The organism is Streptococcus sp. 27098_8_186, from assembly GCF_041432055.1.
In the GTDB taxonomy this organism is placed as follows: Bacteria; Bacillota; Bacilli; order Lactobacillales; family Streptococcaceae; genus Streptococcus; species Streptococcus dentalis.
Genome location: NZ_JAPVYV010000001.1, coordinates 461148 through 555586 on the forward strand (window position 1 = coordinate 461148; position 94439 = coordinate 555586).

92 protein-coding genes and 1 riboswitch (1 of these 93 only partly in view) are annotated in these 94439 nt (G+C 42.9%); of the genes, 10 read left to right on the forward strand and 82 right to left on the reverse strand.

Annotated elements, in window-relative coordinates:
• The 4 genes from O3602_RS02240 to O3602_RS02255 all read right to left on the reverse strand — a co-directional run.
• Positions 1–611, reverse strand: partial view of a TIGR01212 family radical SAM protein gene (locus tag O3602_RS02240; protein ID WP_141561991.1) — the 5' portion only. The gene continues 349 nt to the left of window position 1, outside the view; only the first 611 of its 960 coding nucleotides appear in the window; the start codon lies at positions 609–611; its stop codon lies beyond the left edge, outside the window.
• A 57-nt stretch (positions 612–668) separates the two neighbouring features.
• On the reverse strand, positions 669–1319 hold the full coding sequence (locus O3602_RS02245) for a phosphatase PAP2 family protein (RefSeq protein WP_003013200.1): 651 nt from the start codon (positions 1317–1319) through the stop codon (positions 669–671).
• On the reverse strand, positions 1309–1881 hold the full coding sequence (locus O3602_RS02250; RefSeq protein WP_371605441.1) for an ECF transporter S component: 573 nt from the start codon (positions 1879–1881) through the stop codon (positions 1309–1311). Before O3602_RS02250 ends, O3602_RS02245 begins: the two co-directional genes overlap by 11 nt.
• 202 nt (positions 1882–2083) lie before the next feature.
• A riboswitch (FMN riboswitch) is annotated at positions 2084–2318 on the reverse strand.
• 80 nt (positions 2319–2398) lie between these two features.
• Positions 2399–2941: a tRNA (cytidine(34)-2'-O)-methyltransferase gene (locus O3602_RS02255; RefSeq protein ID WP_151378674.1), complete on the reverse strand. Its 543-nt coding sequence runs from the start codon at positions 2939–2941 to the stop codon at positions 2399–2401.
• Between the two features lie 333 nt (positions 2942–3274).
• On the opposite strand from O3602_RS02255, the gene trkA reads away from it, so the two are divergent.
• Complete coding sequence (gene trkA / locus O3602_RS02260) at positions 3275–4630, forward strand: Trk system potassium transporter TrkA (protein ID WP_371611066.1); 1356 nt, start codon at positions 3275–3277, stop codon at positions 4628–4630.
• Between the two features lie 5 nt (positions 4631–4635).
• Positions 4636–6075, forward strand: coding sequence for a TrkH family potassium uptake protein (locus O3602_RS02265; RefSeq protein WP_003013408.1), 1440 nt, complete (start codon positions 4636–4638; stop codon positions 6073–6075).
• 60 nt (positions 6076–6135) lie between these two features.
• Here O3602_RS02265 and yidD read toward each other — a convergent pair whose 3' ends face one another.
• The 14 genes from yidD to O3602_RS02335 all read right to left on the reverse strand — a co-directional run bounded on the left by yidD (position 6136) and on the right by O3602_RS02335 (position 15594).
• A complete protein-coding gene (gene yidD, locus O3602_RS02270; RefSeq protein ID WP_003013303.1) occupies positions 6136–6393 on the reverse strand; it encodes a membrane protein insertion efficiency factor YidD in 258 nt (85 codons plus the stop codon).
• On the reverse strand, positions 6390–7121 hold the full coding sequence (locus tag O3602_RS02275; protein WP_003005375.1) for a pseudouridine synthase: 732 nt from the start codon (positions 7119–7121) through the stop codon (positions 6390–6392). Before O3602_RS02275 ends, yidD begins: the two co-directional genes overlap by 4 nt.
• Positions 7111–7680: an SMC-Scp complex subunit ScpB gene (gene scpB, locus O3602_RS02280; protein ID WP_371476107.1), complete on the reverse strand. Its 570-nt coding sequence runs from the start codon at positions 7678–7680 to the stop codon at positions 7111–7113. Before scpB ends, O3602_RS02275 begins: the two co-directional genes overlap by 11 nt.
• Entirely contained in the window at positions 7664–8383 is a 720-nt protein-coding gene (locus O3602_RS02285; protein ID WP_369087776.1) for a segregation/condensation protein A, read from the reverse strand. The genes scpB and O3602_RS02285 overlap by 17 nt, the downstream gene beginning before the upstream one ends.
• Positions 8383–9114, reverse strand: coding sequence for a site-specific tyrosine recombinase XerD (gene xerD / locus O3602_RS02290; protein WP_003005319.1), 732 nt, complete (start codon positions 9112–9114; stop codon positions 8383–8385). The genes O3602_RS02285 and xerD overlap by 1 nt, the downstream gene beginning before the upstream one ends.
• The gene (cbpB, locus tag O3602_RS02295) at positions 9111–9572 is read right to left on the reverse strand and encodes a cyclic-di-AMP-binding protein CbpB (RefSeq protein WP_003008353.1); all 462 of its coding nucleotides are present in this window, start codon (positions 9570–9572) and stop codon (positions 9111–9113) included. Before cbpB ends, xerD begins: the two co-directional genes overlap by 4 nt.
• On the reverse strand, positions 9569–10090 hold the full coding sequence (locus O3602_RS02300) for a metallophosphoesterase (protein WP_371611067.1): 522 nt from the start codon (positions 10088–10090) through the stop codon (positions 9569–9571). Before O3602_RS02300 ends, cbpB begins: the two co-directional genes overlap by 4 nt.
• A complete protein-coding gene (locus O3602_RS02305; RefSeq protein ID WP_151378680.1) occupies positions 10063–11043 on the reverse strand; it encodes a nucleoside-triphosphate diphosphatase in 981 nt (326 codons plus the stop codon). Before O3602_RS02305 ends, O3602_RS02300 begins: the two co-directional genes overlap by 28 nt.
• Entirely contained in the window at positions 11040–11834 is a 795-nt protein-coding gene (racE, locus tag O3602_RS02310; protein WP_151378681.1) for a glutamate racemase, read from the reverse strand. The genes O3602_RS02305 and racE overlap by 4 nt, the downstream gene beginning before the upstream one ends.
• 77 nt (positions 11835–11911) lie before the next feature.
• Positions 11912–12157, reverse strand: coding sequence for a YneF family protein (locus tag O3602_RS02315; protein WP_151378682.1), 246 nt, complete (start codon positions 12155–12157; stop codon positions 11912–11914).
• A gap of 55 nt (positions 12158–12212) precedes the next feature.
• The gene (locus O3602_RS02320) at positions 12213–13463 is read right to left on the reverse strand and encodes a diaminopimelate decarboxylase (RefSeq protein ID WP_151378683.1); all 1251 of its coding nucleotides are present in this window, start codon (positions 13461–13463) and stop codon (positions 12213–12215) included.
• Positions 13464–13558: 95 nt separating this feature from the next.
• On the reverse strand, positions 13559–14245 hold the full coding sequence (locus O3602_RS02325) for a Bax inhibitor-1/YccA family protein (protein ID WP_003008369.1): 687 nt from the start codon (positions 14243–14245) through the stop codon (positions 13559–13561).
• A 28-nt stretch (positions 14246–14273) separates the two neighbouring features.
• Positions 14274–14765 (reverse strand): HD domain-containing protein, encoded by a 492-nt coding sequence (locus O3602_RS02330; RefSeq protein WP_270299263.1) that lies wholly within the window; start codon positions 14763–14765, stop codon positions 14274–14276.
• A gap of 82 nt (positions 14766–14847) precedes the next feature.
• On the reverse strand, positions 14848–15594 hold the full coding sequence (locus O3602_RS02335) for an RNA methyltransferase (protein WP_151378685.1): 747 nt from the start codon (positions 15592–15594) through the stop codon (positions 14848–14850).
• A 73-nt stretch (positions 15595–15667) separates the two neighbouring features.
• Between O3602_RS02335 and O3602_RS02340 the strand changes: the two genes are divergently transcribed.
• Positions 15668–15946: an acylphosphatase gene (locus tag O3602_RS02340; protein ID WP_023918900.1), complete on the forward strand. Its 279-nt coding sequence runs from the start codon at positions 15668–15670 to the stop codon at positions 15944–15946.
• Between the two features lie 77 nt (positions 15947–16023).
• Complete coding sequence (yidC, locus tag O3602_RS02345) at positions 16024–16941, forward strand: membrane protein insertase YidC (protein WP_151378686.1); 918 nt, start codon at positions 16024–16026, stop codon at positions 16939–16941.
• A 160-nt stretch (positions 16942–17101) separates the two neighbouring features.
• Here yidC and greA read toward each other — a convergent pair whose 3' ends face one another.
• From greA to O3602_RS02435, 18 genes are all read right to left on the reverse strand, one after another.
• Positions 17102–17584: a transcription elongation factor GreA gene (gene greA, locus O3602_RS02350; RefSeq protein ID WP_003005389.1), complete on the reverse strand. Its 483-nt coding sequence runs from the start codon at positions 17582–17584 to the stop codon at positions 17102–17104.
• 57 nt (positions 17585–17641) lie between these two features.
• Entirely contained in the window at positions 17642–19159 is a 1518-nt protein-coding gene (gene mltG / locus O3602_RS02355; protein WP_371611068.1) for an endolytic transglycosylase MltG, read from the reverse strand.
• A 71-nt stretch (positions 19160–19230) separates the two neighbouring features.
• Positions 19231–19740, reverse strand: a complete 510-nt coding sequence (locus tag O3602_RS02360) for a GNAT family N-acetyltransferase (protein ID WP_151378687.1) — start codon at positions 19738–19740, stop codon at positions 19231–19233.
• 12 nt (positions 19741–19752) lie between these two features.
• Positions 19753–20169: a GNAT family N-acetyltransferase gene (locus O3602_RS02365; RefSeq protein ID WP_270299254.1), complete on the reverse strand. Its 417-nt coding sequence runs from the start codon at positions 20167–20169 to the stop codon at positions 19753–19755.
• A gap of 81 nt (positions 20170–20250) precedes the next feature.
• Positions 20251–21585, reverse strand: coding sequence for a UDP-N-acetylmuramate--L-alanine ligase (gene murC, locus O3602_RS02370; RefSeq protein ID WP_151378688.1), 1335 nt, complete (start codon positions 21583–21585; stop codon positions 20251–20253).
• Between the two features lie 9 nt (positions 21586–21594).
• Positions 21595–22245, reverse strand: coding sequence for a cystathionine gamma-synthase (locus tag O3602_RS02375; RefSeq protein WP_320911235.1), 651 nt, complete (start codon positions 22243–22245; stop codon positions 21595–21597).
• Between the two features lie 55 nt (positions 22246–22300).
• A complete protein-coding gene (locus O3602_RS02380) occupies positions 22301–25399 on the reverse strand; it encodes a DEAD/DEAH box helicase (RefSeq protein ID WP_003013111.1) in 3099 nt (1032 codons plus the stop codon).
• A 605-nt stretch (positions 25400–26004) separates the two neighbouring features.
• On the reverse strand, positions 26005–27315 hold the full coding sequence (der, locus tag O3602_RS02385) for a ribosome biogenesis GTPase Der (RefSeq protein WP_003013034.1): 1311 nt from the start codon (positions 27313–27315) through the stop codon (positions 26005–26007).
• 57 nt (positions 27316–27372) lie between these two features.
• A complete protein-coding gene (locus O3602_RS02390) occupies positions 27373–28086 on the reverse strand; it encodes a nitroreductase family protein (RefSeq protein WP_003013196.1) in 714 nt (237 codons plus the stop codon).
• A complete protein-coding gene (dnaI, locus tag O3602_RS02395; protein ID WP_201088014.1) occupies positions 28083–28982 on the reverse strand; it encodes a primosomal protein DnaI in 900 nt (299 codons plus the stop codon). The genes O3602_RS02390 and dnaI overlap by 4 nt, the downstream gene beginning before the upstream one ends.
• Entirely contained in the window at positions 28983–30161 is a 1179-nt protein-coding gene (locus O3602_RS02400; RefSeq protein WP_371611069.1) for a DNA helicase, read from the reverse strand.
• Entirely contained in the window at positions 30162–30635 is a 474-nt protein-coding gene (nrdR, locus tag O3602_RS02405) for a transcriptional regulator NrdR (RefSeq protein ID WP_151378694.1), read from the reverse strand.
• Positions 30636–30800: 165 nt separating this feature from the next.
• The gene (locus O3602_RS02410) at positions 30801–31613 is read right to left on the reverse strand and encodes an endonuclease/exonuclease/phosphatase family protein (RefSeq protein ID WP_371611070.1); all 813 of its coding nucleotides are present in this window, start codon (positions 31611–31613) and stop codon (positions 30801–30803) included.
• An 81-nt stretch (positions 31614–31694) separates the two neighbouring features.
• Positions 31695–33890, reverse strand: coding sequence for a PTS transporter subunit IIBC (locus O3602_RS02415; RefSeq protein WP_371611071.1), 2196 nt, complete (start codon positions 33888–33890; stop codon positions 31695–31697).
• 242 nt (positions 33891–34132) lie between these two features.
• The gene (locus tag O3602_RS02420; RefSeq protein WP_003005592.1) at positions 34133–34831 is read right to left on the reverse strand and encodes a response regulator transcription factor; all 699 of its coding nucleotides are present in this window, start codon (positions 34829–34831) and stop codon (positions 34133–34135) included.
• 9 nt (positions 34832–34840) lie between these two features.
• Positions 34841–36265 carry an NADP-dependent phosphogluconate dehydrogenase gene (gene gndA, locus O3602_RS02425; RefSeq protein WP_151378697.1) on the reverse strand — a complete coding sequence of 475 codons (1425 nt, stop codon included), beginning with the start codon at positions 36263–36265 and terminating at the stop codon, positions 34841–34843.
• 169 nt (positions 36266–36434) lie between these two features.
• Entirely contained in the window at positions 36435–37913 is a 1479-nt protein-coding gene (locus O3602_RS02430) for a flotillin family protein (RefSeq protein WP_003013389.1), read from the reverse strand.
• 125 nt (positions 37914–38038) lie between these two features.
• Positions 38039–38578 carry a DUF177 domain-containing protein gene (locus O3602_RS02435; protein ID WP_037606951.1) on the reverse strand — a complete coding sequence of 180 codons (540 nt, stop codon included), beginning with the start codon at positions 38576–38578 and terminating at the stop codon, positions 38039–38041.
• A gap of 204 nt (positions 38579–38782) precedes the next feature.
• Here O3602_RS02435 and O3602_RS02440 point away from each other — a divergent pair, with 204 nt between their 5' ends.
• Positions 38783–39643 carry a transcriptional regulator gene (locus O3602_RS02440; RefSeq protein ID WP_371611072.1) on the forward strand — a complete coding sequence of 287 codons (861 nt, stop codon included), beginning with the start codon at positions 38783–38785 and terminating at the stop codon, positions 39641–39643.
• A gap of 286 nt (positions 39644–39929) precedes the next feature.
• Entirely contained in the window at positions 39930–41147 is a 1218-nt protein-coding gene (locus O3602_RS02445; protein WP_371611073.1) for an MFS transporter, read from the forward strand.
• A 298-nt stretch (positions 41148–41445) separates the two neighbouring features.
• On the opposite strand, the gene htpX is transcribed toward O3602_RS02445, so the two are convergent.
• The gene (htpX, locus tag O3602_RS02450) at positions 41446–42342 is read right to left on the reverse strand and encodes a zinc metalloprotease HtpX (RefSeq protein WP_371611074.1); all 897 of its coding nucleotides are present in this window, start codon (positions 42340–42342) and stop codon (positions 41446–41448) included.
• A gap of 1 nt (position 42343) precedes the next feature.
• Positions 42344–42904 (reverse strand): LemA family protein, encoded by a 561-nt coding sequence (locus O3602_RS02455; protein WP_233331231.1) that lies wholly within the window; start codon positions 42902–42904, stop codon positions 42344–42346.
• 70 nt (positions 42905–42974) lie between these two features.
• Between O3602_RS02455 and rsmG the strand changes: the two genes are divergently transcribed.
• On the forward strand, positions 42975–43688 hold the full coding sequence (gene rsmG, locus O3602_RS02460) for a 16S rRNA (guanine(527)-N(7))-methyltransferase RsmG (protein ID WP_371611075.1): 714 nt from the start codon (positions 42975–42977) through the stop codon (positions 43686–43688).
• A gap of 215 nt (positions 43689–43903) precedes the next feature.
• Here rsmG and O3602_RS02465 read toward each other — a convergent pair whose 3' ends face one another.
• From O3602_RS02465 to O3602_RS02605, 29 genes are all read right to left on the reverse strand, one after another.
• Complete coding sequence (locus O3602_RS02465; protein WP_371611076.1) at positions 43904–44806, reverse strand: carbohydrate kinase family protein; 903 nt, start codon at positions 44804–44806, stop codon at positions 43904–43906.
• Between the two features lie 83 nt (positions 44807–44889).
• Entirely contained in the window at positions 44890–45642 is a 753-nt protein-coding gene (locus O3602_RS02470) for an SDR family oxidoreductase (RefSeq protein WP_070662613.1), read from the reverse strand.
• A gap of 155 nt (positions 45643–45797) precedes the next feature.
• Positions 45798–46571: a nucleoside phosphorylase gene (locus O3602_RS02475; RefSeq protein WP_003005471.1), complete on the reverse strand. Its 774-nt coding sequence runs from the start codon at positions 46569–46571 to the stop codon at positions 45798–45800.
• Positions 46572–46728: 157 nt separating this feature from the next.
• A complete protein-coding gene (locus O3602_RS02480; protein WP_371611077.1) occupies positions 46729–47634 on the reverse strand; it encodes a DUF4299 family protein in 906 nt (301 codons plus the stop codon).
• Between the two features lie 99 nt (positions 47635–47733).
• A complete protein-coding gene (locus tag O3602_RS02485) occupies positions 47734–48717 on the reverse strand; it encodes a rhodanese-related sulfurtransferase (RefSeq protein ID WP_003013231.1) in 984 nt (327 codons plus the stop codon).
• A gap of 150 nt (positions 48718–48867) precedes the next feature.
• The gene (locus O3602_RS02490) at positions 48868–49359 is read right to left on the reverse strand and encodes a DUF6773 family protein (protein WP_003013314.1); all 492 of its coding nucleotides are present in this window, start codon (positions 49357–49359) and stop codon (positions 48868–48870) included.
• A gap of 10 nt (positions 49360–49369) precedes the next feature.
• On the reverse strand, positions 49370–49852 hold the full coding sequence (locus O3602_RS02495; RefSeq protein WP_003013379.1) for a DUF6773 family protein: 483 nt from the start codon (positions 49850–49852) through the stop codon (positions 49370–49372).
• A 27-nt stretch (positions 49853–49879) separates the two neighbouring features.
• Positions 49880–50074: a helix-turn-helix transcriptional regulator gene (locus tag O3602_RS02500; RefSeq protein ID WP_371611078.1), complete on the reverse strand. Its 195-nt coding sequence runs from the start codon at positions 50072–50074 to the stop codon at positions 49880–49882.
• A 125-nt stretch (positions 50075–50199) separates the two neighbouring features.
• On the reverse strand, positions 50200–50787 hold the full coding sequence (locus tag O3602_RS02505) for an MptD family putative ECF transporter S component (protein ID WP_003013102.1): 588 nt from the start codon (positions 50785–50787) through the stop codon (positions 50200–50202).
• A 12-nt stretch (positions 50788–50799) separates the two neighbouring features.
• Positions 50800–51492, reverse strand: coding sequence for a methionine ABC transporter permease (locus O3602_RS02510; protein WP_003005708.1), 693 nt, complete (start codon positions 51490–51492; stop codon positions 50800–50802).
• Entirely contained in the window at positions 51489–52556 is a 1068-nt protein-coding gene (locus O3602_RS02515) for a methionine ABC transporter ATP-binding protein (protein WP_371611079.1), read from the reverse strand. The genes O3602_RS02510 and O3602_RS02515 overlap by 4 nt, the downstream gene beginning before the upstream one ends.
• Positions 52549–53922 (reverse strand): M20/M25/M40 family metallo-hydrolase, encoded by a 1374-nt coding sequence (locus O3602_RS02520; RefSeq protein WP_371611080.1) that lies wholly within the window; start codon positions 53920–53922, stop codon positions 52549–52551. The genes O3602_RS02515 and O3602_RS02520 overlap by 8 nt, the downstream gene beginning before the upstream one ends.
• Positions 53923–53994: 72 nt before the next feature.
• Positions 53995–54858: a MetQ/NlpA family ABC transporter substrate-binding protein gene (locus tag O3602_RS02525; protein ID WP_151378699.1), complete on the reverse strand. Its 864-nt coding sequence runs from the start codon at positions 54856–54858 to the stop codon at positions 53995–53997.
• 24 nt (positions 54859–54882) lie between these two features.
• Entirely contained in the window at positions 54883–55710 is an 828-nt protein-coding gene (locus tag O3602_RS02530) for an amino acid ABC transporter substrate-binding protein (protein WP_003005427.1), read from the reverse strand.
• A 120-nt stretch (positions 55711–55830) separates the two neighbouring features.
• Positions 55831–56976: an amidohydrolase gene (locus tag O3602_RS02535; protein ID WP_003013443.1), complete on the reverse strand. Its 1146-nt coding sequence runs from the start codon at positions 56974–56976 to the stop codon at positions 55831–55833.
• A 146-nt stretch (positions 56977–57122) separates the two neighbouring features.
• Positions 57123–58211, reverse strand: a complete 1089-nt coding sequence (locus O3602_RS02540; RefSeq protein ID WP_371611081.1) for a DUF4352 domain-containing protein — start codon at positions 58209–58211, stop codon at positions 57123–57125.
• A gap of 143 nt (positions 58212–58354) precedes the next feature.
• Positions 58355–59266 (reverse strand): DMT family transporter, encoded by a 912-nt coding sequence (locus O3602_RS02545; protein ID WP_003013343.1) that lies wholly within the window; start codon positions 59264–59266, stop codon positions 58355–58357.
• Between the two features lie 94 nt (positions 59267–59360).
• The gene (locus tag O3602_RS02550; protein WP_003013477.1) at positions 59361–60404 is read right to left on the reverse strand and encodes a 2,3-butanediol dehydrogenase; all 1044 of its coding nucleotides are present in this window, start codon (positions 60402–60404) and stop codon (positions 59361–59363) included.
• Positions 60405–60541: 137 nt separating this feature from the next.
• On the reverse strand, positions 60542–60925 hold the full coding sequence (locus tag O3602_RS02555; protein WP_155124678.1) for a hypothetical protein: 384 nt from the start codon (positions 60923–60925) through the stop codon (positions 60542–60544).
• 99 nt (positions 60926–61024) lie between these two features.
• Positions 61025–62467 carry an Asp-tRNA(Asn)/Glu-tRNA(Gln) amidotransferase subunit GatB gene (gene gatB, locus O3602_RS02560; protein WP_003013267.1) on the reverse strand — a complete coding sequence of 481 codons (1443 nt, stop codon included), beginning with the start codon at positions 62465–62467 and terminating at the stop codon, positions 61025–61027.
• Positions 62467–63933, reverse strand: a complete 1467-nt coding sequence (gatA, locus tag O3602_RS02565) for an Asp-tRNA(Asn)/Glu-tRNA(Gln) amidotransferase subunit GatA (protein WP_371611082.1) — start codon at positions 63931–63933, stop codon at positions 62467–62469. The genes gatB and gatA overlap by 1 nt, the downstream gene beginning before the upstream one ends.
• Entirely contained in the window at positions 63933–64235 is a 303-nt protein-coding gene (gatC, locus tag O3602_RS02570) for an Asp-tRNA(Asn)/Glu-tRNA(Gln) amidotransferase subunit GatC (protein ID WP_002884769.1), read from the reverse strand. The genes gatA and gatC overlap by 1 nt, the downstream gene beginning before the upstream one ends.
• 119 nt (positions 64236–64354) lie before the next feature.
• Positions 64355–65848: a glycosyltransferase gene (locus O3602_RS02575; protein ID WP_371611083.1), complete on the reverse strand. Its 1494-nt coding sequence runs from the start codon at positions 65846–65848 to the stop codon at positions 64355–64357.
• Entirely contained in the window at positions 65845–67128 is a 1284-nt protein-coding gene (locus tag O3602_RS02580) for an accessory Sec system glycosyltransferase GtfB (RefSeq protein WP_371605462.1), read from the reverse strand. The genes O3602_RS02575 and O3602_RS02580 overlap by 4 nt, the downstream gene beginning before the upstream one ends.
• A 26-nt stretch (positions 67129–67154) precedes the next feature.
• Positions 67155–68042 (reverse strand): glycosyltransferase family 2 protein, encoded by an 888-nt coding sequence (locus tag O3602_RS02585; protein ID WP_371611084.1) that lies wholly within the window; start codon positions 68040–68042, stop codon positions 67155–67157.
• Complete coding sequence (locus O3602_RS02590) at positions 68029–69252, reverse strand: glycosyltransferase (protein WP_371605464.1); 1224 nt, start codon at positions 69250–69252, stop codon at positions 68029–68031. The genes O3602_RS02585 and O3602_RS02590 overlap by 14 nt, the downstream gene beginning before the upstream one ends.
• 112 nt (positions 69253–69364) lie before the next feature.
• Entirely contained in the window at positions 69365–69943 is a 579-nt protein-coding gene (locus O3602_RS02595) for a cysteine hydrolase family protein (RefSeq protein WP_371611085.1), read from the reverse strand.
• The gene (codY, locus tag O3602_RS02600) at positions 69943–70731 is read right to left on the reverse strand and encodes a GTP-sensing pleiotropic transcriptional regulator CodY (protein ID WP_003013084.1); all 789 of its coding nucleotides are present in this window, start codon (positions 70729–70731) and stop codon (positions 69943–69945) included. Before codY ends, O3602_RS02595 begins: the two co-directional genes overlap by 1 nt.
• Positions 70732–70918: 187 nt before the next feature.
• Positions 70919–72133 carry a pyridoxal phosphate-dependent aminotransferase gene (locus tag O3602_RS02605; protein ID WP_049506033.1) on the reverse strand — a complete coding sequence of 405 codons (1215 nt, stop codon included), beginning with the start codon at positions 72131–72133 and terminating at the stop codon, positions 70919–70921.
• Between the two features lie 208 nt (positions 72134–72341).
• Between O3602_RS02605 and O3602_RS02610 the strand changes: the two genes are divergently transcribed.
• The gene (locus O3602_RS02610; RefSeq protein WP_003013310.1) at positions 72342–72794 is read left to right on the forward strand and encodes a universal stress protein; all 453 of its coding nucleotides are present in this window, start codon (positions 72342–72344) and stop codon (positions 72792–72794) included.
• Positions 72795–72830: 36 nt separating this feature from the next.
• On the opposite strand, the gene O3602_RS02615 is transcribed toward O3602_RS02610, so the two are convergent.
• Positions 72831–74231, reverse strand: a complete 1401-nt coding sequence (locus O3602_RS02615; RefSeq protein WP_371611086.1) for a Cof-type HAD-IIB family hydrolase — start codon at positions 74229–74231, stop codon at positions 72831–72833.
• 62 nt (positions 74232–74293) lie between these two features.
• On the opposite strand from O3602_RS02615, the gene O3602_RS02620 reads away from it, so the two are divergent.
• Positions 74294–75256, forward strand: coding sequence for an asparaginase (locus tag O3602_RS02620; RefSeq protein ID WP_003013345.1), 963 nt, complete (start codon positions 74294–74296; stop codon positions 75254–75256).
• Positions 75257–75341: 85 nt separating this feature from the next.
• Here the strand turns inward: O3602_RS02620 and recG are convergent, their stop codons facing one another.
• The 8 genes from recG to manA all read right to left on the reverse strand — a co-directional run bounded on the left by recG (position 75342) and on the right by manA (position 86771).
• The gene (gene recG, locus O3602_RS02625; RefSeq protein WP_371611087.1) at positions 75342–77357 is read right to left on the reverse strand and encodes an ATP-dependent DNA helicase RecG; all 2016 of its coding nucleotides are present in this window, start codon (positions 77355–77357) and stop codon (positions 75342–75344) included.
• A 60-nt stretch (positions 77358–77417) separates the two neighbouring features.
• On the reverse strand, positions 77418–78530 hold the full coding sequence (gene alr, locus O3602_RS02630) for an alanine racemase (RefSeq protein WP_371611088.1): 1113 nt from the start codon (positions 78528–78530) through the stop codon (positions 77418–77420).
• Entirely contained in the window at positions 78517–78882 is a 366-nt protein-coding gene (acpS, locus tag O3602_RS02635; protein ID WP_003005615.1) for a holo-ACP synthase, read from the reverse strand. The genes alr and acpS overlap by 14 nt, the downstream gene beginning before the upstream one ends.
• Before the next feature lie 86 nt (positions 78883–78968).
• Positions 78969–79997, reverse strand: coding sequence for a 3-deoxy-7-phosphoheptulonate synthase (locus O3602_RS02640; protein ID WP_003013268.1), 1029 nt, complete (start codon positions 79995–79997; stop codon positions 78969–78971).
• 52 nt (positions 79998–80049) lie between these two features.
• On the reverse strand, positions 80050–82569 hold the full coding sequence (gene secA, locus O3602_RS02645) for a preprotein translocase subunit SecA (RefSeq protein ID WP_003013159.1): 2520 nt from the start codon (positions 82567–82569) through the stop codon (positions 80050–80052).
• Between the two features lie 174 nt (positions 82570–82743).
• Positions 82744–84588, reverse strand: a complete 1845-nt coding sequence (locus O3602_RS02650; RefSeq protein WP_003013326.1) for an APC family permease — start codon at positions 84586–84588, stop codon at positions 82744–82746.
• A 370-nt stretch (positions 84589–84958) separates the two neighbouring features.
• A complete protein-coding gene (locus O3602_RS02655; protein ID WP_371611089.1) occupies positions 84959–85699 on the reverse strand; it encodes a MerR family transcriptional regulator in 741 nt (246 codons plus the stop codon).
• A 127-nt stretch (positions 85700–85826) separates the two neighbouring features.
• A complete protein-coding gene (manA, locus tag O3602_RS02660; protein WP_003013123.1) occupies positions 85827–86771 on the reverse strand; it encodes a mannose-6-phosphate isomerase, class I in 945 nt (314 codons plus the stop codon).
• A 115-nt stretch (positions 86772–86886) separates the two neighbouring features.
• On the opposite strand from manA, the gene queG reads away from it, so the two are divergent.
• Positions 86887–88026 carry a tRNA epoxyqueuosine(34) reductase QueG gene (gene queG / locus O3602_RS02665; protein WP_371611090.1) on the forward strand — a complete coding sequence of 380 codons (1140 nt, stop codon included), beginning with the start codon at positions 86887–86889 and terminating at the stop codon, positions 88024–88026.
• A gap of 488 nt (positions 88027–88514) precedes the next feature.
• Here the strand turns inward: queG and O3602_RS02670 are convergent, their stop codons facing one another.
• From O3602_RS02670 to O3602_RS02695, 6 genes are all read right to left on the reverse strand, one after another.
• On the reverse strand, positions 88515–89000 hold the full coding sequence (locus O3602_RS02670; protein WP_371611091.1) for a GNAT family N-acetyltransferase: 486 nt from the start codon (positions 88998–89000) through the stop codon (positions 88515–88517).
• 83 nt (positions 89001–89083) lie between these two features.
• The gene (locus tag O3602_RS02675; protein WP_024054809.1) at positions 89084–89599 is read right to left on the reverse strand and encodes a phosphatase PAP2 family protein; all 516 of its coding nucleotides are present in this window, start codon (positions 89597–89599) and stop codon (positions 89084–89086) included.
• Between the two features lie 265 nt (positions 89600–89864).
• Complete coding sequence (locus O3602_RS02680) at positions 89865–91625, reverse strand: ABC transporter ATP-binding protein (protein ID WP_371611092.1); 1761 nt, start codon at positions 91623–91625, stop codon at positions 89865–89867.
• Positions 91618–93420, reverse strand: a complete 1803-nt coding sequence (locus O3602_RS02685) for an ABC transporter ATP-binding protein (protein WP_371611093.1) — start codon at positions 93418–93420, stop codon at positions 91618–91620. Before O3602_RS02685 ends, O3602_RS02680 begins: the two co-directional genes overlap by 8 nt.
• Positions 93417–93863: a MarR family winged helix-turn-helix transcriptional regulator gene (locus O3602_RS02690; RefSeq protein WP_371611094.1), complete on the reverse strand. Its 447-nt coding sequence runs from the start codon at positions 93861–93863 to the stop codon at positions 93417–93419. Before O3602_RS02690 ends, O3602_RS02685 begins: the two co-directional genes overlap by 4 nt.
• A gap of 134 nt (positions 93864–93997) precedes the next feature.
• Positions 93998–94408 (reverse strand): peptide deformylase, encoded by a 411-nt coding sequence (locus tag O3602_RS02695; protein ID WP_045759814.1) that lies wholly within the window; start codon positions 94406–94408, stop codon positions 93998–94000.
• Positions 94409–94439 lie beyond the last annotated feature (31 nt).

The following is a 94439-nucleotide window of genomic DNA, read 5'->3' on the forward strand; positions in this document are numbered from 1 at the left end:
TCCACCATCATCTCATGCGTCTCCCCAGGAAGGCCATTGATCAAATGGGAGACGATCTCTGCCTTGGGCACCTGTTTGCGAATACGCTTGACTGTTTCAACATAGAGATCATAACTATGGGCCCGATTGATCAATTCAGAAGTCGTTTCATAAGTCGTCTGAAGACCCAACTCAATCGTCACATGCATGCGCTCTGTCAGCTCTGCTAGGTAGGACAAGGTCTCATCTGGTAAACAATCCGGACGCGTACCAATGTTGATTCCTACCACTCCTGGTTCATTGATAGCCTGTTCATACCGCTCTCGAATGACTTCTACTTTATCGTGGGTATTGGTGAAATTTTGAAAATAGACCAGGTATTTCTTCACATCTGGCCATTTCCGATGCATAAAGTCAATCTCTTTGTAAAACTGTTCTCGAATCGGAGCTTCTGGGGCCACAATGGCATCTCCTGAACCCGAGACCGTACAAAAAGTACAGCCACCGTGGGCGACTGTTCCGTCTCGATTGGGACAATCAAAGCCTGCATCAATAGGGACTTTAAAGGTCTTTTCTCCAAATAAGGTTCGATAATAATCATTCAAGGTATTGTAGGATTTCATACCCTTCATTATAGCAAAAAAAGAGTCGAACTCAAAACGCGAGTTCAACTCCTAGTTGTTAGATGCTTATTTTTGCTTGCCTGTAAAGCGCCATTGAAATCGCAAGCGATCATACAAGGGATACTCAAACTGTAAGACAGCAAGGCCCAAAATCATACTGCCGAGAACGTCTGATGGATAGTGGACCCCAACATAAATACGGGAAACCACAATGGTTACAATTCCCAGAACCAGCATGCCTTGAAGGCAATAGCGGGCTGTTTTATTTTTTACATGTTGGCCGATGATGATGATCAAACTTCCCAAAACAAGGGTAGACGCCAGTGAATGACCACTCGGGAAAGAAAAGCCTTTTTCCTCTACTAGATGAAGAATACTTGGTCTCGGTCTCTGGTAGATATTCTTTAGAAGAAGAACCAAAAGACCAGTCAATACCAGATTGCTCCCTAGAAAAAGAGCTTCACTGTACCATTTCTTATAGGCAAAGACCACTAGCAGAAGGCCCACCCAGATGACAATGATCTTGGTATCCATGACATGGGTCACCTTGGTAAAGAAGGCCGTCAGTGTTGCAGGCAGATCGCCTCGAATAGCAGATTGAATCGTACCATCAAAGCCTGTTAATTGTTGCGGGTAAAAGCGAATCACATACCCGAGAATGACAAAAATGAGAAGGGCGAAGCTTGCCTTCGCCCAATGTTGTTGTTTATTTTTCATATTTTTTCAAAATCGGTTGCAATAAGGTATAGATCAACCCAAATGCGATGGCCCAAATCACCCCTTCGATCAGGTTAAACGGTGCAACCATTGCGGCTAAATAGTGGACAAGCCCTAGTGTTTTCGAAATATCATAGTTCATAAAGCGAGCATATAAAGGGATTGCATAGACATAGTTCACTAATACCATCGTGATACTCAAGCTGATCGTTCCAACAATCGTTGCCAGGATAAATCGACCATGGGTCCGTTCCTTGTTCCAAATCCATGCAAAAGCAAGAACAAAAACAAGAACTCCAATGATATTGATTGGTAATCCGATCAAGGTTTCAAGTCCCTTATTATTAAGGGCTAACTTAAGGACAGATCGGATCAAGGTCACCCAAACGGCACTTTTAAAATCCAATAGGACCAAGGCCAACAAAATGGCGATGATACTCAAATCAATTTTGAAGAAATCTATCAAGAAAGAAAATTGATAGAACATCAAAATAAAAGATAAAGCGGATAAAACAGCCACTAGGGTCAGTTTACGTGTATTTGTCATAACAGGTTCCTCCAATTTTTTAAAAATTAGAGAAGCTGGAAAGACGTCTACTCCATCATTCTACTCTAAACTATTTAAACAAAGCTTAAACCAGAAAATATTCTAGTTACTTTAGCTGGTCTCCATCGAAACATGCCGTTAGTCAGTCTTAGACTCCAAGGTACTATTCCCATGCATCAGCTCTAAACAGATCAGAATAGCTGACAATCTATTCGTCTCTCGTCTTCTCCCATCCAGACTATACTGTCGGTTGTGGAATCACACCACATCAGCTTGCGCTCGCGGACTTCTTTTAGAGCATGGAAATGGAGATTTTTCTTTTAGACGAGGCGACAAGCTGTAGGCATAACTTCTAGTTAGGCAAAGCTTGGCAACAAAGTATAAAAGAAAAAGAACATTTCCTCGTAAAAGTCACCGCCGGTCGGGAATTACACCCTGCCCTGAAGACCCTTTTATGATAACAAAAAAAACTTGCCTAGGCAAGTTTTTGTAACGTCATGGATTACATGGTTCGGGTTTTAATTTTTCGTTCTTATTTGAGCTTATCGTGCTCATAACGATGGCTCAACTCCAGCCCTTTGAATCCCTGCTGGCGGAGTGCCTCATAGACAATCATGCAGACGGTATTGGAGACATTTAAACTACGGACATGCTCGTCATTCATCGGAATGCGAATGACCTTCTCTTCGTGCTGGCGCATAAAATCTTCCGGCAAACCTTTATCCTCGCGTCCAAACAAGAAATAATGGGACTTCCCATCCTGATAAGAAACGTCCGAATAGGTCTGATTTGCAAACTTGGACACTAGGTGTACCTGACCGTCACCTGCTGCTTCCATAAACTCTTCCAGGCTATCATAAAAACGGACATCCAGCTTGTCCCAATAATCGAGTCCTGCTCGCTTCATTTTGCGATCATCGATCGGAAAAGCCATAGGGCGAATGATATGCAGGGGGGAATTGGTTGCCGCACAAGTCCGTGCAATATTTCCCGTATTTTGTGGAATCTGAGGTTGGAACAAGACGATGTGGTTTTGAGCTGCTGACTCTTGGTAGTCCAGTTCTTCAATATTCATACTCGATCTCTTTCTGATAAAAAAATAGCCACACTGCCCGGAGTCAAGCTCAGCAAACAGCGTGGTTACAGCTTCATTAACTTAACTCACAACAGGTTTGAGGTAAATCAACGAAGGTACTTTCTAAGTATAACACTTTTGAAGCTCCTGTCAATAGTTTTTTTAGATTTTTTTAAGAAACTTTATCAAAGTTTTCGATCCCTCCTCGTTCTACTCTTTTGACGATTTCTCCTACTTGTTCTTAGCTTCTCAAAATTCCACCAGAAAATCCTTAAAAAAGATGAATTTTTCTTGAAAATAGAGTATGATAGAAGCATACTCTGGAGGTATTCTATGAAAATTATTGTTGTTGGTGGAGGAAAGGTTGGAACGGCCCTTTGTCGTTCTCTCGTTGCTGAAAACCACGATGTTATTTTGATCGAAAAAGACGAATCCGTTCTTAACCATATTACCAAACGGTTTGATATCATTGGAATTTTAGGGAATGGGGCGAACTTCAAGATCTTGGAGCAAGCGGATGTTGAAAACTGTGATATCTTCATTACTATGACCGAGTACGATGAAGTGAACATGGTCTCCGCTGTTTTGGCTAAAAAAATGGGAGCCAAAGAGACCATCGTTCGAGTGCGGAATCCGGAATATTCCAATTCCTACTTCAAGGAAAAAAATATCTTGGGCTTCTCCCTGGTTGTCAATCCGGAATTGCTGACAGCTCGTTATATTGCCAATATCATTGACTTCCCAAATGCCCTCTCTGTGGAGCATTTTGCCAATGGTCGGGTAGCCTTGATGGAATTTAAGATCAAGCCAGATAGCAATCTCTGCAATATGAGCCTCTCCCAATTCCGAAAGAAATACGGAAATGTCATTGTTTGTGCAATCGAGCGTGGCAACGAACTCACCATTCCAAACGGAGATTTTGTCTTGCAACCTCAAGACAAGATTTTTGTAACGGGTAATCGGATCGAGGTCGTTCTCTTCCACAACAATGTTCGCCCTCAGGTCATTAAGAGCATGATGATCATTGGTGCTGGGAAAATTGCCTACTACCTACTCAATATTCTTCAAGATGTGCGTCGCAAGATCGATCTCAAGGTCTTAGAGGTCAATCGCGAACGGGCGGAATTCTTTAGCCAAGAATTTCCTGACCTCTATGTCGTCCATGGAGACGGAACCGCTAAAGACATTCTTTTAGAAGAGAGTGCCAACAACTTCGATGCTGTGGCCACTTTGACAGGAGTCGATGAAGAAAATATCATCACCTCCATGTTCTTGAATTCCGTCGGAGTCAAAAAGAACATTACCAAGGTCAACCGAACCAGTCTGTTGGAGATCATTGGCGATCAGGATATGACCAGTATCGTCACACCAAAGCGCATCGCCGTGGATACCATTATGCACTTTATTCGCGGGCGCTATAATGCACAGTTCTCAAACCTAGAAGCTTTGCACCATGTCGCAAACGGTCGAATTGAAACCTTGCAGTTCCAAATTAAGGAAGACAATAAACTAACCCAATATCCCCTCTCTGAATTGAAATTAAAAAAAGGCGTCTTAATCGCTGCCATTATTCGAGATGGTAAGGCTATTTTCCCTAATGGAGATGACCGTTTGATGGTAGGAGATCGGATTATCGTAACCACCTTGATTCAAAATGTCACTAAAATCTACGATCTACTTGAGAGGTAAGCCTGATGAATAGAAGCATGATTCGTTACCTCTTGTCCAAACTCCTCTTAATCGAAGCTGGTCTTCTGATCGTTCCTTTAGTGGTCGCTGCAATCTATCGGGAACCTGCCAAGGTCTTTGTCTCTATTGGAGCAACCATGGCCATCCTACTTGCGTTTGGCCTCCTTGGTAGTTTTCACAAACCTAAGGATTTTCACATCTATGCTAAAGAAGGAGTCCTGATTGTAGCACTTTGTTGGATCCTATGGTCCTTCTTTGGTGCCCTTCCCTTTGTCTTTTCGGGGCAAATCCCCAACATTATCGACGCCTTCTTTGAAGTCAGCTCTGGCTTTACAACGACAGGGGCAACGATTTTAGATGATGTAGGTGTCCTCAGCCATTCTCTCCTCTTTTGGCGCAGTTTCACCCACTTAATTGGAGGGATGGGAGTATTGGTCTTCGCCCTTGCCATTATGGACAATAATAAGAACAGCCACCTTGAAGTCATGAAGGCGGAAGTTCCTGGTCCAGTTTTTGGGAAGGTCGTTTCCAAATTAAAAAATACAGCTCAAATCCTCTACTTCTTGTACTTGGGCTTGTTCTTCCTCTTTGTGGTTCTTTATTTCCTTGCCGGCATGCCCCTTTATGATAGTTTTGTCATCGCCATGGGGACGGCTGGGACCGGGGGATTTACCGTTTTTAACGACGGAATTGCCCACTACAATAGTAGTTTAATCACCTATTTGGTCAGTATCGGGGTTTTAGTCTTCGGGGTTAACTTTAACCTCTACTACTTCCTCATGATCCGAAAATTCAAGGCCTTCTTTAAAGATGAGGAATTGCGGACCTATATCACCATCGTCCTCGTGTCCAGTGTCTTGATCGCTTACAATGTCCTTCATCTCTATGCCAATGTCGCTAAGAGTTTTGAGATTTCCTTCTTCCAAGTTTCCAATATCATCACCACTACCGGTTTTGGTTATGGAACGACGGAAAAATGGCCTCTCTTTTCTCAGTTCATCCTCTTGATGCTGATGGTCATCGGTGGTTCTGCTGGATCGACCGCTGGGGGGCTTAAAGTCATTCGGTGCTTGACCTTATGGCGAATCGCAAAAAATCAGGTTCTTTCGACCTTGTCTCCGAATCGCGTTCTGACCTTGCATGTCAATGATACGGTATTGGATAAGGATACACAGCATCAGATCCTCAAGTACTTTACAATATACAGTTTTATCACGATCGGCCTACTCTTTGTAGTGAGTCTAGACAATAATAACTTCATGACGGTTGTCAGCGCTGTCTTTAGTTGTTTCAACAACATTGGACCTATGATTGGAACAGGTCAAACCTTCTCCATCTTTAGTCCGATTTCAAAACTGTTACTTTCCTTAGCCATGATTGCAGGACGGCTTGAAATCTATCCAATGATTCTTCTCTTCCTCCCTAAAACATGGTCTAAACGCTGATAGACAACTCTAGTACAAAATCAACACCCTTAGAAAAATAATTTCTAAGGGTGTTTCTGTTTATTTGCGATCGTCCAATTTTGATTCTTCATTTCGCTTCAGACTAAAATGGTCTGGCAAGGGGTCTGGTCCTGCTTTGGTTCCCGGATGGCAACGTAGAATCCTTGCAATCCCCATCAAGACACCTTTCACACCAAATCGTTCAATCGCTTGGATCATATAATTGGAACAGGTCGGTTGAAAACGACAAGAAGGCGGAAATAGGGGAGAGATCCATTTTTGATAGCCTCTGACCAGCGCAATCAGGATTGTTTTCATGCTTTTTTAGATTTAGTTACTGCTAGATTGTGCAGCTGGCTGATTTCTTTTTTGTTCAAACGACGGTATTCACCCGGACGTAGTCCTGAGACGTCCAAATTCCCAAACTGGGTCCGGGAGAGTTTGTCCACTAAAAGTCCCACAGCTTCAAACATCTTTTTAACCTGGTGGTTACGCCCTTCATGAATGGTCAACTGAACCACTGAACGATTCTTTTCGACATCCACTTTTAAAATCTCGTAAGTCGCTGGCTTGGTTTTCTTTCCATCAATGGTCACCCCTCGCGTCAAGGGACGTAAGTTTTCCTTATTGGCAATCCCTTTGACACGCGCCACATAGACCTTATCAATTTCATTTCGCGGGTGGATCATCTCATCTGTAAAATCACCATCATTGGTCAAAATCAAGACACCAGATGTATCCCAGTCCAAACGTCCCACTGGGTAGATGCGCTCTGGTACTTGAGATAAAAGGTCAACGACTGTTGTCCGACCTTTATCATCCGATACACTAGAAATGACGCCACGTGGCTTATTTAAAAGATAGTAGACCTTTTCTTCATTATAGATTGGAGTCCCTTCTACTTCTACCTGATCACCGGTTTTAATGATGGTCGCTAATTCACGCACAACTTGGCCATTGACTGTCACCAAGCCTTGCTTGATCAGTTCTTCGGCCTTGCGACGACTAGCTACGCCTGCATGGGCAATATATTTGTTAATTCTCATCTAGTTCCTCTGTTCTCTCTGAAAATAATTGACCTTCTTCTGGATCAATGTCCACTTCCTCAACCTTTGGCAATTCCTCCAAATGATTGATCCCCATATAATCCAAAAAATACTCCGTCGTGACATACAAATTAGGACGCCCGAGGACTTCTTTTTTCCCATCTTCACGGATCAGATCAAATGACAGTAGTTTGGTAATGGCCCCACTGGAATTGACACCCCGAATATCATCGACCTCCACACGGGTGATCGGTTGCTTATAAGCAATAATTGACAAGGTTTCAAGGGCAGCCCGAGACAAACTTTGGTTCATAGGCGTTCTAGAATAGTCTCGTAAAACCGAAGCGTAGTCTGCCTTTGTCACCAATTTATAACGGGAAGCTGTCTCCATCAAACACAGACTGGTATCTGTATCCTCCTGGTATTTTTGGGCCAATTTTTCTAAACTTTGCACCACACCTGTAGAGGGTAAAGAGAGAAGATCTGCGATTTGTCTGGCAGTAATTCCTTCTTCACCCGCTACAAATAGGAGTGCTTCTATTTCAGCTAATTTGCTCATGTTCAATCCTATTTAAGTAAATTTCTCCAAAAGCCATATCCTGTATCACTGTTACCTCTTGAATCTTGATTAATTCAAGGGTTGCAAGAAATAGGGTAATGACCTCTTGGAGATCCGCTGCTTCTAGAAACAAGTCCTGCAAGAGAACTTGTGAACGATCGTGGAATCGGTGACGCAGCTGGTCCATCAGATCCTCAATCTTGTATTCATCCTTGACAATGGTTGTATGGTTCTGGCGGAATTCTTCTTTTTTCTTGGTCAATAGTTTTGAGAAAGCCAAGAAAAGATCCACCGTGGTGCGATCATGAAGTAATTCGGTATCGTCATAGACCAATTCCATCTTCGGTTTCGAATAATAGAGGGCGCGCTCCTCGTGCTGCGAGGCCATCAACTCTCCCAATTGCTTGTAAGTACGGTACTCTTCCAATTGAGAAAGGAGGTCCTGCTCTAGATCCTCTGCTTCATCCATCTCCTCTGCGACCTTAGGAAGAAGTCTTCGACTCTTGATCAGGGTAAGTTGACTAGCCATCAGCATGTATTCCCCTGCCACCTCTAGTTTCATTGCCTGGAGAGTCGCCAGATAAGCCAGATACTGTTCAATCACCTCAATCAAGGGGACCTCATAGATATCCATCTGGTATTTAGAGACCAAGTGGAGCAAGAGATCCAGAGGCCCTTCAAAATCTTTAAATTTAATATCCATTATTTATATTTTTCTAATGTCACCATAGTTTTTAGGCCCAATTCACGCGCAATACTAAAGAGATCCACACCGAGTTCACGTTGTTTCAAAATATACTGCTCACGAATCGATTGCGCCGAAAGGTCTTGGTTGCCTTTTTCAATCAAGAAGGCTTCTAATTGCCGGAATCCCCACTGACGGGAGTATGATTTTCCCTTATTATCAAAGAGATAGACACCATCGAGGAAGAGCTGCAACTCATCCAGTAAAGGCTCTGGAACTTTTAAAACTCGTTTTTGGCCATCTTTGCCCACTCGAATCACATGAAAGTCCAGCTGAATATCTTCGACCTTGACTTGGAGGATCTCACTTGGCAATAAGCCCATCTCCAGAATCAATAAGGCCATCAAGCGTCCCTGAGGATTGGTTGATTCTTCCCAAAAATGGGTCAGATCCAACAATTCACGATCATGGGTTTTGGCCGGTTGAATTTTAGGCAAGACCAAACGATGATATTCAGAAATAAAGCGTTCTTGATACAAATAATATAAAAATTGGTTAACGGCGGATAATTTTCGTTTTTGAACCGCCGGTTTAAAATCTTTAATCGAAGCTTGGTAAATTCTCAAATTCGTCGGTGTTACTTTTCCATGAATTGATTCAATAAATTGGTCCAAATCATAGAAATAGGCTGACTGAGAATTTTCACTTAGTTCTTTTTGATCAATAAAACTTGCAATAAATTCTTTCATTTTGGAATCATCTCGTATTCATTTGAAAAATTATGCATTAGCGAATTGATGGCTTTGAGGATCGATTTCCGCGTAATAATCCCTTGGAAATAACCTTCTTCATCCACCACTGATAAGAAGGAGTCATCCACCAACTTGTGAAGGACTTCTGTCAAATTGAAGTCTAAGCCGATGACCCCGACCTCCTTCTTTGCAACGTCTACGATATCCATCGAAGCAAAAGTCTCCTCAGGAATCTCGTGTTTCAATTGATAAGATAGAATATCCGTTAGGGAGATCGTCCCCACAAACTTGCGTTCATCCGTCACTACCGGGATGCGACTATAGCTAATCTGGCTCAACAGCAAGACCGCATGATCTACATTGTGGGTATCAATCAAGACCGCTAAATTTTTGGCAGGAGTTAAGAACGTCTCTTCCTGCGCCAGCAAGAAACGTTCAAATTCCTTTGCTATCATCTGCTAAACTCCTTTGTCAATTCAGGATACAATTCATGCTCTCGCGTATAATACTCTACCCTAAAGTTCGAATCCATAATCTCTATCTTGGCATACAAACACTCCCGAATCAGACCACGAGGTTGGCTAACGGATCCAGGATTCACAAAGAGGGTTCTTCCTTCCTTCCAAGCATCTGGGATATGAAGGTGACCGTATAAACAGATATCTGCTTCCTCCTCTTGGGCCCACAAATCCAATTTTTGAAAACTAAAATTGATCTGGAAGAGATGCCCATGGGTCTGGATGATCCGTGTCGGCCCTAGTTGGGTCACCAAGCGTTCCGGATAGCCATCATAAAAATCCATATTTCCTTGGACAACGTGGATCCCTTCCCAGACAGGATCATCACTTTTCAGTTCAGAATCCCCATTGTGAAAGATCCCATCGACCTGGCCTAGGTATTTTTCTTTAATAGCTTCAACAATGGAGCGGTCTCCATGCGAATCACTCATAACGATGATTGTTTGCTTTGCCATGATGGAAATACCTCCAATAACTTTTTAACAGCTAAAGCACGATGTGATTGTGTATTTTTTTCTTCTAGCGTTAATTCAGCAGCAGCACGGCCCGTTTCCCCAACTAAGAAGAGAGGGTCATAGCCAAAGCCGTGTTCCCCTTTGGGCTCAAAATTAATATACCCTGGCCAATCTGCTTCCACCACTAGACTTTCCTTGGCTGGTCTTGCAACCACCAAGGTCGTATGGAACTGGGCCGAACGATCTTTCAAGTCAAAAACCATGGCCAATTCGTGCAACAATTTTGCATTGTTTTCCGCATCTGTCGCACCAACTCCCGCAAAGCGAGCTGACCAAACTCCTGGTAAGCCTCCCAAGATATCTACCTTCAAACCTGAATCATCTGCTAAGACTGTTTTCCCAGTTAGCTCTGCAATCGTTTCAGCTTTTAGGCGGGCATTCTCTTCAAAGGTTATCCCTGTTTCTTCGACTTCTGGAAGCTCTGGGTATTGATTGAGATTTTCCACTTCAAAGCCCAGTTTTTCAAACATATTACGGAATTCTTTGGTTTTTCCCTCATTTCGAGTCGCAATAAGAATCGTATCTTTGACCTTGTCTTGACCCAAGAAGGCTTCCAAATCCACCCCATCACTTGGCAAATGCAAATAGAGCAATTTCCCTTTTTCAACCAAGAGCAAGGCTCCTTGACGCTGTACGATTTCAAAAGCTCTTCCCTTGACTTCATTCAAGATTTCGGTCAAAAAGGTCAGAAAACGAAAGGCTGAACCATAGCGCATCACCGATAGATTGAGAGGGAAGCCTTCAGGATCCTTGGCAAAGAGAAGTTCCAGCTGATCTAAAAGTGTGGAAGCTTCCGCAGGCACTTGACTAAATTGGTTGTAGTCTGCATCTTCTCCCCATTGGGCAATATACCAATCTTGGGGATCTTTGTATTCAAATAGTTTGTCACTCATAAATTTACATGCTCCACATTCACTGAACGTTCTAGCCATTTTTCGGCAATCGCTGCAAAGCTATTGGCATTTGCAGTTGTATAAAAGCGGTGGGTCTGCTCTAAGATTTCGCGACTCTTATTAAGCTCAAAATAGTTTAATAAGACGGAAATATCCCGAACACACTCTGCCCCACTATCAATCAATTTAACATCCGATCCCATAACATTTTGAATGATCGGTTTTAAAAGGGGATAGTGGGTGCATCCCAAGACTAAGGTATCAACCTTTCCAACTAGTGGTTTTAGGGTTTCGTAAACCACCTTTTTGGTCACACTGGATGCCAACTCGTTTGATTCCACTAGAGGAACAAACTTGGGACAAGCTAAACTACTGACTTCCATGTCTGGTGCCAGACTTTGAATCTTCTCTTTATAAATTCCAGAAGAAACCGTCATCGGTGTCCCAATGACCCCAATTTTTTGATGGGTCGTCGATTTAATGGCTGCAGAAGCTCCGGGCAAGATCACTCCCAAAACGGGAATATCAAGTTTCTCCTTGACTTCTTCCCAAACCACTGCCGTCGCTGTATTACAGGCTAAGACAATCATCTTGACATTTTTGGTCAGAAGGAAGTCCACCATCTGCCAAGTATACTCGCGAATTTGGTCTGCTGGTCTAGGACCATAAGGTGCACGCGCTGAATCTCCAATATAGACGACATCTTCGTGAGGAAGCTGACGGAGCAATTCGCGGACAACAGTCAGGCCCCCTACTCCAGAATCTAAAAAACCAATCGGTCGGTTATCCATATCTCTTCCTTCCAAAAGGAGGGACTAAGAAATTCCTCCAAGCCCCTCTCATTTATTATCGTGAGATTGCCCCACTCTTATTTTTTCTTGTTTTTCGCCATTGTAGATTTTTGTTGGTTCACAATTTGGCGATAGACTTGTTGAACTTTTGCTTCGCTTGGACGTTGGCCACTCGCACCTAAAAGCGTACGGACTGCTTCAACATTCAAACGTGGGTTTGATGCAAATTCTTTTTCAAATTGACGACGAAGCAAGAACATCCCTGCAATCATTCCACCAAAGAAAGCTAAAATAATCAACAAAATTCCTAAAAAGAGATTCATACAATTTTCTCCGATCCATTATTTTTACATAACTATCATTATATCAGACAATCGCTTATTTTTCAATGTCAAAGCCGTAGAGTGTCGCAAGATAATCTTCTGGTTTTTCTGCTCGACGAATCAAACGGGCCTGCCCATCTTCTTGAAGCAAAACTTCTGCAGAACGCAACTTGGCATTGTACTGATACCCCATTGAAAATCCATGGGCTCCGGTGTCATGGATCACGAGCAAATCTCCAATCTCCGTCACGGGTAGTTCTCGTTGTTTCGCAAATTTATCGTTATTTTCACAGAGACTTCCCACGACATCGACCACTTCAGTCGGTCCATCTGGACGATCCATATTGGTAATATAGTGATAAGCACCGTACATAGCCGGTCTAAGAAGATTCACAGCTGAAGCATCGACACCCACATAGGTCCGGTAGGTTTTCTTTTTATGAGTGACTCTGGTTACTAAGAGGCCATGTGAAGCCAGCATAAAGCGACCAAGCTCGGTATAGATTTTCACATGGCCAAGTCCCGCCGGTTTGAGAATCGCATCAAAAACGCGATGCACGCCTTCCCCAATAATGGCAATATCATTTGGTTCTTGCTCCGGCTTGTAATTGACCCCAACCCCACCAGAGAGATTGATGAAGCCCAAGTGGACACCTGTTTTCTCAACGACTTCTACTGCTAATTCAAAAAGTTGACGCGCTAGCTCTGGATAGTAGTCGTTGGATACAGTATTAGAAGCTAATAAAGCGTGAATGCCAAACTCTTCCACACCTAGTTCTTTCAACTCGATAAAGGCTTGGATCAATTGCTCTTTGGTCATTCCAAACTTAGCTTCTTCAGGATTGTCCATAATATCGGTTCCCAGTTCAAAAACTCCACCAGGATTATAGCGGCAAGAAATAACCTTGGGGATGCTAGTCACAGACTTCAAGAAAGCAATATCTTCATAGGCATCCAGATTGATAGTTGCCCCTAATTCTCTAGCATAGACAAATTCATCAGCTGGCGTGTTGTTAGAAGAAAACATAATCTCTTTCCCGCTAAAGCCCAGCTTATCCGCCATTAATAATTCCACGTAGCTGGCAGTGTCGACACCACAGCCCTCTTCTTGCAAAATTTTTAGGATCGAAGGATTGGGAGTCGCCTTGATGGCAAAGTATTCCTTAAATCCTTCATTCCAAGCAAAAGCTTGATGGAGGGCACGAGCCGTTTCACGAATTCCTGCTTCATCATAGAGATGGAAAGGGGTAGGGAATTCTTGGGTCAGACTTTCTAATTGTTCACGGGTTACAAAAGGTGTTTTCATAAGCGCTCATTTCTATTCTTTAGTCACTATTAGTATAGCACAAGTCGAAAGACAAAAAAAGCCGAGGCAAATGCCCCAGCTCAATTGCTCTTTGATTAGTCGTTTCTTCCGAAGATACGAAGAAGGCTGATAAAGAGGTTGATAAAGTCAAGATAAAGTTCCAAAGCCATCGCTACTGCCCAACCTGTAGCAGGTTGACCATTTGTTTGATCATAGACATAGCGAATCTTTTGGTTATCCCAAGCTGTCAATCCTGCAAAGAGGAAGACAGAGATAATACTCAAGATATAGTCCATTCCAGAACTTCTCAAAAACATGTTCACAACAGAAGCGATGATCACACCGATCAAGACTCCCATCAAGGCACGTCCCATACCAGAAAGGTCTTTTTTCACGACGCGTCCGATAGCTCCCATGACAATAAACATCAAGGCACTGACCAAGAAAGCCTTATAGACAGTCGCTTGCATGTAGCGAGCAATGATAAAGCTCAACGTAAACCCATTCAAAGCTGAGTAGATCAAGAAGATTGGAAGAGCAGACGGGCTATTTTTAACAGCCTTCCCACTTGCAACAAAGACCAAGATCAATTCTACAACCACTGCTGCGTAGTAAACCATTGGTGCTGTTGTCAAGATTTGAACGAAGAAATCTTGAAAGACTGTCATCATAAGACCAGAGACAAGGGCTGAAATCCCAACACCGATCCCAACTAATGAGTAGATTTTGTTATAAAAAGCATTCAATCCACTTTGTTCTTGGATTACTGAATCATTATACATATAAACAAGTTCCTTTCAAATTTGTTTACTACGATTTTAACATTTTTCGATGAAAAAATCTCCTTTTGGCCATCTTTTTACGCCATGGTTCTGAAGCTTCCTTAACAGCCCAGTATTTATCCACCATGGTCACCACAAAAGATTCTTTGTAGCGAGGCGGAGCAATGGTAGCCCCCCACATGTGTTTAATAATGATGTCTTCTTCCTTGGCATTGAGATCTGTGATCTTTCGCGCATTTCTCACGGCAATGCGGGGATGTATCCAGGCGTGACTCTTGGTAAACTTGGTCTCGCGCCAATCATAGTAAAAGAGGTCGTGCAAGAGGCCACCCCGAGCCGTACTTTTGGCATCCCAACCAAATTTTTTAGCAAGTTTATAACTGGTATAGCTAACATGAATGGAATGCTCCAAACGATTGGAATGAATATGGTGGGGAATGTCGGCTAATTTTTGAACCTTAGGATGCTGGATCAGATGGCCTACATAGGTCATGTATTCTTTGTCACGATGATATTGCATAAGATAACCACCTTTCGTTGATAAGCTCTCCCAACAAGATCTCCATCAACTTCTTCTTACAGGTTAAGTATACTTCTTTTTCTCAAAATTTCCTTAAAGAAAACATCAAAATTCCTGCTGCCACTGCAACATTCAAACTCTCTGCTCGACCTGGCATGGGAATATGAACCAGCTGGTCTGCTTGTGCCGCTATTTCCTGGCTGATGCCATTTCCTTCATTGCCCATAACCAGAATAAACTGATCGGTCTGAGGAAGCTGACGGTAGTCAATGGAAGCTTCTGAAAGCGTCGTTGCGAGAACTGCTAGATGAGATTGCGCAGCTCGCTCCATAAGTTCTTCTCGATCCAGTTTCCAGATAGGAATATGGAAATGACTGCCCTGCATGGATCGAAGGGTCTTGAGACTGTATAGATCTGCGGAGGCTTTCGATAGCATGACGCCATCAAAGCCAGCTGCATCTGCTGTTCGAATCATCGTCCCTACATTACCAGGATCCTGTACATCCTCCAAATAGAGGAAGCGCCCTTGTAGCTGATCCGGAAGTTCTGGCTGCTCTAGAGCGATCTCTGCGACAATCCCTTGAGGAGTCTTAGAATCTGCCAAGTGACTTAAGATCTCCGGAGTCACGACGGTGACTTTTTGGATATCCTCTACCTGGTCTAAATAGGCTTCTAAAACAAAGACCTGCCGAATCTTCGCTTGATTTTCTACTGCCTCTTCAAACAGATGCCAGCCTTCAATGAGATAAGAATCTGTCCGGTATTTTTTTTGATGTAATTTTTTAGCATTTTTGATTACATTATTGGATTTAGACGTTATAATATTCATAGAACTATTATAGCACAAAGAAAAAGAAGAAATCATGCCTCAGATAGATTTCTTCGAGTCAAGGAGGTCGCACATGCAAAAGGTAAAAATGATTGCCCAAGGACGGGTTCAAGGGGTTGGCTTTCGCTGGGGAGTCTACAGTCTTGCTTTAGAGATCGGTGGGATCACTGGCCGTGTCTGGAATAATGACGACGGAACTGTTGGCATTCTGGCCCAGGCAGAATCTAGCAGCCAAATGGCCAAATTCATCCAAGAAATTCGCAAAGGTCCTACGCCTTTTGCACATGTGACTTATTTGGATGTTACGCTCGCAAACTTTGAAAACTATACAGACTTCAAAATTGCAAATTAAGACTAGAGAACTATTGTGTATTTTCAAAAAAAACAGTAGAATAGAAAGGTATCATTAAAAAAAAGAAGGAACTATTTGTGAAAAAAAATAAACTTGCATTACTTGCATCGATGGGACTAGCTTCGCTTGTCTTCTTATCAGGATGCGTGAGTGTCGATCGGAAAACTGGAAATCCGACTGGATTGATCTGGGATCTTCTTGGCCGTCCAATGGGCGAAGCCATCAAATTCTTTGCCAACAACCTTGGCTTGGGCTTTGGGATCGGGATTATTATCGTCACCTTGATCGTGCGGTTAATCATCTTGCCACTTGGTTTGTACCAATCATGGAAGGCCACCTACCAATCTGAAAAGATGAATTACTTAAAACCCATCCTTGGGCCAATCCAAGAGCGCATGAAGAACGCTAGCTCGCAAGAAGAAAAGCTATTGGCGCAACAGGAATTAATGGCTGCTCAACGTGAAAATGGAGTCAGCATGTTTGGTGGAGTTGGGTGTTTGCCACTCTTGATCCAAATGCCATTCTTCTCAGCTCTCTTCTTTGCAGCTCAACACACCAAAGGGGTAGCAGACAGTAACTTCCTTGGCATTGCTCTTGGCAAACCAAGCTTGCTCTTGACGGCTATCGTTGCGGTTCTTTACTATATCCAAAGTATGCTCTCTCTTCATGGAATTGAAGATGAAACCCAGAAGGAAAGCATGCGCAAAGCATCACTGATGAGTCCGATTATGATCGGTGTCTTCTCATTGATCTCTTCAGCCGGAGTGACTCTTTACTGGGTAGTCGGCGGGGTGATCCAAATTATCCAACAATTTGTCATCAACTACTTGATTCGTCCAAATCTTCGCAAACGGGTCGCTGAGGAATACAAAAACAATCCTCCAAAAGCAACCAGTCACCGCGTGAAAAAAGATGTCACACCAACTGCAACGACACAAATCCAACACAAACCAAAAAACAACCGCAATGCAGGAAAACAACGCAATAGAAAGTAGTACAAACTATTAAATTCTAGCGAAAATAGAGCAGCACTTGAACCCAAGGTTCAAGTGCTTTTTTTGATATCGTTCAGTCAGTCAACGTAGAATTTTCACCCTCACAAGGAGATTAAGAGCACAAAAAAATAGGCCCTCTTGGAGAGCCTGCATTTTATAGTTACGCTGTTTTTTCTACGTTCAAAATTTTCACTTGGTAGCTTCCAGCTGGTGTCTCAACAGTGACTACGTCACCTGTCTTCTTACCAATCAAAGCGTGACCGATTGGGCTTTCGTTAGAGATCTTTCCTGCGAAGGCATCTGCCCCTGCTGAACCGACGATACTGTATACTTCTTCATCTGTTTCGCCAACTTCTTGAACTGTAACGGTTTTTCCAATCGCTACTTCGTCTACTGCAACAGCGTCACTATCGACGATTTCCGCATAACGGATTTTTGTTTCCAAGCTAGAGATTTGACCCTCAACAAAAGCTTGTTCATCTTTTGCTGCTTCGTACTCAGAGTTTTCTGAGAGGTCACCATATGAACGAGCGATCTTGATCCGTTCTACCACTTCAGGTCGACGGACCAATTTCAATTCTTCTAATTCTTGTTCCAATTTTTCTTTTTCTGCTAGGGTCATTGGGTATGTTTTTTCTGCCATTATTCTTCTCTTTCTATTATTTGAATGAAAAAGCTGTGGACGCGCCACATGCTTTTTCTAGTTTGAACTTGCTTGTGTCAATTTACTATTGACGTGTTCTTCAACATTTTTATTGTGTTCTTCATATGTCTTAGCGAAGAAAACTTCACCATTTTCGACATTTGCGACAAAATACAAGTAATCGGTCTTACTTGGGTTCACCGCCGCTTCGATCGCTGATACTCCAGGGTTATCCACTGGGCCAGGCATCAAGCCGGTATTCTTATAAATATTATAAGGTGAATCCAGCTCTGTATTGATCGTTGCATCTTCTTTTAAGGTCGTCTTTTGACCAAGTTTCCCTTGCGCATAAAGAATTGCAATATTACTTTGCAAAGGCATGTCTTGGTTCAAGCGGTTATAGAAGACACTTGCGATATCTTTGCGGTCCTGATCCGTCGCCCCTTCTTTTTCAACCAAGGAAGCAAGAGTCAATACTTCGTTTACATTGATGTTCTTGCTCTCAAGTGTTTCATAATAGCGTCTTAAGTTTTGATCCATTGCCGCGATCATCTGATCGATCATCTCTTTCACTGTGGTATCTTTCCCATAGTTATAAGTTGCTGGGAAAAGATAACCTTCTAAACGGTAGCGAACACCTGAATCCTTACTTGGCAGATTCGCCAAGAGCTTAGGATATTTGGCCACCATCTTCTCAATAAAGGCATCGTCTTGGACAGCCTTCAAGAAATCTTCTTTCTTAAACGGAGTCTTTCCTGCCTTCTTAGTGGAGACATCGGTGGTGATAGCCGTTGCAATCTGATCGATCGTATAACCTTCTGGAATCGTCACCTTTCCAAGAACTGGGGCCTGAGGTGTTTTGGTTCCCTCTTCTTGCAGTTTTTGGATGATGGTTTCTAGATCCATGCTCTTTTGCAAATTGAAGTAACCGGATTTGAAATTGCTATAGTTCTTGAACTTGGTATAGTAGTTAAAGAACTGGCCATTTTTCACGAGTCCTTTTTTCTCAAGGATCGCGCCAATCTCACGATTACTTGAACCTGCTGGAATCTCAACCGTTACGAATTCCGTTGCATTTTTATCCATCGGTTTGACAGCTGAATGGATATAGGTCACAGCAAAGATCCCTGTAGCCACGATCACAATCAGCAAAAGGCTGACCACTGTCCGCACAATTCGTTTAGCGATTTTATTTTGTTTCTTTTGTTTTTGTTGGCGTTGGTTACGAGAAGAGCGCGATAAGCTTTCCTCTACCGATTCCTGACTTGGTTCTTTTTTAGCAGGCTTTGTAAGCTCACTCTGTTCTTCCACAGCAGGAGTCGCCTTTACTGGCTCCACTGGTTCTTCTTTGGGAGCCAACGCAGATTCTTCTACTTTTGGAGGCGGTGTTCCTTCTTCCTCCTCTTTCAGTGAAGAAGGGGTTTCAATGCTTCGATTAGGTAGATCATACTCTTTTTCGATCTTTAGAAGTTGCTCATTGGCCTCTTCTAAGTCTCTGAGGATCTGCTCTTTGAAACTTAATAACTTCTCACTGTCTTGTGATTTATCAGTCAAATAATTGACCTCCCTCATCATAATCCTTAATATTATATCTTAAAAGATTTAGAAAAGCAATACAAATCGCCCTTCTTCTTCAAAATACCTATTTAATTAAGGTTTCTATTTTCCCAGACCAGATTGTACCAAACTTCACCCGCATATTGGGATTCTGAGAGACCTTCATTGGTAAATCCTTGCTTTTCGTAATAAGGAATCAAATAATCATGACAGGTCAAATTGATCCCTTGACAGCCATCCTTAATCGCAATCTCTTTCATCGCTTCAAGCAAAAGGGTTCCCACTCCAAGTCCTTGGGCTTCTTTAGCAATAGAAAGACTCGTAATGGAAATAAAGCCCTTTTCTAAATGACTTAGATCTTCAACCTCTAAAAAGGAGGAATCGATCAAATAGCGCTCCGGTCTAACAGGTCCTTCTATATATCCTAAAATCTGACCTTCGCACTCTGCTACAAGAAATGTCGTTTGAATCTTTTCGATGTGATCTTTTAAAATCTGACGCGGAATCGCTTCTTCTTCTGAGAAATTTTCAAGCTCAATGCGCTCGATGGCATCCAAATCCTGCAGCTTTGCTTGTCTAATGTGAATCTTTTCTTTCATCATTAATTCCTTCTATCGTTCCCAAACCATATGGACACCTCGATCAGACTCAGCTTCATCCCGAAATCCTTGCTGGGCAAAGTAAGATAGTAAGTCTTCTGGGCAATCGATCCAAATGGCTTTCTTTCCCTTTTGAACAGCTAGATCCTTTAAAGCAGCGACCAAAATAGAACCATATCCTTGACCTTGAAAGGCTGGCCTCACTGCTAATCGCAATACGATTAGGTCTCCTTTTAAATGCTGGTCTTCTGTCGCCAACAAGTAGGCCACCATATCTCCCGCCTGTTCTGCAAGCAGAGTAATGGCTTCCTTCGAACCTAGCGCTTCCTCAAGAGTGGCCTTGTGCTCCTTCCCTTCATCGTCATGATGTTCTTCTTCTAGCAACAACAGCTGTTCTTGATCAGCTGGGGTGATTGGTCGAATCATCATCCTGCTTTCCTCATCTCATACTCCTTCAGTGGACAGATAAATTTAAGTCTGGAACCAATCGATTCCAGACTCAATCATCTCTTATTGTACACTATGTGTCAAACTAGATAATAAACGCTCAAATGAGTATTCATAGGTTTGAATATCTCCTGCTCCCATAAAGACATAGACTGCATTATCATGGTCAAGAAGAGGAGAAACATTCTCAGCTGTAATAATCGCTGAACGTTTGACAATTTTTGCTTCCAAATCTTCAACCTTCACATCGCCGTGGTCGACTTCCCGTGCAGAACCATAGATCTGTGCCAAGTAAACAGCATCTGCTTGATTCAACGCTTCAGCAAATTCATCTAACAAGGCAATCGTCCGTGTAAAAGTATGTGGTTGGAAAATGGCCACAATCTCTTTACTTGGGTATTTTTGACGGGCTGCATCCAAGGTTGCAATAATTTCCGTTGGATGATGCGCAAAGTCATCGATGATGACTGTTCCATTAACTACTTTTTCAGTGAAGCGACGTTTCACTCCAGCAAAGGTCTTTAAATGCTCACGGACTAAATCTAAGTCAAATCCTGCAATGTAAAGCAAGCCAATGACAGCTGTGGCATTCATGATGTTGTGACGACCAAATGTTGGGATATGGAATTGCCCCAAATCTTCTCCACGGAAATGAACGTCGAAGGTTGAACCTGCCGTTGAACGAAGCAAGTTGCTAGCCACAAAATCGTTCGTCTCCTTATCAAAACCATAGTAATAAATTGGTGCTGACGAGGTAATCCGACGCAATTCTTTGTCTTCTCCATAGATGAAGAGGCCTTTGCTGATTTGTTTGGCATAATCGTTAAAGGCATTAAAGACATCTTCTAAGCTCGTGAAATAGTCTGGATGGTCGAAGTCAATATTGGTGATGATACTGTATTCAGGATGGTAAGGCATAAAGTGGCGTTCATACTCATCTGATTCAAATACAAAGTATTTGGCTGCTGCAGATCCACGACCTGTCCCGTCACCAATCAAATAACTGGTATCAGTGATATTTGATAAGACATGGGAAAGCATCCCTGTTGTTGAGGTTTTTCCGTGTGCTCCGGCAACTCCCATGCTGACGAAGTCACGCATAAATTCACCAAGGAATTCATGGTAGCGTTTATAGGTTAAACCATGCTCATCTGCATAAGCAATTTCTACATTGTTATCTGGACGGAAAGCATTCCCGGCAATGAGGATCTTGTCGCCTTCCAAATTTTTCACATCAAATGGATAAATTTGAATCCCTGCTTGTTCCAAGCCACGTTGCGTAAAATAATATTTCTCAACATCTGACCCTTGAACCGTATGTCCCATTTGGTGAAGCATGAGAGCTAAAGCGCTCATCCCTGCTCCTTTAATTCCAATAAAATGGTATGTGTTAGACATGTTTTCTCCTTATTCTTGATCTAGATGGGTTAAATCCAATTCTTGTTTGATCGGCTGTAGTTTCAGCTTGTGCTGATCTTTATTGTATATTTGGCTAGTCTTTAAGAAATCATAATTGTTTTTCTTTTCAGTCGGTTCCGCCACTTCTGGTTCTCCTACAGATTCAAACTCTGCAAGGATCAACTGATCTTGTCGCAATCGTTTGCTATATTTCAATAATTCACCTGGCTTTTCCTTTTGGAAGGGAGCCGTTGTCTGGCCAGGTTTTCGTTCTGAAATAAACGGTTTTTTCCGCTTACTTGTAGTAGCTGCTGGATCCGTTGTCAGATAGGGGGCTGTGCGTTTCTTTTTCAGATCTTCACGCGCTCGCTCTCTGGCTTCCTCTGCATAACGATTGGCAGGACTTTTTTTATCAATCGGCTCTTTAAAATCAGGTTTTCTTACTGGCCGTCTTTTCGGTAGGGGCTCTTCTAGTGGTTGATGGTAAGGATGCTTGGGTTTGGTATTTTCAGCAATCGGTTGCCATTCCAAATAATTTTTATCCACATAGTCGCCTGTAATGTTACTAATCAAATCTGTTTCATCGTACAGGTTCATGTGGGGCATCTCTGTTAACATCAACTCATTATCCCCTACTTGAGGAAAATATTTTTCTGTCATGGTTTCTTCCTTTCGACACTCCATTAATTATAAACTATTCACAGAATTTTTCAAGCTATTCTGACTGAATTCCAAGAATCTCACGAATTTCCTCAACAGATAAACTGGATCGTGTTTCCGTTCCATCTAAAATCGTTGAGACCAAGTGTCTTTTGGAAGCTTGCAGTTCTTGGATTTTCTCTTCAATCGTACCACGAGTAATCATACGGTAAACTTCAACATTTTGTTCCTGTCCCATTCGATGGGCACGTCCAATAGCCTGGTCTTCCACTGCAGGATTCCACCACAAATCGACTAAGATGACGGTATCGGCACCAGTGAGGTTCAATCCGACCCCTCCAGCCTTTAGAGAAATGAGAAAAGCATGGCGCTCACCTGCATTAAAGGCATTGGTCATTTCTTGACGATCTTTGGCCGGAGTGGACCCCGTGATTTTAAAGGAAGTCATGCCGAGCTGATCAATTTCCTTCTCCAAAATATCCAACATGCCTCTGAATTGAGAGAAGATCAAAACCCGGTGTTCACCATCCTTTATTTGACCCAAAAGATCTCGAAGGCTCTCCAATTTCCCACTATCTCCCTGATAGTCTTCCATAAAGAGGGCGGGGGTATCACAGATTTGGCGAAGGCGCATGAGACCAGAGAGAATTTCCACCTTGCTCCGATTTAGTTCTTCCTCACTAGAGGTTCGAACTCGATCTTGAATTTGTTTTAATTGAGCTAAATAGATCGTTTTTTGACTGTCATCCAACTCATTGTGGTAGGTTGTTTCAATCAAGTCCGGTAATTCTTGGAGCACTTCATCTTTTTTCCGTCTCATGACGAAGGGTTTGACAAATCGCGCAATGGTCTCAGGAGTCAATTTTTGAAATTCTTTTTTAGCTGGGAAGAGCCCTGGAAGAACAATTTGGAAAATGGACCAGAGTTCACCCACATGGTTTTCAATCGGTGTCCCTGATAGGGCAAACACATGCGGAACCTCAAAGCCACGTAAGTGTTGGGCAATCTTGGTTTGGGCATTTTTCATGACCTGGGCTTCATCTAGAATCAAGTACTCATACTGATTCTTCTGGTATTCCTCCACATCTTGACGGAAAGAAGCGTAACTAGTGATAACTACCTGTGGATTGGTTGCGATGAGTTCATCTCGGTGCTGCTTGAGACCGTAGACGACTGCCACTTCCATCTGAGGAGCGAATTTTGAAAATTCTTGTTTCCAGTTGTAAATGAGACTAGACGGAGCTAGAATCAAGATTTTAGTTTCTTTTTTTGCAACACTGGTCAAAAAGGAAATGGTCTGCAGGGTTTTCCCAAGCCCCATATCATCCGCTAAAATACCACCAAAACCATAATGATTTAGCATGGAGAACCATTTGACCCCTGTTTCTTGGTAATCCCTTAGGGTCGCTTGGATTGTCATCTGAGGGAGGTGGTAATCTTCTGGATGAGTCAAATCATGAGCCAAATTTCGAAATTCTTCTGAAAAATGAACATTGTCTTGATCTGCCAACAAATCAGATAACTGATAAGCAGCTATCCGGCGGGCTTGTAGTTTCCCACCCTTGCTCATTTTCGCCCGCAGATCTGCTAAGGCTCGACTGATTTTCTTGGTTTCTTCATCAAAAACAAGGACCTTCCCTGTATGGCTAACAAAATAATCTTTTTGCCCCACCAAAGCTTTGAGGACCTGGTCCACTTCAGCTGGATCCACACTTTCAAAGTCAAAACCAATCTCCAGTAGACTGCCATTGGTTTTAACATCAATTTTTGGACGCTCCACTTGATAAAGATCTAAAAGGTTATCAGAGAGGGTAACCTCTCCTAAGGCTTCAAAAGTCGGGATCTGTTGGTGAAAGAATGGATAGAGCTGCTCACTTGATAAAGGACTTCTTTGGGAAGAAAAGTCGTCTGTAAAACCTGCTGCTAGCATGGTTGAAAAGACTTCTTGCTCCTTATCGAAATCACTGGAATAAGGAAGATTGAGAAGTTCCTCACGCGTGGTCACTGCACGGTCCTGGTATTGAAAGACCACGTCCAGTAAAACGGTCTGGTCCTGTGCAAGATCAAAATAAAATTCCGGAGTAAAATCGTGGATTAAAAAGCTGGTCGGTGCTGTTATTTGTCCCAGTTTTTTGAACTCTTTTAAACTATAGGAAAGCTTTGTTTGGTCCGTTGGATCAAAATGCAGGCGTTTTTTGCGATCCTGATCCATTGGAAGATCTTGGATCGCCTTCCATAGGGTCCGCTGTTGGGGCGTCAGGTGATAGAAGACACCATTTCTAAATAGATAATTAGCCGACTCGATAACCTTCACTTGTGGCTCAGTAATGATCATTTCGTAAAAATCCCCATGGTCCTCCACCTGAAAATGAAAGAGATCTTCCTCCCCATGGACATCCTGAAAATACACTTCTGAAAAGTCATACAAGCTATATTGCAGCAGAAAAGAGTCCAAATTCATCAGTAATTCCACAGCTTCTTCAAAAAGACTCGGTGGAAAATAGAGATGGCGCCCAGCATTGGGAAAGAAATCTTGCTCTTTTGATCCACCATCTGTGACCAAGCCCTGTAGGAAATTAATCACATCCTGGCTAGCCCTATCAAATTCTAAGTAAGAAATAGGTTCATAATAACTTTTGCCAATTGCAAAATAGCCTTCTTTTTGAAGGGTCTGCAAAAAAGCTAGCACATCTCTGATCACATAAGAGCGCTCGTCTGGCAAGCGACGAATGCGAAGAGTCCATAAAAATTGACCAGAATAGTCGTCTTCATGTCCAACAGCTGATAAGATATAGCGGGTTTCTTTTTTCTCGATTTTTGGAAGCACCTGATCTAAAAATAAACTTCCAAAAGAGACCTTCTCCTGAGTTTCTTCAGTTGCAGTGGCGTCTTCTTCAAGACTTGCAAGAGCAGCTTTCCCACTGTCATCATTCTTCAGATAAGCTTCTATAGCTGCCAGATGGGTACAGAATTTTTTCTTTTGAAAGAAAGCACAACTACAAAAAACGGCATCATCATCCAAACTGTAACGCAAGCTTTCTTCTTCCACCCGAAAATACAGGTATTTTTCTTTTACTTCCTGAAGGGAAACTTTCCCATCTTCATAGAGAAGGCTCCCTTGTGAACGAACCTTCCCAGGAATTAATTTTGCCATGTTTACCACCTTAAATTAATCCCTTTATTATAACATATTTAAGGAAAAATTAGAAAAGATAGTCATCATCTTGAAAGGTTTTTAGCCCATTTTTAAATAGAAAAACTGAGACAGCATTGTCCCAGTTTTTTATATGATTTCGTAACTTAGTCATCACAAACAGCTATCCACGCATCTTCTCTTTTGACTGTTTGAGCGAACAATAGATAGAATAGCGAAATAAGGAGAACAGCAAGATCCAGATTGTCCATAGAAAAAACACGACCTTATTTTTTAATAAAATCCCCAGCAATAGGATCAAGAGCTCCAAGCTTACGATCGAACCGATAAACAAGAGATACAGATAGATCTTAAATAATAAGTACACAAACCTAAAGCTCTCATGATGTTCATGAGTTTACTCTACTCATCCTAAAAAAAGCATAAGGAATAAATAATATCCGGACTATGATACTACCCATCTGACTATCCTCAACTTCATTTTACCAGCTTATTAAAAAAAGCAACGCTTATGCGCTACTTTTAGTTGTTTTCATAGTTGGAAGAATGAGCGTTTTATCATTTGAAATATCCTTCTCCACTTTGATCCATTTGTCTCGTAATCCCTACTTCCGTTTCCGCGCAATCAAATGGATCGGGGTTCCTTCAAAAACAAAGGCCTTGCGAATTTGGTTTTCTAAGAAACGAAGGTAAGAGAAGTGCATCAGTTCTTCTTCATTAACAAAGACCACAAAAGTTGGCGGCTTGGTTGCCACTTGTGTCGCATAGAAGATCTTAAGACGTTTTCCTTTGTCGGTCGGCGTTGGATTAATGGCAATGGCATCCATAATCACATCGTTCAAGACAGCTGAAGGAATCCGTGTATTTTGACTCTCACTGATCTGTTTGATCATGTCTGGCAACTTGTGCAAGCGTTGTTTAGTTAAGGCAGAGACAAAGACAATCGGCGCATAAGAAAGGTATTGGAATTGATCGCGAATGTCATCTTCCCACTGCTTCATGGTATGGTTGTCTTTTTCAATGGTATCCCATTTGTTGACAACAATGATCATACCTTTACCAGCTTCATGAGCAAAGCCAGCGATCCGCTTGTCATATTCCCGAATCCCTTCTTCGGCATTAATAACCATCAAAACCACATCTGAACGGTCGATGGCACGCATGGCACGCATGACAGAATATTTCTCAGTGTTTTCATAGATTTTTCCAGATTTACGCATACCAGCTGTATCGATCATGGTAAATTCTTGACCATCTGCATCGGTAAAATGGGTATCGATGGCATCCCGTGTAGTTCCAGCAACAGGGCTTGCGATAACTCGGTCTTCTCCAAGGATCGCATTGATCAAGCTTGATTTTCCAACATTTGGACGACCAATCAAGCTAAATTTAATGATATCTGGATTTTCTTCTTCTGTTTCATTCGGAAGATTTTCGATGATGGCATCAAGCACATCCCCAGTTCCGATCCCGTGGACAGAGGATACCGGTAGTGGCTCACCCAGTCCCAAGGCATAAAAATCATAGATATCATTGCGCATCTCTGGATTATCCACCTTGTTGACTGCAAGAATGACCGGTTTATGGGTCTTATACAAGATACGAGTGACATATTCATCCGCGTCCGTGATCCCTTCTTTACCAGAAACGACAAAGACGATCACATCTGCTTCGTCCATGGCAATTTCTGCCTGATGCTTGATTTGCTCCATAAATGGGGCATCTACGTCATCAATTCCCCCTGTATCAATGATACTAAATTTTCGATTCAACCACTCAGCTGTTGCATAAATGCGGTCACGAGTGACTCCTTCTACATCCTCAACGATAGAAATCCGCTCACCGGCAATCCGGTTAAAGAGTGTAGATTTTCCGACATTGGGACGGCCTACAATCGCAATAGTTGGTAGGGCCATGATTTCCTCTTTTCTAATGAAAGGCATGACTTCGGTTCAAGAACGCCTCTCTTCATTTCATAATAGTTTGTGTTTTTCTAGTAGTTTTTTGGTCTCTTCTTGTTCAGGTTGACCAAATTGAGCTGCAAGGCGCTCGCTCCAGCTATCTGTTGCACGCGCTCCAGCATAATCTGCCTGAACCTTATCATAGGCAGTCACAACTGATAGGTCTTGTTCTTGGTATTCTTCTTCAAAAGCAACCTGCTCCAATGGTAAACGTGGTTTCACTGCATGTTGCTGGTTGGGTACTCCGAGAGCAATCCCAAAAACAGGGTAGGTATAATCTGGCAGACGGAAGAGTTCTGCGACTTCCTCTGAACAGTAGCGCAACATGCCGATAATCACTCCACCATAGCCGAGACTTTCAGCTGCCAATAGCGTATTTTGAGCCGCTAGAGCCGCATCCACTGAGGTGATCAGTAAGTTGTCCACCCCTTCAGGATGGAAATCCTGCTCATGAAGTTTGACAGCTTTTTCAGCGCGGTTTAAATCTCCAACAAAGAGGAGAAAGACATCTGATTGGCGAATCGCTTCTTGAGGAAGCAAATCGTAGAGAGCTTCTTTCTTTTCTTTGCTTTTGACCACAATCACAGAATAAGACTGAAAGTTTTTCCAACTTGATGCCATCTGCCCAGCTGATAAAATTTCCTTGAGGTCAGCTTCTTTGATGGTTTCTTCCTTAAAACGGCGAACAGAAAAATGAGATTTCATTAAACGGATGGTTTCATTCATCGGCGATTGACTCCTTCCAAATGGATTTCCTTGGCTAAAAATTTCACGCGCTCCATGACACGTTTGGCCTGCCAGGTTTCATCTCCATTACGCGAAGCCGCAAAATGACGTTCCAACTCTTCAAAATTAAAGTTAGAAGTAAAGAAGGTTGGGAGATTTTCCTGCATCCGGTGCTGCAAAATCACCTGTAAGATTTCATCTCGCACCCAGGCTGACATCTGTTCCGCACCGATATCATCGAGAATTAAAATTTCGGCTTTTTTCACCTGATCGACGGTTTCTTTGACCAAGCCCGAACTGATGGCATTTTTGACATCGATAGCAAAACTTGGGAAATGAAGTAAGGTAGTAGAGGCCTGACGTTTTTCGGATAAATCATGAGCCAAGGCTGCCATCATGTAGCTCTTTCCTACTCCAAAATCACCATAGAGGTAGATCCCCTTTTGATATTCTGGATAGTTGGCCACAAAATTAGCTAATTCTTCAAAGGCCTCAAATCGTCCCTTATCATCGAGCTCTACCTTAGCTAGACTCGCTTCTTTCAAGGTTGAAGGGAGATTGATCAAGTTGAGACGTTGGTTGATCGCAGCTCGTTTTTGGGCTTCGACTAACTCTGGCGTTTCCTCATAAGCGACATCCGCATAGCCTTCATTCATGGTGAGGATGGGCTTATAACCTTTGGCAATATAATCCGGATCTCCCAATAAGAAACGGTTGCGTTCACTAATGTATTGATTAAATTTTGAAATACTACGTCGAATTTCTTGTTCAGACAAAGACTGGTCCTTGATAAAGGCTGCAACTTCTTGGTCTGCCAAGATCTGTGCGACCAAATCCTCATAGTTAAATTGACGCGCACGGTTCATGTGAGACATGGTTTGACCTACACTTTCCATCTACTCACCTCCTTGATTCAGTTTTTCTAACAGGCGTTGTTTCTCTTTAGCAAGATCCACCTTTTCTGCTTGACTGGTTTGATTTTGATAGTTTGGTTGACTCCACTTGGGAACATTGCTATGCTTGCCCTTGGCTGATGCAGGACTCGTCCCTTTGTTTCCTTGAGCCTTAGCTTGTTCCTGGCGTTCTCGAACTTTTAAAATCGCTAGTTCTGCACTGTTGACCCCTTGATAAGAAAAATCATTTCCTACCTTCAAAGCATACTTTTCATTGAGATTAGCAGACTGGGTCTTATTAAAGGTCAACAATAAGATGATATTGATCACCTCATCTAGTAAGCCTAGATCAGCTAACTTGGATAAAGTCTTGCGTTCGCTCTGCGTAATGGTCGCATTGCGCGCCTTCTTAATCTCCGATAGAAATTGTAGGCTGGATTTTGCCTTAGCTTCTCTCAGAATGGTTTCTTCCTGACGGCTATAGGACATGCGGGGTTGCTCTTGGTTGGCCTGAGCTAATTTTTGTTTCATTCTCTTTGGAGAGACAATCCTGTCTACAGCTGTTTCTTTGGCTAAAAGATAAGTTTCATACCAGGTCCATTGCTGCTCTTCTGCGATGGCAAAGAGGGCTAGAGTCGCTTCTCCTTCATCCGCAAAACGAAGTCCATCACGCCCCATCATTCGCTTAAACATCTCCATATCAAACTGCTGTTTCTTACTTGGAAGAACGGTCGCCTCCCCAGCATCTAGTCCAAAGACTTGCGAGAAGGAAACTTGCCGTCTAGTCCCTAAAGAGCGTGCTGGGAGCAGATCCTCCACGGCTTTTTCCCCGATTTTCTTTTCAAGTAAGCGTTTAAAAACAGCATTCGAAAAAAATTGTTCTGAGGCAAGAGGAGCATGTAACTGGATCGTGATCCCAACTTCTTCCTCATAGAGATCAATCAACCCCATGGCAATTAAGCGATCAAAGGCGAATAACAACTGTGGAAATCCTATATTCAAGTGATTGAGGATTTGAGCAAGTAAATATTGTTTTTCACCCTGATCATAAGAGGCCAGCAGATAACGATAAACTGCTACTGTTTCCGTCTCCAAAATAGGCAGGTAATACTGCTCCAATGCAGCCCCTGCCGGTGGAAGAAGATTATTTTTTAAAAATGCGAAAGGCGTATTGGGCTTCATCTATTTTTCCTTTTTCTTCTTGGTTCCCTTCGTAATTTGTTTCAAGAGGGTCTCTAACTCACCGACATCCTTGAAACTCCGGTAAACACTAGCAAAACGAACATAGGTGATCTCATCCAGATCTGCTAACTCATCCATAACCAACGAACCAATATACTCACTGTAGATTTCATTGTCACTTTGGCTGCGGACCTTTTGTTCAATTCGGTTTACAATTTCTTCGATTTCATCACTAGAAACCGGCCGTTTTTGAGCCGATCGGATAATACCATTAAAGATTTTATCACGAGAAAATTGCTCGCGTGTTCCATCCTTTTTGACAACCACTAGAGTCCGTTCTTCTACACGTTCGTAGGTAGTAAAGCGATAATGGCATTCTTCGCATTCCCTGCGACGACGGATGGTATTCCCATCTTCAGCTTGTCGACTATCCACCACACTAGACTTACTTCCACCACATTTTGGACAACGCATTTGCTACCTCCTTAAACTGTTTTAACACTTCATTTTACCATAAATTGAACCGTAAAGAAAGCAGAAGAACAGGAGAATTCCCTATGCTTTCTCCTCATTGATACATAAAAAAAGAGTCGAAGGACGATTGAATAAAATCATTTTCCTTTCGACTCTCCATTTATATTAAAGCGACAACTCAGCTTCTAAGCCATAGTGATCACTGACATGGGGTTTGTTTTGACCATCAAAAATGACATGTAGACACTGGATGTCCCATTCTGGACTTGCAAAGATGTAATCGATTCGCAATGGAACTTGATTATCCGTCCAGCCATCGATTCCAGGACCTACAGTATAAGTCCCCTTTGTTTCTTTGGCTTCAATAAAGCTGTCTTGAAGCTTAAGGGAACTGGATAGAATCGTCTCATACCCTTCTTGACCAGCAGGATTATTGAAATCACCAGCTAGAATAAAGGGTTTGCCTACTTGACTGAAGTAGTTCTCAATGCGTGGCCACTCAAATTGGAAACCTTTGTCCCACCAAGAAAGATGGACACTAGCAACAGCAATCTCTTTTCCATCAACACTCGTATGGGCAACGGCCACCCGACGGGTATGGTAGTCCGTTGGATCATCCATATTGGATACCAAAATCTCATCCGCCTTCAATGGTTGACGCGAAAGAACGGCCACCCCCTCATTAAGGTGATCATAGCCGATATGGTTGTAGGCCCAAGTCCAATAATAGTGAAGTCCTTGAGCAGCCAACTCTTCTACCAATACGCGAACAAAATGATCCTTGTGAATCGCTACAGCAGAAGGCAAGGCTTGATAAAACTCATCTGTTTCGACTGCTTCTGATGACATTTCTTGATTGACCTCTTGGAAACAGATCACATCATATTTTGCTTCTAAAATTTGCTCCTTGAGGGTTTCAAATTTTTGCTGGACATTCTCTTCCATCCAGCTATGGGAATTTAATGTTAAAAATTTCATCCCCTGATTTCTCCTTCTTTCTAAATCAAGAAACGGCAAGAGGTCGGGGACACTGCCCCAACCTCTTTTTGCCGTCGTCTCTTATAATTCTACTGTTGCAACTGGCGCATTTGCTGCCAATTTACCAGTATGTTCGACGTTAACTGATTTAATCGCATCTGCATTTGTGAAGACAACAATTGTTGATGTTTCACGCCCTGCCTCACGAATTGCATCAAGGTCTGCTTCTACTAAGAGGTCTCCAGCAGCTACTGTTTGACCTTCAGTAACTTTAACTTCGAATGGTTTTCCTTCAAGACTAACTGTATCTAGACCGATATGAACCAAGACTTCCAAACCATTATCTGTTACCAAACCAAGGGCATGTTTGGTTGGGAAGACGCTTGTAACTTTACCAGCAACTGGTGAAACAATACGTCCATTATCAGGCTCAACTGCAAATCCGTCTCCCATCATTTTTTGAGAGAAAACTGGGTCTTTCACATCTTCAATATTGATCACTTGACCATCTGCAACTGAGTGCACTTCCTCTGTCACACCTTTAAATGAGGCCTCAGCCTTTTGAACTGCTGTCATTTGGCTAGGAAGTGATTCAGGAATAACTTCTCCTGAATCAAGTACGTCTTGGATATCAGATTTCAAAACGTCAGCTTTTGGTCCATAGATAGCTTGAACTCCTTGTCCTTTCATGACAAGACCCATTGCGCCTTCAGCTTTCCATTGTTCTTCCGTTCCGACTTTTTCAGCATCCTTAACGGTTACACGAAGACGAGTCATACATGCATCAACATCTACGATATTGGCACGTCCACCAAGAAGGTTGATAATGTTGATCACTTGTGAGCTTGCAGAACTTGTAGTAGCACCAGTCGCTTTGTTATCTCCTGAAGCTGCATCATCATTTTGTTCGTAGTTGCCGTTACGTCCTGGTGTCGCATAATTGAATTTTTTAATCATGAAGTTGGCAATGAGGTACATGATAAAGGCGAAGAGAACTGTTACCCATACAAAGTTAAAGACATCTAGTGCCAAACCAGCATTGATGGCCATTGGAGTACGTGTCAAGAATTCGATTGAACCGAATGAGTGAACACGAAGGTGAACCAAGTCAGCCATTGCAAAGGCAGCACCTTGAACAAAGGCGTAGATCAAGTACAATGGTGTTGCAATGAACATGAACATGTATTCAATTGGTTCTGTAACACCTGTCAAGAAGGTTGCAAGAGCAGTTGCAACAAGCATCCCTTTGTATTTTTCTTTTTTATCTGGGTCCACATTGCGGTAGATAGCCACCACAACCCCCATCAAGATACCAAATGATCCGATCATTTGACCAACTTTGAAACGAGCTGGTACGTATGCTTGAAGCAAGTGTTGATACTGACTAGGATCTGCTTTCTTCAAGTTAACAAGGTCTGTTACCCAAGCCAACCAAAGTGGATCTTGTCCAAATACTGTTGTTCCTTTGGCAGCACCTGTAAGTACTTGGTAGCTACCACCCAATTGAGTATAGTTGATTGGAATAGTCAACATGTGGTGAAGACCAAACGGCAAGAGAAGACGTTCCAAGGTACCGAACAAGAATGGTGCCAATACTGGAGCAGTGGATTGGGAGTTAGCGATCCAAACACCAAATCCATTAATTCCTGATTGAACTACTGGCCACAAGGCTGCCAAAACCAAGGCTGCAAGAGCTGAACGGACGATAACAACGAATGGTACAAAGCGTTTCCCATTGAAGAAAGAAAGGGCTTCTGGGAGTTTACGGTAGTTGTAGTATTTATTGAAGGCTGTTGCTCCAACAAAACCTGAGATAATCCCTACAAATACCCCCATATTCAGAGCTGGTGCTTCAAGAACACTGATAAAGTAGTCCGCAACTTTAATCGATCCACCTAAGATCGTGTGAACGGTAGCATCCTTATCAGCCAACATTGCAGATGTCACTCCAAAAACTGCACCTGTAATACGGTTAATCAAGATGAAAGAGAGACCAGCCGCAAAGGCGCCCCCAGCACGCTCTTTGGCCCAGCTACCACCGATAGCGAGCGCAAACAGGATGTGAAGGTTACCGATAACCCCCCAACCGATTTGTTCGAGAATCCCACCTGTAATAACAAGTGGAGATAAATTCGGGTTAATCATAGGAATTGATTTCCCGATTGAAATCATCAACCCAGCAGCTGGCATAACAGCGATAACGACCATCAAGGCCTTACCGAACTTTTGCCAGAATTCAAAGCTAAATAAACTTTTGAATGATCCTTTATTCATCATTCAACCTCCTTATATTGTTTAAGGCTTTTGTTTTTAAGAAAACGTTTGCGCTTAATTTGTTTCTAGTATACCACATTTTTAAAAAATGTAAAGCCTTTCATCGAATTTTTCTAAAAAAATTTCTTTTTTTTGAACTTTTCCTCTGATATTCCGTTCTAGTTTTTTAAAAATCCTCATATTTCCAACGCAAACGATTTCTTTAAAACTAAAAAACATTCGAATCCTTAAAGGATTCGAATGTTTCATTCTAACTCGTCTTGCATGGCATAGCCAATCCCACGAACGGTCTTAATATAGCTTTTTTGACCGGGTAGATCAATTTTCCCACGGAGATAACGGATATAGACGTCCACAATATTAGTCTCACCTGTACTCTCGTACTTCCAGACACTTTCCAACAACTGATCTCGTGTCACCACCCCTTTGCTTCCCATCAGAGTCGCTAAGAGATCATACTCTCTGCGGGTTAAACTAATCATATCTTTCCCACGATAGACGGTATGGTGTTCCACGTCAATGCGCAAATTACGGTATGACGTTGGGATTTTCATCTGGCTACAATGTTGGTCAATATAATCACGCCCTCTAAAAATGGCTGTGATCTTATCTACCAAATCGCTAATAATAAAGGGTTTGACCATATAGGAAACGGCAAAGCGCTGAATACTCTCTTTGTGCTCAGCAATTTTTTCGCGGCTATCCAAAACAATCAAAACAGAAGCTGGGCGAATCCGACTGATTTCCTCTGCGAATGTTTCACCAGACATATCTGACAAATCGTAATTAAACAAGATCAGATCATATTTGGTCGCAGCAATCAAGGCCAGACCCGCTTTTCCATCCTCGACCACATCAACTTGATACCCTTCTTTTTGAAGTTCCAAATCAATGAAGCGAGCGATTTGCTTCTCATTTTCTACTAGTAGAACTCGTTTGACCATAGAGCAAGATTATTTTTCGTCGTACCAAGAATAGTGGAAGGTACCTTCTTTGTCTTTACGTTGGTATGTGTGAGCACCAAAGTAGTCACGTTGTGCTTGGATCAAGTTCGCTGGAAGATCCGCTGAACGGTAGCTATCGAAGTAAGTGATGGCTGCTGAGAAGGTTGGTACAGGTACACCTGCTTGAACAGCAAGAGCTACAATGTCACGAACTGATTGTTGGTACTTAGCAGTGACATCCAAGAAGTACTCATCCAATAGAAGGTTAGCAAGATCTGCATCGCGGTTGTAAGCATCAGTGATCTTTTGCAAGAAACGAGAACGGATGATACATCCATCGCGCCAGATAGATGCGATGTCCGCAAATGGCAAGTTCCAGTTGTTTTCTTTAGAAGCAACGCGCAATTGTGCAAAACCTTGTGCGTAAGAGATGATTTTTGAGAAGTAAAGGGCTTGACGAATCTTTTCGATCAACTCAGCCTTGTCTCCTTCAAATTTGAATGCAGCTGGTTTTGGAAGAACCTTGCTAGCGTGTACACGTTCTTCTTTGTAGGCAGAGATGTAACGAGCAAATACTGACTCAGTGATCAGTGACAATGGTACACCAAGGTCAAGCGCTGATTGGCTAGTCCATTTACCAGTTCCTTTGTTTCCTGCAGCGTCCAAGATGTAGTCTACGATTGGTCCATCTTGACATTCATCGTCTTTGCGTTTCAAGATATCAGCTGTGATTTCAATCAAGTAGCTGTCCAATTCACCCTTGTTCCATTCAGTGAAGATTTCAGCCATGTCTTCTGCAGAAAGTCCAAGCAAGTGTTGCATGAGGTCATAGCTTTCTGCGATCAATTGCATATCACCGTACTCGATCCCGTTGTGGACCATTTTCACGTAGTGACCAGCTCCATCAGGACCGATGTATGTCACACATGGTTTTCCATCTTCAGGCGCTTTTGCAGAGATTTCTTCAAGAACGTCAGCTACCAGGTCATATGCTTCTTTTTGTCCACCAGGCATGATAGAAGGACCTTCAAGGGCACCTTTTTCACCACCAGATACACCTGTACCGATAAAGTTAATCCCTGAGTTCGCCAACTCTTCGTTACGACGGATGGTATCTTTATAGAAAGTGTTTCCTCCGTCGATCAAGATGTCACCTTTATCCAAGTGTGGAAGAAGGGCTTGGATAGTTGCGTCTGTACCAGGTCCTGCTTGAACCATGAGCATGATACGACGTGGTTTTTCGATTGAGTTTACGAAGCTTTCGATATCATAGCTTGGCACAAAGTTTTTATCAGGATGGCAAGCAATTACATCTTCTGTTTTTTCTTTACTACGGTTATAAATGGCAACTGTGTAGCCACGAGATTCGATATTAAGGGCAAGGTTACGACCCATTACGGCCATACCAACAACACCAAAGTTTGCTTTAGTCATGTGACACTCCTCTTTATAGTTTGCCTTTATTCTACCATTTTTCCTCTTCAAAAGAAAGCAGAAAATAGCTTCTCGCCTTCTCCAAGAGGGAGAAGATCATGCAAATCATTTGATCTTAAAAACAAAAGTGCCCGAGAAACAGTTCTCAGACACTTCTTGATGAATGGCATTAATCTTCTTTAGAAGCTAACTCCTCCGCTTCAATGACCGGTTGTTCTCCTTCTTTGAGTTTGTTGACCGTCATATTGACCCCAAGAGCTCCTGCTAGCAATTGACGAATATCAAATCCAGCTCCTTGAGAGACTTGGTCGATACTTTGCATAATATCGCCCACCATCTTAGAAGCATTGCCTTCGCCATACATCGTGATCTTATCCACCTTGGTTAATGGTTCAGCGACAGCACGAGCAATTTCAGGTAACTTATCAACGACCATTTCAGTAATGGCTGCTTCTTGCATTTTCTTCATCGCTTCGGCCTTTTGGTCCAAACCTTTGGCTTCGGCTTCCAATTTCAAACGAATTGCCTCTGCCTCTGCACGACCTTTGGCTTCAATCGCTTCGGCCTCTTGCAATTGGGCAAATTTCTCAGCTTCGGCTTGAGCTTTCCGAGCTTCGGCTTCTTTTTGTGTTTCGAAGAGTTCTGCTTCTGCCTTGCGTTGGCGTTCGATCAATTCTGCTTCTGCAGCTTGTTGACGCGCATATTTTTCAGCTTCGGCTTGTTTGCGGATGTTGGCATCCAATTCTTGCTCACGGACCTTAACTTCGCGCTCTTTGACTTCCGCTTCTTTTTCTTGTTTCATGATATTGGCTTCAGCTGCCACGCGCTCTTGTTCACGACGTTGCACTTCTGCCTCAATCCCTTTAGCAGCATCTGCCTTGGCTTGGGCAATATCTGCTTCTTGCTTGAGGGCTGCTTGTTTGAGTTTTAATTCGTTTTGTTTTTGCGCAATTTCAAGATCGGCAGCGACGCGTTTGTCGTTGGCCAATTTATCTTGTTCTGCTTCGACTTCCTTGCGTTCGCGTTCTGCTTTGGCTTTGGCAATCAAGGCATCTTTCTTAATGGTTTCAACATTTTCAATCCCGAGGTTGTCGATGACTCCCCCTTCATCAGAGAAGGATTGAACCGTAAAGGCGATGACTTCTAGTCCCATTTTGGCCAAGTCTGGTGCTACGTTGTCCTGCACTTTTGAGGCAAACTCTTGACGGTCATTGACCATCTTACGGAGCTCCATCTGACCGATCACTTCCCGCAAGTTTCCTTCCAAGACATCTTGGACAGAATTGGAAATATCTGTCGTATTCCAGTTCAAGAAGTTCTCTGCAGCCCGTGCAATCATCTCATCGGTTGTACCGATTTTTAATTTAACAGCTGCATCGGCACGGACGTTAATGAAGTCCAGTGTTGGGACTGCTTCAGATGTCCGAACATCTGTCGAGAATTGCTCAATATCAAGATAAGAGCGTTGTTCGACAAAGGGAATCATAAAACCAGCTTTCCCGCGTAAGTGGCGTTGCTTCCGAAGACCTGTAATGACCACGACTTCGTTGGGTTTTGCATTCACATAGCCTTTAACAAGCAAGATCAAAATAATAACCGCGGCTATTAGGCTAGTTATCAACCAACCTGGAATAAATAAAGTATCCATACTTTTTCTCCTTTTTTAGAGGTCTCCCCTCTGTTGTTTATAAATCCTAGTATATCAAAAGAAGTCTTTTCCTCAAAGAAAAGACCTCTATTTTTGGTTTAAATGTTATAAAATCAACACATAGGTTAATTTTTGTCAAATAAACCTTGTAGTCCTGCAAAAGGACTGTTTTCTTCTTTCTTGATCGCTTGAGCGGCTTGGTATTCTTCTTCGGATAGGATTTTCCAATCATTGCCTTCGATAAAACCTTCTCCAGCCTCCTCTTCTGGAGTGAGAACCTTGAGAGGAATATTGAGCAGAATATTATCCGCTACACTCTCACTCAGGTCAATCTTCCCACCTTCGATTGGAAGGATCAAGTCTTCCTCTAGGGCCTCGATATCTGCGTCAGACTGTACATCCTCCGCAAACACCTCTGTTACAGGATAGCTCTCTTGAAGCTCAACAGGCTCCATACTTCGGCTAGATGCCAAAACGATGGTGTAGCTCAACTGATAATCCAAGATAAAGAGGCCTGTATCATAGGCTACTCGTCCTGTCGCTGTCACATTCTTTAAATCAAGAATTTCTGGATTACGTTTTTGCAATTCTTTGAGCAAATCCAACTCTTGATCAAAGGCTAGTCCTTCAGGATTTTTACGGATTTCTTGTGTAAATAGGTTCATTTTTTTGTCCTCAAATCTTCTAGATACTACTAGTATATCATGAAGCTGCCCCACAACCAAGAAGTCTCCTCAAAAATTTGTTATAATCATGAAAAAGATACAGATACTAGGCAAATGGGTGTTGTACACAAGGGCCCCACCATCTCTTGGACAAAAGGGGTTCACTTGCTAGGGCATTGAGCAATGTTAGATAGAGGAGAATTCATGAAAGAAATCGGAGCAGTTTTTCGGCAAATACGTGAAAGTCGCCACATCTCTTTAGAGGAGGCTACAGGGGGAGAATTTTCACGCTCTATGCTGTCGCGATTTGAAAGAGGAGAAAATGACCTAACCACGCAACGGTTTTTTCAGGCCCTTCAACAGATCAAAACAAGTCTCAGTGAGTTCTCTCATCTAGCAGGGATCGATCAGCACTCTTTTATCCCCAAATTGTTGAAAGAGCACTATGAAAACATGAGCTTGGAACACGACCAAGACTTGTACCAAAGCTACCGGCAAGCCTACCAGAAAGATCACAAAAAAGAAGACTTCTTAGCCAGCATTATTCTCAAGGCCAAAATACTTGGCTTATATCCTGAGGTAGAGTTGGCTGCTAGCCAAGAGGAACTAGATTTCCTCTATGACTACCTCTTCTCTGTCATGGTCTGGGGAAATTTTGAGTTAAGCCTATTTTCACTGACCTCTCCTCTTTTCTCTAGTCAGCTCTATCGACAATACACAGAGGAGTTGGTTCAACGGGAGGACTTTAAGCTTCTCCTAGACTCTTCTCGTCCTGCCCTTAACTCTATTTTTCTCAATGGTTTCTTTCTGGCCATTAGTTCAAATGAATTTGAAGATGCATCTTATTTTGACCAACTAATTAACGACCACTTTTACTCTGAAAACGAAGCCTACCTTCGGACGGTTTATCTCTTCGCCAAAGGAGAATTTCTCTATCGAAAGGGAGAGAAAGAAATTGGTCTTGAAAAGATGGAGCAGGCCATTCAGGTCCTATCCATTATTGATTGCAAGGACAGCACCAACTACTACAAACAAAGCATGCAAGAACTCATCAAGAAATCCTGAAAAACTCACAGATCAATTCTGTGAGTTTTCTTGTTGAAAATATGCAACTTTTTGTTTTTCTTGTTTTTGAGGTCTACAATAGGATCATCAAGCAAAGAAAGAAGGTCCCTTCCATGATGACCAAACTAAAAAGATACTTCCTTCATTTGTTTCTTAAGCATACCAGCGTCTACCTAAAAGATCAGAAACTTCTTCTCTCTGAAAAGGAGAAGTTGGACCTCTTCAAACAGATCTTTCGATCCATCAAACAAGTCCTACAAACTAATCACGTGAAGGAGGAAGGCTCATGAAACTCTTAGCTCGTAATAAAATTTTTGCCTTACTTAGTCTTTCTCGCTTTTTGAATACCCTTGGCGCTGCCATCTACAATCTGGTCTTTGTGGTCTTTGCTGCCAGTATGCCGCAACCGAGTCTGGCTGTTGGAATTGCTAATCTGATTGTATTTATTCCTAGCCTCTTTACCATTTTTGTCGGTATGAAGGCTGACCGCACGAAGAAAAAAGCTAACTGGTTGATCCGCATTGGCTATCTTCAAGCAAGCCTCTTCATCCTTATTGCTCTCATGACCAAGATTCCGGGTTACCTAGCCTTTTCGATTGTTTGTTTCTTAAACATTGTTTCAGATTGTTTGAGTGATTATCGCGGAGGCTTGCAACTCCCTATCATGAAAAAGAACATCCCCGACCAGGATTTGATGGAAGCCTATTCCTTTAATCAACTGCTTAGCATGGTCTGCTCGATTTCTGGACAGGCTCTAGGAGTTTGGCTGCTAGCCATCAGCCATCAAAATTTCGCCCTGGTCGCTTCGATCAATGCAGTGACTTTTCTCCTGTCTTCCACTTGTCTCCTGATGAGAAAAAAGCAGCTGACTCATGATCCCGTGATTGAGCCCAAAAGTAAGAATTCTTTGGTACACGAATGCCAAGAAATGTACCAGAACGCTAAAAGTATTTTTGCAGATGAGGAGGTCCACCACTTTGGTAAGTTGCTCTTCTCATTGGTTCTTATCAATGCCCTTGGGGGATCCATCTCTGGTATCTACAATCTGCAACTGCTTCACTCTCCCTTCTTTCAGTTGAGCTTTAGCCAATCCCTCTTGATACTAGAGGCAGTGACTATTTTAAGTATGGTCTGGGCTAGCCTGACACCCCATGACTATTTTTCCAAGCAATCGCTCCACCATACCCTCCTGTGGATCGCAGGTGGGCTGACCATGCTTGGGCTCACAAACATCCTGATGCACTGGGATATTCTTTCCCTTCTACTCATCACTTTCCTTGGTTATCTTGTAGCAAAAATCAACCCAAAAGTTTTCAGTCTTTTAATGAGTAAATTACCCGCTGAAAAATTAGCTTCTACCTCTAGCTTTTTGGGACTGATGGTTAGCTTTGCCATGCCACTTGGGACCGCTCTCTTTTCTAGTCTAGCTATCTGGAGCCTTCCCCTAGCGTGGGGGATCTTTGCCATCCTTGGTTTCACTACCCTCCTCTTAACTACCAAATAAAAAATCCACCGTTTGGTGGATTGAGCACGAAGACAAACTGATTATTTATACAAATCTATTAACTTCTATAATGATAAATAGTTTTTATTCTCTAGAGTTATTCAATCATCTACTGAAACTTTCTGCCGTGAGAAAAGAGCTAGAAACAAGGTTGTTTCTAGCTCTCGGGAGTTTTGGAACCTTAGGTCCAAAACTAAGTCATGGAACTTCTTCGAAGTTCGCTGACGTCCGTACTCACCTAAGGAAAGGTTCTAGATGATTGTGTCTTCAATCTGAATCCACTGTTTGGTGGATTTTTTTACATGTTTCTTAATCTTTCAACCCGCTCAGCAATGGGTGGGTGGGTATAAAAGAGCTTTTGAAATCCGGATTCTTTTTTGGGATCGTTGATAAAGAGAGCACTACTTGCACTATCGACTTCTCGTTGCATAGGCACACTGTTATCCAGTTTCAAAAGAGCATTGATCATTCCTTGAGGATTCCGTGTCAATTCGACACTTGAGGCATCCGCTAGGAACTCCCGTTGACGAGAAATGGCTAACTGAACCAAAGTCGCTGCTAATGGAGCTAATACGATGGCAATCAAGGATAGGATCAGAATAATAATTTCTAAACCACTGCCCCCTTCTCGATCATCATCCCGTCTACGGCCGCCACCCCACCACATCATCCGTCCTCCAATACTAGAGAGCATGGTGATGGCACTGGCAAGGGCAACAGCAATCGTGGAGATGCGGATATCGTAATTGCGAATATGGCTGACTTCGTGTCCGATGACTCCCTCCAATTCCTCACGGTTCATCACAGCCAGAAGACCTGTCGTTGCTGCAACAGCAGCATTTTGAGGATTGGATCCTGTCGCAAATGCATTCATGGACGGATCATCTACAATATAAACCCGAGGCATGGGGATCTGAGCTACCATAGCCATATCTTGTACAATATGGTAGAGTTGAGGGGCTTGCTCTTCCGTCACCTCACGCGCCCCATTCATCCGCATCACAACTTCGGTGGATTGAAAAATCATGCTAAAGGCATAGATTCCGCCAATAATCAAAGCCAGGATGACGCCACCAAGGGAGGAGCCTAACCAGAGGTAGCCAACGGCTGCTCCGATGAGAGCCAAGAGTATGAAAAAAGCAATAAGGAGAAGCCAGGTTCTCCTTTTATTGCTTGCAATTTGGTCAAAGAGCATATTAGTCTCCTAATCCGCTAAAGTCCACCTTTGGTACTGCTTTTTCTTCTTCAGGCACTTGAAGGAATTCGGCTTGTTTGAAGCCAAACATTCCAGCAATCACATTTGTTGGGAAAGTTTCCAATTTCACATTGTAGTTGCTTGTGACACTGTTGTACAATTGACGAGCATAAGAAATTTTATTTTCTGTGTTAGTCAATTCTTCTTGCAATTGCATGAAGTTAGTGTTAGCTTTCAAGTCTGGGTAGTTTTCGGCAACCGCAAAGATGCCTGCTACTTGACGTGAAAGAGCATCACTGGCTGCCATCGCTTCTGCCGGTGAAGTAGCTTGAGCCACTTGTTGGCGAAGTTGAGTTACTTTTGCTAGCGTATCTCCTTCGTACTTGGCATAGCCTTTAACGGTTTCGATCAAGTTTGGAATCAAGTCATTCCGACGTTTCAATTGCACATCAATTTGACTCCAAGCTTCGCGAGTTTGCATCCGGCTTTTCACCAAACCGTTGTAAACTCCTACTACAATCAACACAAGGACCACAATGATCCCAAGAATAATCCAAATCATTTTATTGAATTCCTTTCATTTCTTTCTACCAGTATATCAAATTTCCCTTATTTTGTGGTAAAATAATAGCATGAAACCAGAAGAATTTTATGCCCGTTTAGCCGATCTCGGCTTCCCATTAACTGATCGTCAAAAAGAGCAATACGAACGGTATTTTGAGCTCCTCGTTGAATGGAATGAAAAGATTAATCTCACTGCCATCACCGAAAAAGACGAAGTCTATCTCAAGCATTTTTATGACTCTATCGCACCCATTTTACAGGGCTTGATCGAAAACCAACCCATCCGTCTCTTGGATATCGGAGCTGGCGCCGGCTTTCCGAGTCTGCCAATGAAGATTCTTTTCCCTGAGCTGGATGTGACCATCATTGATTCTCTTAATAAGCGGATCAATTTTCTCCACTTGCTGACTGACGAGTTAGGTTTGAGCGGAGTTCATTTCTACCATGGACGTGCTGAGGACTTTGCGCAAGACAAGGCCTTTCGTGCCCAATTTGATATCGTAACTGCCCGCGCTGTCGCCCGCATGCAGGTCCTCTCTGAACTGACCATCCCTTATCTGAAAGTAGGAGGACGGCTCCTCGCTCTCAAGGCCAGCAATGCTCCAGAAGAGTTGGAAGAAGCCAAAAATGCCCTCAACCTGCTCTTTAGCAAGGTTGAAGACAATCTACAGTATGAATTGCCAAACGGGGATCCACGCTATATCACTCTTGTAGAAAAGAAAAAAGAAACCCCCAATAAATATCCAAGAAAAGCAGGCATGCCAAATAAGCGCCCATTGTAGTAAGATACAAAGGGCTAAGCGGATAACGTCAAATAAGAGGCTGGGACAAAAGTCCTAGCCTCTCAATTATTTTTGGATTGTCAAGCAAGACGCAGTGGTTGAGTGGGCTCTACTACGCTGATTTCATCAGCTTTTACAGCCCTACTCAACTGTGCGGAGGTGGGACGACGAAATCGAATTCTAACGAATTACCGATTTCTGTCCCACTCTCTTTTTTATTTTTGTTTCAATTCTGTTCGTAGGGCTTCTTGCTGCTCTTTTGTCAGATGAACGCCCTTACTTGTAACAATCTGGCTAGAGACTTTGTTGGCAAATCTTAAGGCTTGCGTCACATCTAAGCCTTCTAAACGAGCGGATATGAAGGCTCCCACATGGCTATCTCCAGCACCTACTGTATCGACAACTTCTGTTGGAAAACCGTCTGCCTCATACCAGTTGCCATCATAGGCAACCGCTCCGTTTTCACCCAAGGTGACAATGACTAATTGTCCCGTTCTCTGGTACAAGTGTTCGATGGCTGGCTGGATCTCTCTACACCCTGAAAAAGCCAGTGCTTCAGCCTCATTAACATGGAGAATCGGATGTAGATCATAAATTGCTTCCAGTCGATCCTTTGGAATCAAGAGTCCGCGTGGCCCTGGTGCGAAAATCACCTGGCCTTGTAGTTGCGAAACAGACTGGACCAATGCAAGACCGGTTGGCTCCTCGACTTCAAGGCCACACAAGTAGATGTAATCAAACGGATCTGTCTCGATCTCTTTTAGCCACTCTGCTTGGAAGCTATACTCCACTCCGTGGTCCGATAAGAAGGTCCTCTCACCATCAGACTCTACAAAGCAGTAACAGCAACCATTGGCCCCTTCTAATGAGATGCTAGAGGAAATCCCTAATTGTTTCAGCTCTCTCTGAATAAAATCACCATACATCCCAGAACCGACTGGCGAGACAAACTGGTAGGGTTGCGACAAAAAATGAAGGATATTAACGACATTAAAGGCACAACCTCCCACAGACCATTGCTGGTGATCAATATGGGCATCTCCTTCACGACTCGGCAAACGATCCAAGTAAATCATCACATCACAAACTGTAGAACCAATAATTAAGGCAGCTGTCATCTTTTTCTCCTTACTTTGCCTTCTATTATACCAGAGGAAAGATAAAAAACAACCAACTCCTTGTGGAGTGGTTGCTTCTCTTCTTAATCACGATAAACGGGTTGAGGACCAAAGGTTTGGGAAACCGGCATGATTTCAATTCTGTTGACATTGACATGCTTGGGCTGTTGGATCAACCAAGCTACGGTGTTGGCAATGTCTTCAGGCTGAATGGCATGGGCATCTCGATAGAGGGCTTCTACCCGTTTTTCATCTCCTTTAAAGCGAACAGAAGAGAACTCTGTCCCTTCGCAAAGACCGGGTTCAATATTGCTGACACGAATCTTCTTGCCAGCTAGATCCGCCCGAAGATTGAGGGAGAATTGCTTGACAAAAGCCTTGGATGCTCCGTAAACATTGGCCCCTGGATAAGGCACAGTTCCTGCTGTAGAGCCCAAATTGATAATATAGCCATCATTTCGTTCCACCATCTGGGGCAAGATTTTCCTTGTCAGATAGGTCAAGCCGACAATATTGGTCTGAATCATGGTCAGCCAGTCTGCGACCTCTGCTTCATAAGCTGGGGCGAGTCCTAGGGCCAAGCCAGCATTATTGACCAAAACATCCACTCTCTCCCAAGCTTTTGGCAAACTGGCAAGTGCATGATCTACCTGAGAAAGATCCGTCACATCCATTTGCAGGGGATAAAAGGCTTCTCCCAACTCTTCTTGAAGGGCCTGTAATTTATCGATGCGTCTAGCTGATCCGATCACACGGTATCCATCTGCTACTAAGCGACGGCAGATTGCTTGACCAAAGCCAGCTGAAGCTCCTGTTACTAAAATCGTTTCTGACATGTCATTACCTCCATGGATTGTAAAAACGTCCCTGATTGACAAAGAACCATCAGGTTCTGTCTCGACTTAGAATCTAGATGAAACAATCCTATCTTGCAAAATTACTTCTTGTATTGGAAGGAAAAATCCTTCAGTTCAATCATTGCTTCTTTCATTTAGTTTGCCTTTTCCCAAAAGAGCGCAAATTGGATGGCTAACTCCGCGATTCGATCCTTGCTATCTAAATCCTCATGACTAGATAAGGTTCGGATATCCCATTTTTCTTCCGAGAGGTGGTCTGCTGCGTAGAAGAAATGGCAGAGTTCAAAGCCCCTATAAGCTGCTAAGGCGGCCACTGCCGAACATTCCATATCCACACAGATGGCTCCCGCTTCCTTTCGTCGCTTCATCTTGTCGATGGTTTCCCGGTAGGGTGCATCTGTCGTCCACACTTTTCCTGACTGATAGGAAACCTTGTGGCTTTCCAGAAAGGCTTGGAAGAGAGGAAGGGTTTTCTTGTTTACTTCCACTTCATCACTAGCCGGAAGATAGTGGTAACTGGTCCCCTCGTCGCGAAGAGCAGCCGTTGGAATGATGATGGATGTTGCTTCGATATCTCGATCTAAAACCCCACAGGTTCCAAAGAGCACCAGTTTTTCCATCCCAAATTGAATCAGGTCCTCTATAATTCCCACACAGGAAGCAGCCCCAACGGGTGCATTAAAGGCACCAATCTGTTGGTCTCCAATAGTGATCCCATAGACCAAGACTTCAAAATTAGCCATAGAGGTTCTTGCAATGACCTCATGATCGTAATTCTCAAGGAGGCGAGCAAAAGTTACTCTTGAAAAGCAAGAGATGACTACTTTGGGAAATCCTTCAATTGGTTGGTGTAAGTCTTGTGGATTGATAATCGCCTGTCGATTGGCATCAAATTCTTCTAACAGCATTTCGTGCACCTCTTTCATTCTACTTCTAGGCCCCTATTATACCACAATTAGCCTAGTCATTGGTTTTTGATCAAAGGAAGAAGCATAAAAAAAGAACTGCTCCCAGACGTTAGATTTTTCGGATCAAATGTCTGAGGGACAGTTCACTTCGATATTGTTACTTGTTTTCCAATTGCGCTAATTCTAGCAACCGTTCTTTGGACAATTTTTTAATTTCAATTTGACTAGCATCTAGCAACTGGAATTCATCTGGCTCTAGCGCTGCCAATAGATTCTTCAGAGCAAGAGAGCCAATTGGATGGTAATTTTCTGGCTTATCCGGATCTCCATCGATCGCTACCAATAGCACCCGCCAATCAATGATACCTGCTAAGCCCACAATTTCTACATATTCTGCAGGAACATGTGGCACGCTTGGCAAGACCGTATCCGTATCTTCTGTCAAGCTATAGCTGGCTAAAAAGGCTCCTGTCTCCTCCTGTTGGTAAAAACGGACTTGACTGAAATAAGCTGCACTATATTGAATCTTCTTGATAAAGGCAGAGTAAGCTTCTAGTGGGTGGACATGGTTCAAGACTTCCTGCACTGTATCCCGATCCAAATAAACCGGATGAGCGAAGCCTTGTACTTCAAACTCTTTTAGATCTTTTTCTTTCGTCACATTACCCAGCGTTTCTAGGATGACGACTTCATAATCAAAATGGAAAATAGAATCTGGAGTATAGCTCACGCCGTCACTAGCCACAATCTCCGTTCCTAATACTTCTGCGAGGCGACTAAGCCATCGAAGGGCCAACTGCCAATCTTCTTCTATCGCAAAAGAGGGCACCTGAATCTGATAAGACTCTTCCTCATCAAAATAGCGTAACTGCAGAGGAAGACCGCTCTTTCTATACACGATACAGTTCAAGCCTTCAAAATCATTTAAGGGACGATGAAGGGTGGCAGGATCATAGTTGTAGGTCGTCAACCCTTCCACTAATTTAAGAACTTCCTGTGCTGCGAGTACTTTCTGATAGCCAAATAAGCTCTTTTTATTTTTGATTGAAAACACGATACTCATTTGTTTTCTCCTTTGTGAAATCGCTTACCTAAAGTATAGCACAATTTTCAATCAATTTCCATATAAAAACAGTCTGAGCTTTCAGACTGTTTGTTTCCATTATGCAGGTGCTCCATCAAGCGTCTCACCGATAAGAGCCAAACGCTCACTAACTTCTGCTTGTGACAAGTTGTGTTCTTCAACATAACGATTGCGAGGGTGAACCCGGCACTCATGCGAACATCCGCGAAGATACTTGTCTTCGTTTTCTTCTGAGGTCAAGATGCGACGGTTACAGAAAGGATTTCCACAGTTGACATAGCGTTCACATGGTGTTCCATCAAACCAGTCTTTTCCGACAACGCTTGGATCGACATGGTTGACGTCGACTGCAATCCGCTCGTCAAAGACGTACATCTTCCCATCCCACAGCTCTCCTTGAACTTCTGGGTCTTTCCCGTAAGTGGCGATTCCGCCATGCAATTGACCAACATCTTTGTAGCCTTCACGCACCATCCAGCCAGAGAATTTCTCACAGCGGACTCCACCTGTACAGTAGACGACAACGCGTTTGTCCATGAATTTTTCCTTGTTATCACGGACCCATTGTGGCAATTCACGGAAGTTGCGGATGTCTGGACGAATAGCCCCACGGAAGTGACCAAGATCGTACTCGTAGTCATTCCGAGTATCAAGGACAACGGTATCTTCGTCGAGAAGAGCTTCTTTAAACTCTTTTGGAGACAAGTAAGCACCTGTCGTTTCAAGAGGATTGATGTCATTATCGAAATTATCATCTTCTAAACCAAGGTGGACAATCTCTTTCTTATAACGTACAAACATCTTCTTGAAAGCTTGCTCTTCTTCCTCATCGATCTTGAACCAGAGGTCTTCCATCCCTGGAAGGCTGTGAACGTAGTCCATGTATTTTTGCGTTGTTTCGTAGTCACCAGAAACAGTTCCGTTGATCCCTTCGTCAGCGACTAGGATACGACCTTTAAGGCCGATTGATTTACAGAAGGCCAAGTGATCAGCCGCAAATTGTTCTGCGTTTTCGATGGGAACATATTTATAGTAAAGTAATACACGAATAGGTTTTGCCATGTCATTCTCTTTTCTAAGATTAAATTATCAGAATTTTTCATTCAACTATACCAGTATACTCTCCCAAGAAAACGAATGCAATTTATTTGACTGAAAAATAAAAGCCTGGGGTTCCAGACTTTTACACGACGAAAATAAGGTTCCAACTACCTACTCTTCCTTTTCCAACTGATCTAAATAGGCTTCATAGCGTTTTTTCTCTACTTTTGCAAGAAGCATCACAAGGGTATTCACTCCCCATACAATTGGAAGATTCAGTAAAAAGGTAATTGGAAGTACCAGTAAAAATTTTGAATGGAAGGGATTGGCCTGATAAACAGCTTGGTTTAATTGAAAATTTTGAGCCCAGATGAACAAGGAGAGAATAGAGGTTACTGCTACAATTCCCGTCACATTTAGATAACTATAACTAATAAATTTCACACCCAATCGTTGACAACGAACAGAGTAATACAATCCTGAGACGATGAGTAAGGCTACCACCTTGATTGGACTCAGCACCACCTTAGATGTATAAATGGATCCTACACTAAAAACAGTTAAGGCAAGGAAAAGAAAACCAGCTGTCTCAGCACCAGCCTTATTAGCTAAGCCTTCTTCTCGTTCATCTATGATTTGTTTGTTCAGCAAGTGTAATCTCATTGCTTTCTCCTTATTCTTCATCCTCTAACTCTGCCTCGATCTTCTCTTGTTTTTTCCAATTGATAAGAGCAAGTGGTTTTTCAAGCAGATCTGTCAGGATTGCAAAGACGAGAATTTCTAATAGAATTTTGACCAGATACTTGGGACTGAGCATAAAGCTCGTTACTTCTCGCTTTCCAATCACATCCATAGCTGTCACAAGCACAGCAAAGAATAGACCTGACCCAAGGCGACTCAACCAGCTATCTTTTTCTAACATATCTCGAACATCAATCCCTGAACTGATCCTTCTCACAAAGGCATAGGCTCCCATAGCAATCAGAAGGAACATCTCAGGTAGATAAGCGACTAGGTCTAAGTCCAGGATACTGGATTTCACAAAGGCAGATAGGGCAATAAAGCAGGTCATGCCAAGGACAAGTTCTCCTGCGATTTTTCCATCAAGTAGCATGGTCCGTTCATCTTTTACAATTGGTTCTTTCTTTTGTTTCATATGTTTCCTCTTTCTATATTAAAACTGTTACTTCCAGAACAGTTGATCCAGCGTCTTATCCAAGGTCTTACAAATGGCAAGGCAGAGGCTGAGGGTCGGATTGTATTTCCCTGCCTCAATCAGACCGATGGTCTGGCGCGTCACTCCAATGGCATCTGCAAGATCCCCCTGGGTCATATCATGCTCGACCCGGGCCATTTTTAATTTGAGATTTTTCGCCACAGGCTTTTCCTTTCTTGTTTTTATAGCTTTATTATACACTATATTTTCTATTTTGCAATATATATCTTACATTTTGTAAAAAATATTTTTGATAAAACAAAAAAGGCCTGGTTTCCCAGGTTTTCTTAGTTTCCTCTTCTTTTTGTTAGAAATGACTGTAGGATATATGATAGTCCCCACCCTAATCCAGCACCCAGTATAACTGTGAGGACAAACCATGTAATGGTCGCTAGATCTGGTGATACCATCACTCGATTGACATAGTCTATCGATTTACCACGATCCAGTAACGACATGCGGTAACTGGCTGGATAGAACCACATCATAAGAATGGGCCCTGTCGTCGCAAAGGCAAAAATGACAAAAGACAAAGCATTTCGTAAATTCGAGCGAAAACGACCACTTGAGGCGACCATTTCCGCAAAACTTCCGGCGATCAAGGCTGGAAAAAAGGCTCCTGCCCCGTGACGCGAAAAGAGGAAGAAGGATCCGATCACGCATCCAACTATAAAGATAGATCCAACTCCTTTTATTTTTTCTAGATAATAGCGGTAGATCGTCCCGCCAAACAGGGCTGAAAAGGCAGGAGCATAAAACATATTTCCTTGATGATCGACCAGATTTCCAACTAATACCCCCAGTCCAATCGCAAGAAAATAGAGGAAAGTGAAGGCTCCAACTTGTTTTATTTGATTCACATTTATTCTATTCATTGGATACTGATCCTAACGGTGGCTAATTTTCTTCGAAAGGAAGTCCCCGATAAATTGGACCAGAACGATCAGAATCAGGATCAATAAGGTCGCCACAAAGATGACATCATTGTTAAACATGTTTTTCCCGTAGTTGATAGCCAAGGTTCCTAATCCTCCAGCACCAACGGCACCCGCCATGGCGGTTTCTCCAATCAAGGAAATGATGGTCACTGTTGTTACACGGATCAAATCTGGAAGCCCTTCACGTAGGTAGACTCCAACAATATCCCAGAAGGTTGCCCCACTGGCTTGTGCTGCTTCAATCACTCCTCCATCCAATTCGGACAAGACCACTTGGACTTGGCGGGCAAAGAATGGAAAGACAGCCAAGGATAGCGGAACAAGGGCCGCTGTAGGACCGATGGTATTTTTCAAGAGCAAGTAGGTCAATGGATTAATAAAAGCCAACAAGATAATGAAAGGAATAGCGCGGAACAAGGAAGTAATCTTATCCAAAATATGGAAGACAATTCTATTTTCGATGACACCACCTGGACGTGTCAAGACTAATAAAAGCCCTGTCACCAAACCTAAAAATCCACCAATAATGAAGGAAATAACGGTCATATAAAGAGTCAAGTAAATAGCGGTTCCCCATCCATACTGGCCAGACCACCCTAATTTATAGACATTTGGTAAATATGTTTGAATTAACTGGATCATGCTTTTCTCCCATCTTTCACAATAGTCACGGAAACTCCTGCATTTTCTAACTCAGCTTTGGCTGTTTCCAGATTTTGATTTTCACCTGATAAGATGACCACCAATTCTCCAACAGGCGTGTTATCAAGGATTTCGATGTTCCCAAATAAAATGTTGGCAGAAACTTGGTACTGTTTGTAAATATCATTGATGATGGCTGTATCTGTCACAGAACCCGCATACTTGAGATGCGCTAAAATCGAATCATCTGGCAAATTCTTCACAATCGCTTGTTGGTTGATTTTCACCATGGCTTCATCGATTCCTGTTGCAACAGAAATAAAGTCTTGCGTCAAAGCATTTTTCGGATTCGAGAAGATATCTAAAACAGACCCTTCTTCAATCAGTTCGCCATTTTGCATGACAGCTACCCGGTTGGCAATATCTTTGACAATTTGCATCTCATGGGTGATCAAGACAATGGTTAAGCCAAGTTTTTTGTTCAATTCTTGCAACAAAGCTAGAATTTGTTTGGTCGTCTTTGGATCTAAGGCAGAAGTTGACTCATCTGAGATCAAAATCTTTGGATCGTTGGCAAGGGCACGCGCAATCGCTACCCGTTGCTTTTGACCACCAGACAATTGTGCAGGGTAATTTTCTGCACGGTCAGATAGACCAACCAATTCCAACAATTTCGCCACTTTCTCATTCTTTTGTTCTTTGTTTAATTTAGAATGTTTAAGAGCAAAGGCTACATTTTCTGCGACAGTCATTTGGGCCATCAAGTTGAAGTGTTGGAAGATCATCCCAATATCCCGACGTTTCTCCCGAAGGGCAGCCGGTTTTAAGGTCACCTGATCTTGATAAATCACATCTCCATCCACAGTAATGGTTCCGGCGCTAGGCACTTGCAAGAGATTGATCACCCGAACCAAGGTCGATTTCCCGGCTCCAGAATACCCTACAATCCCATAGATATCGCCTTCATTAATATGAATGGTCACATCTTTGACGGCTTGGACCTGACGTTTCTTTTGCTGGAAGGTCACATCAATGTGGTCCAGCTGAATCATTGCTTTACTCATAACTTGCTATTAACTCCTTTATCAATTCAATATGGGTGTAATAATCGGCAATTTTCACATTTTCGTCGCCCCCATGATCACGGCTATTGGCATTGCCGATTCCAAAGGCTGCCATCGGTACCTGCAAAGCCTCAAAGACCGTATGCATTGGCCCTGTACCCGCTGTTGTTGGAAGAACCGAGACTCCTTCTCTATAGAAATCTTTGGCCAACCGAATGACATTTAAAATCGATGGGGCACTCATATCACTTCGGTAACTTTTTTCACCGAGAGTATAGACCAATTCGACCTGATCATAACCGTTCTTCTTCAATTGTTGTTGGATCTTTTCTAAGACATCCTTGGGATCCAGTCCAGGAACCAAGCGCACCTCCATCTTGGCACGCGCCTCTGCCGGAAGAATCGTTTTAACACCTTGTCCTTGGTAACCAGAGCCAAAACCTTCAATATTCAGGGCTGGTTCAAAATAGAAACGGCGCAGGAATTCTTTTCGGTCTTCCTTCAAGATTGGAAGGGTTAGACCATAGGTTTCCGCTACATCTTCTGGTCCTTTGTTGGCATACTGCTCGATCAAAGCTAGCTCGCGTTCATTGGGTTCTTGAATCTGATCATAAATCCCATCCACCAAGATTCGGCCTTCTTTGTCACGAAGACTGGCGATGGCATTTAATAAATACCAAGAAGCAGAGTCTACCACACCGCCATAGCTGGAATGAATATCCACTTCTGCACTCTTCACCACCATATCAAAGGTGACGATCCCTTTGCTACCACCGGAAATTTCCAACTGACCCTGATTATTTCGGGTACCTTGTTCCCAAACTAAGAGGTCCGCCCCACGCAAGTGTTTCTTATGTTTGGCCAAGTATTTATCCAAGTCAGTCGATGCAGACTCCTCTGCCCCTTCGATGATAAAGGTGATATTGACTGGCAAATCGCCACTTTCACGAATGTATTTTCGAAGAGCTGTGAGACGAGCCGTGATATGCCCCTTGTCATCATCAACCCCTCGACCGTACATGGTTCCATAATGGACCGATAAGGTAAAAGGGTCTCCCGTCCAAGGTTGGTCTCCATCAGCTGGTACCGTATCATAGTGGTTATAAAAAATGATGGTTTTGGCTTCAGGATTTGGCGAGAAAAATTTGGCAATCACAAAAGGGGCTGTATAGCTATCATCAACTTCGACTTTGGCTCCTGCAGCTGTAAAAATTTCCCCCAAATAGTTGGCTACTTCCTTGAGACCAACTTGTTGGGCAAAGATGGATTTTTTTGAAATCAAGGTTCGCAACACTTCAAAATAATGTTGTGCGACCTCATCATTTTCAAATTTACGGATTTGTTCCGCTTCTGTTGCAAAAGGCATGCATTCCTCCTAATACACGATAAGAGGTAGAGAATTGCTTCTCCACCTCCTTCATACACTTGAGATCGAATCTTAGAAGACTGGTTGGTCCATTCCTTCTGAAGATTCTTCGATCACTTTCTTCACATTGTCTTTATGATAGGCTTTGATGATTTCTTTGATTGCTTTTGCTTTATCAGATTTTTCCCAATCTTTCTTAGCAGCGATCACGTTGTACCATTGTTTTGAGTTGTTGTCTTTCTTTTCAACATAGATAGCTTTTTTGAAATCAACGCCTGCTTCACGAACGAAGGTATTGTTGATGACTGCAGCATCTACTGATGGAAGAGCAGATGGTGTTTGTGAAGCATCCAATTCAGAAATCTTCAAATCTTTTGGATTTTCTTTAATGTTTGACACGTTTGCCAATTGACCATCTTTGGTATCCAATTTAATCAAACCTGCTGATTGCAAGACATACAAGGCACGGCTTTCATTTGTTGGGTCATTTGGTACAGCGATTGTTCCACCTTTAGGAATTTCTTTAATTGAAGTGTATTTGTTTTTACCGTTTTCTGTACCAGAGTAAAGACGGATTGGAGCGATGTACGTATCTGCTACTGCAACAAGGGCCTTGTCATTTTTAGAGTTCCAGTTATCAAGGAAGTTGTAGTGTTGGAAAGCATTGATATCCACGCTACCATCTTTTACAGCCACGTTTGGTTGTGAGTAGTCTGTAAATTGAGTGAATTCCAATTTGATTCCTGTTTTAGCGTCATCCAAGTTCTTTTGAACTTGATCCCAACGAGCTTTTTCAGTGTCGCTCAAAGTCATAACACCCACTTTTACAGTTGTTTCACCATCTTTGCTAGATGATTTTGAAGAACCACATGCTGCAAGAGCAAATGTTGCGATAGCTGCAAGAGCTGTTAAACCAAGAATTTTTTTCAATTTCATTTTGAAGTCTCCTTTAATTAAATATTATTCTTTAATATCTTTTGCTTCTGGTAGATAAACTCCACCAAAGTATTTTTTAGACAGTTTTTCAAGGGTTCCATTGTCATAGAGTTCCTTGATACGTTTGTTGACAAATTTTTGAAGGTCTTTATCTTCTTTTGCAATAATTGGATACACATAAGGTTGTTGGTCGCTTGGAAGCTCGATAACCTTCAAGTTGTCATAGCCTTGATCACGAATGATAGTATCTACTGAGATCCGTTCGAAGATCTTGTAATCTGTACGACCATCCGCTAGATTAGCCATGATGGTTTGAATGGTTCCATCTGTGTATTGCAAGTTAGTTGGATTATCTGAATGTTTTTTATTGTAATCTTCTAATTGTTTAGCAGTAGATGTTCCTTGAACAACTTCTGTTTTCTTACCACCCAAATCATCCAAAGATTTAATAGAAGAATCTTTTGGTACGACCAATACTAATGGATTGCGAGCATATGGATTTGGATAGAGGTATTTTTCTTCCCGCTCTTTTGAGTAGCTAATGTTGTTGGCACCGATTTGGAAACGGTCACTATCTAAGCCAGCAAAGACTGAAGACCACTCTGTTTTGTTAAAGTTTACTTCATATTTGTCTGAACCTTTGAAGATTTCACGCAAAACTTCGATTTCATAACCAGTTAGCTTACCGTCTTTTTCCTCGTAAGAGAATGGTTTGGTTGTTCCAACAGTCCCAACTTCAATGGTTTTCTTACCACTGGCTGATTTGTCAGATGAACATGCTACTAAAGCACTGGTTGCAAGGACTGCAACTAATCCTAAAGCAGAATACTTAATCACTTTTTTTAGATTCATAGGATCTCCTTATTCGTTTCAGGCACATAAAACGCTATTTTAAAAGTATTTTTTTATTTTATCAAAAAAGCATTTGCTTGCCTAATATATATTTTTTATGGAGGTGATAGTTTTTCTTTATCACACTTCTTTGGCTTTAAAATACCGCAATAAAGCTTGCGCATTTTCAACATAATAGGGAACCGATACCTCAAAGGCTGCATCATCGATGGTCATGTGATCATGATGGAGGTCTGGCGCATCCGGCTCTCCATTCGAACCGATAAAGGCAAAGACTCCAGGAATTCGCTCTTGGTAAAAGGCGAAGTCTTCTCCAGCTGTAGAAGGATTTGCTGGAATCACTTCAGCCAATCCTTGTGAAGCTTCCCAAACTACTTGCGTCAATTCTTCATCATTAAAGGTAACGGGAGGGGTCACACCCCACTCAAAAGCTACATCTACTTCCAAACTTTCTGCAATGTGTCGAATGATGGAAATAAAATGTGCCTTCAAGTCTCTTTGCACACTCGGATTAAAGGAGCGAATGGTTCCTTCAAAATAGCCTGATTTAGGGAGGACATTCCAGGTTGAGCCCACATCCAGGTGCGTAATGGACAAAACAGCTGTTTCAAAGGGAGAAACGGTCCGTGAAATTAATAATTGTAAGTTCTGAACCATGGTTGTGACGGCCGTTACAGTGTCAACTCCCAAGTCTGGTCTTGCAGCATGGCTACTGACCCCTGTGACGGTAACCTTGAATTTCTCAACCCCTGCCATCATAGCTCCAGCATTCAAGGCAAGTTGCCCTGCTTTTAGCTGGGGAATGTTGTGAAAACCAATAATTCCTTGAACATCCTCCAACAGTCCTGTTGCCAAAACATCAGAGGCACCTTCTGAGATTTCTTCTGCTGGCTGAAAGATCAAGCGTACGGTTCCTTCAAGCTGGTCTTCTTTTTCCTTGAGAAGAGCTGCCGCTCCCAGAAGACTGGTTTGATGAAAATCATGACCACAAGCATGCATGACTCCTGGATTCTGACTTTGGTAGGGCAGATTTGTTTGTTCCAAAATTGGAAGGGCATCGATATCTGCTCGAAGTGCCACCACTGGTTGGCCAGACCCAATTTCTGCAATCAGACCAGTTTTTAATCCACTCTCTAAAATACGAATCCCCAACTCTTCTAAACGCTCTTTTAGAAAGGCGGTTGTCTGGTATTCTTGACCAGACAGTTCTGGGTGTTGGTGGATATAGTGGCGAATCTCTGCTAACTCTTCATAAGAAAAAGCCACAAGCCTTCATCTCCTTTCAAACTTAAAATTATTTTATCACTAATAGGTGTATCCGTCTAATTCTTGTTTCTTGGGTTTTGATATAGTTTCAAACTATACATAAAAAACACTCCTAGATTCATGTCCTAGGAGTGCCAACTTCCGCATTAAGAAAGATTTCCCTCAAATTTTTCCATAAAGCTATCACTATTGTAGGCTTTTTCAACTTCCCATTTGCCATCTTTCTTAACAAAGGTCAACTGGTAGTCGTATCGATCTGGCGTCGTCAAGGGACGATCTGCAAGAGAAGCCATCATTTCCTCTCTATAGGCTTTGTTTTGAGCCTGGTTCGCTTCGATGATCCCTGGGTAGTCTTTACGATGTTCCTGATAGAAGGTCTGCATGTGTTTTAAGATCGTCTTTTCCATACTGACTGTCTCAGGATTCAAGCTAATGACTACCTTGTCTGGGAAGTATTGTTTGACCTTATAGGTTAATTTCGCGCGCTTAGCATTTTCCTTTTCATAAGCATCGATAAACTGGTTCACTTCTTCTTCAGAGAATTGGTAATCATGTAGTTTACGAGTAAAGTCAGCCGCAAATTTCGCACGGAAATCACTGGCTTCCTTTTTCAAATCAGTTCCCAAAACAAAAGCGTCATCCTTTTTAACCTTTCGTTGGCCACTGAAGTAAACTTGATTGATGTATTCATCTGCAAGAAGGGTAGAAGCTTCCACCTTGTCCTCATACTGAGAAGAATCCACCGCAAATTTTAAAGGCTTGGATTTTTTATCAGAACTATAGGTTTTTCGTTCATACTGCACTTCATATTTTTTACCTTTTTCGACTGGAAAAACGATATAGCCGGTTAATTTTTTATCCTGAGCCAACTGATCACTCTTGAGCAATTGGAAGGCTTCACTGTGGTCATAAATTCCTGACTGCAATTTGACCTTGTTATTATCTGCATCGTAAATGGTGATATCTGAATCTGACACGTTGATAGATTCTTTGGCAACATTTTTAAATTCTAATTGAAGGGCTAAATAGGTCCCGTCTTCTGAGTCATTAAGGACAGGTGGTTTAATGTATTGCCCTCCTTTTAAACTCACCTCTACTTGACTGTCAGATTCTGAGCTTTTCGCCGCTTTTTCAATCTTTGCTTGCTGCGAATTTGTCTTTTGAGCAGTGGTGCCACAAGCTACTAGACTCAATGTCGCCACAGCAAATAGGGTCCATTTAAAAATCTTTTTCATCCTTATCTCCTTAAAAAAGTTTTGTTCTATTTTAACATCTTTTTCTATCTATGTATACGCTATATAGTGATAACTCTTCCCTATCATAAAAAGGCCAAGACCTTCGTCTCAACCTTTTAACTAAAATATGTTTGGTCTTGATTTTACAAGATGCCTTTTTCTTTTTGAATCATGAAATCCTTGAGGGAAATCAAGAGAACTGCAAGGAGGATCATGGCCATCCCAATCACATCAACCATAAAAAAATGCTCCTTCATAATGACAAAGGCAAAGAAAACTGCCGAAACAGGCTCAAAGGACGCCAGCAAGCTTCCTTTAACGGCTCCTACCAAAGAGGTTCCTTTCAGAAAGGCTGTATAGGCAAAAATCGTCCCAATCACCACCAAGCCAAAAAGGGCCATCCAGGTATCGAGTCTGTAGTTTCCAGAAGAAGAGAGAAGACCACTAAAAGGGAGCATTAGGATTCCTGGAATAGTCATCCCAACTCCAATCACCAGCATGCTTCCCCATTTTTGAATTAAGTTCAGAGGTAGAATGATGTAAAGGGCATAGGCAAATGCTGACACCACTCCCCAAGCCAAACCTTTGGGATTGATGGCCAATTGATTGAGTTGACCATGGGTTGCTATTAAGAATGTGCCACCAATCGCTAGAAGCATCGAAAACACTTCTGCTAGTGTAGGGGCCACCTTATCCATGATACAGGTATAGGCTAAAATTCCCACTGGACAGAGATACTGTAACACCGTAGCAGTCCCAGCATTGGTTTCAGCAATCGCCTCTAAATAGGTCAACTGAGTCAATAACAATCCTAAAAAGGCAAAAATAAGAAGGGGAAGGTAGGAAGATTTATCTTTGGCAAAGGCCAAAAACTTCTCCTTATCTGCAACGTAGGAAAGAAGAATAAGGACAATTCCAGAAAAAAGCAAACGGAGATTTGTTAACTCAATAGCCGAAAATCCATGAACCATTAAATATTGCCCGCTAACTCCGGATAGTCCCCAAGCGATCCCGGCGATCAAGGTCATGAGTGTTCCTTTCATCGTCTTTGACATAGTCCCCTCCTAAATCTGTTCCTTACTTTTATTGTATCATAAAAGGCCGAAACGAAACGTTTCAGCCTCATATATTTCATATAAATTTATTCGCTTATTCAGGTTGAACCAAAATCTTGATTTGAGATTTATCTTGTGTTAATTCAATAAATCCTTCTTCAACGATATTATCCAATTTAATTTTCTTGGTAACCAATTTTTCAGCAGAGAAGTAGCCTTGTTCCATCAATTCCAATACTTTAGGGAAAATATGACGGTAGGCAATAATTCCTTTGAGAGATTTTTCTTGGATAGCGAATTCATTTGGATTGATGCTAGCTTCACGTTCCCAGATAGATACGACCATACATTCCCCAGCTTTATGAACAGCTGCAAGGGCTTGACCTAAAACAACTGGAACTCCAGTCACTTCATAAGAAACATCTGCTCCACCACCTGTCAAGCGATGGATGGCTTCGACGATTGTTTCTCCTTCTTCTGGGCGAACAACGATTGCTCCCAATTCTTCCGCTTTCGCTTGGCGTTCAGGAGATAATTCAACCGCATAGATTTTTGATGCTCCTGCTGCACGAAGGGCTTCAACAATCAAAAGACCGATTGGACCCAAGCCAAAGATAACGGCTGTATCCCCAGTTTTCAATGCAGATTGACGAACGGCATAAACAGCCACAGCTGCAGGTTCTGTAAGCGCAGCTTGTTCATAGCTCAAGCCATCTGGAATCACATGGACAATGTCACCGTCAAGGACACAATATTTGGCAAAACCACCATCTGCAGCAAGGCCGACAAAGTTCAAGTTTGGATCAAGGTTATAGTCACCGATTAGGTTATGTTTTGCCAAAATTGGTTCAATCGTCACGCGATCCCCAACTTTGACACGAGTCACATCACTTCCGACTTCTACAATTTCACCAGAGAATTCATGTCCCAAAGTAACCGGTGCTTTTTGACCAGAATACACATGTTCTTCAGTTGGGATGAAGATCGGTCCATCCAAATATTCATGCAAGTCCGTCCCACAGATCCCTGTGAACTTAACTGCCACTTTTACTTGATGTGGTTGTACTTCAGGTACTTCCACTTCTTCGATACGAACGTCTTTTGCTGCATGCCAGCGAGCTGCTTTCATAGTAGCCATAGGATAATCTCCTTTATATTTCCATGATTTGCATTTTCCTTTTCAGGAAACTCAACAAATCCATTGTAAGCCTTTTCACAAACTTTGTCAAGAAAAAACTGAAGATGAAAAAAGAGCCGCCCTTCGACTGCTCCTTCTTACCTCTTCTTGATTCGTGAATTCTCTATTCTCCAGCCCACCATCCAACCAAGGACAAGGAGATAATTTTCAAGCGCACCAATCCCATTGACCGGCAGATGATAGTGAAAATAACTGAAAAGATGATTGGTCCCAATTCCAAACCCACCAATGATCAAGGCCACTAGTACCGTCCGAAGATAAAACCAATCGTATTTGAGATTGACGGCAATCAAGATCACAAGGACTGCCATATTCCAAATCCCAATCTCCCGTTGCCAACCGACAGAAATACCATATCCCGAATGACTTCCCATATAGGATGGAAAGAATAGTTGGAAGATAATCGCTCCAGACATAGCGATAATGACTAGGATAAATAAAACTCTTAAAAATTTGTTCATGTGACTCCTCCTAATGATAGTTGATATGTAATGGTCTTTCCTATTCTAACACAATTTTATGGATAGTAAAAACCAACCTCTCGGCTGGTTCTTTTTCTATCAATCTTCTTTCAACTTCGCCAATTCTTGAGCAAGTAACTTGAGGGCTACTTGTGGGTTAGCTTGGCCTTTGGTTGCTTTCATGAGGAAGCCTGTGAAGGCCTTGTCCGCATTCCGTTTCCCTGACTTGAAGTCGGCTACGGCTGCTTCATTGTCTGCGAAGACTTGGTGGATGATTGGAATCAAGACTTCAGGGTCTGAAATCTGTACCAATCCGGCTTTTTCGACGTATTCACGCGCACCGCCACCGTTTTTCGCCAAATGAACGAAGACTTTCTTGGCAATCTTAGAAGAGATGGTTCCATCTTCGATGATGGCAATCATTTCTACTAAGTTTTCTGGTGTTAATTGGATTTCTTCCAGTGTTTTGCCTTCTGCATTCATGAATTGCGCCACTTCACCTTGGAGCCAGTTAGACACTTGCTTGGCATCTCCACCAAGGGCTACGGCTGCTTCAAAGAAGTCAGAAGTGACTTTCGTCGCTGTCAATTGGCTGGCATCATAGTCAGACAAGCCAAGCTCTGCCACATAGCGAGCACGGCGGTCTTTTGGAAACTCTGGCAACTCCGTGCGCATTTCCTCAATCCACTCATCTGAGATTTCAAACAATGGAAGGTCTGGTTCTGGGAAGTAACGGTAATCCGCTGCTCCTTCTTTGACACGCATAAGAATCGTGCTCTTGTTGGCCTCATCATAACGGCGTGTTTCTTGACGAATGACACCACCTGAACGCAAGATTTTCGCTTGGCGCTCAACTTCGTATTCAAGACCTTTACGGACGTTGGAGAAGGAGTTCAAGTTTTTCAACTCCGTCTTGGTACCAAATTCCTCTTGACCGTATGGACGAAGGGAAATATTGGCATCGACCCGCATCGATCCTTCTTCCATCTTGACGTCAGAAATACCTGTGTACTGGATGACTTCTTTGAGGGCTGTCAAATAAGCATAGGCTTCTTCTGGAGAACGCATATCTGCTTCAGATACAATCTCGATCAATGGCACCCCTTGACGGTTGAGGTCTACATAAGAGAAGCCATCTGTTCCGTGTGTGTTCTTACCAGCATCTTCTTCCAAGTGGGCCCGTTCAATCCCGATTTTCTTCGTTGAGCCGTCTTCCAATTGCACTTCAATCCAACCGTTGTAACCGATTGGCTCATCAAATTGTGAGATTTGGTAGGCTTTTGGATTATCAGGATAGAAATAGTTCTTACGGTCAAAGTGCATGTGCTGGTGGATATCCATATTCAGGGCCAAAGCAGCCTTGATACCAGCGTCCACAACACCCTTGTTCAAGACAGGAAGCACCCCTGGGAAAGACCAGTCGATCACATTAGTATTGGCATTTTGCTCGTTCCCAAAGTGAGCAGAGGTTGGTGAGAAAATTTTTGAGTTTGTATTCAATTCAACGTGGACTTCAAGTCCGATGACTGTTTCAAAGTTCATTAATTGTCACCTCCGAAAATAAGGGGTTGTTGCTTGTGATAATCCGTTGTTGCTTCAAAGGTAGCTGCAGCTTGGTAGATGGTCTCTTCCGAATACTTCGGACCAATCAACTGCAGACCAACTGGAAGACCTTGAGCAAAACCTGCAGGAATCGAAATCCCTGGAAGACCTGCCAAGTTAACTGGAATGGTCAAGAGGTCCGCCAAGTACATAGCAACCGGATCATGGTTAAGCGAATCCAAATCAAAGGCCACGCTTGGAGCTGTAGGACCAAGGATGAGGTCGTAATCCGCAAAGACTTTTTCGAAGTCTTGGATAATGAGGGTACGAACTTGTCCGGCTTTCTTGTAGTAAGCATCGTAGTAACCAGATGACAAACTGAAGGTTCCCAGCATGATCCGACGTTTGACTTCATCACCAAAGCCTTGGCTACGAGTGTTCACGTAGATATCATCCAAGTTCTTAGCATCTTCCGCACGGAAACCATAACGAATCCCGTCAAAACGTTGCAAGTTTGAAGAAGCTTCAGATGAAGCGATGATGTAGTAGACAGCAACCCCGTATTTAGAATGAGGCAGACTGACTTCTTCGACAGTTGCTCCCAATTTTTCAAAGTGTTTCGCCGCATTAAGGATGGTTTCTTTGACTGCTGGATCAATCCCTTCACCGAGGTATTCCTTCGGAAGGGCAATCTTCATACCTTTGATGTCTTTACCAATCTTAGAAGTAAAGTCTGCTACACGAACAGGTGCAGATGTTGAATCCTTGGCATCTTCGCTGGCAATGACATTAAGCAAGAGCGCATTTTCCTTAACGGTTGGTGCAAACGGTCCAATTTGGTCAAGTGAGCTACCAAAGGCAATGAGACCAAAACGGGAAACCGTTCCATAAGTTGGTTTGAGACCAACAATCCCGTTGAAGGCAGCAGGCTGGCGGATAGAACCACCGGTATCTGAACCAAGGGACAAACGGACTTGACCTGAGGCGACAGAAGCTGCTGAACCACTAGAAGATCCACCAGGCACCTTGCTGTGGTCCCAAGCGTTTTTAGTCGCGCCATAGTAAGATGTTTCACCAGATCCACCCATGGCAAATTCATCCATGTTGGTCTTACCGATGACAATCATATCTTTGGCTTTAGCATTGGCAACAGCTGTCGCATCAAAGATTGGCTCATAGTTATAGAGCATTTTTGAAGCCGCAGTGGTCAAGATGCCATCTGTTGAGATATTGTCTTTGACAGCGAGTGGAATCCCTGACAAGAGGTTGTCTGCATCGATTCCTTTTTCATCAATGGCCTTAGCTTGCGCAAGGGCAGCTTCTTCGGCCACCGTTACAAAGGCGTTAACTGCTTCTTCACGCGCCTTAATATCGTCAAGCGTTGCTTGGGTCAATTCCGTTGCCGAAATTTCCTTAGAGACAAGGAGGTCGTGCAACTCTTCAATGGTTTTATGGTTGAATGACATTAGGCATCTCCTCCATCTTCTAGGATAGCTGGTACCTTGATGTAGTAATTATCTTTTTCAGGTACATTTTTAAACAAGCGGTCACGGTCCGTCCCTTTTTCAGCAACATCCGGACGCAATACGGTCTTGCGATCCGCCATAGTCGTTGTTGGGGCAACACCTGTTGTGTCCACTTCTTCCAACAATTCCACCATATCGACAATCTTCGACAAGGTTGTCGCAAACTCAGCTGTCTCTTCTGGAGAGAATTTCAATTTTGAAAGATTGGCAACGTGGGTTACCTCTTCTTGCGTAATTTTCATCTTGCTTCCTTTCGTGAAATGATGATTTTCCAATACCCTCTATTTTACCATAATTTAGCCTAATTTGCTTGCCTTAGAAAAAATCTGTAGGACTTTTTTGTCACTACAGATTCTTCTTTTTATATTTCTTTTCCGCCTAATTGCCCCATCTCCATTAATGTCTCTTTCCAGATTTCCTGGACGTTAGATGTGAGATAGGAAGAGGCCAAGTCATAAGAAGCCTGGTGAAATGGAGCAAGGTCGCTTTCAAAGAGCTGGACCAGCTTTTCTGCCAACTCTTTCACCAATTGTTCTTCTGGCATTATCTCGCTATAAGGGACCAAAAAGCCATTTTCACCCTCTTTTATAAAAGTTGGATTACCATAACGGGCATCAAAGCCGAGCAAGGCTAACCCTGCTCCAGCCGCCTCCATCAAAGTCAAACCAAAGGTCTCCCACTGAGAAGTGGTGAGGTAAACTTGGTAGCAAGGATAGATCTGCTGAAGATCCGCATGACCGCGTAGGTGAATATAATCTTGTGCTGCAAGCTCCTGAATCAAGTGTCGCAAGTTGTCCGCTTCTCCACCCTTTCCATAAATATCAAACTGAAGGGCTGGAAGTTGTTCATGAGCTTGGGCCACTACTCGAATAGCCAAATCGATGCGTTTTCTTGGATCCAAACGGGAAGCTGTGAGCACACTAAAGGGAGATCTGTCTCCTTGTGATTCCGTCAATTCTTCTAGATGCCCTACCGGAATGCTATAGATTGGAATTCCTTTGCAGCCTTGTTTAGCAAGTGTCTGCTCCAAGACTTCTTTTTGAAGATCCGTCGCCGTGATGAAGTAATCGAAGCGTTTGGCATACTTGAACACATAATAATACTCATAGTTGAGATGCCCATTTTCAAATTCATGCTCCGAATGAAACACCATGGCGAGCTTGGAAGGAGCAGCTTTCTCCAACAAAGGGCGGGCAAAATCCATGCGTGAGGCCCGATCAAGCAGAATCAGATCTTCTTCTTTTAACGATAGCTGCAACAAAAAACGTCTCATCACTTCTGTATGGTTGGTCAAAACCTCAGGTCCCAGTTTATAGAGCCAGCTTTCACCCAACCTCAATTCTTCAAAAGCGATACTTCCATCTTGATTGTGATAGGTCCGTCTGAGTATCCTACCATATTGAAAATACTCTGTAGCAAGTTTACAAGCTCCATAATACTCTCGTTTGATCATATTTCCCGCTAAAAGATAGTCTACATAGCGGACACAGTCTGGATGATAGGGATCCAGATAAAAGGTTAGTTCGTTTTTATCCGCAAATTGGTAGCGAATGGCTCCTTCCGTTTTTTCAATAGTATCTAAACGAGTCAGTTGAAACTCCATTTGCAAGTCCCCCACTGTCTTTTGAGGAACACTGGTTTTTTGATCTGTAAATATCAGATGAGCAAAGAGTAATTCCTCATCCCGGTGCCCCAAAGAGAGGTAATAGGCTAATTTTTCTGGAGTGGGCCATGTGGTAAAGACAAACTTCGCTGTCACTCCCAAGCCCCGGAGTATCTTTGCCCGAGAGGCTTGTGCAACATCGACCCCATTTGGTTCATATCCTACTAATAGATTAAAGGTATAAATGGTCATCCTAGACCTCCCTCTAATCGATTAAACAGCTCTCCCAAAACTTCTTTTTTAGGCAGTTCTAAGATTCGTGCTTGCTCTCTTAACATTTCTTTGAAGGCCTCTGGATGCTGGAGCAATATTTCTAGTTGCTGTTTCATTTCTTCGACTGTATCTGTGATCGTGCTCAATTCTTTATAGGCTTCATCATGAACCGTACTCTTCAAACCAAACAAGACTTGCTCATTTTCAAGAGCTTGAAGACTACTGCTCCACACTTCTTCTCCTTGGTTGCAATCCAGATAAATAGAGCAACTGGATAACAACTCCTCATATTTTCCCAGTGAAATCCCTGGATAGAGGCGCACATTGAAGCAACTCGCTAAATCTGTTAATTTCGGACCCATGGCCGTCAAAGCAGCAACGTGAAAGGTCACTTGTGGGAATTGATGGACCAAGCTAGATAAGCCTTCGACCTCTTGAGAAGCCGTCATGACTAGAGCTTCTGGTTGAAAACTTTCCTGCTCCACATCTACTAGCCCTGACAAGACTGTGATCCCGTCTTTTCTCTCACTCAATAGACCATCTTCTAACAATAAAATCTGGTCAACATGCTCTTTGATCTCATCTAGATCATGAGTTTCTCGTGCACAGTAGGCCAGTCTTTCTTTAGGTATCTCTTTCACAACATCTAGCAATGTCTTATCCAACAAAAGAATAGCTTCATTTTCGGGCAAGAGTTGTTTCAGAACAACTCTTTGTAGCTCTTCCTTATTAGCATACAGGTGATCAAGTCCTTTAGAAGGTTGATGCAAAAAGATTCCTTGTGAGACAAAGTGAAGCAGGACTTCTTCTTGCTGACGGTTCAAATAAATATCTAAATATGGTTGACCGGCTTCCGTTAGGAGACTCCGTTTGCTTCTCCAGCCATAGCGGTTGTATATATCAATGGATACGACCTCTTCTCCCTGACCAAACCACTCCACTCTTTCAACCGTTCGTGACAAAATATCCTCTCTCAAAACCACGTTGGCGCGCCGTTCCTCACCATCAAAAAGATAGGTTGTGATCCCCAGGGTCCAACATTCCCATAATTCTGGGACTGCTAAATCATTGAAAAATAATGGTTTCCCAACTTTTGATGTTGGGTCTTTTTGGGTAAAAAAGGTCGCAAGACTATCTGTCTGTTCAGCTAAATCAGTTTCCAGATTGGTCACAAATACTCGATAGGTCTGGCCAAGTTTGGCCAATAATCTTTGCAAACGATCCAGCTCTTTGGTCTGCTCTGGTGCAATAATGAACATGCTGATCCTTTCTCGTCAATAATTAGTTAGCCTAGGGTTTCAATGAAACCGAGGTTGATCACCACACGCTCATAGGTTTCTGACCCTTGCAAGCCTGCTTCCTCTAATTTTTCAAGGGCCCGTTTCAAGCGCGTTTTGTAGATATAGCGATGCCAGGTCAAATCATAGCCTAACATCCCCAGTAGAGCCAATTTTTCTTGCTTAGCTTCCATCTCATCGACGACTCGCTTTTCTGTCCAAACCTGGGACAGAGTATCTGCACGGCCCACGCGATACCAATAAATACATTTTTCCGTATGAACTACCCGATGGGCTTTTAAGAAGAGCTTATACATCAGGAAGTTATCCTCGACATTTTTTCCAACCGGAAAACGAAGCCCTTCAAATAAGCTACGCTTATAGAGCTTCATCATGGCACAAGCCCAGGCCATATCTCTGGTCTCCTGGATAGCATCGTGGTCCATGATCTCGCGTCCCTCATAAAGAGATTCTGAATAATCGTCGTCCGTTACCTTGATCAAGTATTTGCTACTACTGTCATCATAGAGGTTATAGTTGGCTACTGAAACATCCGCACCATACTTTTGAAGTTGACGATAGAGCACTTCTACATAGTCCTCCGTCACCCAGTCATCTGGATCAATAAAGGTGATGTAATCACCAGTTGCTAGCTCAATCCCTGTATTCCGAGCAGCAGATAAGCCCCCATTTTCTTGGCGAACGTAGCGGATGCGCGCATCCTTCCTAAAAAATTCTTTACAGATCTCTTCTGACTGGTCTGGCGAACCATCATTGACCAGGATAATTTCCAAATGAGGGTAGGTCTGATGGATAACCGTTTCCAAACATTGTCTCAAATAAGCTTCTACATTATAGATGGGAATGATGATACTCACTACTTCATTTGTTTCCATGCTTCTTCTCATTTCTCTTTAAATAATCGCGAATCGCTGCCACCATCTCCTGCACCTGGTCATCCGCAAACACTTGGTTCTCACCATTTTCCACATGATTCGTTCCTTCAAAAGAGAAAATCGGTAAGCCCAATTGATGGACCGTTTGCGTCATCTGATCCACCTCATCATAAGGATTGATATCCAAATAGAAATCCAATTTTTCTAGGACCTTTCGACTGGTCAAGGGATCAAAAGAGGGATAAAGAAAGAGGTTGGGATAGCGTTCCAATTGCACCAAGTTAAAACCAAAATGGCTATGGGCAAGGACATGAATCGCTACGTCTGGCAATTCTTTTAACAAAGTCTCCAACTCGTAGATATCTGCTGTATGGGTATAAATGGCGGCATGATAAGGAAATTCTCCCACTAGATCTGGATAGGTTTGCTTTAAAATTGGTTTTCGAAGCAAAATTTCCTCCCAAGAGAGGGCATAGTAAAACCACCATAATTCACGAAAACGATTGAAGCGTTTAGAGGTCCATGGTTTATTATGAGAGGTATAATGAACGACCGCGGGAATCCCTTGAAAGGCATCGTACCAGTCTAAATCTCCATAGTGATATTGATCCTTATCAGACCCTACTTGTAGATTATAGGTCCAAGGTAAAGGGTACCACGCATCTTTGAAATACAGATTCAAAATTCCTTGGTCTCCGTATACATGCTGATGGTACTCGCGAGTAAGGTCAAAAAGTGCCTCTGTCACTTGGTGCTCTTGCCACCAAACCCTATCAATCACCAAAAGTCCAGCATTAAAACCATCTGTCGTCGTCGGCTTATCTACCACTGCCCCCAGTCCATGACCTTTTAAATCGACCTCAAACAAAGGCGATAAATCCTGTGTAAAGATCATGTCACAATCCAGATAGAGGATCCGCTTTTCCTCCACAATCTCTGGAATAGCGTAACGGAAATAGGTTGCATAGTGAATATGGTTACTTGGAAGCGAGAAGGACTGGAATTGCTCGGGAGACATCCGACAATTGATCACTTCTGAATCCAACTGGCGCAAGCGCTGATTCATGATAGCAAACCACTCTGTTGGTAGATCTTCATTTAAAACATAAATTTTCAACCGGTCCTGATGGGCGCACAATGACTTCATAGCGGTTTCCAATTTTTCCATATAAGATAGATCGGCTGAAAAGACGACAGCTTTTTTATTCATAACTCCCCCTTATATTCTTCCATTAGGATACCATTTTCGAGAGAGGAAGACAATCTCTAAGCCCTAAAAAGAGGTCCAGACAAATGTCTACGACCTCTTTTACATTGTTTTCTTATTTTGTGTCTAATACAGCAAGTGCATCGTCGACCAAGCTTGCCCCTAAGACATGCTTGAAATGATTCAAGGCAAACTGATGATTTTCAGGAGTAAGTGACGCCACTGCAGGTTCCACGACTTCGATCTGATAGCCGAGATTATATGCATCAACCGCAGTATGGAGGACGCAGATATCGGTCAAGACACCTGTCAAAATAACGGTATCTACATGACGTTCCCGCAGGCGGATATCTAGGTCCGTTCCTGAAAAAGCAGAATAATGACGTTTATCCATCCAAAAAACTCGTGGATCCGCTTTGTGCTCCCGATAAAAATCTGCCAAAGGGCCGTACAAATCACGTCCGCTGGTCCCAATGATATTATGAGGTGAGAAGAGCTTGCTTTCAGGATGAAATGGATCCTCTACATCATGCGCATCAATGGCAAAAAAGATATAGGCTCCTTGGTCAAAGGCCAATTGGGTCACCTGAGCAATAGTCTCAGAAATGGCTTGTGCAGGAGCACCTGCCGTAAGCTTACCATCATCTGCTACGAAATCGACAGTATAGTCAATTGAAATCAAAGCTTTAGTCATTAGTAATCTCTTTTCTTAATTTCCTCAAAGATATCTGGAATCAACACTTTGAGATAGGTTCCCTTCATTCCAAGTGAACGGCTTTCAATAATACCAGCTGACTCCAATTTCCGAAGTGCATTGACAATCACAGAGCGGGTAATGCCAATCCGATCCGCGATGATAGAAGCAGTCAACTGCCCCTCATTTCCTTTCAATTCACTAAGGATGGCAGAAACAGCCCGCAACTCAGAGTAAGACAAGGTATTGACAGCCATATTCACCGCTGTACGACGACGAATATTCTTCTCGTCTTCCTCGCGTTGGTAGTTCAACATTTGAATCCCTACCACGGTACTCGCAATCTCAACCAAGATCAAATCATCATCATCAAACTCTTTATCATTCCGCCAAATGATCAAAGACCCCAAACGAATCCCAGAAACATGAATGGGCGCAATGGTCGTCAATCCATCAGGAAATTCCGACTTGGTCTCAATTGGAAAGACCGTCAAATCATGCTCGATGGGAAGGTTTGCTTCCGTATCATAAACTAAGCTTGCTGCTTTAGCATAATCTTCTGGTAATTTTTTATTTTGAAAGAAAGCTTCTACCCGGTCATTGTTGGTCTTGTAACGCATGAAATAACCAAGGAGGGTTCCTTTGCTATTAATGATACAGGCATTACAGTGAATAATATCCGCCAATTGCTGAGCAATATCATTGTAAGGCATCTCAGCCTGCAACTGTTCATCTGTCCGTTTCAAGATAGATGTAATTTTTCGTGTCTTTTCTAATAAATTTGCCATAATAAACCTCGCATATAGTCAGCTCAAGTATATCATATAAGTGTGGGAATTTCAATCGAATTATCTGAAAATTATTTATTTTTTCTACAATTATGCGCAATTCAGAAAAATATCGATTCGATGACATGGATTTTATAGAATGAATCAAAAAAAGATTGAAGACTTTTCTCTTCAATCCTTTATCTAATTAGCGTTTGTATTGTTTCAAGAAACGAGTCATTTTTTCTTGAATTTGAGCCAACTCATCGACACGTGGAAGGTAAACGATCCGGAAGTGATCTGGATCTTTCCAGTTAAAGCCGCGGCCATGAACCAAGAGAATTTTTTCTTGCTTCAAGAACTCTAAAACAAATTGTTCATCATCATCCACGCGGTACATGTCCCGATCAATCTTAGGGAAGATATAGAGACCAGCCTTTGGCTTAACAGCTGAGAGGCCTGGAATATCATTGATGGCTTTGTAGATAAAATTGCGTTGTTCGTAGATTCGACCACCTGGAAGCAAGAGTTCATCCACGGATTGGTAACCTCCAAGAGAGGTTTGCACAACATGTTGAGACAAAACATTTGAACAAAGACGCATATTGGACAACATGTTCAAGCCTTCAATATAGCCCTTCACATGATGCTTCGGACCAGACAGAACCATCCAACCAACACGGAAACCGGCAATCCGGTGAGATTTTGACAAGCCATTCATACTTACACAGAAGAGATCAGGCGCTAAGCTTGCAATAGCCGTGTGTTTTTCACCATCCATGACCAAGCGATCGTAAATTTCATCTGCGAAGATAATCAAGTTATTTTGGCGAGCGATCTCCACAATCTCAAGCAGGATCTCATCTGGATAGAGGGCACCTGTTGGGTTATTCGGGTTGATAACAACGATAGCTTTAGTGTTTGAGGTGATTTTCGACTTGATATCCTCGATATCTGGGTACCAGTTTGCTTCTTCATCACAAAGATAGTGAACCGCATTCCCACCAGCTAGGCTGACAGCTGCTGTCCAAAGAGGATAGTCCGGCATGGGAACTAAGACCTCATCCCCATTGTCGAGCAGTCCTTGCATCGACATGACGATCAGCTCACTTACTCCATTACCAAGATAAATATCATCAATATCCACATTTGGAATTCTTTTCAACTGGCAATACTGCATAATGGCCTTGCGGGCTGAAAAGATCCCTTTTGAATCCGAATAGCCTTCACTATCACGCGCATTCATGATCAAATCATGGATGACTTCATCTGGAGCTGTAAAGCCAAATTCAGCAGGGTTCCCTGTATTCAAACGAAGAATTTTTTCTCCATTTGCTCGCATGCGCATGGCTTCTTCCAAGACTGGACCACGAATATCGTAAGCGACATGTTCGAGTTTGCTTGATTTATTATATTCCTTCATATTCTGCCTCGATTCACGAAATTATCTCTATTATACCACTAGTTGAAATAGAGTACAAACCGAGGACTTTAAAAATTCAGCAAAAATATGGCAGAAAAACGAGACTTTACCTTTACATTCTGCCCTAAAAGGGATAAAATATAAGTGTATAAGGAATAGGATTCCTTTCTATTCTATCCATGTTTTCAAGCTATAAGGAGGTAGGATTATGTCTCAAAAATACGAAAACATTATGGTCGCTGTCGACGGTTCCCATGAAGCAGAATTAGCCTTTGAAAAAGGGGTTAATGTTTCTCTTCGCAACGGCTCTAAATTGACCATTGTCCACGTCATCGATACCCGTGCCCTTCAAAGCGTCTCAACTTTTGATGCTGAGGTCTACGAAGAATTGCAAGAAGAAGCCAATGAATTGCTCAAAGGCTACCAGGAACGTGCTGAAAAAGTCGGCGTTCAAAATGTTGCGACTGTTGTGGAAATGGGAAATCCAAAGGTCCTCTTGGCTAATGATATCCCAAGTAAAGAAGGGGTTGACCTTATTATGGTCGGAGCTACCGGACTCAATGCCTTCGAACGGTTAATGGTCGGATCCTCCTCAGAATATATCCTTCGCCACGCTAAAGTAGACTTACTAGTGGTACGTGATAAGGATAAAACCATGTAAGAAAGAAAAAGTTTGGAACAAAAGTTCCAAACTTTTTTAGTTGTCTTTTTTTGCTTCTTTTTGTTTTGCATGTTTTTCGTAGGCCTTGAGCTGGCGATCGAGTTCTTTTTTGATGGCTGGTTCCGGGGCGTATTTTTCTTCCCAATCATCTGGCTTCAGAATTTTGTGGCTTACTGGATCAAAGTGCGCCTTTCCATCTGGGAAAATCTTGCCCATATTGGCCCGATGAACAATCTCAAAGACCTCTTCAGGATCAACTCCCATTAGAACAAAGCTACCATAAGTCAGATATAAGGTATCGATTAAGGCATCAACCTGCCCCACCATGGAAATTTCAGCTGGATGCTTGCTACGAACCTTATCTGCAGCCTTATCCAAAGCTTCGTGAAGGGCTGCTACCGAGCGATCGAATTCTTCCTCACTTGAGCTAGCTGCTCGGACAAATTCCACTAATTCCTCTTGCTTGAACATGGTCCGATAGAGGGCATCTTGGGGTTGCCAGACAACTGGTTTCTCCTGGGTTTTCCCATCCATCACTCCATGGAAGGTTTTGACCTTATTGAAGTGATCATCCTTAGAAATAAAGAGCTCTTTCTCTGAGAGAATACCAAAGTGCTGTAGGGCCTTTTGAATGCCATCCTTGTCATTGCTGGTCGTGGTATGCTTGGCAATCGCCTTAACACTTGTCGTCCCATTTCCCATCGCAATAGATAAGCCAACACCTGAAAGCATCTCTAAGTCATTATCAGAATCTCCAAAAGCCATCACTTCATCGATGTCAAAGCCAAATTCCTGACCAACGATGCGGATCCCTTCTAACTTGGAAATCCCTGGGTTGAGGACATCTGCTGCAAATGGGCTAGACCGCGTGAATTTCAGATGTGGAAACTCTTTTTCAATTTTTGCAGTCTCTTCTGGACTCGATAAGATCAACACTTGGTAGATTGGTTCTTGCGCTAGTGCATAGAGGGTATCCTGGTCTTGTGGGATGACCTTGCTAACCACTTTGTTAAATCCTCGACTGACTGTACGGGCCATTTTGCGGGGCACAAAACGACTAGACCAGGTTGAAATAGGACTCATCCCAAAACTCATGATCCGAGAACCAAATACCCCATCCTTGGTACCGAGAGCAATTTCCTTACGGTGTTCTCGAGCATAGTCAATTAGTTGGTGCAGACTCTTTTTATCGATTGGGCTAGTATACAGCACGCGGTCCTTGGTCAAAATATACTGACCATTATAGGTCACTGCAAAATCAAAACCATAGCGTTCCATAAACGGTTTGACAAAGGCCGGTCCCCGCCCTGTCGCAAGGCCTACATAGATCCCTTCTTCCTTTAAAGACTGAATGGCTTTTTCTGTTGATTTTAGGACTGCTCGACTATCATTAACCAAGGTTCCATCAATATCAAAAAAGACTGCTTTTATTTCCATGTCTACTGTTTCTTTCTTTTTATGATAAAATAAATTATATCACATATTCCAAGGAGCTTCACATGTTTAAGAAAATTTTAGCACTACATACCGGAGGAACCATTTCGATGGCGGCAGACGACTCTGGGGCAGTGATTACCAATGAAGTCAATCCCATGACCCAAGTCACTTCACCAATTGAAGGGATTGCAGTCACCTCGGAGGACTTCTTCAACCTTCCCAGCCCTCAAATGACCCCCCGTCACATGTTAGCCCTATATCAAAAAATCAAAGAGGAAGCTCACAACTACGACGGCATCGTTATTACCCACGGGACAGATACGCTGGAAGAAACGGCTTATTTCTTGGATACTATGGAGTTACCCGAGATCGCTGTGGTCATTACAGGAGCTATGCGAAGCTCCAACGAGCTCGGAAGCGACGGTGTCTATAATTTTCTGACAGCCCTTCGAGTGGCTGCCGATCCAAAAGCACGTGATAAAGGGGTCTTAGTCGTCATGAACGATGAAATTCATGCGGCTAAGTACGTCACCAAAACCCATACCACCAATGTCAGCACCTTCCAGACACCAACCCACGGTCCACTAGGTTTGGTCATGAAAAAGGAAATCCTCTTCTTTAAAACAGCCGAGCCAAGGGTTCGCTTTGATCTCGATACCATCGATGGTTTCGTTCCGATCATTGCTACCTACGCAGGGATGAAAACCGATCTGCTGGACATGCTGGATCTTTCAAAGCTCGATGGCCTCATTATCGAAGCCTTTGGAGCTGGAAACATCCCTAAAGAAACGGCACATAAACTCCAAGAATTCATGGATGCAGGTCTTCCAATCGCTTTAGTATCCCGTTGCTTCAATGGAATCGCTGAACCCGTCTACGCATATGAAGGAGGAGGTGTCCAACTCCATCAAGCAGGTGTCTTTTTCATCAAAGAATTAAACGCCCCCAAAGCGCGCATCAAACTCCTCATCGCCCTCAATGCCGGCCTAAAAGGACAAGAACTCAAAGACTATATCGAAGGGTAAACTAAGATACAAAGCCCGTAAAATGCCATATTAAAGGGAGTAGAGTGGAATCCAAAGAATTTCCACTCTACTCCCTTTTTATATTTTAGTCTAAATGTTCTTTCTTTTCTAAGTAAAGCGAGAGCAAATCCCAATCGGGGTGTTCGCGCCAATCTGGCGTGGCTACAATCTTGCTGGCGACTTTCCGCGCTTCTTCCAGAATGGGATAATCTTCTACCAAATCCGCCACTTGAAATTCTGGAATCCCAGATTGACGGGTTCCAAAGATTTCACCTGAACCTCGCATTTTCAAATCTTCTTCCGCCAGCACAAACCCATTGGTTGTCTCTGTCATGATTTTCATGCGCTGCTTGCCACTATCTGTCTTAGGATTGGCTACTAGAATAGCATAGGATTGCTTGTTTCCCCGACCAACCCGACCTCGAAGCTGGTGAAGCTGGCTAAGACCAAACCGATCTGCATCCATAATGACCATAACGGTCGCATTGGGCACATTGACTCCTACTTCAATAACGGTCGTAGACACCAAAACATCGACTTGGTGCTCTTTAAAGGCCTGCATGATGGCATCTTTCTCTTCACTTTTCATCTTCCCGTGAAGAAGAGAAACGCGTGCTCGCTGTCCAAAGAAGGTCTCTAGCTCTTCTTGGAGGGCAAGGGCGTTTTTCAAATCTAGCGCCTCTGACTCCTCAATCAATGGAGAAATAAAGTAAGCCTGAGAACCTTTGCCAAGTTCTTTGACTAACCAGTCGAGGACCACTTCTAACTGCTCATGCTTGACCCAACGTGTGATGATTTCCTTTCGTCCAGCGGGCATCTGGTCAATGATGGACACATCCATATCTCCAAAGGCTGTAATAGCCAAGGTCCGGGGAATAGGGGTAGCCGTCATCATCAGGACGTCTGGATTTTGTCCTTTTTCTCGAAGGATACGGCGCTGGGAAACCCCAAAACGGTGCTGTTCATCAATAATGACCAAGCCTAGATCTTGGTAGTGAACTCCCTCTTGAATCAAGGCATGTGTCCCCACAATCAGTTGAGCTGTTCCTGAGGCGATCTCTTCTAAGACTTCTCGTTTCTCAACCGCCTTTAATCCTCCTGTTAAAAGGGCAATTGGCAAATCAGGAAAAAGATTTTGCAAGCTTTCCTTGTGTTGCTCTGCCAAAATCTCCGTTGGAACCATCAAGGCTGCTTGCTTCCCAGCGCTTAAGGCTGCATACATGGCAAGACCGGCCACGACTGTCTTCCCGCTTCCCACATCCCCTTGCAAGAGGCGGTTCATATGATAAGGAGAAGCCATATCTGTCAAGATTTCATTCAAGCTGTTTTCTTGAGCTTGCGTTAGCTCAAAGGGAAGCTGTTTTTTTCGTTCTGCTAATTTTTCTGGATTCCAGGCCAAGGAAATCCCTTGGCTGGCATCGTGATTTTCTTCTTTTAGCACTTGGAGTTGCAACTGGAAAAAGAGGAGCTCTTCAAATTTTACCCGGCGAAGAGCTTGCTTGTACTCTGCCAGATCCTTAGGAAAATGCATAGCTTGTACTGCTTGGGAACGAGACATGAGTTGATAACGCTCTCGTAAGATTTGGGGTACATTCTCTTCTAAAAGCTGGTCCAAACCCTGGTCGAATGCTATTTTGATCAATTTCACCAGGCTGTTTTGGCTGACTCCTTGCGTCACTCGATAGACTGGCTGCAAATCATCTTCCACTTGAGCCAGGAGCTTCATTCCTGTCAAACTCCCTTTGGCCTTGTCCCATTTCCCAAAAATCGCCACTGTCTGCTGGACCTCGATTTTGTCTGCTAGATAGGGTTGGTTAAAAAAATTAACCGCAATCACTTGGTCTCCCTGTTTGATCGAAAAACGCAAGCGGTTTCGTTTGTAGCCATAATATTGAACATTGGCTGGTGTTGCTACCACCCCAGAGATGACGGCTTTTTCCCCATCTTCTAATTCTAAAACATTGCGCGTTTTGAAATCTTCATAACGAAAGGGGAAATACAAGAGCAGATCTTCTAAAGTTTCAATCCCTAATTTTTTAAATTTTTCCGCCGATTTTGGACCGACTCCAGGCAGTACGGATAAGGGTTGGTGTAGATTCATTTCTCCTCCTTTCTTTTATAAAAAAGCAGGTCCATCCGGGAAAATCCCACCTGCTTCTTCTTATTCTTCACCTGTATAGTCACGAGGAATCCGATCGCTCAAGAGACAGACCACTTCATAATTAATGGTCCCACGGTAATCTGCAACCTCTGTTGCTGTGATTTCTTTCTCGCCCTCTCGTCCAATCAGGGTAACCTTGGTCCCCAGAGGCAATTCTTCGGGAAGGCGAACAGTAATCTGGTCCATCGAAACGCGACCAACAATGGGACAATAGTCCCCCTTAATCAGCACATGGAAGTTTTGCATCTCTCGGATCCAACCATCCGCATAGCCAATAGGAATCGTCCCAATCCATTGGGGTTCTTCTGTCGTATAGGTTGCCCCGTAGCCAATATCTTGACCAGCTTCTAACTGTTTCACATGAACTAATTCGCTCACCAAACTCAAGGCCGGCTTGATTTCATAAGGCAAGGCTAACACAGATCCACTCGGATTCAAGCCATACATGACATCTCCCAAGCGCACAGCTGTGAAAATCGTATTCGCATGCCACAAAGAGGTAGCAGAATTACTCGCATGGACAATGGGAGGAAGGGATTCAAGAGCAGCCAATACTTCTTTGAAAAACTGGTATTGCTCTTGAAATTTTCGATCATCTGCCTCATCTGCTGTCGCAAAATGAGTAAAGATCCCTTCAATTTCAGCTCCAGCTGCTAAGAGGAGGCGTTCAGCCTCTTTGATCTCTTCGATCCTTCGGAATCCTATTCGCCCCATTCCTGAATCCACCTTGATATGGACCTTCAATTCTGAAAGATCTGCTTCTTCTCCAAGCAATTGATCCAACCAAGCAAGACTAGCCACCGTTAAGCGGATGTCATGCTCTTTGGCTAGATTCACTGTTTCACTTGGCACAACTCCCAAAATTAAAATAGGGTGTTGCAAGCCTTCTTCACGGATTTCGAGGGCTTCATCCATATTGGAAACACAAAAACCATCTACCTGAGGCGCCAATTTTTTGGTCACCGCAACGACCCCATGACCATAGGCGTTGGCCTTGACGACTGCATATTTCAAGGCTTGACTCGGAATATGCTCACTGACTTGTTGCACATTAAAGGCAATGGCATCCAAATCGACTCTTGCAACAGTTGGTCTATGTTTACTTGCTTTCATTTTCTTCCTCCAAAATGACACTGGTCGACACTAGGTCTCCCTTATGACTGATCGAAATCCAGACCTTCCCAGAAAAAGGAGATTTGGAAAAATAGGGAGCTCCGTGGGCATCATTTAAAATCTCTAAATCTTGAAAACCAACCGGTCCAATCCCTGTTCCCATTGCCTTTGAAAAGGCTTCTTTGGCGGACCATCGGCCCGTTAAATATTCCATTTTCCGTTTTCCAGACAATTCCTCAAAGCGCTCTCGCTCAGCCTCAGTTAAGACTTTTTCAGCGAATCGGGTATTCTTCTGATAGGCTTTTTCAATCGCAGCGATCGATTCGATATCGATGCCATGTCCTTTGATCATCTTGTTTTATCCTTATTTATCGTTTCAGTATCGTTTTACTGACAAAAGAGAAGGGGCTAAAGAATCACTCCTTCCGCCCCTGCCTTTTACTTATTCATCGTTGCAATTTCTTTGACCAAGGCCTGTGTTTTTTCCCAACCCAGGCAAGGGTCTGTGATGGATTGACCATAAACCACTGGTTCATTTTGACGGCCATCTTCTAGATAGGATTCAATCATGAAACCACGAACTAAAGTTGCCAAATCCTTGTTCCAAGCACGGTTCATCATGGTTTCTCTCACGATGCGTACTTGCTCTTCGAATTGTTTGCCAGAGTTGTCATGGTTGGTATCCACCAGGATGAAGGGATGTTGCAAGCCCATTTCGCTATAGCGTTTTGCTGCCGCTAGCAAATCTTCATAATGGTAGTTTGGAACATTCTTACCACTTGCATCCAAGCCCCCACGAAGGATCGCATGGGCTAAAGGATTTCCTGATGTTTCCACTGCTTGGGCATTGAACAAAAAGTTTTGGGGATGTTGGGCAGCATAAATCGCATTGAACATGACAGAAAGATTTCCAGAGGTTGGATTCTTCATGCCTATCGGAGCAGAGATCCCACTAGATACAAAGCGATGCTCCTGGTCTTCAACCGAACGCGCTCCAATGGCATGATAAGAAATCAAATCCTCAACATACACAAGACTTGCTGGATAAAGCAACTCATCCGCAGTTGTCAAACCAGTTTCTGTAATCACACGGTAGTGGAGATGTCGGACCGCTTTCAAACCATCCACAAAGCTTGGTGCTCCATGAGTATCTGGTTGGTGCATCAAGCCTTTATAGCCATCCCCATTGGTCCGAGGCTTAGCCGTATAGACCCGCATCACAATGAAAATCTGATCTTTGACTTGCTCTTGCAAGTCTGCCAAACGACGGGCATACTCCATCACAGCTTCTTCATTATCAGAAGAGCAAGGCCCGATCACAAGAAGGATCCGTTGGTCTTCTCCTTTGATAATCGCTTCCAACTCACGATCACGCGCTTCTTTGCGCTCCAAGGCTGGACCTTCCAAGCGGTAAAGCGAAGTGATCTCTTGCTCATCAATCTTATTGCTCTTCGTAATGAATACCATACGGCCTCCTTATGCTACCTAGACCCATCCTCTTTCTATTTCAGAGGAGCTCTTAAAATTTACGTCCGTGACAGTTTTTAAATTTCTTACCTGAACCACAAGGGCACAAATCGTTGCGTTTCACTTGTGACAAGTCAATATCTGCTGGAATATCTTGTTGTTGCGCTGCAATGTTGCGAGTCGCAGTTGTTGAAATACTGTGTTCCGTACGTGGACGTTCTTGTTCGTGAATTTGGGCTTTCATCATGAGACGAGTCACATCAAATTCAATCGATCCGATCATATCGTTAAACATACGGAAACTTTCTGATTGGTATTCTACCACTGGGTTATTTTGCGCATATCCACGAAGTCCAACCGCATTTCGCAATTGATCCAGAGCATCGATATGGTCCGTCCACTTGCTGTCCACCACACGAAGGATCAAGACTTTTTGGAATTCTTGCACAGACTCTTCGTCACGCAATTTCGCTACTTGGCTGGCATAGATTTCTTCTGCACGTGCATACAAGTAATCAATAACTTCCTTGTCAGATTTTCCTTCAATATCGCTTTCAGAAATCGTATCTTCCGGAACCAAATTGTATTTGGCAAAGTTCAAAATCGCTTCGATACGTTCTTCCTTGCTTGAGTGGCTGGCTCCTTCAACAATCCGTTTGATGGTCCGTTTGATCATGGCCTTGATTTCAGGCGCCAAGTCACGGTTAGCTGTGATGACATCATAGCGTTCAGCGTAGATAATTTCCCGTTGTTCCCGCATCACGTCATCGTATTGAAGGACTTGTTTACGAGTATCGTAGTTGTTTCCTTCAACCCGTTTTTGTGCACCCTCTACCTGACGGGTGAACATGTTTGAACGGATGACCGATTCTTCTTCACTCAACTTGAAGCGATCAAGCACTGCTTTGATCCGTTCAGAACCGAAACGGCGCATCAATTCATCTTCAAGAGACAAGTAGAATTGAGATTCACCTGGATCCCCTTGACGTCCTGAACGTCCACGAAGCTGGTTATCGATCCGACGGCTTTCGTGACGTTCTGTCCCGATGACACACAGTCCACCGAGTTCGCGGACACCTTCACCAAGTTTGATATCCGTACCACGTCCGGCCATGTTGGTCGCAATGGTAACAGCGCCACGTTGACCAGCGTTCATGATAATTTGCGCTTCTTTGTAGTGGTTTTTCGCATTCAAAACTTCGTGAGGAACACCTGCTTGAACCAACAATTGAGAAAGGTAATCACTGGTTTCAACGGCAACAGTACCCACGAGGACTGGTTGACCTTTTTCATGACGAGACTTCACATCTTCCACAACAGCCTTGAATTTTGATTTCAAGCTTGGGTAGAGAAGGTCTGGATGATCAATACGGGCAATCGGACGGTTGGTTGGAATTGGAATCACGCGAATGTTATAAATTTCACGGAATTCTTCTTCTTCGGTTTTCCCTGTCCCTGTCATCCCTGACAACTTCTTGTACATACGGAAGAGGTTTTGGTAAGTAATCGATGCAGATGTTTTAGTTTCTTCTTGAACTGGAACACCTTCTTTGGCTTCGATCGCTTGGTGAAGACCATCAGAATAACGACGTCCTTCCATGGTCCGTCCAGTAAATTGGTCGACGATCAAGATTTCTTGATCTTCGCTAACCACATAGTCGATATCCAAAATCATGATGTAGTTTGCACGAAGGGCATTGTCGATAAAGTGAGTCAAAGCTACGTTTTCAATATCGTACAAGTTTTCAAGATTAAAGTAGCTTTCTGCCTTGTCAATACCAGAATCAGACAAACCAATGGTTTTAGAGGGAACATCGATAATGTAATCATCCTCTGTCAAGGTTTTCACATAAGCATCAGCCATGTGATAGAGCTGACTCGTATCAGAAGCTGTCTGACCAGAAACGATCAATGGAGTACGCGCTTCGTCAATCAAGATTGAGTCTACCTCATCGACCAAGGCGTAGTTCAATGGACGTTGAACCATGTTTTCTGCACGCACAACCATGTTGTCACGCAAATAGTCAAATCCGATCTCTGAGTTGGTTGAGTAAGTGATATCACAGAGGTAAGCTTCTTTTTTCTCAGCTGGAGATTTCGCTGCAAGGTTGATCCCTACTGAAAGGCCAAGCCATGAGTAAAGTTCTCCCATCTCTGTTGCATCCCGCTCTGTCAAGTATTCATTGACGGTAACAACGTGCACGCCTTTACCAGACAATGCATTCAAGTATACAGGCATGGTAGCTGTCAGGGTTTTTCCTTCCCCTGTACGCATCTCTGGAACGTCACCATGGTGAAGAACGATCCCCCCCATAACCTGTACCTTGTATGGGAACAAACCAAGTACCCGTTTCGCCCCTTCACGGACAACCGCAAAAGCCTCATACAAGAGATCATCCAAAGACTCACCGTCTTGGTAGCGTTGTTTAAACTCAACTGTTTTAGCTTTTAATTCGTCATCTGACAAAGCTGCCATTTGGTTTTCATAAGAAAATACCTTATCAGCCATTTTTTCCAGGCGTTTGATTTCGCCTCGATCATTTTCAATAATTGTTTTTAATAAATTTGCCATTTTTTTCCTTACTTTGAATCTTTTAAAATTTAAAACGTTCTTTTTATTCTAGCATTTTTTTAATATTTTTTCAAGATCAATGCTGTATCTTACAGGACATTTTAATAATTTTTTTCGTGTTGAAGGATTCAAAAAAATGCCTGCTAAAGCAGACATCTTTTCTTTGTTCGATGTTTATTCAGACAAATGGTAAGAATAGCTTGCTACAACCACTTCTTCATGCCAACGAAGAGCGTACTTCAATTTCAAACTCATCTGGTTGTGGAGAACATTTTGCCAATGTTTTTTAGGGATGAATTGAGGAACTAAGACTGTAACGGTATTCCCCTTTTTCTTAGCTTCCTCAGCTACTTTCGCAACAAATTCAACCGTTGGCTGGATAATATCCCGGTAACTCGTCATGACATTTTCAAAGCGAATATGAGGGAAATAATGCTTAAATTCTTCTGCTACCTCAGCATCTTTGGCCTTGGTTTCTTCCGTTGAGACGTGCATGGCTACAACATCGTTTCCTAGGCTGTTTGCATAACTCATAGCTCCCACACTTACCTGAGTGACATTCCCAACAAGGACAATCACGGTATTGCCCGCATAACTTGTCTTTTCGATCTGACCTCCCAAGCGCAATTGGGCCGCAACTTTATCATAGTGATTACGGATGCTCAAGAACATCCAAAGCAAGAGACCAATGATAGGGAAGAAGGGCCAGATCTCACGCAAACGGAATAATAAGAGGATCAAGACAATCCCATAACAGATGGCTGCCCCCAGGATATTGGCAAGCGAATACTTAAGAAATCCTTTTTGATATTGGCGTTTCCAGTGGATCACCATCCCTGTTTGAGAAAGTGCAAAAGGAATGAAGACCCCAATGGTATAAAGCGGAATCAAGCTTTCTGTTTGTCCATCAAAAATCAAGAGCAAGACGATCGCACCAATCGCCAAGGTCAAAATCCCATTAGAATAGCCCAGACGATCCCCTTTTTCCATATACATGTGGGGCATGTATTTATTTTTAGCCATGTTAAAGGCCAACATTGGAAAGGCGGAGAAGCCAGTATTAGCCGCAACTGCCAAGATCAAGGCTGTTGATAATTGGAAGACATAAAAGAAGGCTTGTCCGACTGGGGAATTCCCTAAGATAGCTTGGGCCATTTGGGCTAGAGTCGTTACCCCTTTTGCCGGAACGACACCCACCCAGTAATTGAGGAAGGTAATCCCTGCAAACATGATCCCCAAAATCAAAGCCATAATGGTCAAGGTAGAGGCTGCATTCTTTGCTTTTGGTTTCTTAAAGAAAGGAACCGAATTGGAGATGGCTTCAACCCCTGTTAGGGAAGCGGATCCACTCGTAAAGGCCCGCAATAAGAGAATGATACTAACCCCTGAAATAGTTTGACCCACATGAGCAGTTGCGTTATAGGCCAAGTGACCCGTCAAGATTTGGATCACACCATAGCCGATCAAGGCAATGGTACTGACAATGAAAAGATAGACCGGAATCATCAACGATGTCGCTGATTCGCGCAATCCCCTCAGGTTCATTAGCATCAAGATCAAGACCAATAAAATGGAAATGTGAAGATTATAAGGATGAAGAGATGGAATCGCTGACGTGATGGCATCTGCACCGGAAGACACAGATACTGCTACTGTCAGCATGTAGTCGACCAAGAGACTACCACCAGCGATCAAACCCGCTTTGGGAGACAAGTTCTCCGTAGTCACCATGTAGGCCCCTCCCCCTTGAGGGTAGGCATGAATGACCTGGCGATAAGAAATCGTTAAACTAGCTAGGAGAACCAGGACCACAATCCCAATTGGAATGGACCACCAAATGGCTCCCGCTGAAACGGTCATCAAGACCAGGATAACTTGCTCTGGACCGTAGGCGATAGAAGAAAGCGCGTCACTAGAGAGCATGGCCAAGGCCTGCATTTTCCCAAGCAACCCGCCTTCACCTTCTGCACCAGATTTCAACGGACGGCCAATAAACCATTTTTTCAATGTTGAAAACATAAAAAACTCCTTGAAAAAAGTTCATGAGGCCGGGAATTCCCTGCCTCTTTTCATAAAACAGGGGTTATTCTACTCTTTTTTTTCAAGACTGTCAACCAAAATTATGAAATTTTCATAAAGTTTTCATTGTGTTCATTCAACCTCTCTTAGATAAGTCAGCTTCTTTTCAAATTTATCCAAGCAAAAAACGAGGCTGAGACAAAAATCCTAGCCTCTCAATTATTTTTGGATTGTCGAGCAAGACACAGTGGTTGAGTGGGCTCTACTACGCTGTTTTCATCAGCTTTTACAGTCCTACTCAACTGTGCGGAGGTGGGACGACGAAATCGAATTCTAACGAATTACCGATTTCTGTCCCACTCTCACTTTTTTATTTTGCTTGATTTTCGACATAAAAGGCAATGACATCCGAAGTGTACTGGGCTGTGCCAGCTCCAAACTTGTCGATGTTTTCCTTGAATTCTGGATTATAGACATAGCCTTTGCCGATATGACCAAAAACTTCGATAGAGCAGTCAAATCCATACGTTCGAATCGCGTCTAAAAGTTTGGCTGCTTCTTCTTGGTTTTCCGATGCTGTTACTGGCAAACCTGCTTGGAGGTTTTTCGCCAAGGCTTGAAAGACTTGATTAAAGGCTCTTGTCGCCTCCTCTTCTCGACCTTTTTGACGTTCAAGCGCTTGATCCATGACTTCTTGACCGTACTTATCTACCGCCTCTTGCTGGTATTTTTGAGTATCTTGGTAGCTAAATCCAGTAAATTTTTCCTCAATAGTCATTTTTCTTTCTCCTTTTTGTTCTTGAATGGTTTTTTGCAAGGTAGAAATCAAGGTATCCAGACGTTGTCTTTCTTGAGTCAAATAGTCCAACTGTTTGGTCAAATGGGGCAATAAGTTAGATTTTTCTTCGGCTAAGAGTTCTGCTATTTGGTCTAAGGAAAATCCTAGATACTTGTAGTAGAGAATCACCTGTAATCGTTCTAAATCTTCTTGACTGTATACCCGATAGCCTTTTTCAGATTTGCCAGGAACGAGAAGTCCTATCTTGTCATAGTGGTGCAAGGTCTTGACAGAGACACCTGACAGCTCTGCAGCTTCTTTGATATGGTACATGATTTCCTCCTTACAAGGATAGTATAATCCCTCCCCTTAGGTCAGAGTCAAGGCTAAACATAAAAATAGTTTTCAGATAAAAAAGGCTTGAGTTGTTTCACAGCTTTTAACTCAAACCCTTTCTTTTTTATGGATGACTCACGATCAATTCTAAACCTTGCCCTTCCAAAGTCCAAGATTCAACATCGCTCGGTAAGATAAAGTGGCTTCCTTTTTGAATAGGATAATCCTTTCCATCTACCGTCAATTTTCCTTCTCCGGCTAAGACGCTCAATAAGCTGTAATCAGCAGTCTTTTCAAAATCAGCTTTTCCAGTCAGTTCCCACTTATAAACGGTGAAGAAATCACTTGCAACCAAGGTGGTCATACGAAGATCATCGATCACAACTGTATCTGGATGGCTATTGGCAGGCTCACCGATGTTTAACACATCAATTGATTTTTCCAAGTGAAGTTCCCGCAAGTTTCCTTGAGCATCCTTACGGTCAAAATCATAAACCCGGTAGGTGGTATCACTCGACTGTTGGGTTTCAAGAATCAAAATTCCAGAACCAATGGCGTGCATGGTCCCACTTGGCACATAGAAGAAATCTCCAGCCTTGACAGGAACCTTTGTTAACAAGGCATCCCAGTTTTTATCTTCGATTTGCTGGCGGAGTTCTTCTTTTGACTTGGCATTGTGTCCATAGATAATCTCAGATCCTTCATCAGCCGCAATCACATACCAACACTCAGTTTTTCCAAGTTCTCCTTCATGTTCCATTGCATAGGTATCATCTGGGTGCACCTGTACACTGAGCCAATAGTTGGCATCCAAAATCTTTGTTAATAAAGGAAAGACAGGTTCTTTACGATTCCCGAATAATTCCGGATGCTCTTGATAGAGCTGGTCCAATCCCATTCCTTCGTATGGACCATTGGCTACTTTAGAAACTCCATGTGGATGGGCTGAAATCGCCCAAAATTCACCGACATGGTCGCTCGGAATTTCGTAACCAAATTCTTCTTTCAGACGAGTTCCTCCCCAAATTTTTTCCTGCATGACTGAATGTAAAAATAATGGTTGTCCCATAATATCCTCCTCGCATTTCATGTTTCTATTATACAAAAAAAAGAAAGTTTTTGAAAGCCCTTTCTATTATTTTCCTCTCTCGCCAGAAACTTCATTTTTGTGTATAATGAAAGGGATGACACTAAAAAAAAATATTATCCAACTGGCGCATTCTATTGGGATTTCAAAAATTGGATTTACAACTGCTGATGACTTCGATTATTTGGAAAAATCGCTCCGCTTGGCCGTTGAGGAAGGACGGAATTCTGGATTCGAGCATAAGAATATTGAAGAGCGCATCCACCCCAAATTAAGTCTCTCCTCCGCAAAGACCATCATCTCAATCGCTGTCGCCTACCCCCATAAACTCAAGCAACAACCTCAAAAAACAGCCTATAAAAGAGGAAAATTTACGCCCAACAGTTGGGGATTAGACTACCATTATGTTCTTCAAGACAAGCTCAACCGCTTAGCAGCTGGGATTGAAGAAATGACGCAAGATTTTGAATACAAGGGCATGGTCGATACTGGAGCACTGGTTGATACGGCTGTCGCCCAACGAGCAGGGATTGGCTTTATCGGAAAAAATGGCTTGGTCATTTCAAAAGAATACGGTTCTTACATGTTTCTGGGGGAATTGATTACCAACCTCGAAATCGAACCAGATCAGCCAGTCGACTATGGTTGTGGAGACTGTCGACGTTGTTTGGATGCTTGTCCAACCTCCTGTTTAATCGGGGATGGCTCTATGAATGCCAGACGCTGTCTGTCCTTCCAAACCCAAGACAAGGGCATGATGGACCTAGAATTTCGCAAGAAAATTAAAACGGTCATCTATGGATGTGATATCTGTCAGATTAGTTGTCCTTATAACAAAGGGCTAGATAATCCCTTGGCAACAGAAATCGATCCTGATCTGGCTCATCCAGAGTTGATTCCTTTTATCGAGCTGTCCAACGGACAATTTAAGGAAAAATTCGGACATATTGCTGGAAGTTGGCGAGGCAAGAACATCCTCCAGCGCAATGCCATCATTGCATTAGCCAATGCCAATGACCGCTCGGCCATCCCTAAGCTCCTGAACATCATCGAAACTTCACAAAATCAGATTCATATTGCAACGGCTATCTGGTCTTTAGGGCAACTGCTTCGTGAAGTCACGCCGGACCTTGTTGAGCTCTTACGGAATATCAAACATCCGACGGACGCTATCATAGAAGAACGAACTGCTTTCTTTGAAAAATTCGGTGTTCGAGCTGATCCACAACTACAATGAAAAAACACTAAGGTTGTAACCTTAGTGTGAGGGCGTATACAAATTGCTATTTTATACAAATCTATTAACTTCTGTAAAAATAAAAAAATTATTCGTTAGAATTATTCAATCATCAACTGAAACTTTCCGACGTGAGAAAAGCTCTTGAAACTATTCAGTTTCAAGAGCTCGGGAGTTTTGAGAGTAAAACAGTTCGGGGAACTGTTTTAGCCAGAGTCCAAAAATTGAAAAGCGAAGGGGCTCAAAACTAAGTCATGGAACTTCTTCGAAGTTCGCTGTCGTCCGTACTCACCTAAGGAAAGTTTCTAAAATGACTTTGTCATCAAGCTGACACTAAGGTTGTATCCTTAGTGTTTTTTTAGTTCCTTCAAGAAATACCAACTACCCATCTCTACTTGATTAAAGCTAATCTCACTTGAATAGACTTCCTTGTAACCATTTTTCGTGTAAAAATAGACATTTCCTTTGGTATTGGTATAAAAGGCTAGTTATTCCCCTTTGATCTCTTCCAAGAAAGGCTCAATTCCTTCTGTCATAAAGCGACTGCCATAGCCCTGCCGTTGGTGTTTAGGGGCGACTGCGAGAAGCATCAAATACCAATCAAAGTCTACATTTTGCTCCAATTCCTTATCCGTGTCCTCCATAAATTTAAAGTAGGCCAACATATTTTTCAAGGAAATAAACTTGAGCAAACCAAATCCCCCATTTAATAGATAGGCCCGAAAAGGAATCGGTCCCTTTTGCAACAAGGCTACCGCATAAATTTCATCGTTTTTTTCTGCCACAAGGCAAATATGGTGCTTAAGAAAAACCTTCACCAAGATGCGCATCATTGCCTCAACAAAGGCTGGGTATTGCTTGGGATCCCGAACCAAATCCTTGATAACTTTTAAAAATAGATAGTCCTCAAAGGCTGTACTGGCTACTCGAACCACCTGATCCAGATCTGCTTTTTCTGCTTTTCTGTACTTCATCTTCTCTCCTATTCTAAGTCCACTTTCCAGTATACACTATCCCTCGCTCTTAGACAAAGGTCAATTTTCAGCAATTTGTTCATTCAAACCAGCAAAAAGAGTCCTCCCCAAACGAGTCCCAGCCCCCAAGCGACGAGAACATCCTTGGGATAATGAACCCCTCCAATAACTCGGACAAGGGCTAATAGAAGAGATAGGAGCATGGAGCACATTCCTAGAGAAAGCGACAACTGACAGACACACATGGAGATAATGGTCGCCGAAAATACATGTCGGCTAGGAAAGGAATGACCAGATGAATTTTTTTCTAATAACGGTTGAATCTCCCATTTTTCATAAGGTCTTGGAACATTGACCCAATGACGAAAGAGACTAAACAAGACAAAACCCGAAGCAGGGATCCAGATAAAAGGCCAGATTTCTCCCATTGAAGTTTTCTTTAAAAACAGCCAACAAAAGACCAGGCCGTAGATGCCTGGCATGGCGAACGTCAGGATTCGATTCATCCTTTGAAGAACCTGCACACGACGTGGCTTTCTCGTAAAAGGCAGGGTTAGCCAACGATAAAATTTCAGATAATCTTGAAGATTGGGCTTCATGTTGGCACTCCTGTCTATCATCTCGTTTTTGTACTACTAGTATACGCGATCCTAAGAAAGCCTGTCAAGCCAGGCTTCTTTTTTATCCTCTCTTTCTTCTTTTTAACATTAGAAGCGATCTATTTTTGACGCTTTGTCATTTTTCTGTACCTAAGAATCGTCTTTCCCATCCCTTCTTCCAGCATAAAAAATAGGATAGAAGCACATAGAATTGCCTTCTATCCTATTTTTTTACTTTACATTTCACAAGCCTTGTATCTTGATTTCATGCTACTTCTTCTGTGAATTGGCTATTATAGAGATCAGCATAGAAGCCATTTTGGCTCATGAGTTCTTGGTGGTTGCCTTGCTCGATAATATTTCCATCTTTCATCACGAGAATCAGATCCGCATTACGGATAGTGGACAAGCGATGGGCAATGACAAAGGAAGTTCGGCCTTCCATGAGTTTGTCCATGGCTTTTTGAATCAACTCTTCTGTACGGGTATCGACAGATGAGGTTGCTTCATCCAAGATGAGGAGCGGAGCATCCTTCAAGAGGGCACGCGCAATGGTCAAGAGTTGCTTTTGACCAACGGACAAGGTCACTGAATCATCTAATACAGTATCATAGCCATTCGGCAAGGTCCGAATAAAGTGATGGACCCCAACAGCTCGGGTTGCCGCTTCGACCGCTTCATCTGAAATATCAGTTTGATTGAAGACCAGGTTTTCTCGAATAGTGCCTTCAAAGAGCCAGGTATCTTGCAAGACCATCGAAAAGGCATCATGAACTTCTTCACGGCTCATGGCCTTGGTATCCACTCCATCGATAGCAATTTTACCAGCTTGAATATCGTAAAAACGCATCAAGAGATTGACCATGGTCGTCTTACCAGCACCTGTCGGACCAACAATAGCCACTTTTTGCCCAGGCTTCGCTTCAGCTGTAAAGTCATGGATAATGGTCTTATCTGGTGAATAGCCAAAGCGCACATGTTCAAAGGTGACATGACCTTTTGGTGTTTCCAATTGACGAGTTTTTTGGGATTCGTCTTCCATTTCTTCTTCATCCAAGAATTCAAAGACACGCCCCATAGCAGCACTGGCTGATTGCAATTGGGTAATTCCTTGGGCCATTTGACCAATTGGTTGGGTAAAGATGCGGACATAGGTCATAAAGGCCACAATGGTTCCGATGGTAATATCCCCATTAATGGTGAGGACAGCCCCAACGATACAGACCATGACATAGCCGAAATTCCCTACAAACTGCATCAAGGGCATCATGATCCCAGAGAAGAATTGGGATTTCCACATGCTATGGTACAAATCTTGGTTGATGGTATCAAAATGATCTTTGGCCTGATGACGGCCATTATAGGAAATGACAACATTGTGGCCACTATAGATTTCTTCAACATAGCCTGAAACTTTGGCAAGATTATCTTGTTGCTGTTTAAACAAAGGCTGACTCTTAACCATAATGATGCTGGAAAGAGCAAAGCCGGCAAAGACGGATACAATCGCTGTGACAGCCAAGTGCCAGTCCGTCTTAAACATCATAAAGATGGAGCCAATTAATAAGACGATAGAGGAGACCATTTGAACCAAACTTTGGTTAAAGGATTGGGTCATCAAATCCACGTCATTGGTCACACGAGACAAGGTATCTCCTTGTTCATGACTATCAAAATATTGGAGAGGTACACGATTGATCTTTTCAGCGATGGCATTGCGCAAGCGTTCTGCGAAGCGCTGAATCATGGTTGAGATAATGAAACTACTGCTGTAGGACACCAGTGCTCCAACTCCATAAAGAATGGCTAAGGTCAGGGCAATCGAAGTGATCTTGTCAATATCAATGGCGCCTCCCATCCCTTTTGTGATGGTATCCGTGATTTCTTTTAACTTATCCGGTCCAATAACCGTGATAATACTCGATACGATTGAAAAGAGGATAGCAACTAGGAAAAATAGGTGGAAGCCCTTCAAATAGGGAGAAAGTTGTCTCCAAAGGGACGAATCTTGTTTTGTTTTATGCATGTTCCAACTCCTCCTTAGACAATTGTGAATAGGCAATTTCTTGATAGACTTCATTGGTCGCAAGCAATTCTTTGTGGGTGCCTTGACCGACGACCTTCCCTTGATCCAAGACCAAAATCAAATCCGCATCCATAATGGTCGAAATCCGTTGGGCAACGATCAATTTGGTCGTATCTGCCAGCTCTTCTTTCAGGGCTTGGCGCAAGATACGATCCGTTTTATAATCCAGGGCTGAGAAAGAATCATCAAAGATGAGGATCTCGGGCTTGCGTGCCAGGGCACGCGCAATGGCCAAGCGTTGCCGTTGACCGCCAGAGAAGTTGCTTCCTCCTTGCGCTACTTCTGTATCCAAGCCTTTTTCTTTTGCGGAAACAAATTCTTTGGCTTGAGCCAATTCAAGAGCTTTCCAGATGGCTTCATCCTCTAATTTTCCTTGACTACTTTCTCCAAATTCCATATTGGAGCGAATCGTGCCACTAAAGAGCACTGCTTTTTGGGGAATGTAGCCGACTTTATTGTTCAATTCTTGGTGGCTATAGTCCTTGACATTGATGCCATCCACTAAGATCTTTCCTTCTGTCGCATCGTAAAAACGTGGAATTAAATTGACCAAAGTGGATTTACCAGAACCAGTTGATCCGATGAAGGCAACAGTTTGTCCTTTCTGAGCTGAGAAGGTCACGTGTTCAATCACCGCACGAGAAGTCCGTCCATAGCGGAAGGAAACATCTTGAAATTCAACGGTACCCTCTTGGCCTGTTGTTTCTTTTGACTCACTTGGGAAGGCTACAGACGGCTCTAAAGCTAAGACCTGGTTGATTCGTTTGGCAGATACCAAGGCACGAGGAAGAATAATCAAGATGGCCACCATCATCATAAAGCCAACGACAACCTGCATAGCGTAAGAAGAGAAGGTGATCATATCTGAGAAGACCTTGGTCCGATCCGCTAATGCAGGACTGGTGAGGATCTTTGTAGGATCTTTTGGCATGGCGATATCATTGATCAAGTGCGCCCCAATCCAGTAGATAGCAAGGGTCAACCCACTTGATACCACTGTCATAACCGGGTTCATTAAAGACATCAAACGATAAACAAAGAGATTTAGACGGGTTAGGCCCTTGTTTTCAGCCTGGAATTTTTCATTTTGATAAGCTTCTGCATTGTAAGCACGAACCACTCGCACCCCAGTCAAACTCTCCCGTGTCGTCGCATTCAAGGCATCGGTCAAACCTTGAACCTTTTGCTGGCGAGGAAAGGCAATAAGAACCAAAACAGAAAGAAGAATCAAGACCATCAAGACTGCAATCCCAACAGAAGTTGTCCAGGCACTGCTCTTCCCCCAAATCTTGGTCAAAGCCCAAATCGCCATAATGGGACCACGCGTCACAACTTGCATCCCCATCACAATCATGATTTGAAATTGAGTCAAATCGTTGGTCGTCCGGGTCAAGAGAGAAGGAACGGAGAATTTCTTGATCTCGGCATCAGAGTAATCCATCACTTGATGGAAAATCTCTCCTCGAAGTCGCGTCGTAAAGCTGGCAGCGACTCTTGAAGCCAAAAAGCCCACAAAAACTGCCATCAAAAAGCTTCCAAAGGAGAAAAGAAACATCTTGCTTCCCGGATCCATAATATCAGAAGCCTTGGTCCCATCCTTAGCTAAGAGGGTCGTGATATCAGATAAGTATTCAGGAGTCTTTAAATCCATCCAAACAGCCAGACAGATAAAGACCGTACTAAGAGCAATCATGCCCCATTCTTTGGCGGTTAACCGCCGAAACATATTGATCATTCCACGCTCCTTTTTTTCATATTCTCATAAAATTGATGCATAACCTTGAAAAAGATGGCCAGTTCTTCTTCTGATACACCAGCCATCATCTTCTGGTCCACTTCCTCAAAGAATTGTTTCATGCCATTCAACTTGTTTTTTACACCGTCTGTTAGGTAGACATACTTGGCCCGTTTATCGGTCGGACTAGCCTCTAAATAAATAAAGCCATTTTTCTCCATCCGCTTGATCAGGTTACTGGTCACGGATTTTGAGATATGAAGTTCCTGCTCAACATCCCGAATCAAGGTCACTTTTCCCTCTTTTTCACGATGAGATAAGAAGCTCAATACCTGACCTTGTGGTCCTGCGCTAAATTCAAAACCACGCTTTTTGGCCTCTCTTTCTACCATGAGGTGAATGAGATGGCCGATTTTTTTAAATTCTTGTAACGGTTTGTCCATCATTCCTCCAAATAGTTCTCATAAGAACTTTAAAGTTACTATGAGAACTATTTTAGCACAAAAAAGATCCCTGTCAAGAAAAAAGTTTCCATAAGAACTAAAAAATGGAGCCGAATCGACTCCATCCTTCATCTTTAGATAATAATGCCTTCTAGATGATCCATTTCATGCTGACAGATCTGGGCTGGAAAACCTGACAAACGAATCGTTTTTGCTTTCCAATTCACATCTCGATAGGCCACTGAAATCTCCTCATAACGAGTGGTTGGCCGACTCCCTACCAAGGATAAGCATCCTTCCTCTGTTTGGTAAGGCTTTTTCTTTTCAAGGAGAACCGGATTAAACAGGACCAGATTTTCACTTCCCATTCGGATGATAATCGCCCGTTTTTTCACCCCGATCATATTAGCCGCTAAACCCACACACTCAAGGAGATGAGCATTTAAGGTGTCCTGCAAATCCAAAGCCAAGGTGCGATCCTCAGGTGTTGCTTCTTCTGACTTTTGACCCAAAAATAAGACATCTTTTACAATATTCTTTTTCATTCCTTCCTCACTTCTTGATAGATAGATGAAA

Bases quoted from the DNA above. Each gene is read 5' to 3' on its own strand.
- O3602_RS02475 (WP_003005471.1), bottom strand. From the start codon at position 46,571: ATGCTGTTAGAAGAATTTGATGCCAATCGACAGGCGATTATCAATCCA.
- O3602_RS02590 (WP_371605464.1), bottom strand. From the start codon at position 69,252: ATGAATAAAAAAGCTGTCGTCTTTTCAGCCGATCTATCTTATATGGAA.
- O3602_RS02585 (WP_371611084.1), bottom strand. From the start codon at position 68,042: ATGGAAACAAATGAAGTAGTGAGTATCATCATTCCCATCTATAATGTA.
- O3602_RS02640 (WP_003013268.1), bottom strand. From the start codon at position 79,997: ATGGTATTCATTACGAAGAGCAATAAGATTGATGAGCAAGAGATCACT.
- acpS (WP_003005615.1), bottom strand. From the start codon at position 78,882: ATGATCAAAGGACATGGCATCGATATCGAATCGATCGCTGCGATTGAA.
- O3602_RS02680 (WP_371611092.1), bottom strand. From the start codon at position 91,625: ATGCATAAAACAAAACAAGATTCGTCCCTTTGGAGACAACTTTCTCCC.
- O3602_RS02505 (WP_003013102.1), bottom strand. From the start codon at position 50,787: ATGAATAGAATAAATGTGAATCAAATAAAACAAGTTGGAGCCTTCACT.
- O3602_RS02670 (WP_371611091.1), bottom strand. From the start codon at position 89,000: ATGAAGTACAGAAAAGCAGAAAAAGCAGATCTGGATCAGGTGGTTCGA.
- O3602_RS02595 (WP_371611085.1), bottom strand. From the start codon at position 69,943: ATGACTAAAGCTTTGATTTCAATTGACTATACTGTCGATTTCGTAGCA.
- murC (WP_151378688.1), bottom strand. From the start codon at position 21,585: ATGTCTAACACATACCATTTTATTGGAATTAAAGGAGCAGGGATGAGC.
- O3602_RS02615 (WP_371611086.1), bottom strand. From the start codon at position 74,231: ATGGAAATAAAAGCAGTCTTTTTTGATATTGATGGAACCTTGGTTAAT.
- recG (WP_371611087.1), bottom strand. From the start codon at position 77,357: ATGAATCTACACCAACCCTTATCCGTACTGCCTGGAGTCGGTCCAAAA.
- manA (WP_003013123.1), bottom strand. From the start codon at position 86,771: ATGGGACAACCATTATTTTTACATTCAGTCATGCAGGAAAAAATTTGG.
- O3602_RS02410 (WP_371611070.1), bottom strand. From the start codon at position 31,613: ATGAAATTTTTAACATTAAATTCCCATAGCTGGATGGAAGAGAATGTC.
- gatB (WP_003013267.1), bottom strand. From the start codon at position 62,467: ATGAACTTTGAAACAGTCATCGGACTTGAAGTCCACGTTGAATTGAAT.
- O3602_RS02550 (WP_003013477.1), bottom strand. From the start codon at position 60,404: ATGGCTACTATGAAAGCAGCTCGCTGGCATGCAGCAAAAGACGTTCGT.
- O3602_RS02435 (WP_037606951.1), bottom strand. From the start codon at position 38,578: ATGAACCTATTTACACAAGAAATCCGTAAAAATCCTGAAGGACTAGCC.
- O3602_RS02400 (WP_371611069.1), bottom strand. From the start codon at position 30,161: ATGAAGCCCAATACGCCTTTCGCATTTTTAAAAAATAATCTTCTTCCA.
- O3602_RS02620 (WP_003013345.1), top strand. From the start codon at position 74,294: ATGTTTAAGAAAATTTTAGCACTACATACCGGAGGAACCATTTCGATG.
- xerD (WP_003005319.1), bottom strand. From the start codon at position 9,114: ATGAAAGAATTTATTGCAAGTTTTATTGATCAAAAAGAACTAAGTGAA.
- gndA (WP_151378697.1), bottom strand. From the start codon at position 36,265: ATGACTAAAGCAAACTTTGGTGTTGTTGGTATGGCCGTAATGGGTCGT.
- O3602_RS02420 (WP_003005592.1), bottom strand. From the start codon at position 34,831: ATGGTCAAACGAGTTCTACTAGTAGAAAATGAGAAGCAAATCGCTCGC.
- O3602_RS02265 (WP_003013408.1), top strand. From the start codon at position 4,636: ATGAATAGAAGCATGATTCGTTACCTCTTGTCCAAACTCCTCTTAATC.
- O3602_RS02525 (WP_151378699.1), bottom strand. From the start codon at position 54,858: ATGAAATTGAAAAAAATTCTTGGTTTAACAGCTCTTGCAGCTATCGCA.
- O3602_RS02275 (WP_003005375.1), bottom strand. From the start codon at position 7,121: ATGAGAATTAACAAATATATTGCCCATGCAGGCGTAGCTAGTCGTCGC.
- O3602_RS02285 (WP_369087776.1), bottom strand. From the start codon at position 8,383: ATGGATATTAAATTTAAAGATTTTGAAGGGCCTCTGGATCTCTTGCTC.
- der (WP_003013034.1), bottom strand. From the start codon at position 27,315: ATGGCCCTACCAACTATTGCGATTGTAGGCCGTCCCAATGTCGGAAAA.
- O3602_RS02360 (WP_151378687.1), bottom strand. From the start codon at position 19,740: ATGAAAGAAAAGATTCACATTAGACAAGCAAAGCTGCAGGATTTGGAT.
- gatC (WP_002884769.1), bottom strand. From the start codon at position 64,235: ATGAAAATTACGCAAGAAGAGGTAACCCACGTTGCCAATCTTTCAAAA.
- htpX (WP_371611074.1), bottom strand. From the start codon at position 42,342: ATGCTCTTTGACCAAATTGCAAGCAATAAAAGGAGAACCTGGCTTCTC.
- O3602_RS02515 (WP_371611079.1), bottom strand. From the start codon at position 52,556: ATGAGTAAAGCAATGATTCAGCTGGACCACATTGATGTGACCTTCCAG.
- O3602_RS02445 (WP_371611073.1), top strand. From the start codon at position 39,930: ATGAAACTCTTAGCTCGTAATAAAATTTTTGCCTTACTTAGTCTTTCT.
- O3602_RS02255 (WP_151378674.1), bottom strand. From the start codon at position 2,941: ATGAATATTGAAGAACTGGACTACCAAGAGTCAGCAGCTCAAAACCAC.
- O3602_RS02690 (WP_371611094.1), bottom strand. From the start codon at position 93,863: ATGGACAAACCGTTACAAGAATTTAAAAAAATCGGCCATCTCATTCAC.
- O3602_RS02335 (WP_151378685.1), bottom strand. From the start codon at position 15,594: ATGAATATTATAACGTCTAAATCCAATAATGTAATCAAAAATGCTAAA.
- O3602_RS02575 (WP_371611083.1), bottom strand. From the start codon at position 65,848: ATGACCATTTATACCTTTAATCTATTAGTAGGATATGAACCAAATGGG.
- O3602_RS02685 (WP_371611093.1), bottom strand. From the start codon at position 93,420: ATGATCAATATGTTTCGGCGGTTAACCGCCAAAGAATGGGGCATGATT.
- O3602_RS02470 (WP_070662613.1), bottom strand. From the start codon at position 45,642: ATGTCAGAAACGATTTTAGTAACAGGAGCTTCAGCTGGCTTTGGTCAA.
- O3602_RS02655 (WP_371611089.1), bottom strand. From the start codon at position 85,699: ATGTACCATATCAAAGAAGCTGCAGAGCTGTCAGGTGTCTCTGTCAAG.
- O3602_RS02605 (WP_049506033.1), bottom strand. From the start codon at position 72,133: ATGAAGGAATATAATAAATCAAGCAAACTCGAACATGTCGCTTACGAT.
- O3602_RS02530 (WP_003005427.1), bottom strand. From the start codon at position 55,710: ATGAATCTAAAAAAAGTGATTAAGTATTCTGCTTTAGGATTAGTTGCA.
- racE (WP_151378681.1), bottom strand. From the start codon at position 11,834: ATGGATAACCGACCGATTGGTTTTTTAGATTCTGGAGTAGGGGGCCTG.
- nrdR (WP_151378694.1), bottom strand. From the start codon at position 30,635: ATGCGTTGTCCAAAATGTGGTGGAAGTAAGTCTAGTGTGGTGGATAGT.
- O3602_RS02495 (WP_003013379.1), bottom strand. From the start codon at position 49,852: ATGAAACAAAAGAAAGAACCAATTGTAAAAGATGAACGGACCATGCTA.
- secA (WP_003013159.1), bottom strand. From the start codon at position 82,569: ATGGCAAATTTATTAAAAACAATTATTGAAAATGATCGAGGCGAAATC.
- O3602_RS02365 (WP_270299254.1), bottom strand. From the start codon at position 20,169: ATGATGATTCGACCAATCACCCCAGCTGATCAAGAACAGCTGTTGTTG.
- trkA (WP_371611066.1), top strand. From the start codon at position 3,275: ATGAAAATTATTGTTGTTGGTGGAGGAAAGGTTGGAACGGCCCTTTGT.
- O3602_RS02315 (WP_151378682.1), bottom strand. From the start codon at position 12,157: ATGAATCTCTTTTTAGGAATTTTGTTGATTATTTTAGCTTTCTTTGGT.
- O3602_RS02330 (WP_270299263.1), bottom strand. From the start codon at position 14,765: ATGCAATATCATCGTGACAAAGAATACATGACCTATGTAGGCCATCTG.
- O3602_RS02440 (WP_371611072.1), top strand. From the start codon at position 38,783: ATGAAAGAAATCGGAGCAGTTTTTCGGCAAATACGTGAAAGTCGCCAC.
- greA (WP_003005389.1), bottom strand. From the start codon at position 17,584: ATGGCAGAAAAAACATACCCAATGACCCTAGCAGAAAAAGAAAAATTG.
- O3602_RS02245 (WP_003013200.1), bottom strand. From the start codon at position 1,319: ATGAAAAATAAACAACAACATTGGGCGAAGGCAAGCTTCGCCCTTCTC.
- O3602_RS02545 (WP_003013343.1), bottom strand. From the start codon at position 59,266: ATGTCAAAGACGATGAAAGGAACACTCATGACCTTGATCGCCGGGATC.
- O3602_RS02465 (WP_371611076.1), bottom strand. From the start codon at position 44,806: ATGACAGCTGCCTTAATTATTGGTTCTACAGTTTGTGATGTGATGATT.
- O3602_RS02510 (WP_003005708.1), bottom strand. From the start codon at position 51,492: ATGATCCAGTTAATTCAAACATATTTACCAAATGTCTATAAATTAGGG.
- O3602_RS02520 (WP_371611080.1), bottom strand. From the start codon at position 53,922: ATGCCTTTTGCAACAGAAGCGGAACAAATCCGTAAATTTGAAAATGAT.
- O3602_RS02555 (WP_155124678.1), bottom strand. From the start codon at position 60,925: ATGAACAAATTTTTAAGAGTTTTATTTATCCTAGTCATTATCGCTATG.
- O3602_RS02480 (WP_371611077.1), bottom strand. From the start codon at position 47,634: ATGAGTATCGTGTTTTCAATCAAAAATAAAAAGAGCTTATTTGGCTAT.
- O3602_RS02375 (WP_320911235.1), bottom strand. From the start codon at position 22,245: ATGACAGAAAAATATTTTCCTCAAGTAGGGGATAATGAGTTGATGTTA.
- cbpB (WP_003008353.1), bottom strand. From the start codon at position 9,572: ATGATAGCAAAGGAATTTGAACGTTTCTTGCTGGCGCAGGAAGAGACG.
- O3602_RS02490 (WP_003013314.1), bottom strand. From the start codon at position 49,359: ATGAGATTACACTTGCTGAACAAACAAATCATAGATGAACGAGAAGAA.
- O3602_RS02340 (WP_023918900.1), top strand. From the start codon at position 15,668: ATGCAAAAGGTAAAAATGATTGCCCAAGGACGGGTTCAAGGGGTTGGC.
- gatA (WP_371611082.1), bottom strand. From the start codon at position 63,933: ATGTCATTCAACCATAAAACCATTGAAGAGTTGCACGACCTCCTTGTC.
- mltG (WP_371611068.1), bottom strand. From the start codon at position 19,159: ATGATGAGGGAGGTCAATTATTTGACTGATAAATCACAAGACAGTGAG.
- O3602_RS02675 (WP_024054809.1), bottom strand. From the start codon at position 89,599: ATGAAGCCCAATCTTCAAGATTATCTGAAATTTTATCGTTGGCTAACC.
- O3602_RS02300 (WP_371611067.1), bottom strand. From the start codon at position 10,090: ATGGCAAAGCAAACAATCATCGTTATGAGTGATTCGCATGGAGACCGC.
- O3602_RS02455 (WP_233331231.1), bottom strand. From the start codon at position 42,904: ATGATTTGGATTATTCTTGGGATCATTGTGGTCCTTGTGTTGATTGTA.
- queG (WP_371611090.1), top strand. From the start codon at position 86,887: ATGACACTAAAAAAAAATATTATCCAACTGGCGCATTCTATTGGGATT.
- O3602_RS02650 (WP_003013326.1), bottom strand. From the start codon at position 84,588: ATGTTTTCAACATTGAAAAAATGGTTTATTGGCCGTCCGTTGAAATCT.
- rsmG (WP_371611075.1), top strand. From the start codon at position 42,975: ATGAAACCAGAAGAATTTTATGCCCGTTTAGCCGATCTCGGCTTCCCA.
- O3602_RS02320 (WP_151378683.1), bottom strand. From the start codon at position 13,463: ATGAAAACACCTTTTGTAACCCGTGAACAATTAGAAAGTCTGACCCAA.
- O3602_RS02485 (WP_003013231.1), bottom strand. From the start codon at position 48,717: ATGGCAAAACCTATTCGTGTATTACTTTACTATAAATATGTTCCCATC.
- yidD (WP_003013303.1), bottom strand. From the start codon at position 6,393: ATGAAAACAATCCTGATTGCGCTGGTCAGAGGCTATCAAAAATGGATC.
- O3602_RS02305 (WP_151378680.1), bottom strand. From the start codon at position 11,043: ATGAGTGACAAACTATTTGAATACAAAGATCCCCAAGATTGGTATATT.
- O3602_RS02695 (WP_045759814.1), bottom strand. From the start codon at position 94,408: ATGAAAAAGAATATTGTAAAAGATGTCTTATTTTTGGGTCAAAAGTCA.
- O3602_RS02380 (WP_003013111.1), bottom strand. From the start codon at position 25,399: ATGGCAAAATTAATTCCTGGGAAGGTTCGTTCACAAGGGAGCCTTCTC.
- O3602_RS02580 (WP_371605462.1), bottom strand. From the start codon at position 67,128: ATGTTCATTATTGCACCAGAGCAGACCAAAGAGCTGGATCGTTTGCAA.
- alr (WP_371611088.1), bottom strand. From the start codon at position 78,530: ATGAAAGCAAGTAAACATAGACCAACTGTTGCAAGAGTCGATTTGGAT.
- dnaI (WP_201088014.1), bottom strand. From the start codon at position 28,982: ATGGAAAGTGTAGGTCAAACCATGTCTCACATGAACCGTGCGCGTCAA.
- O3602_RS02325 (WP_003008369.1), bottom strand. From the start codon at position 14,245: ATGTATAATGATTCAGTAATCCAAGAACAAAGTGGATTGAATGCTTTT.
- O3602_RS02610 (WP_003013310.1), top strand. From the start codon at position 72,342: ATGTCTCAAAAATACGAAAACATTATGGTCGCTGTCGACGGTTCCCAT.
- O3602_RS02415 (WP_371611071.1), bottom strand. From the start codon at position 33,890: ATGATGAATAAAGGATCATTCAAAAGTTTATTTAGCTTTGAATTCTGG.
- O3602_RS02540 (WP_371611081.1), bottom strand. From the start codon at position 58,211: ATGAAAAAGATTTTTAAATGGACCCTATTTGCTGTGGCGACATTGAGT.
- O3602_RS02430 (WP_003013389.1), bottom strand. From the start codon at position 37,913: ATGGATACTTTATTTATTCCAGGTTGGTTGATAACTAGCCTAATAGCC.
- codY (WP_003013084.1), bottom strand. From the start codon at position 70,731: ATGGCAAATTTATTAGAAAAGACACGAAAAATTACATCTATCTTGAAA.
- scpB (WP_371476107.1), bottom strand. From the start codon at position 7,680: ATGAGCAAATTAGCTGAAATAGAAGCACTCCTATTTGTAGCGGGTGAA.
- O3602_RS02390 (WP_003013196.1), bottom strand. From the start codon at position 28,086: ATGAATGAAACCATCCGTTTAATGAAATCTCATTTTTCTGTTCGCCGT.